Source organism: Bacillus sp. DX4.1 (assembly GCF_030348195.1).
GTDB lineage: Bacteria > Bacillota > Bacilli > Bacillales > Bacillaceae_G > Bacillus_A.
Window position 1 is genome coordinate 114,936 of record NZ_JAUCFT010000007.1, and the last position, 115,343, is coordinate 230,278.

Annotated in this window: 119 protein-coding genes, 16 pseudogenes and 2 riboswitches (2 of these 137 cut by a window edge); of the genes and pseudogenes, 108 read left to right on the forward strand and 27 right to left on the reverse strand. The window is 34.6% G+C overall.

The window, feature by feature from the left end; all coding sequences use genetic code 11:
* From ppsA to QUF99_RS02680, 4 genes are all read left to right on the forward strand, one after another.
* Positions 1 to 1,786 carry the 3' portion of a phosphoenolpyruvate synthase gene (ppsA, locus tag QUF99_RS02665; RefSeq protein ID WP_289368527.1) on the forward strand. 830 nt of this gene lie to the left of the window's left edge, so the window shows 1,786 of its 2,616 coding nt (coding positions 831-2,616); its start codon lies off the left edge, out of view; it ends in the stop codon at positions 1,784 to 1,786.
* Between the two features lie 383 nt (positions 1,787 to 2,169).
* Positions 2,170 to 2,868 (forward strand): response regulator transcription factor, encoded by a 699-nt coding sequence (locus QUF99_RS02670; RefSeq protein ID WP_289368528.1) that lies wholly within the window; start codon positions 2,170 to 2,172, stop codon positions 2,866 to 2,868.
* Positions 2,861 to 3,967, forward strand: coding sequence for a HAMP domain-containing sensor histidine kinase (locus tag QUF99_RS02675; protein ID WP_289368529.1), 1,107 nt, complete (start codon positions 2,861 to 2,863; stop codon positions 3,965 to 3,967). Before QUF99_RS02670 ends, QUF99_RS02675 begins: the two co-directional genes overlap by 8 nt.
* A gap of 82 nt (positions 3,968 to 4,049) precedes the next feature.
* Entirely contained in the window at positions 4,050 to 4,910 is an 861-nt protein-coding gene (locus QUF99_RS02680; RefSeq protein ID WP_289368530.1) for a M15 family metallopeptidase, read from the forward strand.
* A gap of 273 nt (positions 4,911 to 5,183) precedes the next feature.
* Here the strand turns inward: QUF99_RS02680 and QUF99_RS02685 are convergent, their stop codons facing one another.
* Positions 5,184 to 6,068, reverse strand: coding sequence for a PhzF family phenazine biosynthesis protein (locus QUF99_RS02685; protein ID WP_289368531.1), 885 nt, complete (start codon positions 6,066 to 6,068; stop codon positions 5,184 to 5,186).
* A gap of 577 nt (positions 6,069 to 6,645) precedes the next feature.
* On the opposite strand from QUF99_RS02685, the gene iscB reads away from it, so the two are divergent.
* The 7 genes from iscB (at position 6,646) to QUF99_RS02720 (ending at position 13,669) form a co-directional block, all read left to right on the forward strand.
* Entirely contained in the window at positions 6,646 to 7,893 is a 1,248-nt protein-coding gene (gene iscB, locus QUF99_RS02690; protein WP_289368532.1) for an RNA-guided endonuclease IscB, read from the forward strand.
* 162 nt (positions 7,894 to 8,055) lie between these two features.
* Positions 8,056 to 8,700 carry a hypothetical protein gene (locus QUF99_RS02695; protein ID WP_289368533.1) on the forward strand — a complete coding sequence of 215 codons (645 nt, stop codon included), beginning with the start codon at positions 8,056 to 8,058 and terminating at the stop codon, positions 8,698 to 8,700.
* 373 nt (positions 8,701 to 9,073) lie between these two features.
* Positions 9,074 to 9,325, forward strand: coding sequence for a helix-turn-helix transcriptional regulator (locus QUF99_RS02700; RefSeq protein ID WP_289368534.1), 252 nt, complete (start codon positions 9,074 to 9,076; stop codon positions 9,323 to 9,325).
* Positions 9,310 to 9,609, forward strand: a complete 300-nt coding sequence (locus QUF99_RS02705) for a hypothetical protein (protein WP_289368535.1) — start codon at positions 9,310 to 9,312, stop codon at positions 9,607 to 9,609. Before QUF99_RS02700 ends, QUF99_RS02705 begins: the two co-directional genes overlap by 16 nt.
* A 16-nt stretch (positions 9,610 to 9,625) precedes the next feature.
* Entirely contained in the window at positions 9,626 to 11,011 is a 1,386-nt protein-coding gene (locus tag QUF99_RS02710) for a tyrosine-type recombinase/integrase (RefSeq protein WP_289368536.1), read from the forward strand.
* 29 nt (positions 11,012 to 11,040) lie between these two features.
* Positions 11,041 to 13,218, forward strand: coding sequence for a site-specific integrase (locus QUF99_RS02715; RefSeq protein ID WP_289368537.1), 2,178 nt, complete (start codon positions 11,041 to 11,043; stop codon positions 13,216 to 13,218).
* Positions 13,187 to 13,669, forward strand: a complete 483-nt coding sequence (locus tag QUF99_RS02720; protein WP_289368538.1) for a hypothetical protein — start codon at positions 13,187 to 13,189, stop codon at positions 13,667 to 13,669. Before QUF99_RS02715 ends, QUF99_RS02720 begins: the two co-directional genes overlap by 32 nt.
* A 470-nt stretch (positions 13,670 to 14,139) precedes the next feature.
* Here QUF99_RS02720 and QUF99_RS02725 read toward each other — a convergent pair whose 3' ends face one another.
* Entirely contained in the window at positions 14,140 to 14,649 is a 510-nt protein-coding gene (locus QUF99_RS02725) for a GrpB family protein (RefSeq protein WP_289368539.1), read from the reverse strand.
* Positions 14,650 to 15,606: 957 nt separating this feature from the next.
* On the opposite strand from QUF99_RS02725, the pseudogene QUF99_RS28455 reads away from it, so the two are divergent.
* From QUF99_RS28455 to QUF99_RS02735, 3 genes and pseudogenes are all read left to right on the forward strand, one after another.
* Positions 15,607 to 15,796, forward strand: a pseudogene (locus QUF99_RS28455) (hypothetical protein).
* Positions 15,797 to 15,893: 97 nt separating this feature from the next.
* Positions 15,894 to 16,781, forward strand: coding sequence for a hypothetical protein (locus tag QUF99_RS02730; RefSeq protein WP_016114242.1), 888 nt, complete (start codon positions 15,894 to 15,896; stop codon positions 16,779 to 16,781).
* A 44-nt stretch (positions 16,782 to 16,825) separates the two neighbouring features.
* Positions 16,826 to 17,194, forward strand: a complete 369-nt coding sequence (locus tag QUF99_RS02735) for a hypothetical protein (RefSeq protein ID WP_289368540.1) — start codon at positions 16,826 to 16,828, stop codon at positions 17,192 to 17,194.
* Positions 17,195 to 17,735: 541 nt separating this feature from the next.
* On the opposite strand, the pseudogene QUF99_RS02740 reads toward QUF99_RS02735, so the two are convergent.
* Positions 17,736 to 17,933: pseudogene (locus tag QUF99_RS02740) on the reverse strand (Tn3 family transposase); the annotation flags it as partial.
* A pseudogene (locus QUF99_RS02745) lies at positions 17,929 to 18,198 on the reverse strand (DUF4158 domain-containing protein); the annotation flags it as partial. The pseudogenes QUF99_RS02745 and QUF99_RS02740, both read right to left, overlap by 5 nt.
* A 721-nt stretch (positions 18,199 to 18,919) precedes the next feature.
* On the opposite strand from QUF99_RS02745, the gene QUF99_RS02750 reads away from it, so the two are divergent.
* The 11 genes from QUF99_RS02750 (at position 18,920) to QUF99_RS02800 (ending at position 30,509) form a co-directional block, all read left to right on the forward strand.
* Positions 18,920 to 20,080 carry a sensor histidine kinase gene (locus QUF99_RS02750; RefSeq protein WP_289368541.1) on the forward strand — a complete coding sequence of 387 codons (1,161 nt, stop codon included), beginning with the start codon at positions 18,920 to 18,922 and terminating at the stop codon, positions 20,078 to 20,080.
* 5 nt (positions 20,081 to 20,085) lie between these two features.
* The gene (locus QUF99_RS02755) at positions 20,086 to 20,760 is read left to right on the forward strand and encodes a response regulator transcription factor (protein WP_289368542.1); all 675 of its coding nucleotides are present in this window, start codon (positions 20,086 to 20,088) and stop codon (positions 20,758 to 20,760) included.
* 374 nt (positions 20,761 to 21,134) lie between these two features.
* Complete coding sequence (locus tag QUF99_RS02760; protein WP_289368543.1) at positions 21,135 to 21,335, forward strand: hypothetical protein; 201 nt, start codon at positions 21,135 to 21,137, stop codon at positions 21,333 to 21,335.
* Positions 21,336 to 21,472: 137 nt separating this feature from the next.
* Complete coding sequence (locus QUF99_RS02765) at positions 21,473 to 22,504, forward strand: alpha/beta hydrolase (protein WP_289368544.1); 1,032 nt, start codon at positions 21,473 to 21,475, stop codon at positions 22,502 to 22,504.
* A gap of 576 nt (positions 22,505 to 23,080) precedes the next feature.
* The gene (locus tag QUF99_RS02770; RefSeq protein ID WP_289368545.1) at positions 23,081 to 23,761 is read left to right on the forward strand and encodes a helix-turn-helix transcriptional regulator; all 681 of its coding nucleotides are present in this window, start codon (positions 23,081 to 23,083) and stop codon (positions 23,759 to 23,761) included.
* 64 nt (positions 23,762 to 23,825) lie between these two features.
* Positions 23,826 to 25,106, forward strand: coding sequence for an L-cysteine desulfidase family protein (locus tag QUF99_RS02775; RefSeq protein ID WP_289368546.1), 1,281 nt, complete (start codon positions 23,826 to 23,828; stop codon positions 25,104 to 25,106).
* A 141-nt stretch (positions 25,107 to 25,247) separates the two neighbouring features.
* Positions 25,248 to 26,645, forward strand: coding sequence for an L-cystine transporter (locus tag QUF99_RS02780; RefSeq protein WP_289368547.1), 1,398 nt, complete (start codon positions 25,248 to 25,250; stop codon positions 26,643 to 26,645).
* A 229-nt stretch (positions 26,646 to 26,874) separates the two neighbouring features.
* Positions 26,875 to 28,209 carry a CoA-disulfide reductase gene (locus QUF99_RS02785; protein ID WP_289368548.1) on the forward strand — a complete coding sequence of 445 codons (1,335 nt, stop codon included), beginning with the start codon at positions 26,875 to 26,877 and terminating at the stop codon, positions 28,207 to 28,209.
* 45 nt (positions 28,210 to 28,254) lie between these two features.
* Positions 28,255 to 28,635, forward strand: coding sequence for a RidA family protein (locus QUF99_RS02790; RefSeq protein ID WP_289368549.1), 381 nt, complete (start codon positions 28,255 to 28,257; stop codon positions 28,633 to 28,635).
* 203 nt (positions 28,636 to 28,838) lie between these two features.
* Positions 28,839 to 29,801, forward strand: coding sequence for a helix-turn-helix transcriptional regulator (locus QUF99_RS02795; RefSeq protein ID WP_289368550.1), 963 nt, complete (start codon positions 28,839 to 28,841; stop codon positions 29,799 to 29,801).
* A 75-nt stretch (positions 29,802 to 29,876) separates the two neighbouring features.
* Positions 29,877 to 30,509, forward strand: a complete 633-nt coding sequence (locus QUF99_RS02800; RefSeq protein WP_289368551.1) for a type 1 glutamine amidotransferase family protein — start codon at positions 29,877 to 29,879, stop codon at positions 30,507 to 30,509.
* A 285-nt stretch (positions 30,510 to 30,794) separates the two neighbouring features.
* Here QUF99_RS02800 and QUF99_RS02805 read toward each other — a convergent pair whose 3' ends face one another.
* A complete protein-coding gene (locus QUF99_RS02805; protein ID WP_289368552.1) occupies positions 30,795 to 31,007 on the reverse strand; it encodes a DUF6366 family protein in 213 nt (70 codons plus the stop codon).
* 760 nt (positions 31,008 to 31,767) lie between these two features.
* On the opposite strand from QUF99_RS02805, the gene QUF99_RS02810 reads away from it, so the two are divergent.
* The 8 genes and pseudogenes from QUF99_RS02810 to QUF99_RS02845 all read left to right on the forward strand — a co-directional run bounded on the left by QUF99_RS02810 (position 31,768) and on the right by QUF99_RS02845 (position 40,553).
* Positions 31,768 to 31,914, forward strand: coding sequence for an aspartyl-phosphate phosphatase Spo0E family protein (locus tag QUF99_RS02810; RefSeq protein WP_289368553.1), 147 nt, complete (start codon positions 31,768 to 31,770; stop codon positions 31,912 to 31,914).
* Positions 31,915 to 32,057: 143 nt separating this feature from the next.
* Positions 32,058 to 33,488 (forward strand): IS4 family transposase, encoded by a 1,431-nt coding sequence (locus tag QUF99_RS02815; protein WP_289368096.1) that lies wholly within the window; start codon positions 32,058 to 32,060, stop codon positions 33,486 to 33,488.
* A 139-nt stretch (positions 33,489 to 33,627) separates the two neighbouring features.
* A pseudogene (locus QUF99_RS02820) lies at positions 33,628 to 33,750 on the forward strand (IS6 family transposase); the annotation flags it as partial.
* A 135-nt stretch (positions 33,751 to 33,885) separates the two neighbouring features.
* The gene (locus QUF99_RS02825) at positions 33,886 to 35,574 is read left to right on the forward strand and encodes a sigma-54 interaction domain-containing protein (RefSeq protein WP_289368554.1); all 1,689 of its coding nucleotides are present in this window, start codon (positions 33,886 to 33,888) and stop codon (positions 35,572 to 35,574) included.
* A 289-nt stretch (positions 35,575 to 35,863) separates the two neighbouring features.
* Positions 35,864 to 36,964 (forward strand): M24 family metallopeptidase, encoded by a 1,101-nt coding sequence (locus tag QUF99_RS02830; RefSeq protein WP_289368555.1) that lies wholly within the window; start codon positions 35,864 to 35,866, stop codon positions 36,962 to 36,964.
* A 2-nt stretch (positions 36,965 to 36,966) separates the two neighbouring features.
* A complete protein-coding gene (locus tag QUF99_RS02835; RefSeq protein ID WP_289368649.1) occupies positions 36,967 to 38,031 on the forward strand; it encodes a M24 family metallopeptidase in 1,065 nt (354 codons plus the stop codon).
* Between the two features lie 75 nt (positions 38,032 to 38,106).
* Positions 38,107 to 39,174 (forward strand): ethanolamine utilization protein EutH, encoded by a 1,068-nt coding sequence (gene eutH / locus QUF99_RS02840; RefSeq protein WP_289368556.1) that lies wholly within the window; start codon positions 38,107 to 38,109, stop codon positions 39,172 to 39,174.
* A gap of 182 nt (positions 39,175 to 39,356) precedes the next feature.
* Complete coding sequence (locus QUF99_RS02845; protein ID WP_289368650.1) at positions 39,357 to 40,553, forward strand: FAD-dependent monooxygenase; 1,197 nt, start codon at positions 39,357 to 39,359, stop codon at positions 40,551 to 40,553.
* 228 nt (positions 40,554 to 40,781) lie between these two features.
* On the opposite strand, the gene QUF99_RS02850 is transcribed toward QUF99_RS02845, so the two are convergent.
* Together QUF99_RS02850 and QUF99_RS02855 are read right to left on the reverse strand one after the other, a co-directional pair.
* Positions 40,782 to 40,952, reverse strand: a complete 171-nt coding sequence (locus QUF99_RS02850) for a tyrosine-type recombinase/integrase (protein WP_289368557.1) — start codon at positions 40,950 to 40,952, stop codon at positions 40,782 to 40,784.
* A gap of 626 nt (positions 40,953 to 41,578) precedes the next feature.
* Positions 41,579 to 42,067: a DinB family protein gene (locus QUF99_RS02855; protein ID WP_289368558.1), complete on the reverse strand. Its 489-nt coding sequence runs from the start codon at positions 42,065 to 42,067 to the stop codon at positions 41,579 to 41,581.
* A 275-nt stretch (positions 42,068 to 42,342) separates the two neighbouring features.
* Between QUF99_RS02855 and QUF99_RS02860 the strand changes: the two are divergent.
* The 3 genes and pseudogenes from QUF99_RS02860 to QUF99_RS02870 form a co-directional block, all read left to right on the forward strand.
* Positions 42,343 to 42,516: pseudogene (locus QUF99_RS02860) on the forward strand (IS6 family transposase); the annotation flags it as partial.
* 310 nt (positions 42,517 to 42,826) lie between these two features.
* Positions 42,827 to 43,225, forward strand: coding sequence for a DUF2871 domain-containing protein (locus QUF99_RS02865; protein ID WP_289368559.1), 399 nt, complete (start codon positions 42,827 to 42,829; stop codon positions 43,223 to 43,225).
* 20 nt (positions 43,226 to 43,245) lie between these two features.
* A pseudogene (locus QUF99_RS02870) lies at positions 43,246 to 43,538 on the forward strand (DDE-type integrase/transposase/recombinase); the annotation flags it as partial.
* A gap of 99 nt (positions 43,539 to 43,637) precedes the next feature.
* Here QUF99_RS02870 and QUF99_RS02875 read toward each other — a convergent pair.
* The gene (locus QUF99_RS02875) at positions 43,638 to 44,168 is read right to left on the reverse strand and encodes an SMI1/KNR4 family protein (protein WP_289368560.1); all 531 of its coding nucleotides are present in this window, start codon (positions 44,166 to 44,168) and stop codon (positions 43,638 to 43,640) included.
* A 264-nt stretch (positions 44,169 to 44,432) separates the two neighbouring features.
* Between QUF99_RS02875 and QUF99_RS02880 the strand changes: the two are divergent.
* The 9 genes and pseudogenes from QUF99_RS02880 to QUF99_RS02920 form a co-directional block, all read left to right on the forward strand.
* A pseudogene (locus QUF99_RS02880) lies at positions 44,433 to 44,754 on the forward strand (alcohol dehydrogenase catalytic domain-containing protein); the annotation flags it as partial.
* Positions 44,755 to 45,441: 687 nt separating this feature from the next.
* The gene (locus tag QUF99_RS02885; protein WP_289368561.1) at positions 45,442 to 45,858 is read left to right on the forward strand and encodes an SMI1/KNR4 family protein; all 417 of its coding nucleotides are present in this window, start codon (positions 45,442 to 45,444) and stop codon (positions 45,856 to 45,858) included.
* Between the two features lie 363 nt (positions 45,859 to 46,221).
* A complete protein-coding gene (locus tag QUF99_RS02890; protein ID WP_289368562.1) occupies positions 46,222 to 46,626 on the forward strand; it encodes an Imm1 family immunity protein in 405 nt (134 codons plus the stop codon).
* A gap of 152 nt (positions 46,627 to 46,778) precedes the next feature.
* A complete protein-coding gene (locus QUF99_RS02895) occupies positions 46,779 to 47,282 on the forward strand; it encodes an SMI1/KNR4 family protein (RefSeq protein ID WP_289368563.1) in 504 nt (167 codons plus the stop codon).
* Between the two features lie 212 nt (positions 47,283 to 47,494).
* Complete coding sequence (locus QUF99_RS02900) at positions 47,495 to 47,962, forward strand: SMI1/KNR4 family protein (protein ID WP_289368564.1); 468 nt, start codon at positions 47,495 to 47,497, stop codon at positions 47,960 to 47,962.
* 219 nt (positions 47,963 to 48,181) lie between these two features.
* On the forward strand, positions 48,182 to 48,637 hold the full coding sequence (locus QUF99_RS02905) for an SMI1/KNR4 family protein (protein ID WP_289368565.1): 456 nt from the start codon (positions 48,182 to 48,184) through the stop codon (positions 48,635 to 48,637).
* 181 nt (positions 48,638 to 48,818) lie between these two features.
* Positions 48,819 to 49,352 (forward strand): SMI1/KNR4 family protein, encoded by a 534-nt coding sequence (locus tag QUF99_RS02910; RefSeq protein ID WP_289368566.1) that lies wholly within the window; start codon positions 48,819 to 48,821, stop codon positions 49,350 to 49,352.
* 166 nt (positions 49,353 to 49,518) lie between these two features.
* Entirely contained in the window at positions 49,519 to 49,947 is a 429-nt protein-coding gene (locus QUF99_RS02915; RefSeq protein WP_289368567.1) for an SMI1/KNR4 family protein, read from the forward strand.
* Positions 49,948 to 50,071: 124 nt separating this feature from the next.
* Positions 50,072 to 50,641, forward strand: a complete 570-nt coding sequence (locus QUF99_RS02920) for a suppressor of fused domain protein (protein WP_289368568.1) — start codon at positions 50,072 to 50,074, stop codon at positions 50,639 to 50,641.
* 720 nt (positions 50,642 to 51,361) lie between these two features.
* Here QUF99_RS02920 and QUF99_RS02925 read toward each other — a convergent pair.
* The 5 genes and pseudogenes from QUF99_RS02925 to QUF99_RS02945 all read right to left on the reverse strand — a co-directional run.
* Positions 51,362 to 52,234, reverse strand: a complete 873-nt coding sequence (locus QUF99_RS02925) for a YitT family protein (protein ID WP_289368569.1) — start codon at positions 52,232 to 52,234, stop codon at positions 51,362 to 51,364.
* Between the two features lie 713 nt (positions 52,235 to 52,947).
* On the reverse strand, positions 52,948 to 53,430 hold the full coding sequence (locus QUF99_RS02930) for a CcdC family protein (RefSeq protein WP_289368570.1): 483 nt from the start codon (positions 53,428 to 53,430) through the stop codon (positions 52,948 to 52,950).
* A 13-nt stretch (positions 53,431 to 53,443) separates the two neighbouring features.
* Positions 53,444 to 53,842, reverse strand: a complete 399-nt coding sequence (locus tag QUF99_RS02935; protein ID WP_289368571.1) for a DUF2871 domain-containing protein — start codon at positions 53,840 to 53,842, stop codon at positions 53,444 to 53,446.
* Positions 53,843 to 53,888: 46 nt separating this feature from the next.
* Positions 53,889 to 54,263, reverse strand: coding sequence for an HsmA family protein (locus tag QUF99_RS02940; protein ID WP_289368572.1), 375 nt, complete (start codon positions 54,261 to 54,263; stop codon positions 53,889 to 53,891).
* Between the two features lie 237 nt (positions 54,264 to 54,500).
* Positions 54,501 to 54,815, reverse strand: a pseudogene (locus QUF99_RS02945) (ABC transporter ATP-binding protein); the annotation flags it as partial.
* Positions 54,816 to 54,963: 148 nt separating this feature from the next.
* On the opposite strand from QUF99_RS02945, the gene QUF99_RS02950 reads away from it, so the two are divergent.
* From QUF99_RS02950 to QUF99_RS03090, 30 genes and pseudogenes are all read left to right on the forward strand, one after another.
* A complete protein-coding gene (locus QUF99_RS02950) occupies positions 54,964 to 55,965 on the forward strand; it encodes a hypothetical protein (protein WP_289368573.1) in 1,002 nt (333 codons plus the stop codon).
* Between the two features lie 381 nt (positions 55,966 to 56,346).
* A complete protein-coding gene (locus QUF99_RS02955; protein WP_289368574.1) occupies positions 56,347 to 56,781 on the forward strand; it encodes a DUF7832 domain-containing protein in 435 nt (144 codons plus the stop codon).
* A gap of 12 nt (positions 56,782 to 56,793) precedes the next feature.
* Positions 56,794 to 56,928: pseudogene (locus tag QUF99_RS28460) on the forward strand (hypothetical protein); the annotation flags it as partial.
* A 589-nt stretch (positions 56,929 to 57,517) separates the two neighbouring features.
* Positions 57,518 to 60,088 (forward strand): type I pullulanase, encoded by a 2,571-nt coding sequence (gene pulA, locus QUF99_RS02960; RefSeq protein WP_289368575.1) that lies wholly within the window; start codon positions 57,518 to 57,520, stop codon positions 60,086 to 60,088.
* A 243-nt stretch (positions 60,089 to 60,331) separates the two neighbouring features.
* Entirely contained in the window at positions 60,332 to 60,697 is a 366-nt protein-coding gene (locus tag QUF99_RS02965) for a hypothetical protein (protein WP_289368576.1), read from the forward strand.
* 145 nt (positions 60,698 to 60,842) lie between these two features.
* Positions 60,843 to 61,199 carry an Imm3 family immunity protein gene (locus QUF99_RS02970; RefSeq protein WP_289368577.1) on the forward strand — a complete coding sequence of 119 codons (357 nt, stop codon included), beginning with the start codon at positions 60,843 to 60,845 and terminating at the stop codon, positions 61,197 to 61,199.
* Positions 61,200 to 61,325: 126 nt separating this feature from the next.
* Positions 61,326 to 61,877: an SUKH-4 family immunity protein gene (locus QUF99_RS02975; protein WP_289368578.1), complete on the forward strand. Its 552-nt coding sequence runs from the start codon at positions 61,326 to 61,328 to the stop codon at positions 61,875 to 61,877.
* A 68-nt stretch (positions 61,878 to 61,945) separates the two neighbouring features.
* Positions 61,946 to 62,497 (forward strand): SUKH-4 family immunity protein, encoded by a 552-nt coding sequence (locus QUF99_RS02980; protein WP_289368579.1) that lies wholly within the window; start codon positions 61,946 to 61,948, stop codon positions 62,495 to 62,497.
* A gap of 148 nt (positions 62,498 to 62,645) precedes the next feature.
* Positions 62,646 to 63,038, forward strand: a complete 393-nt coding sequence (locus QUF99_RS02985) for an immunity 50 family protein (protein WP_289368580.1) — start codon at positions 62,646 to 62,648, stop codon at positions 63,036 to 63,038.
* A gap of 59 nt (positions 63,039 to 63,097) precedes the next feature.
* Positions 63,098 to 63,505, forward strand: a complete 408-nt coding sequence (locus tag QUF99_RS02990) for an immunity 22 family protein (protein WP_289368651.1) — start codon at positions 63,098 to 63,100, stop codon at positions 63,503 to 63,505.
* A 160-nt stretch (positions 63,506 to 63,665) separates the two neighbouring features.
* Positions 63,666 to 63,872: a DUF6985 domain-containing protein gene (locus QUF99_RS02995; RefSeq protein ID WP_289368581.1), complete on the forward strand. Its 207-nt coding sequence runs from the start codon at positions 63,666 to 63,668 to the stop codon at positions 63,870 to 63,872.
* Positions 63,873 to 64,013: 141 nt separating this feature from the next.
* Positions 64,014 to 64,856 (forward strand): SDR family oxidoreductase, encoded by an 843-nt coding sequence (locus QUF99_RS03000; protein ID WP_289368582.1) that lies wholly within the window; start codon positions 64,014 to 64,016, stop codon positions 64,854 to 64,856.
* A gap of 148 nt (positions 64,857 to 65,004) precedes the next feature.
* Positions 65,005 to 65,196: pseudogene (locus tag QUF99_RS03005) on the forward strand (hypothetical protein); the annotation flags it as partial.
* Positions 65,189 to 65,350: pseudogene (locus tag QUF99_RS03010) on the forward strand (DUF6985 domain-containing protein); the annotation flags it as partial. The pseudogenes QUF99_RS03005 and QUF99_RS03010, both read left to right, overlap by 8 nt.
* Before the next feature lie 108 nt (positions 65,351 to 65,458).
* Positions 65,459 to 65,848 carry an immunity 22 family protein gene (locus tag QUF99_RS03015; RefSeq protein WP_289368585.1) on the forward strand — a complete coding sequence of 130 codons (390 nt, stop codon included), beginning with the start codon at positions 65,459 to 65,461 and terminating at the stop codon, positions 65,846 to 65,848.
* Between the two features lie 48 nt (positions 65,849 to 65,896).
* Positions 65,897 to 66,370, forward strand: a complete 474-nt coding sequence (locus QUF99_RS03020; protein ID WP_289368586.1) for an SMI1/KNR4 family protein — start codon at positions 65,897 to 65,899, stop codon at positions 66,368 to 66,370.
* 235 nt (positions 66,371 to 66,605) lie between these two features.
* Positions 66,606 to 66,824 (forward strand): bacteriocin immunity protein, encoded by a 219-nt coding sequence (locus QUF99_RS03025; protein WP_289368587.1) that lies wholly within the window; start codon positions 66,606 to 66,608, stop codon positions 66,822 to 66,824.
* An 83-nt stretch (positions 66,825 to 66,907) separates the two neighbouring features.
* Positions 66,908 to 67,369, forward strand: coding sequence for an Imm30 family immunity protein (locus QUF99_RS03030; RefSeq protein WP_289368588.1), 462 nt, complete (start codon positions 66,908 to 66,910; stop codon positions 67,367 to 67,369).
* A gap of 383 nt (positions 67,370 to 67,752) precedes the next feature.
* Complete coding sequence (locus tag QUF99_RS03035; RefSeq protein WP_483298586.1) at positions 67,753 to 68,274, forward strand: SecY-interacting protein Syd; 522 nt, start codon at positions 67,753 to 67,755, stop codon at positions 68,272 to 68,274.
* A 3-nt stretch (positions 68,275 to 68,277) separates the two neighbouring features.
* Complete coding sequence (locus QUF99_RS03040) at positions 68,278 to 68,805, forward strand: SecY-interacting protein Syd (RefSeq protein WP_289368590.1); 528 nt, start codon at positions 68,278 to 68,280, stop codon at positions 68,803 to 68,805.
* A 75-nt stretch (positions 68,806 to 68,880) separates the two neighbouring features.
* Positions 68,881 to 69,444 (forward strand): DUF1444 domain-containing protein, encoded by a 564-nt coding sequence (locus tag QUF99_RS03045; RefSeq protein ID WP_289368591.1) that lies wholly within the window; start codon positions 68,881 to 68,883, stop codon positions 69,442 to 69,444.
* A gap of 95 nt (positions 69,445 to 69,539) precedes the next feature.
* On the forward strand, positions 69,540 to 70,154 hold the full coding sequence (locus QUF99_RS03050; protein WP_289368592.1) for an immunity protein Imm33 domain-containing protein: 615 nt from the start codon (positions 69,540 to 69,542) through the stop codon (positions 70,152 to 70,154).
* A gap of 224 nt (positions 70,155 to 70,378) precedes the next feature.
* Positions 70,379 to 70,606 (forward strand): annotated as a pseudogene (locus QUF99_RS03055) (penicillin acylase family protein); the annotation flags it as partial.
* Between the two features lie 181 nt (positions 70,607 to 70,787).
* Positions 70,788 to 71,231, forward strand: coding sequence for a hypothetical protein (locus tag QUF99_RS03060; RefSeq protein WP_289368593.1), 444 nt, complete (start codon positions 70,788 to 70,790; stop codon positions 71,229 to 71,231).
* Positions 71,232 to 71,312: 81 nt separating this feature from the next.
* Positions 71,313 to 71,660 (forward strand): DUF2185 domain-containing protein, encoded by a 348-nt coding sequence (locus QUF99_RS03065; protein ID WP_289368595.1) that lies wholly within the window; start codon positions 71,313 to 71,315, stop codon positions 71,658 to 71,660.
* Between the two features lie 144 nt (positions 71,661 to 71,804).
* Positions 71,805 to 72,323, forward strand: a complete 519-nt coding sequence (locus QUF99_RS03070) for a SecY-interacting protein Syd (RefSeq protein WP_289368596.1) — start codon at positions 71,805 to 71,807, stop codon at positions 72,321 to 72,323.
* 8 nt (positions 72,324 to 72,331) lie between these two features.
* Positions 72,332 to 73,039: an SMI1/KNR4 family protein gene (locus QUF99_RS03075; RefSeq protein WP_289368597.1), complete on the forward strand. Its 708-nt coding sequence runs from the start codon at positions 72,332 to 72,334 to the stop codon at positions 73,037 to 73,039.
* A 66-nt stretch (positions 73,040 to 73,105) separates the two neighbouring features.
* Positions 73,106 to 73,507 carry an immunity 22 family protein gene (locus QUF99_RS03080; RefSeq protein WP_289368598.1) on the forward strand — a complete coding sequence of 134 codons (402 nt, stop codon included), beginning with the start codon at positions 73,106 to 73,108 and terminating at the stop codon, positions 73,505 to 73,507.
* Between the two features lie 256 nt (positions 73,508 to 73,763).
* Positions 73,764 to 74,021, forward strand: a complete 258-nt coding sequence (locus QUF99_RS03085) for an endonuclease V (protein WP_289368599.1) — start codon at positions 73,764 to 73,766, stop codon at positions 74,019 to 74,021.
* Positions 74,017 to 74,424, forward strand: a pseudogene (locus QUF99_RS03090) (N-acetylmuramoyl-L-alanine amidase); the annotation flags it as partial. The gene QUF99_RS03085 and the pseudogene QUF99_RS03090, both read left to right, overlap by 5 nt.
* A gap of 287 nt (positions 74,425 to 74,711) precedes the next feature.
* On the opposite strand, the gene QUF99_RS03095 reads toward QUF99_RS03090, so the two are convergent.
* Both QUF99_RS03095 and QUF99_RS03100 read right to left on the reverse strand, forming a co-directional pair.
* Entirely contained in the window at positions 74,712 to 75,290 is a 579-nt protein-coding gene (locus QUF99_RS03095) for a suppressor of fused domain protein (protein WP_289368600.1), read from the reverse strand.
* Between the two features lie 38 nt (positions 75,291 to 75,328).
* Positions 75,329 to 75,628: pseudogene (locus tag QUF99_RS03100) on the reverse strand (HNH/ENDO VII family nuclease); the annotation flags it as partial.
* 551 nt (positions 75,629 to 76,179) lie between these two features.
* Between QUF99_RS03100 and QUF99_RS03105 the strand changes: the two are divergent.
* Positions 76,180 to 76,434 carry an N-acetylmuramoyl-L-alanine amidase gene (locus QUF99_RS03105; protein WP_289368601.1) on the forward strand — a complete coding sequence of 85 codons (255 nt, stop codon included), beginning with the start codon at positions 76,180 to 76,182 and terminating at the stop codon, positions 76,432 to 76,434.
* Here the strand turns inward: QUF99_RS03105 and QUF99_RS03110 are convergent.
* From QUF99_RS03110 to QUF99_RS03125, 4 genes are read right to left on the reverse strand one after another with little or no spacing between them, the layout of a single operon-like run.
* A complete protein-coding gene (locus tag QUF99_RS03110; protein WP_289368602.1) occupies positions 76,413 to 76,802 on the reverse strand; it encodes an Imm50 family immunity protein in 390 nt (129 codons plus the stop codon). The genes QUF99_RS03105 and QUF99_RS03110 overlap by 22 nt on opposite strands.
* 17 nt (positions 76,803 to 76,819) lie before the next feature.
* Positions 76,820 to 77,053 carry an HNH/endonuclease VII fold putative polymorphic toxin gene (locus tag QUF99_RS03115; protein ID WP_289368603.1) on the reverse strand — a complete coding sequence of 78 codons (234 nt, stop codon included), beginning with the start codon at positions 77,051 to 77,053 and terminating at the stop codon, positions 76,820 to 76,822.
* Positions 77,044 to 77,511: a hypothetical protein gene (locus tag QUF99_RS03120; protein ID WP_289368604.1), complete on the reverse strand. Its 468-nt coding sequence runs from the start codon at positions 77,509 to 77,511 to the stop codon at positions 77,044 to 77,046. The genes QUF99_RS03115 and QUF99_RS03120 overlap by 10 nt, the downstream gene beginning before the upstream one ends.
* Before the next feature lie 3 nt (positions 77,512 to 77,514).
* Positions 77,515 to 77,820, reverse strand: coding sequence for a hypothetical protein (locus QUF99_RS03125; protein ID WP_289368605.1), 306 nt, complete (start codon positions 77,818 to 77,820; stop codon positions 77,515 to 77,517).
* Positions 77,821 to 77,841: 21 nt separating this feature from the next.
* Between QUF99_RS03125 and QUF99_RS03130 the strand changes: the two genes are divergently transcribed.
* Complete coding sequence (locus QUF99_RS03130) at positions 77,842 to 77,979, forward strand: hypothetical protein (RefSeq protein ID WP_289368606.1); 138 nt, start codon at positions 77,842 to 77,844, stop codon at positions 77,977 to 77,979.
* Positions 77,980 to 78,077: 98 nt separating this feature from the next.
* Here QUF99_RS03130 and QUF99_RS03135 read toward each other — a convergent pair whose 3' ends face one another.
* From QUF99_RS03135 to QUF99_RS03155, 6 genes and pseudogenes are all read right to left on the reverse strand, one after another.
* On the reverse strand, positions 78,078 to 78,758 hold the full coding sequence (locus QUF99_RS03135) for a hypothetical protein (protein WP_289368607.1): 681 nt from the start codon (positions 78,756 to 78,758) through the stop codon (positions 78,078 to 78,080).
* 74 nt (positions 78,759 to 78,832) lie between these two features.
* The gene (locus QUF99_RS03140) at positions 78,833 to 79,270 is read right to left on the reverse strand and encodes a hypothetical protein (protein ID WP_289368608.1); all 438 of its coding nucleotides are present in this window, start codon (positions 79,268 to 79,270) and stop codon (positions 78,833 to 78,835) included.
* 17 nt (positions 79,271 to 79,287) lie between these two features.
* Positions 79,288 to 79,686 (reverse strand): hypothetical protein, encoded by a 399-nt coding sequence (locus tag QUF99_RS28465; RefSeq protein ID WP_353958378.1) that lies wholly within the window; start codon positions 79,684 to 79,686, stop codon positions 79,288 to 79,290.
* Positions 79,687 to 80,085: 399 nt separating this feature from the next.
* Positions 80,086 to 80,773, reverse strand: a pseudogene (locus QUF99_RS28470) (T7SS effector LXG polymorphic toxin); the annotation flags it as partial.
* Positions 80,770 to 81,132: a DUF3958 family protein gene (locus QUF99_RS03150; RefSeq protein ID WP_289368609.1), complete on the reverse strand. Its 363-nt coding sequence runs from the start codon at positions 81,130 to 81,132 to the stop codon at positions 80,770 to 80,772. The gene QUF99_RS03150 and the pseudogene QUF99_RS28470, both read right to left, overlap by 4 nt.
* 41 nt (positions 81,133 to 81,173) lie before the next feature.
* Complete coding sequence (locus QUF99_RS03155; RefSeq protein WP_289368610.1) at positions 81,174 to 81,449, reverse strand: TIGR04197 family type VII secretion effector; 276 nt, start codon at positions 81,447 to 81,449, stop codon at positions 81,174 to 81,176.
* Positions 81,450 to 81,838: 389 nt separating this feature from the next.
* Here QUF99_RS03155 and QUF99_RS03160 point away from each other — a divergent pair.
* From QUF99_RS03160 to QUF99_RS03210, 11 genes and pseudogenes are all read left to right on the forward strand, one after another.
* Positions 81,839 to 82,301, forward strand: a pseudogene (locus QUF99_RS03160) (endonuclease V); the annotation flags it as partial.
* Positions 82,302 to 82,590: 289 nt separating this feature from the next.
* Positions 82,591 to 83,535, forward strand: coding sequence for an ATP-binding protein (locus tag QUF99_RS03165; protein ID WP_289368611.1), 945 nt, complete (start codon positions 82,591 to 82,593; stop codon positions 83,533 to 83,535).
* Positions 83,536 to 83,564: 29 nt separating this feature from the next.
* Complete coding sequence (locus QUF99_RS03170; protein WP_289368652.1) at positions 83,565 to 85,292, forward strand: tetratricopeptide repeat protein; 1,728 nt, start codon at positions 83,565 to 83,567, stop codon at positions 85,290 to 85,292.
* Between the two features lie 275 nt (positions 85,293 to 85,567).
* Entirely contained in the window at positions 85,568 to 85,759 is a 192-nt protein-coding gene (locus QUF99_RS03175) for a DUF378 domain-containing protein (protein WP_289368612.1), read from the forward strand.
* Positions 85,760 to 86,040: 281 nt separating this feature from the next.
* Positions 86,041 to 87,123 carry a 3-phosphoserine/phosphohydroxythreonine transaminase gene (serC, locus tag QUF99_RS03180; RefSeq protein ID WP_289368613.1) on the forward strand — a complete coding sequence of 361 codons (1,083 nt, stop codon included), beginning with the start codon at positions 86,041 to 86,043 and terminating at the stop codon, positions 87,121 to 87,123.
* A gap of 12 nt (positions 87,124 to 87,135) precedes the next feature.
* Entirely contained in the window at positions 87,136 to 88,308 is a 1,173-nt protein-coding gene (locus QUF99_RS03185; RefSeq protein WP_289368614.1) for a 3-phosphoglycerate dehydrogenase family protein, read from the forward strand.
* Positions 88,309 to 88,321: 13 nt separating this feature from the next.
* Positions 88,322 to 89,569: a DUF1015 domain-containing protein gene (locus QUF99_RS03190; RefSeq protein ID WP_289368615.1), complete on the forward strand. Its 1,248-nt coding sequence runs from the start codon at positions 88,322 to 88,324 to the stop codon at positions 89,567 to 89,569.
* A 221-nt stretch (positions 89,570 to 89,790) separates the two neighbouring features.
* A complete protein-coding gene (locus QUF99_RS03195) occupies positions 89,791 to 90,462 on the forward strand; it encodes a response regulator transcription factor (RefSeq protein ID WP_289368616.1) in 672 nt (223 codons plus the stop codon).
* A gap of 1 nt (position 90,463) precedes the next feature.
* Entirely contained in the window at positions 90,464 to 91,864 is a 1,401-nt protein-coding gene (locus tag QUF99_RS03200; RefSeq protein WP_289368617.1) for a sensor histidine kinase, read from the forward strand.
* Between the two features lie 412 nt (positions 91,865 to 92,276).
* Positions 92,277 to 93,341, forward strand: coding sequence for an ABC transporter permease (locus tag QUF99_RS03205; protein ID WP_289368618.1), 1,065 nt, complete (start codon positions 92,277 to 92,279; stop codon positions 93,339 to 93,341).
* Positions 93,341 to 94,012: an ABC transporter ATP-binding protein gene (locus QUF99_RS03210; protein ID WP_289368619.1), complete on the forward strand. Its 672-nt coding sequence runs from the start codon at positions 93,341 to 93,343 to the stop codon at positions 94,010 to 94,012. The genes QUF99_RS03205 and QUF99_RS03210 overlap by 1 nt, the downstream gene beginning before the upstream one ends.
* Before the next feature lie 548 nt (positions 94,013 to 94,560).
* On the opposite strand, the gene QUF99_RS03215 is transcribed toward QUF99_RS03210, so the two are convergent.
* Positions 94,561 to 95,076 carry a hypothetical protein gene (locus QUF99_RS03215; protein ID WP_289368620.1) on the reverse strand — a complete coding sequence of 172 codons (516 nt, stop codon included), beginning with the start codon at positions 95,074 to 95,076 and terminating at the stop codon, positions 94,561 to 94,563.
* Between the two features lie 426 nt (positions 95,077 to 95,502).
* On the opposite strand from QUF99_RS03215, the gene cuyA reads away from it, so the two are divergent.
* Positions 95,503 to 96,498 (forward strand): D-cysteate sulfo-lyase, encoded by a 996-nt coding sequence (gene cuyA / locus QUF99_RS03220; RefSeq protein ID WP_289368621.1) that lies wholly within the window; start codon positions 95,503 to 95,505, stop codon positions 96,496 to 96,498.
* 117 nt (positions 96,499 to 96,615) lie between these two features.
* Here the strand turns inward: cuyA and QUF99_RS03225 are convergent, their stop codons facing one another.
* The gene (locus QUF99_RS03225; protein WP_289368622.1) at positions 96,616 to 97,005 is read right to left on the reverse strand and encodes a VOC family protein; all 390 of its coding nucleotides are present in this window, start codon (positions 97,003 to 97,005) and stop codon (positions 96,616 to 96,618) included.
* A 113-nt stretch (positions 97,006 to 97,118) separates the two neighbouring features.
* Between QUF99_RS03225 and QUF99_RS03230 the strand changes: the two genes are divergently transcribed.
* The 19 genes from QUF99_RS03230 to QUF99_RS03320 all read left to right on the forward strand — a co-directional run.
* Entirely contained in the window at positions 97,119 to 99,428 is a 2,310-nt protein-coding gene (locus QUF99_RS03230) for an AAA domain-containing protein (RefSeq protein WP_289368624.1), read from the forward strand.
* 138 nt (positions 99,429 to 99,566) lie between these two features.
* A riboswitch (SAM riboswitch) is annotated at positions 99,567 to 99,671 on the forward strand.
* A gap of 91 nt (positions 99,672 to 99,762) precedes the next feature.
* Positions 99,763 to 100,965 (forward strand): M20 family metallopeptidase, encoded by a 1,203-nt coding sequence (locus tag QUF99_RS03235; protein ID WP_289368625.1) that lies wholly within the window; start codon positions 99,763 to 99,765, stop codon positions 100,963 to 100,965.
* Positions 100,966 to 101,064: 99 nt separating this feature from the next.
* Positions 101,065 to 101,643: a GNAT family N-acetyltransferase gene (locus QUF99_RS03240; RefSeq protein ID WP_289368626.1), complete on the forward strand. Its 579-nt coding sequence runs from the start codon at positions 101,065 to 101,067 to the stop codon at positions 101,641 to 101,643.
* A gap of 9 nt (positions 101,644 to 101,652) precedes the next feature.
* Complete coding sequence (locus QUF99_RS03245) at positions 101,653 to 102,150, forward strand: GNAT family N-acetyltransferase (RefSeq protein ID WP_289368627.1); 498 nt, start codon at positions 101,653 to 101,655, stop codon at positions 102,148 to 102,150.
* A 330-nt stretch (positions 102,151 to 102,480) separates the two neighbouring features.
* A complete protein-coding gene (locus QUF99_RS03250; RefSeq protein WP_289368628.1) occupies positions 102,481 to 103,116 on the forward strand; it encodes a YdcF family protein in 636 nt (211 codons plus the stop codon).
* A gap of 96 nt (positions 103,117 to 103,212) precedes the next feature.
* Positions 103,213 to 103,303: riboswitch (SAM riboswitch) on the forward strand.
* Positions 103,304 to 103,361: 58 nt separating this feature from the next.
* The gene (locus QUF99_RS03255) at positions 103,362 to 104,180 is read left to right on the forward strand and encodes a MetQ/NlpA family ABC transporter substrate-binding protein (RefSeq protein WP_286120810.1); all 819 of its coding nucleotides are present in this window, start codon (positions 103,362 to 103,364) and stop codon (positions 104,178 to 104,180) included.
* 13 nt (positions 104,181 to 104,193) lie between these two features.
* Entirely contained in the window at positions 104,194 to 105,339 is a 1,146-nt protein-coding gene (locus QUF99_RS03260) for an acyl-CoA dehydrogenase family protein (protein ID WP_289368629.1), read from the forward strand.
* Between the two features lie 20 nt (positions 105,340 to 105,359).
* Positions 105,360 to 106,121 (forward strand): methionine ABC transporter ATP-binding protein, encoded by a 762-nt coding sequence (locus QUF99_RS03265; protein ID WP_289368630.1) that lies wholly within the window; start codon positions 105,360 to 105,362, stop codon positions 106,119 to 106,121.
* Complete coding sequence (locus QUF99_RS03270; protein ID WP_289368631.1) at positions 106,111 to 106,773, forward strand: methionine ABC transporter permease; 663 nt, start codon at positions 106,111 to 106,113, stop codon at positions 106,771 to 106,773. Before QUF99_RS03265 ends, QUF99_RS03270 begins: the two co-directional genes overlap by 11 nt.
* A 462-nt stretch (positions 106,774 to 107,235) precedes the next feature.
* Complete coding sequence (locus tag QUF99_RS03275) at positions 107,236 to 107,913, forward strand: copper homeostasis protein CutC (protein ID WP_289368632.1); 678 nt, start codon at positions 107,236 to 107,238, stop codon at positions 107,911 to 107,913.
* A gap of 27 nt (positions 107,914 to 107,940) precedes the next feature.
* Positions 107,941 to 108,492: a signal peptidase I gene (gene lepB, locus QUF99_RS03280; protein WP_289368633.1), complete on the forward strand. Its 552-nt coding sequence runs from the start codon at positions 107,941 to 107,943 to the stop codon at positions 108,490 to 108,492.
* A gap of 566 nt (positions 108,493 to 109,058) precedes the next feature.
* Positions 109,059 to 109,826 carry an IclR family transcriptional regulator gene (locus QUF99_RS03285; protein WP_289368634.1) on the forward strand — a complete coding sequence of 256 codons (768 nt, stop codon included), beginning with the start codon at positions 109,059 to 109,061 and terminating at the stop codon, positions 109,824 to 109,826.
* The gene (gene pxpB / locus QUF99_RS03290; RefSeq protein WP_289368635.1) at positions 109,826 to 110,530 is read left to right on the forward strand and encodes a 5-oxoprolinase subunit PxpB; all 705 of its coding nucleotides are present in this window, start codon (positions 109,826 to 109,828) and stop codon (positions 110,528 to 110,530) included. Before QUF99_RS03285 ends, pxpB begins: the two co-directional genes overlap by 1 nt.
* Entirely contained in the window at positions 110,527 to 111,516 is a 990-nt protein-coding gene (locus tag QUF99_RS03295; protein WP_289368636.1) for a 5-oxoprolinase subunit C family protein, read from the forward strand. The genes pxpB and QUF99_RS03295 overlap by 4 nt, the downstream gene beginning before the upstream one ends.
* Positions 111,517 to 111,535: 19 nt before the next feature.
* Positions 111,536 to 112,294, forward strand: coding sequence for a 5-oxoprolinase subunit PxpA (gene pxpA / locus QUF99_RS03300; RefSeq protein WP_289368637.1), 759 nt, complete (start codon positions 111,536 to 111,538; stop codon positions 112,292 to 112,294).
* 19 nt (positions 112,295 to 112,313) lie between these two features.
* Positions 112,314 to 113,009 carry a DUF969 domain-containing protein gene (locus QUF99_RS03305; RefSeq protein ID WP_289368638.1) on the forward strand — a complete coding sequence of 232 codons (696 nt, stop codon included), beginning with the start codon at positions 112,314 to 112,316 and terminating at the stop codon, positions 113,007 to 113,009.
* Between the two features lies 1 nt (position 113,010).
* A complete protein-coding gene (locus tag QUF99_RS03310; RefSeq protein ID WP_289368639.1) occupies positions 113,011 to 113,973 on the forward strand; it encodes a DUF979 domain-containing protein in 963 nt (320 codons plus the stop codon).
* A gap of 15 nt (positions 113,974 to 113,988) precedes the next feature.
* Positions 113,989 to 114,636: a pyroglutamyl-peptidase I gene (pcp, locus tag QUF99_RS03315; RefSeq protein WP_289368640.1), complete on the forward strand. Its 648-nt coding sequence runs from the start codon at positions 113,989 to 113,991 to the stop codon at positions 114,634 to 114,636.
* A 49-nt stretch (positions 114,637 to 114,685) separates the two neighbouring features.
* A protein-coding gene (locus tag QUF99_RS03320; protein ID WP_289368641.1) for an NAD-dependent protein deacylase crosses the window boundary here: on the forward strand, positions 114,686 to 115,343 show its 5' portion. The gene runs 68 nt beyond the window's last position; only the first 658 of its 726 coding nucleotides appear in the window; its start codon is at positions 114,686 to 114,688; the stop codon falls past the right edge of the window.

Below are 115,343 nucleotides of genomic sequence, written 5' to 3' on the forward strand. Positions count from 1 at the left end.
GCTCGCACGCATAGGCAGAGAGATTGAAGCTTATTTTGGTTGCCCACAAGATATCGAATGGTGTCTGGCTGACGAGACATTTTATATCGTGCAAAGTCGTCCCATCACTACTTTATACCCTGTCCCTGAAGCAGATGATCAAGCGAATCGTGTTTATGTATCTGTCGGTCATGTGCAGATGATGACGGAACCGATTAAGCCACTTGGCATGTCCCTCTTTCATTTAACCTATGATCAACCGTTGCGACACGCAGGTGGGAGAATGTTTATCGATCACACACATATTCTTGCTTCACCTGTCAGCAGAAAAATTTTATTAAATGCAATGGAACAATCCGATCCGCTCATAAAAGACGCACTCATGACCATAGTAGAGCGAGAAGATTTTATAAAATCGTTACCCAATAATAAAAAAGTACGGAGTCTCAGTGAAAGCAATAAAGGTATGTCTTGGGGTTCTCTAGCACAAAACCTCCAAAACGATCCGACAATCGTTCTTGATTTGATTAAGAGTAGTGAAACATCAATAGAAGAGTTAAAACAAAACATCCAAACGAAATCAGGATTGGATTTATTTGATTTTATTCTAGAAGATTACCAGCAATTAAAGAAGATTTTATTTGACCCACAAAGTTCGGGTGTGATTATGGCTGCTATGGATGCTTCATCATGGATCAATGAAAAAATGAACAAGTGGTTAGGTGAAAAAAACGTAGCAGACACGCTGTCTCTATCTGTACCAAACAATATTACTTCGGAAATGGGTCTGGCGCTATTGGATGTCGCCGATGTGATTCGTCCTTATCCGGAAGTAATCAATTATTTACAACATGTAAAAGATGATAACTTTTTGGATGAACTAGTAAAGTTTGATGGTGGACAGGAAACCCAAGACGCTATCTATGCTTATCTCAACAAATACGGAATGCGATGTACCGGAGAAATCGATATTACTAAACCTCGTTGGAGCGAAAAACCAACTACACTCATCCCTATGATTCTCAGTAACATCAAAAACTTTGAGCCTAATGCTAGCAATCGGAAATTCGAGCAAGGGCAACGGGAAGCTTTGGAAAAAGAACAAGAGTTATTAGATCGATTGAAGCAATTACCGGATGGTGAACAAAAAGCCAAAGAAACAAAACGAATGATCAGCCTGATCCGGAATTTCATCGGTTATCGGGAGTATCCAAAATACGGCATGATTAATCGCTACTTCGTCTATAAACAGGCTTTGATGAAAGAAGTCGAACAGCTTGTACAAGCCAAAGTTATTCGTGAAAAAGAAGATATATACTATCTTACTTTTGAGGAACTTCGTGAAGTCGTACGCACAAATAAATTGGATTACCAGATCATCAGCAAACGAAAAGAAGAGTACAAACTATATGAAAAACTAACTCCCCCACGTGTTATCACGTCTGATGGTGAAATCATTGTAGGTAAACACAAAGGAGAAAATCTCCCAGCCGAAGCTATTGTAGGTCTACCGGTTTCTTCCGGACTTATAGAGGGCAGAGCACGCGTCATCTTAAAAATGGAAGATGCAGATCTAGAAGATGGAGATATACTGGTTACAACCTTCACTGATCCTAGCTGGACACCATTGTTTGTATCCATAAAAGGACTTGTCACCGAAGTTGGCGGACTGATGACCCATGGAGCAGTCATCGCACGTGAATATGGCTTACCTACCGTTGTCGGTGTTGAAAATGCCACCAAGCTGATAAAAGATGGGCAACGTATTCGAGTAAATGGAACAGAAGGTTATATAGAAATACTATAATTCATTACATTTAAATCATAAAAGAAGAGCATTCGAATTAGGAGAATCATTGACATCATGGTGCTTTGCGGTCTATGTTAAGAACCCTGTCACTAGGACATATAAGGGGGCAGTAACTGAAGATCGATATTAATGTCTGTTAAGATTATCTTGAAATCGAGTCTTCTGTTAAAGGGCGCGTTTGTGGAATAAATATAAAAGGATCATACATATTAGCAGGACTAATATGTATGATCCTTTTTTCTTTTCACGCAAAATAAGTATTAAAAAAAGTACAAAATAAATGCAAAAGTTACAGGTAAGACCATTTTTAGGGTGGTATAAATGGAGCAGACTAGTTTAAAATTGAGCGTATGAAAACGAAATGAGATAGGGGGAATAAAATGAAGCGTATTTCAATTTTAATAACTGATGATGAGGTGGAAATTGCTGAATTAATTGGGATACATTTAGAAAAAGAAGGTTATCATGTTGTGAAAGCTACTGATGGAGAAGAAGCAGTTCGTATCATTCAATCACAGCCAATCGATTTAGTTGTTTTAGATATTATGATGCCAAAAATGGACGGTTATGAAGTAACGCGACAAATTCGTATGAAACATCATATGCCTATCATTTTCTTAAGTGCGAAAACATCTGATTTTGATAAGGTGACAGGTCTTGTACTAGGCGCGGATGATTATATGACGAAGCCTTTCACACCGATTGAATTAGTTGCGCGTGTAAATGCACAACTACGCCGATTTCTTACGTTAAATCAGCCGAAAGTAGAGGAGAATAAATCCGTTTTAGAAGTAGGCGGAGTTGTTATTGATCCTGAGCGACGAACGGTAAATGTATACGGAGAGCAAATTGAATTAACCCCAAAAGAATTTGATATTTTATATTTATTAGCGAGTCATCCGAAGAAAGTATATAGTGTTGAAAATATCTTTCAGCAAGTATGGGCAGATGATTATTACGAAGGTGGAAATACAGTTATGGTACATATTCGTACTTTACGAAAAAAACTTGGGGAGGATAAAAGAAAGAATAAGTTAATAAAAACGGTATGGGGGGTAGGCTATACTTTCAATGGCTAAAATGATGAGAAGCTTTCGTTTTAAAATGATCGCCTTGTTTACGTTAAGTATGGTATTAGCAGCTGGCGTAACATATATGATTTATAAAGGATTACAGTTCTATTATAAAACGATGGTGCGCTATGAAGATCCTTTAGCAAAATTTAGGTCAATAGTAAGAGAGTTTGGAGATATTAATTTCTTTTTGATTTTCTTTATCCCACTATCTATTTTATTCTTTTTCTTTTTAACAAAACCATACTTAAAGTATTTTAATGAAATTTCTAACGGCATTCATTATCTCGCTAACGGTGATTTTACAAATAAAGTTCATATTTCATCAAATGATGAATTCGGAAATATTGCGCGTGAAATTAACTTAACGAGCGAAAAGTTAAAAGAAGCGGTTGAAAGAGGAGGCTTTGCAGAAAGTAGTAAAGATCAGCTGGTTGTTAACTTAGCTCATGATTTAAGAACGCCATTAACATCTGTTTTAGGTTATTTAGATTTAATTCTTAAAGATGAGAATTTGACGAAGGAACAGATTAAACATTTTTCTACGATTGCATTTACGAAATCGCAGCGACTTGAAAGTTTAATTGATGAGTTATTTGAAATTACGCGAATGAATTATGGCATGCTAAAGTTAGATAAAAAAACAATTGATATAAGTGAGTTGCTTATACAGTTAGATGAGGAATTATATCCGTTATTAGAGAAGCGAAATTTAGAAGCTAGATTGAATGTTAATTCTCATTTACCTATTAATGGTGACGGAAAATTGTTAGCTAGAGTATTTGAAAACCTTTTAACGAATGCTATTCGCTACGGATATGATGGGCAATTTGTTGATATGAATGGATATATTGATAATGGAGAAGTTGTCGTACAAATTATTAATTACGGAGATAGCATTCCAGAAGAAGATTTGCCATATCTTTTTGATATGTTTTATACAGGTGATAAAGCTAGAACGGAGCAACAAGACGGTACAGGTCTTGGATTATTTATTGCAAAAAATATTTTGGAGCAGCATAATGGAACGATCTCTGCTGAAAGTAATGTAATAAGAACAATATTTGAAGTGAGATTGCCAAAAGAAGATAGTTCGGAAATTTAATAAAAATTTTAAGTTTACCCCACTTTTTATTTTAATAGTTTTTTCTATCCTATAGGTATGTTAGGTCAAGGAGGAACTCGGAATGAAGAAGTGGGTATTTATTTCTCTTTTTATATTGTGCACAGTATGTGTTGGGATTTATATAGCACCGTTATTTCAAAAGGGAATAGATGTTAAAATCGTAGAAAAAGATGATAAAGTAAATGCAGCGAATACTGAAAAGAAAGAGATTACAAAGGAACAAATTCATAAAGGGGATTTATTACTAGTTAATAAAGATTACCCTATTAAGAAAGATAGTATAAGGTCCGATATTATAAATGTATTTCAAAATACTGAATTAGTAAGAGGGTATGTGATATTTGATAGAAACCTTCGCTTATCAAAGGATATTGTGAAAAAGTTTTTGAAGATTGTAGATGCAGCAGAAAAAGAAGGAGTGCAGCATTTTTTGATGAGTAGCGGTTATCGAGATTTTAAAGAACAAAGGAAGCTATATGAGGAAATGGGCTCTGATTACGCACTTCCAGCAGGATATAGTGAACATAATTTAGGGTTATCACTTGATGTTGGGTCTACTCAAATGAAAATGGAGAAAGCTCCTGAAGGAAAATGGATTGAGGAAAACGTATGGAAATACGGATTTGTTTTACGCTATCCGAAAAATAAAAGTAATATTACAGGGATTCAATATGAGCCATGGCATATACGTTATGTCGGTTTACCTCATAGTGCTGTTATGCAAAAAAATAATTTTACCTTAGAGGAATATTTGGATTTCTTAAAAGAGAAAAAAGAAATTTCAACGTATGTTGAAGGTAAAAAGTATACGACTTCTTATTATAAAGTTCCAGAGAATATTAACGTGAATGTTCCAGTGAATAAGCATTACGAAATTTCAGGGGACAATATGGGTGGAGTTATTGTGACTGTTTATGAATAAGTAAAGAAGCTATTCTAAATATTGGATAGCTTCTTTGTAATTGGCGCATTTGAAACATAGTAGAGGAACCTTCCTAGCTAATTGTTCCAAAGCATGTGGTGACATATTCCGCTGCAATTCCTTAGAAAATAATTGTAATTCATCAGTAATCGATAGATTCATAAAAAATACAATCCTTTCTATATATTTCTATAAAAATTATAGCGTTCTGACGAATTATGGACATAAATTTATCTTAGGGTGTTAGCAATATAGCGATACTACTATAATAAATTAAATAAAGAACTTACCTTCAACCACTTTTTTACCAGTACCACCTATATACAGTTCTATATTTCCTTCTTTTTTAGATATAAACAATTCTATTAAACAAGGCATTTTTACAATTGCGCCTTGCTCAGCTCGAAGATGAATAAACTTTTGTTCATTATAATAATTTTTGGCAAGAAATGCCCCAACAGCAGCGTTCCCCATTCCACAAGCAGGATCCTCTATACCTTCTCTAGGGCAAAGATTTCTAGTGTGGAAATCAAAATTTTCTCCATAAGTATCAAATGTAAATACTTGTACTTCACGAACAGCCAAATTCTCACACAACTCTTGTAACAATTGAACATTACGTTTAACTGACATTAATGTACTTAAAGAATTTACTGCTATCACTAAATATTTTACACCTAAATCAATCGTTTGAATTGGGAGATTGAAATTAATATCAGCTTCATTTATCCCTAAAGTATTTGCAATTGTCTTTTTGTCTATTATTGGTGAAATAAACTTAGGAGAGCTTTGCTTCATTTTTACAATCACTTGATTTTCAATGTTTTCAATAACAACTTCACGTATTCCATTTTGAGTTTCGATTTGATATATTTTCTTTTTATTGAGATCAATTATCTTAGCATTTACTAATGCTATACATGCTGCTATTGTTGGATGTCCAGCGAGCGATACTTCTTTAATAGGAGTAAAATATCGAAATAGAAAATCTGCATTATTAGAGGGATAAACAAATACGGTCTCCACAAGGTTTATCTGCTTAGCAATATTTTGCAAAGTATTATTATTCAAACCGCTAGGATTAAAAAAAACAGCAGCGGGATTTCCAGTTAAATTTTCACCAGAAAAACTATTGATTACCATAAAGTCTTTTTCCAATTTAATTTAATACCTCCTATATGGAACCTATAAATACTAATTTTAATATAAACCAATTCCTATTTTAATGGTCAAAATTCTTGCAAGGAATTTTGTAAACTTATATGTACTAATAAAATTTTCGTTTAGGGTGAAATCTAAAGTCTTAGCTTGATGGGCAGGGGCTGAACCCAAAGTTCCCCTGTTTTTATTGCAAGTTAATGGTATTGACTGGTCGTTTGGAAGTAAGGTTTTTTCCTTCTGGCAGGATGCAAAGACTTGATATGGTTGATTTGAATAGGCTACACTGAATTGGACAGTTATTAAGTTCTAGTACAGTCAACTACCCACCACTTAAACGCTAACGCGTTTTGAAGTGGGGGCTTGTAAAAAAGCCCTGGTTGTCTAGCCTCAGCCTTTTGTAGACTACGTTCGTAGGTTGCATATCCAAGAATAATTCCCTAGTTCTTGGCTCTATGGTGGCTCTGTAACAGTTCTGGTTGGGAAGGAACGGTCAACCACAAGCCTTCTTTCATAAGAAGTTGCTAACACCTACAAACATTGGCGAAGGGAAACAAACTCTTAGGAGGGGCAAAACATGCGTGTATTTGTCAAGAATTTACGAGGAGAACCGCTCATGCCTTGCAGTACTCGTAAGGCACGGCTTCTTCTCAAACAGGGGAAAGCAAAAATTATAGGTTACACACCGTTTACCATTCAATTGCAATATGCGACTGGTGAAACAGTACAACCTGTTACAATCGGTGTCGATAGCGGTACAAAATATGTGGGGATCGCGATTACAACAGAGGAAAAAGTACTAGTGAAAGGAACCATTGAATTACGTCAGGATGTGAAAGAGAACCTTACTCTTAGAGCTACATTACGTAGAAGCCGAAGACAACGTAAAACCCGCTACCGAAAAGCACGTTTTCTCAATCGAAAAAAGAAAGAGGGCTGGCTTCCACCATCGATTCAAAGCCGAACCGATAACATCATTCATTGGACTGAAACATTCAAATCACTATTACCTTCACCAAAAATCATTGTAGAAGTCGGCAAGTTTGATGTACAAAAACTAAAGAACCCTGATATACAAGGGAAAGAATATCAACAAGGAGACGCATTTGGCTTTTGGAATATAAGATACTATGTATTTGCAAGAGACCATTATACATGTCAAATCTGTAAGAAAAAAGGTGGTATTTTACACACGCACCATATCATTGAGCGACATAAGGGTGGTTCAGATATGGTAGAGAACCTTGTAACGGTACATGAAGAATGTCATCAAAAATTCCACCAAGGAAAAATTAAACACATTTTTAAGAAACCAAAACAGTATAAAGAGACCGCCTTTATGAATATTTTGCGACTTCAAATCATGAAGCGTTTAGATTGTGAGATTACGTATGGGAGTTACACAACACCGAAGCGAAAAGAATTAAGGTTATCTAAAACACACTATAATGATGCCATTGCGATTACAAATCCGAAACAATTACGAGAATATTATCAAAGTGGTGAGTTTCGCATCAAGCAATTTAGAAAGAAAAAGCGTTCTCTTCATGAAGCAACTGCAAGAAAAGGAAGAAAAACGAAAAATAGAACAGCGAAAAGAAATAATAAAAATACACCGTACGTAGGCACAATGTATCTAGGTGATAAGGTGAAAGCGTTTGGACAAATAGGATTCGTGACAGGATTTACAGGGAAGGTGGTGTATGTGCAAGATTTGGACGGCCATTATATACAAAATCCTGCTAAATCTTATAAACAAGTGAATATATCAGATATTGAATGTATGCACCACAATCATAATTGGTTATTCTTACAAGTCAGTTAGGCGATGCCTAACCGAAATTCATCCCCACCTGATCGCTTGGCTATCGCCCGTCACGCGCTTGAAGATGGGGACTTCTTTCGGGAAGCACGTTAAAAACAAATCATTAGAGAACGTCATGGGCAAACGTGAGTTTGAGGCGATAGCAGCAGAATGGAGGATATTATGATAAAAATCGGTAGAGATGGTGAAGCTTACTGGAGTGAAACCGTTGATTTAGGTGTTTTAGGTAAGTTCAATAGCATTTTTATAAATTTAGATGGATGCGATATAACAGGGGCGACGGATGATATGTCCCAAGAAGAGAAGATAGAAAAAGCTACAAAATATTATGGTAATAGATTCAAGGAGTTAGAAGCAAATGCGGGTTTTATAAATGAGCAATTTCTAATGTGGATTATAACGCACTTATGTGATATAGAATATCCATTTTGGGAATTTGGTGATGAAGATGAAGGCAGTGAAGATTATCCAGATTATATAGTTAAAGAAGAAATAAAAAAATTCGAAGATGAAAATGGACAATTGAAACATGATCCGTATAGTCCAAGTCCGATTTATAAAGAAATTCAGGAATATAATGCATATAATAATGAAGATAATTTATCAAGCTATGAAATTATAGCGAAATATTTACCAGTTCTTGATTTTAAAAAACTTGTAGATACAATTAGAGCTGATAGCATAGATACATATGAAGATAACATAAACTTTCAAGTGAGTAGCGAGGTTTGTGGTGGTATGTTACTTTGTGCTACTTACGGAACAATATATGCCAATAATGAGCTAGAAGTTACGCATAATTGTTAATACAAAAGGGCGCTTTAATGGAAGATGATGGCTAACGATAATATGTAATACTGAATCAAAGATAATTAAATAAATATCATTATTACTACACGACGACGCATGTTGTTTAACAATGTAGTTTTAAGGCGTATCAACACTTTGCTTGATACGCCTATTTTTTATGGTTTTTTCTTCGTTTTATCACTACATTTTGTAGACTTATCGAAACTTTTATCACTACATTTGAACTTTTTATCATCACTTTTATTATCATATTAAATTGATCGAAAATACAGAAAATAATTGTTGACCTCCCTTTATTAGGTAAAATAAAATGAAACATATAATCTGTTTAACAACATAATGAGTTCGCTCATTTTTAAGGAGGATTCATATGGAGAAGTATTTTACGGTTAAAGAAGTAACATCCCTTTTGGGCTACAAGAATGAAGAAACTATAAAAAGAAAGATAAAAGATGGGATGTTTCCAGGTGCAATCCAAAACAGCCGTAAAGAAGGTTGGAAGATACCAGCAAGCGATGTTGCAGCCCTAACGGGCTCTCCAAAAAAAGCTAGCCAGAGTAAAAGTACACCAACGTCTACCAATTACAACAAGTCTGAATTAATCAAATGGGTATTCAAATAGCCAATCTAGAATCCCCTTCGGAAGAATTACATAAAGTTCTCACCTCTTTACCATTGGAACGTGCACTTGAGATTTGTCTTATAATGCGTCAGCAAAGCAGACCCATTGATGATTATTTCAAGTTTTTCAAAGCAGCTCAATCGAAGAAGTGGAAACCAGATCCAATTACAATTGAAAAGAATAAGAGTTTAGTGGATTTAACACAGCGAGACTATGAGGAGATGGTTTTAGACGAACAACGGACAGGAAAAGTCTCGTTGTACAATTGGCTAGAACAAGATTAAAGGTGGTTGAACTAAGATGAAAACCAGTTACTATTATCATGTGAAATGCCCCGAAGGGGTAAAAGCCAAGAAGTTCAAATTGATTGTGCTGGATAAACATAATAGACCTTTTTTACCTTTTACAGTTTTTTACAAAGAGGCGCTAGGTAGAATTTCGGATAGTAGCGCAGAGTCCTATCTAAAAACACTCTATACTTTTTTCACCTGGTTACATATTGACAGTAATTATCAAGGAAGAACTGTAAATTGGGATGATGAACTCCACATTGTACGGATAGCCATAGAGGATTTTTTGATGCATAAAGCCCATTGTAAGGTTACAACAAGCGATAGCAAAACGTATTACAATGTAAAGTTAACAAATAAAAGTCCTAATACTGTCAGTAGGATGTTAAGTGCTTTAAAATCTTTCTACAAAATCATGATACATGTGAAAATGTACCTTTATCCCAATCCACTTATTGATGCACATGCTATTTTAGACGAGTATGAAACGCAAATAGAGGGTGTTAGAGAAGGAAAACCTAGAATGCCTAAAGAGGCAGGTACAGAAGAACCTTTACCTAAAGGAGCTCGAAGATTAACCGACTCCTTTTTTAAGATCATAAATGGCGAGTGGAAACCTCAGATTATTGATGATCCTTACCTCCCCTTTATGATTTATAAGGCTGGGAAGGACAGTAAATGGAAGCTTAGAGATGAGATTATTACAACAATACTATTTCAAACCGGGGCAAGAGCGACAGAAGTTATCAAACTTACATTTGGAGACTATCGTGCTAGGTACAATAAGGGTGAGTTTGCCACCTTTAATAAGGGAAGCCATGGAAAAAGAACAAAGTTTTTGAAAGTAGATAATGACACGTTAAAACTACTTGATCGTTATATCCATGGTGCTAGAAAAAAAGTTGATAAAAGTGGTTTAAACATGAATGACATGCCTGATGAAATCCCAATATTTCTTAATCAGTATGGAAATCCCTACACTTATGATGCCTTTTTAAAAAATTGGGTAAACATCATGGGAAAAGCAGAAATAAAAATCAATATTCATAAAACACGTCATTGGTTCGTGACCCGTAGCATTCGGATGATTCGCGAAAAATACAAGGATAAAGTAGAACAGGACAAGGCAATTGAACGATTACGAATTTATATGGATTGGAGCGAAAAAGCAGACACAATAAAAGTCTATGAGCACTACGTTGATGAAAAGGATTATGTGGTAGAGCAGCATGATAGATTGCTAGAAAAGATGAAAAAGGATCAGGAGGAGTATTTAAATCAGCTAAAACCTCGTAAGAGGGCTAAACAACCTTTGGTTGAACCTCGAAATAAGACCGCTCAAATGTCTGAAAAACAACATGATTTGATGGGTTTTATTAATGAATTGAATAGTTAATCTATAAATAAGCCTAAGGGTGTGGAAATGTGATTGATGAATTAGAAAGCAAACTATGGTATCGAGATTTAAAAGGAAAAGTTGATGACAACATCCTTGCCTATCATGATGAACGAGGTTATCTTTGGGAGAAGGTTAACCCTGAGCATTTAGGTTACTTCAAAAATAACGCTTGTGGTTATCTTTTTACAAACCATGTAGCATTAGGGTTGATGGTAGAATCCAATAAAAACTTGAACCCTAAGACTATTTACAATACTTTATGTGATGTAAATCTTGGTCTCAAGGAGCTCTTTCAAGAACTCAAATTAGTAAGCGTTAATGATTTTGATGTGGATATACATCTGTCTGATTACTTACGGGGGGAAATTCTCCCCTCCCATTCAGATTCTAAGAAAAGCCGCTTCTTTAATGCGTATAAACGTGTTTTAAGAAAGGTGCATAAGTGGTATTCGACCAAGTTGACAAAGGAACAACAAGAAGTGTTCGCCCCTTTTTTACTTCCTCGAACGTACCTGGACAGTAGAGATTTTAATGTTAGAAAATCAGCAATGAAAGCTGCCAAAAGTAAACGGAAGTCTGAAACGGACGCAATTGCCAAAGAATTTATAAAAATTCGTGCCGAAGGTGGGTTTCGTTTAAACCAAGTTAGACGTTTGCGACAGAAATATCTTGAGGTTGTAAAATTAGTACAAGATAACGGATATACTCTTCCTTTTGAATTTTCTTATACCGAAAACGAAGAACGCGGAGATAGATCGAAAGAGCTTTTTTCTTTTCGATTATGGGATAAACCGTCTTTCGTACTCCATCATAGTGATAACTATACTTCAGCAACCATTAATAATGCAAAGTCACGAAGGGCTACTTATTCAGAAGAAAATAACGAATACTTCGTCGAGTTTTTAAAAGCAGAAGTATTAGATGATGAAACTGGTGAACCAGTAGAAGAAACCGAAGGTTTTTGGTTTTTGCCTATTTTGGAACATCAATTAATCGGATTTTGGCATCAATATTTAAGTGCAGAACAAATAAATGAAAAGTTGAAAATACTTAAGGTGTACGGTTACAGGGAATCAGATTCAGAAAAGATTAATGTGCCTTTCGAATCCAATCATAAAGGCATTTTAGCACAAGGTAAATTTATAACTAGCTCTCAGAAATATGCCGATGGCATTTTAATGAACGTTGAGGTTTTGTACATTACAGCTCTCTTTGGTGCGACAGCACTAGATATATTTACGTCTTCAGGTGCAAGGTTAGGTGAAGTGGCGCAAGTTCATCTTGGCCTTGGGTGTTTAGACCAGGTAGATATCACTGATCCCGAAACAAATGAAGTAAAAACATCGTACATATTTAGAGCTATTCCGAAAGGAAGAGATAAGCTAGCAGTTTTTTATACGACCAAGGATACTTTTGATTTAATATATGAGATTGCTTTTTACCTTAGAGATCAACATTATAAAGGCTCAATTCCAATAGTGGATTTTCTTTATTTGAAGAAACAAGGTGAATTACGACCAGACCAACCTTACTTATTTCAGCTTCATAGTAAACATTTTAAAGACAAGACTTTTTCATGTGTTTTAAACTTCATCTGTTTTGGATTGATTTATGAAACACAAGACAAGAAGTTGGTAAAATTGAAACCGCACTTATTACGCCACGGTTTCGCAACACATGCAGTACAGGCAGAAGAACTTCCGATTGATGTCGTGGCAATGATTCTTAATCAAAAGGATTTAGACGTTACAAAATATTACTCTCAACCTACCCAAAGCCAAGTAGCCGATGTTGTGTCCGACTTTCATACTTCCATGGCTACTACAACTGATATGATGCAAGAAGTTTTAAGACAACCAGAAGAGATACAAGCCCTTTTTGAGCGTCAAAGAGAGATCAGCGGACCATTTAGTAAAACCGTTGGGGGTACATGTGTTACTAACAAGATTTGTCCAACAAAACTTGCATGTGTAGGGTGCGCTACTAAAATACCTGAACCAGAACAAAAACATGAATTACTTGATTATCTAGAATGGGCAGAAAAAACGAAGGATCATTACCAGGAAAAAGGTTACAAACTGGAAGTTTTGAAAATAAAAAAAACGATACATGATGCGAAAGTTGAATTGAAAGAAATAGCATTAATTGAGGAGTATAGGAGAGATAAAGAAAATGAGCCAAGAATTATCATTAGAAAACCGTAAAGGTGGTTTAGAAAATGATTACGAGAAACGAAGGGTTAACTCTTTTGAACTAGGTAAAAAGGCAATAGATGCCCTCCTTACGGAGGGCAAAGAAGTTACCTTGCACAATGTATCTAAAAAGACAAAAGAACTTGATGAACAAGGTAAAGGGATTCATTTTAACACTATTAGAAATCATGAAAAACTCTATGCGTATTATAAAGAAAAGAGTAAGAGCTATAAGAAAAAACAAAAAGAGCTAGGAAAGCATCTTCCCTATCGGGAAAATGAAAAACATACTTTTCATGAGTTCGAGCAATTAAAGCCGGACAGAAATTTAAAGAATGTGTACAAACAGTATATGCGTTTAACAAAGGCTGAATTAGCAACGCGTTTGATAGAAGCTGAGCAATATATAGCAGAAGGAAATCTAGAGTATTTGGAAAAGTTATTTGAGACATACGAGGGATAAAAATTGAATTAAAACAATAATTTGTCGTTGTTCCCACATAATAAAATAGTAAACAAAGGTTTTATTTAGTTTACTATTTAAAAAATAATGAACTACAAATATAATTAATGTATTACATAAAGAGACATGAATTAGTTCTAAAATAGCTTCAAAACGATAAGTGATTTACATGGTTAATGATGTATACCGGAGGACCAATTAAATGAGTGAAATTAATAAAATCGCAGGTGAAAATATAAGAGTATTCATTGAGTCTAGGGAATTAAAGAATTCATTTGTAATGGAGAGTATATAGAGATAATAAAGTCGTTTAATTATATTCTTAAAAATAAAGTAACCATTTATCTGTACGCTGATAGATGGTTACTAAAAATGTTTAAAAGGTTAGCTTTTCTTTCGCTTTACGATTTTTTAAGAATATTAAAGTTGTTTAATTTCGGAAGGCGAATAGTTACACATAGCCTCCTTTTTTAATTATTTATTTTAGCCAATATAGATTTAACAAAGTTTGTTTTATCATCTGCATATTTATGTTTATCATTGGGATTAGCCTGTGAAAGTTGAATCTTTAACTGTTCATACTCAATCCGAGAAGTTTTATTATTTTTTAAGTAATCTCTAAAACACAATTGTTCAATTAAATATTTATTACCCTTTTCATACATATGAATTTGATGTGTTCTCGGCTCTCCCTTATTAAAATAATATCTTTCAGGTAATACATCTTTTCTATACTTATAATTTAACTGTTCTAACTTAGCAATACATTTCACACCATTTTCAAAATTCTTTAATTCAATCGCAATATCAATAATAGGTTTTGCACTCAAGTGTGGAATAGAAGTACTTCCAATATGGTGTATTGCCAAAATGTATTCTCCAATTTGTTTTTCAATTAGTTGTTTCTCTTTTAAAAATTCGACTTCCCATTCCTCAGTCCAAGGAACTAAAAAAACTTCACCACGGGGTAACCCTAACATTTGATTAACTCCTCCTGCATACAGCCCTTTTCTTAACGAAATATCGAAATATTCTCTCTTTTATTATATAGCATACAAATGAAAAGATGGTGTAAAATTCCAATTCAGACCGTCTTTTTAAATAACTATTTTATTTTTAAAAGGACTTTATTATTTTTTTAACAACTTTATTATTTGTGTACAGAGAGAGCTGGAATTGGTAAGAATGCTTTTTATGATATGTTGAACGGCAAGGGTAACATAGAAGAGCATATAAAGAAGCACTTTTGAAGCAAGTTGCTGGTGGAGACAACAATCACGACCTGAAGGACGGTATAGAAGTGTTTTTTGTATTTGTTGCATTAATAATAGTGCTAAAAATTTGTCTAATGCTCTGTGAGCTATCTTTCGGTCTGTTGCTTCTTTCAATTTATCTTGAAGTTCAGAAATCATATATTTGAAGCGAGCAATCTCTTTGTCAATACTTTATATATAATATAAGAACCTATTATTAATTATATTTCTACATACAGTAATAACAGCCCTGCACTCCACCTAGATTCAGTTAACATACATTGTTATTAACGAAAATTACAAATGACTAAATGTCCCCTGAGAATTCGCTTTTATTCCCTGAATATTACATCATTGAATGTAATATGAATCTAAAATATACAATAAAAGTTGATTTGGAGTTATTTTTTGTTTACTTCACTTTTTCCGCACTCTACTGTGGATTTGAAATAAAGTTTAATCGTTTATAACAAAGTTTAACCGTTTTGAAAAAAGATTAACTGTTTATAAAAAAGATGCACCGTTTTATCCCTTTGGATTTACTTATCTATGGGGATATTTTTATTAAGAAAAGAAACAAAATATATAAATTGAATATAAAAACGTTTTGATTCTTTAAAAACATTCCATAATTTAGTATTATTTATATATGGAATATTTTGTTTGTACGAAAGGGGTAACTTGATGTTTTTTCAAAAATATAAGGGTTTGATTCTCGGGATAGTTGGTGCTGTTATTTTGGCATTATCCGTCATTTATCTTAAAGATTTAGATTATATATAGGGCGTGTATTAAGATATTTTCTTTAACATTAATAATTATAGGATGGGTTATTGCCTGTAATTCGAACCATTTCTATAAAAAAGGAGAATAATAAAAAAATAGAAAAGTATAAAAAGGGTTCATTAATGAAAAATGAGGCAACGTCCATAGTTAGAATTTGAAACGGAAAAATATAGGAGAGTAGAATAATGAAAAAAATTGTTAAAGTGATTGGATTTTTTCTTTTTAGTCTACTATTAATGGTAGGATGTACAAAAGAAAATAAAGTTTCTAGCGCAGATCTTTCTGATGATATTAATAAATTTGTACGTAGTAATGGTTTTATAAACTATAATGCTGTAGCTTCTAAGTTTAGTGAGAATGATGTTGGTTATATCTTTCCTTATTCCTCTATATCTACAAAGAAATTGCAGGAAAATAGATATGAGACCGTAATAGAAGGAATTATTGATGATAAAAAAGAAGAACCGTATGGAAAATATTTAACACTTACTATAAGTGCTAAGCCAGATGAAAAAGGACATTTAAACTTAGATGAATTCACAACTAAAGATGAATTTAATAATCGGTTTAAGATTATAAAGGTAGAAAAAAATAAAAAGAATTATGATATATTGATGAATAAGTATAAAGATAAAGTTGACATAGGGTCTATATTACCAGAAGACATATCAGCAGAGAATCCAATCCATAAGAATACTATGTATAAAAATATCGAAAAGTATTATGAGATTCCTAATCAGACGGAAGAACTTTCAGAAAGTTATGCAGAGGCATCGGGCATAACGGAACAACTCAGCAACTGTATAAGAGGTTCTCAAGAACTTGGTACTATGAATGAACAAGTTAAAGAGGGCTTATCTTCAAAAATTAATGAAAATCTTTCAAAAGAAGAATTAGGAAAATTAAAATACACACAAACAGCGCGTATTTCTAAAAATTATTATATTGTATTACTTTTAGAAAATGCTGTTGATAATATAGAAGATGTAAAAGCAATTATAATTTTTAAAGATACCGATCCCAAAGATACAACATTATCGTCTTTAGAATTTATTGATTTGAAGAAAAAATAATAGCTTTATAGCACTATTTAAAGAAGAGGGAAGGAATTATTTTTATGTTATTTATTTGGAAAAGAAAAGGTCTTTTAGTTCCATTAGCCTTGTTTTTGGGGTATATACCTGTTATAGCTCTAGCGGGTATGAGAATGGATATGAATATTGAACTAGGAAGTTTGTTGAGTAAATTAATTGGATTTGTAATGTTATCATTGATGTTTTTACCTGCTTTAATTAACTATCTTTTTACTAAATATTTTGTAAAAGATGAAGGTATTAAGATTGTGACTGATGAAGAAGGAAAACAATATAAAATTGACACTTATAGTAAATTTTTCTTTATAAGAAATTTTACTTGGACATTTATATTTTTGATATTTGATATCATCATGCTGATAAGAGCCATTGTTGGTTCATTCACCAATTAATCGTTATCTAAGTTTTAAAACCTAGATTATGTAGAAAAAGAAGTTAGACAATAATTATAGAGTATTGTGGAGTAACTCAGGTAGAAAATGATCAAGCTTTTTTATAAAAACCAACTTAAATTTGCTAAAAAAGAATCCATTTTGATCAATCTTTTTTCAAGGTGGATTCTTTTTATTTATTGAAAAATACCGGTTTGAGAGGGTGATTCTAATCAAACTTTATTTCAAAGCAACATCTACATCTAGGAGGTAAATCCGTTGATCACGGCAGGACTTTATCAATTCTTCTTTATTCTTTTTAAACAGTCGTGATAAAAAACAAAGACATGTCGTGACAAAAGGAGTGGATTACCCACTCCTTTTTTATTTTCTTATTATTTGTTTAACAACATGTATTTATTGTTTATTCGAGCCTCAAACTTTATTTCTCTTATCTTTCAGTAAAACTTTAAATCGTTAGTCATTTTTAAATCATTCCTTAAATACATGTCTACAATGAAAGAACACACTTTAATTCTAATTTTTTTATAAAAAGGTATTGATAACCAGCTGTGTCTGTAAAATATTCTTCTATATTTAAATCAGTTTCATGATGTAACAAACCATCCAAAATATGAATCGCATCTCTTGAATTAGTATGAATGATCTTTGTGTAGTAGGAAGAGAATTGATCGCTTGTAAATCGATAAATAGTAGTTCCTTTTTCTGTTCCATAATGAGGATTTGCATCAGCATGGAGTGGTACCAATTTGTTTTGCTATGTAATGTATAACGGATTCTGGGATATTTTTAATATGAGTATAGGACCAACCGGGATACCGAAGAACGGCTAATTGAACAGCAAACCCCAAACGATTTTCTTCTCTCCTTCGCTTATTTATGATTTATAAATCTCGGTTGGAAAAAGTGTAGTAGGTTCCCAATATCCATTCATCTTCAGGAATTTGCATAAGAGTTTGTCTCTGATCTGGTGTAAGTAATTCTCTTCCTCTTGCAATGTTCATATTGTACCATCTAATTTATTTAATTATTCAGTTTATTGGTACGGTTATATATCAATAGAATGTACTCAATTGGGATGGCGGACGATTTACTGATTTCCCTAAGGTGAAAGTGTCTTAAATGACTTGTACCAAAAGTCAGATTGGAAAATTTTTAAAATATGGTGGGTTATTCCTTGAATCGTTGCCGTACGCTTAATAGCAAGTTTCTGGATCGTGATGTTTTTAATCTTTGGTGAAAGCTTGTTACAATAAAATAGAATTATATTGGGTACAAAAGATAATGAAAAGGGGGAAAGAAGCTAAATGAAATCAACAGGAATGACTCGAAAAGTAGATGGATTAGGTTTATCAAGACCTAAATCAAAAAAAATCATAAAAAATAAGGGATGCCACATATTGTACATAACTAATATGTGACATCCTTTTACTTATTTGTTCACGAATAATAAAGGTGTTTAAAAATAGCGATGGGATGATGGAAGTTCATGCCATCTTTTTTATTTCATGTATAATAAAAAATGTGATATTCCGATAATTTAATTAACATAAGGGCAGTATTAGTAAAAAGGAGGAGAATGATGGATAAGTTATTACAAGAAATCGTAAATTGTGTTAAGTGACAATAAATTTGTTCAATTTATCTTCTCCAGGCATGATTCGAAAATGGTGAAGTAGTTTTAGGAATGATGGTATAGACGTCGAAGATGGGGGGGATAAAAGTATGAAAGCAGTAATGGATCAAAGGAAATGGCATTGGTTGGACTATTTTCTATTTCTCATTCGTACGATATGGATCACTTCTAATGGCTACTCGATATTCGTTAGTACGACAGGTTCGGAAAAGTGGGTTTTACTTTTATGGGCTAGTTGTTCTTATATAATACCCCATCTATTTTATCGGCCTGGGCTTATAAAATTCCAATATTATTTAATTGCCGAGGTGTTGTTAACGGGTTCTTGGTTTATTTACTTATCGAGTCAATATGAAATATCAGAGACTTACGGTTTTTTATTCGTGCCTATCCTTACTGTTGCTTATGCTTGTCAAGTTAAGCCGTTAATTTGGTTAGGACCTTTCTTATACATCTCAATTTTTTTAGCTGGTACATGGGCCGGCAATCTCTTCACTGATAAGTTTGTTGACACAACTATTTTTTATGGTATTGGGTTATGTTTAGGAAGGATGACCATTGTCAATAACGCTAATAAAGAGTTAATTGCCTCTATTGAGGAAAAAAACAGGGATTTGGAATATTACTCAAAAAAGATTGAGGAACTGACGATTAAGGAAGAACGAAATAGAGTTTCACAAGATTTGCATGATACAGTAGGTCATATTTTCACATCGGTCATAACAAGTTTAGATGCCCTTCCTTTTCTATATCAGGCAGATAAAAAAGAAGCAGAAAAAAGTATAAAAGAGATTTCAGATTTAGCACGAAATGGATTGAACGATGTGAGAAAAACAATTCACCAGATGTCGCCAACGAATCATCAAACGCTTGTTGAATCGGTGAAAGAATTGATTGTTGATTTTATGAAACATACATCAACGGATATAAAACTGAATGTCGAAGGGGAAGCGACCAAAGTCGGTGAAAGGATAAAGTTTGCCATTATTCGTTGTATACAAGAAGGACTTACAAATGCGAAAAGACATGGTCAGGCAACTGTTATTAAAGTAAATATTTCGTTTAAACAAGAAGAATTGATTGTTCTTATTGAAGATAATGGAAATGGTTGTAATGAATTGAATTTAGGGTTTGGCTTACGCTCAATGAAAGATCGAATATCGGCATTAGCGGGTACAGTTAACTTTTATTCTAAATTGAATAATGGTATGAGGATAACGTGTAACATACCTATGGCAAAGGAAGTGTAATTATAATGATTAAAGCGGCAATAGTTGAAGATCAAGAGATTTTAAGAAAAAGCTTAAAAATTGTGATTGAAAGTATTTCTGACATTGAGATTGTTGGAACTGCGGAAAATGGAGAAAAGGCTATTGCTTTATGCGAAAGGGAAAACCTTGATATTCTTTTAATGGATATTCAAATGCCGGTGATGGATGGTGTAAAGGCGACAGATGAAATTAAAAAACGTTGGCCCAATATAAAAGTTATAATACTTACTACTTTTCAAGATGTTACACACGTTTTGAATGCCTTAAATGCTGGTGCAGAGGGTTATATATTAAAGGCTGTTGATCCTGAATTTTTAGTTCAGGGAATTAAAATGGTGTATCACGGAGGTTCCCTCATTCCTCAACAATTAGCAAAAGAGGTGTTTGGTCAGATGCAATCAAATAATAACGAACACTCGGAACAACTTGACCATAACTCTATGAATCATCCATATGATTTAAATAATCAAGAATTAAAAGTTTTAAAATGTTTAACTCAAGGATTATCCAATAAAGAAATTTCAGAAAAGATGTTTCTTTCAGTGGGAACTGTGAAAAATTATGTTTCTACCATTTATTCGAAATTAAATGTAAAAAACAGATCTTCTGCTATTATTAAAGCAATGGAAGAGAGTCTTATAGAAGATAAGAAACATTGAAGTAAGAGAGTGTAGACAAAGTTAAATCGACTTTGTCTACACTCTTTTTTAATTGCAACGAACTGGAACGTTATTTTGAATTTGTTTACTCCATGGGCAATTCATAAGGTCCATCATTCACAAAATCCCACGGTGGATCGTCTTTTAGATTTTCGCTATAAAAGAGGGCATCAATAACTTTTCAATAGCCACTTATTTTTAAAGAAGTAATATATATTAGCCAATGGTCATAATTTGTCGTTTTTTTTAAAAATAGTTATGACTTATTAATGACTTACCGGCACTACAGTATATTACCTTTCATTTGTAGAGTAGAAGTATGAAATATGAAATGAAATTTAGAAAGGAGGTAAAAAAATGCATGCTCAAATCCATTGCAACTTGCAAACTGTACCCGTCTTGAAGTAAATAATGCAGTGTTTATTTTTGATGAAGTTGGAGAAGACGTAAATAAAGATACTTTAAAAGGTAATAGTAGTAGCGAAGGTGGAGCATTATTAAATAAAGATACAACAATTAAACTTACTGTAAAATTGGGAGAAAATGAAGAACATATGGAATTAAAAAATAAATAATATTCTAATTTTCTTTTTCAAGAAATGGGCGCTTTAGTGCAATAAGAATTTCAAAAATAATCAATATCCATCACATTAAATAAGAGCATGTTTTGATCAATCATATATTTGGATTGCATTAAGCAGAAAGGAATTAGATGAAAAATATAAAGAAATTAATAAAATGTATCGGAGTAATTATTATAATATTACTAATCATAGCACTTTTTTTCCCTACATGGACTCCGCATATAAAAGGTGATAACGGTATAAGTACATTAGAACAAGTAGAGATAAATGGAAGTGGTCATGAAATTATGATACGTGGCAATGATAAGGATAATCCAGTTATTATTTTTGTACATGGAGGACCTGGATGTCCGGAAATACCGTATGCTGATAAATACCAAGATTTATTGGAAACAAAATTTACGGTTGTTCATTACGACCAAAGAGCAAGTGGAAAATCATATCATTTTTTTGAGGACTATTCTAATCTTTCATCAGACTTACTGGTGGAGGACTTATTAGCTATGACGGATTATATATCAGAACGTCTTGGCAAAGAAAAGGTAATACTAATTGGTCATTCTTATGGTACATATATTGGAATGCAAGCTGCCTATAAAGCTCCTGAAAAATATGAAGCATATATTGGTATTGGACAAATGAGTGATACAGTAGAAAGCGAGATTGACAGTTTGAACTACGTTATTAATCAGGCTCAAAATGTTGGCAATACGGATGATGTTTTATATTTACAAGGGTTAACTGAAAAAATCAAAAATGGCGATACGTATACCCCACGAAATTATGTTATGAAATATGGTGGGTCTTCAAGACTTATTGATAACCCCGATGGTAATAACATAGGTATGTTATTCAGTAGTGAGTATAACTTATTAGATGTAATCCGTTATAACTATGGGTTATCCTATTCTCAAAAGATTTTGTTAAAGGAAGATTTAAAAAATCCATTACCTACTATAGTAACAAAACTTAAATTACCGTGCTATTTTATCATGGGTAAATATGACTATAATACTTCATCTAATGCAGCAAAAAAATATTTTGATATGATTGAAGCCAATAAAAAAGAATTTATTGCTTTTGAGCAATCAGCTCATTATCCACAATTTGAAGAGAAGGAAAAATTTTATAAATGGATGTGCGATACATTTATAAAATAAAAATATATAAATAGGGTAGCTTTTTTCTTACTTTGAAAGAGGGATTGTGAAGAATTGTACTTAAGCTAACGGAGGCTTTAATTGAACAAAATTAAACAATTTTATTATTCATTCTTGAGGATAAACATAATTGTAAAAATCTAAAATGAAACAACTTTAAAAAGCCTTGTTACAGGTTTTGGTGCAAAAAGAGAATAAAATGCATATATTCCTAATGGAATTGTATCTTATACTGCAAGTCCAAATAATTGATGGATGAATTCTTTCTGTTTTTGGACAGACTGGTAATGCTTCCATTTGAATACATTTTCCTTTTCCATACTGATCACACACCTTTTTAGAGTCATACTATCAGTATGTCCAAGTTTAGGAGATTGCTTGCAGGAATCTTGGAGTGTTTGCACCAGAACCGGCTTGCTTGCAATGCAAATATCTAGGGATAGAAAAAAATGTTAAAAGGGTTCAAAAATGTTTTGTAAGCACTTACATATTGTGATATTATTAAATTGTGATAATAAACTATCGTGATGATAAATTATTATCACATTTAGTACAGGGGTATAGGAGTAATGAAAGATGAAGAATGAAACATTATTACAGCAATACTATCCGTTCGTTACATTTCTTTCGAAGGTAGTGGGAAGAAATTGTGAAGTCGTATTGCACGATTTATCAAGGCCGGAAAGTTCTGTCATTGCTATTGAGAACGGGCATATAACTGGTCGTAAGATTGGGGACGCGCCTACAAACTTAGTGTTAAAGGTACTTCAAGAAAAAACATATTTAACGCGTGATTTTATCGCTAATTACAAAGCAGTAAATAAGGATGGAAAGGTCTTTCGCTCCTCTAGCTTTTTCATTAAGAATGATAAGAAAGAATTAGTGGGGATTCTATGTGTAAATGCTGATGTGGCACATTATGCAAAGGTAAAAGAGATGATGGATCAGTTTTTATCATTTTCTGATGAGATGGTTAATGTTGAGGCTAAACAAGCGGAAGAAGAGACACTTGCATTTGAGCAATTGCATGGAAAAGTGGAAGATGTTCTATCTGCAATTATTATTCAAACGATGGAAACATTTGACGTGCCTCCGGAGAGGCTGTCAGCGAAAGAAAAGATGAATGTTGTACGTGATTTACATGACCAAGGAACATTTCTATTAAAAGGTGGAGTATGTGAGGTGGCGAAAATGTTAAAAACATCTGAGCCAACTATATACCGTTATTTACAGAAGATTAAAGATGAAAACAATTAATTTTTTGCGAAAACTTGCTCATCATTTCACATGAGGGGTAGTTGAAAGACAGGGGGGGCAATTTGTGAACAAGAATAGTATGTTACGTGTGTTAGAGAAAGAGTTAGTCGTTGCTTTAGGGTGTACAGAACCAGTGTCGATTGCGTTAGCCGCAGCTACTGCAAGAGATTATATGAAGGGCGACATACAGTCAATCGAAGTACTTGCAAGTACAAATGTCATTAAAAATGCAATGGCGGTTGGTATACCAGGAATGAAGGCTACTGGAATTGACTTTGTTGCTGCTTTAGGGGTGTTAGCAGGAGATAGCAAAAAAGATTTAGAAGTGTTAGCCGGAATCTCAGAAGAAGATGAAGAACAAGCAATCTCTTTAGTAGAAGCGGGGAAAGTGTCTGTAGAATTAGCAGATACGTCTAAAAAGCTATACATTGAAGTGAAGTTTACGACAGACGAGGGATATGCAAGGGCTATTATCCATGATAATCACACATTTATCGCATTAGTAGAAGCGAATGGGGAGCTTGTTTATAAGAATGGATGTGGAAATACACACTTTGCCACTTCTGAAGAAGAACGTGATGAACTAACGATTCCAGAAATATATGAATTTGTTACGACTGTAGATGTAAAGGAATTGGGACTTGTAAAAAAGAGTATTGAACTGAATCGTAATGTGGCACTAGATGGTTTGTCGAATGAATATGGCTTACAAGTTGGAAAAACATTAAAAGCAAATGTATTGAAAGGAATTCTATCAGATGATTTAACAACTCATGCGATGGCATTAGCAGCTGCTGGTTCAGATGCACGTATGGCCGGTTCAACAATGCCAGTAATGGCTAACTCAGGAAGTGGTAATCAAGGGATTGCCGTAACGATGCCTGTAGTAGCCGCAGGTGAGAAATTAAATGCTTCGGAAGAAGAGCTAATTCGTGCTGTTACGTTAAGTCATTTATTAGCGATTTACATTAAAAATCAGTTTGGACGTTTGTCTGCGCTTTGCGGTGTAACAGTTGCTGGTGCAAGTGCATCGGCTGCTATTACGTATTTATTAGGTGGAGATATTGAAAAGATAAAGTATGCAATCCAAAATACACTTGGAAATGTGGCAGGGATGATTTGTGACGGAGCAAAAGCAGGATGTGCGATGAAAGTAGCAACTTGTTCAAGCGCAGCTGTACAATCTGCACTGTTAGCCTCACAAGGAATGTGTATCTCTGCTACAGATGGATTTATCGAAGCAGATGTTGAAAAAACAATTGAGAACTTTTGCCGATTAGGAAATGAAGGTTCATCGAATATGGATAAGATCATGCTAGAGATGATGATTAATAAAAGAAAATAGTAGTGATGTATCACCGTGGATGTTATTAATAATCAGTAGAGTCCATGTACATCCTACTGAATAAACCATAATCATACAGCAAACATTTCATTTGAAATTGTATTTTCCGACCAATCTATAAGTTAGAAGGAGGAAGTATGTATGAATCTAGTATATATTGCAGTCAATATGGTTGTCATGTTAGTCATGTTAGGTATTTTATATCGAATGCAGAAAAAGTATGTTTCCTTCACAAAGCGGGTATTTACGGGGTTAGGAATGGGCATCGTCTTCGGTACCATTTTACAGATTGCATTTGACGGGAATTCATCCGTCGTTAAAACAACAACAGACTGGTTTAATTTAGTTGGTGACGGTTATGTAGGATTCTTAAAGATGATCGTCATGCCACTTATTATGGTATCAATTATTTCAGCTATTACGAATTTAAAGTCTTCTAAAGGCTTAGGGAAGATGTCAGGTTTTATTATAGGAGTGTTAATTTTTACGACAATGATTTCAGCAGGTGTAGGTATCGCTTCATCGAATTTATTTAATTTAAATGCAGAGTCTATTCAAGCAGGTGATGCTGAGGCTGCTAGAGGTGAACTTTTAGAGCAAAAATTAACAGAAGTAGAAGATCAAACAATTCCACAAAAGGTACTTCAATTTATTCCAACAAATCCGTTCTTAGATATGACAGGTGGCCGTCCAACATCGACATTAGGTGTTGTTATTTTCTCTGCTTTTGTTGGGGTAGCGGCACTACAAATAAAGCGAAAAAAACCAGAACAAGCAGAGATGTTCAGTAAAATTATCAATGCACTGTATGCAGTTGTTATGCGTATCGTAACATTAATTTTACGCTTAACACCATACGGGGTATTAGCACTAATGACAAATACGATTGCTAAAACAAACGTTGATGGTCTTTTAAATTTATCTACATTTGTTATCGCATCCTACGTTGCAATTGCTGCAATGTTTATCGTTCACGGATTATTAGTTTCGTTAGTTGGTTTAAATCCAATTACGTTTTTCAAAAAAGCATTACCAACATTAACATTTGCTTTTACATCAAGAACTAGTGCGGGTTCTATTCCATTAAACATCGAAGCGCAAACACAAAAGCTAGGTATTAGCGATGGCGTTGCTAACTTCTCTGCTTCATTCGGAGCTTCCATTGGTCAAAATGGTTGCGCAGGAATTTATCCAGCAATGTTAGCAGTGATGATTGCACCGTCGGTTGGTATTAATCCGTTAGATCCTGCGTTTCTCATTCAACTTGTTGTTATTGTAGCGATCAGTTCCTTTGGGGTAGCTGGTGTCGGAGGAGGAGCAACATTTGCGGCGTTAATCGTTCTTTCTTCTATGAATTTACCTGTAGGATTAGCTGGTCTCTTAATTTCAATCGAGCCGTTAATTGATATGGGACGTACGGCTTTAAACGTAAGTGGTTCAATGACAGCAGGTGCCGTATCAGCGAAAGTACTAGGAGAAATCAATATGGATACGTATAACAATAACGATATCGATGTAGAAGAACAGCATATTGCATAAGAAAATAGAACAGATAATGGAGAATAAAAAAACGCATCGTTTCTTTTATCCCGCTATTCGCGGGCGGTAAGACCCCCACCTCAAAATTCAGAGCAAAGCGAGGAAGATAGGTGGGGGATAACTGCCTGTAAAAGCCCGATTCGTTCAACTAACCATCAGTGGGGGATGAAGAAAACACCCACTGATGGAAGTTTCACTTTATTCTCCTTCATGAAAGGAAGTAATAGAGATGAAAATTGTCATCATCGGTGGAGTAGCAGCTGGTATGAGCGCAGCCGCGAAAGCGAAACGTATCATGCCAGGTGCCGAAGTGGTTGTATATGAAAAAACGGATGTTGTGTCATTTGGTGCATGTGGGTTACCATATTTCGTTGGTGATTTCTTCCAAGATCCTAATGAGATGGTAGCAAGAACTGCAGAGAAATTCCGTGAAACTGGGATTGATGTGAGAGATAAGCATGAAGTTGTTTCGATTCAACCAGAGTCGAAGACATTACGAGTAAAAAACCTTACAACGAACGAAGAGTTTGAAGATACATATGATCGTTTAATGGTTGCAACGGGAGCAAGTGCAGTAATCCCGCCAATCGAAAATGTTCGTCTCCAAAACGTGTTTACGTTAAAGAGTATGGAAGACGGTTTAGGCTTGAAAGAAGTAGCAATGAAAGAAGAGAACAAACATATCGTTGTGATCGGCGCAGGGTATATCGGTATTGAAGTAGTGGAGGCGATGAAGGAATTAGGGAAAGAAGTTCGCCTCATTCAACTTGCTGATCGTGTGCTATCTAATTCCTTTGACAAGGAAATTACGGATGTTATGGAGGAAGAGTTACGAGGACACGGTGTACATATTCATTTAAAAGAAGCTGTGAAAGCATTTAACGGAACAGAAAAAGTAGAAGAAGTAGTAACAGACAAAGATAGTTACAGAGCAGACGTAGTTGTCATTGCAACTGGTGTACGTCCAAATACACAATTCCTACAAGATACAGGAATTGATATGCTTCGTAACAGTGCAATTAAGATTGATGAGCATGGAAGAACTTCTGTAGAGGATATTTATGCTGCTGGAGATTGTGCTTCGGTGTATCACCTTGTACGCGACGAGCATGTGTATATTCCACTAGCAACAACAGCGAATAAAATTGGTCGTATTGTTGGGGAGAATTTAGCTGGACTAAACAACTCATTCCCAGGTACGTTAGGATCTGCATGTGTGAAAGTCATGCATGTAGAAGCTGGACGTACTGGAATTTCAGAAGAAGAAGCGAAACGATTAAGTATCAGCTATCATACTGTCATTATTCGTGACAAAAACCAAACGAGCTACTATCCAGGTCAGGAAAATATTTTAGTGAAGCTCGTATACGATGCAGATACGAAAGTGATTTTAGGTGGTCAAATCGTCGGGAAGCAAGGTGCTGTGTTACGTGTCGACGTATTAGCAGCAGCGATTGCGAAGAAGATGACAACAGAAGAGTTAGGTATGTTAGACCTTTGTTACGCACCACCATTTGCTAGAACATGGGATGTATTGAATGTAGCAGGGAACGTAGCGAAATAAGTCGGATGTATATGTATAGCAAATGAATATGGGGAGGAATTTCAGATGGAAAAGAAAGTAGTATTTTCAGAGAAGGCACCAGCAGCATTAGGTCCTTATTCACAAGCAATAAAAGTTAACGGGATGGTATATACTTCAGGACAATTAGGATTTGTTCCTGGAACGAGCGAACTATACACTACAGTAGAAGAGCAAACACACCAAGTATTTAAGAACTTACAAGCAGTATTAGAAGCAGCTGGTACTAGTTTAGACAAAGTTGTGAAAACATTAGTATTTTTAAGCGATTTTAATGATTTTGCGGCAGTGAACGAAGTATATGCACAGTATTTCGAAGGCGACTTCCCAGCACGTAGCTGTGTGGAAGCATCACGCTTAGTGAAAGATGCGCTAGTAGAAATCGAAGTAATTGCGATTGCTGAATAATTCAACATATGAAGGTGAAATAGACTGTTCCAAAAGCCCTTTTAAACGACTAAAACCCACAGAGTTGAACTGCACCCCAATTCGGAAACTTTGCAACAGAACCGTTAAATTTAAATAATAAATACTGTAAAATTTACTTATTACTAATTAAGGAAAATAAACTTATATGATAGATAATAAATTCCATATAGAGGTGGATTTATATGCCTAAAATTGACAATATACTAGCAATTCTGTGGATGCTTAGTTCAGGTAAAAAAATTACTGCAAAACAAATTTCAGAAAAGTTAGAGATGAATATAAGGACTGTGTATCGTTATATTGATACACTTTCAACAAGTGGTGTACCTATAATTTCAGACACAGGGCATAACGGTGGATATACTTTATTGAACAATTTTATTGAAGCTCCTCTTTTTTTTGATTTTGAGGAGCAAACCTCACTATTTCACGCTGCTGTTTTTGCAGAAGAAGCCAGATATTATGGAGGTGAAGCACTAAATAGGGCTATTTCAAAGCTAAGCAAATATTCAAATCAAGAGCAGGAAACAAAGATAAACCAACATTTAACCAGTCTTGAAGTAATAAGTCGATTAAGTTCCCTCTCTATGGAACCTTTCTTGAAGGAGTTGGAGCAGGCCGTAGCTGACGGATACTCTGTAAAAATTCTATACCATAAAAGTGGCGAAGAGCAATCAAAGTATAGATTGTTTGATCCGTACAGAATTATTTATTGGAATAATAAGTGGTATGTGATTGGATTTTGTCATCTTAGGAATGATATCCGTAGTTTTAGAGTGGATCGAATTGAAAGTCTAATGCTAACTGAAAGTAAGTTTAACCGACCAGAAAATTTTTCAGCACGTGACTTTTTTATGAAAAACCTCCTTCCAACTATGGAAGATAAGGAAGGGCTTATTTCTTTAGTTATTAATGGAAATACAAGGACGTTGGATGATATTTGCCAACATTGGTTTTTAGGACATTATTTACAAGGACGGACTTCAAATCAAGCAGTATTTCTTCTTGAAAAAGATATGATACATGCATATGTACCTTATTTACTTTTACCGTACGGTAAATCTATTCAAGTTATTGAGCCAATAAGTCTTAAGAAAAGACTTATTGAAGTTCTGTCGGAATTAATAAAATTTCATCAAGTATGATCACTTCCCTGACGTTAGCTGTCAGGGAAGTTATATTATAATAGGCTATATCAATTGTGATTGGAGTGTTATTGGATGCAAACAAAAAAAGTTTATCTTTATGTATTTAATACAATGTCAGACTGGGAATATGGATATTTAATTGCTGAACTAAACTCAGGAAGATATTTCAAAAAAGATTTAGCACCTTTAAAAGTAGTTACAGTAGGAGCTAATAAGGAAATTATTACTACGATGGGAGGACTGAGCATACAACCAGATATTTCTCTTGATGAATGTACTCTTGAGAGTAAAGATCTTTTAGTCTTACCTGGAGGGACTACTTGGGGAGAAGATATTCATCAACCTATCTTGAAAAAAATTGGCGAAGCTTTAAAGCTTGGCGCTATTGTTGCTGCAATTTGTGGTGCAACTGAGGGCCTCGCGAATATGGGATACTTAGATTCTAGAAAGCATACAAGCAATAACTTAGAGTATATTAAAATGGTCTGTCCTAATTATAAAGGAGAAAAATTTCATGAGATGGGACCTGCGGTATCTGGTGAGAATTTGGTTACTGCATCAGGAGTAGCCCCTCTGGAATTTGCGATGGAGGTACTGAAAAAATTAGATGTATTTGCACCAGATACATTACATTCATGGTATAACCTAAATAAGACTCATAAACCTGAATACTTCTTCCAGTTAATGAATTCAATAAATAGATGAGCTAAAAAAATCAACTTAGCAGTTTTATATTAGTTTAAATAATTACCATGCTTTAGACGATGCCAAAGCATGGTTTTTGTATATAACTTAAAAATGTTTATGGAAGTAAAAAAACTTACAAAGCACTCCTGAAGTTGTTATAAATAGAACTGGTAACTAAATCTCTTTTTAATCTTATTGAACAACGGTGGGCTTTCGTTCTCTTGTGTATGCCAGTGCTCCAAAATCCTTTTAAGAGTTACTGTCCAAGGACACACCCGCATTATGTTAAGGAGCCTTTCACCTCTAACTGAAAATGTAATTGTATGTAATATAGCCTAAAATTAACACTAAAATTAATATACCTGTACCTTTCCAACCCATACCACCTACTAAATCAACTAAATTACCATTTTCGGATCTCTTTAATCCATCATTCAGAGAACCTGTAGGGTTATTTTTTAATTCGTTTTGTCTTAAGCGTTCTCTTTTTTCTTCTGGTGTTTCTTTTGAACCCATGTAATCGCCTCCAAAATCAACTCGCCCTTTACTTAATTATACAAATTTAGGGCTTATTTCATATTCCCTTAATGATCAAACTTTTTTACAAAGCTACATTTGTCTAGATAGTTGATTATTTTTATTTAATTTATAATCGCTTGTTTAGTTAATTATTCTTATTCTCTAAGGTCCTCGATGCTTCGCATCTACGGATACGCCTCCCGCTATGGGCTTCGTCCTCCTCCAAAACCAATCAAACCCTTGTACATAATTCCCCTGTTTATATTCTTTCGCGTATAGTATGTAGTCTTTTATTTTCAACTAATTTATTATTAAAAGATTATAGAAACATCGCAACTCTATTTCTAATTCACACAAAACTTCAGGAGTTTTACCGTAACAGCTTTACCTGGTGATGCAACACGGTGCAACTTTAAACGGGACGACTTTATTTCAAAGCAACATAACGCTATGCTGCTAGGTTTTATAACGCTAAAAACTATCATCAGTTTTGTTTTTAAGATTTCTTCCATACTATTAAAAGTAATGGGACTAAAGGAATGATCATTTTCATTTTAAATTCAATCGGCTTTTTCATACGGATTCCACCTTTTTTTAAGGTCATAGTATCAGTATGTCCAAGATTTATAGATTACTTGCCATTGTCTTGAAGTTTTTGCACCAGAACTAAAACAGTTTAATTATTTACAAAATATTTTAATTATTAATTATAATTCGTATAATTTTCATATCAAATAGGATGGCAGGGGGTATTGGTATGAAAGTGATAAATGTACAAGAAGCCATAGAAGAAAAAAAGAAAGAACTCATTGAGCTCATTAGAAAATATGATTTTACACATAACAAAGTCATTACCTGTAGTCAGGAATTAGATGCTTTAATATATCATTTGATGAAAAAATAACAAACATACTGTTTGAATATATAGTTGGATTCTTAGTAGGGGTACTGCCACATCGCTATCAAGCTAACAAAACAAAATTCCCCCTAAAATGAAAAAATACGCTATTCTTTCTGTAGAATCATAGGAAAGGATGGCGTTTTTGTATGTCAATTTCTGTATCTGATGAATTACAACTATTTGCTCAAGAAATTCAAAGCTTTTTATCCCCTAATATCTTACGAAATCTTGCTAGAGATGTTGGCTTTGTGCAACGAACAAGTAAGTACCAAGCCAAAGATTTAGTCGCTTTATGTGTATGGATGAGTCAAAATGTCGCTACGACTTCTTTAACTCAGCTATCTAGCTGTTTAGAAGCGTCAACAGAAGTTCTCATCAGTCCTGAGGGACTAAATCAACGATTTAATAAAGCGGCCGTTCAATTTTTGCAACACATATTAGCCGAACTTCTAAACCAAAAATTAGCCTCATTTATACCGATTTCTTCTCCATTCACTTCTGTTTTCAAGCGTATTCGGATCCTGGATTCCACCGCATTTCAACTTCCAGATATCTTTTCATTCGTTTATCCAGGTGCAGGAGGCTGCAGTCATACAGCTGGGATGAAAATTCAACTTGAGTATGACCTGTTAAGCGGACAGTTCCTACATATTCATACAGGTCCAGGTAAACAACATGATCGAACCTACGGTTCTCTGTGTGTCCCAACTATAACAGCGAATGATTTATGTATCCGAGATTTAGGTTATTTTCATTTGAAAGATCTTCAACATATACAAGATAAAAAAGCTTACTATATCTCTCGTATCAAGTCGAATACACGTATTTATCAAAAAAATTCCAACCCTGATTACTTTCAAGATGGAAGAATTAAGAAAGGTACAGAGTATATACAGATAGATATGGAGGTCTTAATGAACTCTCTTCAGCCAGGACAAACATGTGAAATATCCGAAGCCTATGTAGGAATGACTGATAAAGTACCAACTCGTGTGATTGTACATCGACTAACAAAAGAACAACAAAAAAAACGATTACAAGATCAAGCTGTAAGAGAAAAGAAGAAAGGAATGAAGTATTCTCCTCGTAGTAAACGACTCAGTGGTATCAATGTATATATGACAAATACCCCTACAGATATTGTCCCGATGGGACAAGTACATGATTGGTATTCTTTACGTTGGCAAATCGAAATTTTATTTAAAACGTGGAAATCATTCTTTCACATTCATCATTGTAAAAAGATAAAACGAGAACGATTGGAATGCCATTTGTATGGGCAACTGATTGCCATTCTACTCTGTTCCTCTATTATGTTTCAAATGCGGAAGTTACTTCTCATAAAAAAGAAACAAGAGCTGAGTGAATATAAAGCCATATATATGATTAAAGACTATTTTTTTCTTCTGTTTCGAGCAATGCAAAAAGACACCCAAGGATTATCAAAGATTCTTCTTCGTCTGTTTAACCTCCTACAGCGAAACGGACGGAAATCTCATCGATACAAGAAGAAAACAGTCTTTGATATATTAGGTGTCGTTTACAATTGTACCATGTCGGACAATCAAGCAGCTTAATAAAAAAAGTGAAACCCGTTAGGGTTTATTTGATATGCAAAATTTCCAATGATCTACACTGATTTTTAGAAAAAGAAAAAATTTTCTTCTGAAACTGGCCTTTCCTAACCTTAGCTTGATAGCGATGGGGTACTGCCACACATCCATTCTTTCTGGAGTAGAAGCCATGCATATGATCAGAAAAGAACAGATTGATTTACGGAACCAATCTGTTCGAAATCAGAAAGAATTCATCCATCAATTGTTTGGACTGGTAGCGTAAAATACAATTCTGTTAGGGATATATGCACTTTATTCTCTTTTATTTTATTTTTGCACCAGAACCTTAATCATGACACAAACTCGCCGAAATGATAGAGTAATAGTGAAAAATAGACAATTGGGTGGTGGAATCATTATGAAGCATCTTCTTCCTAGCATAGAAGACCTGTTGCAAACGAATTTTTCTTTGCTTTCCGATATGGATGACAAAAATGAAGCAGCATATATATTTAAACAGCATCAAAGTGAAGTCTGGATGTTAACGATAAATGAGTATCTTCATTATAAAAGCGAGAATATCAAAGAACTTTATTGGAAAAAAGCGGGCGTTTCCAATGAAAAAGCTGTTATTCAAGACGTGATTCAAGAAGCGCAAACATCAGGTGTTGTGGTTATTACGGATAGAGAAGGAAAAATAAAGGGCTACATCGCTTCCGATACTTTACTTTCTACATTGCTTGAATCTTATCAATATTCACAGGCCTATTTTCAAACTATGATCGATACAATGGATGGCTCGGTCTCGATTGTGGATGCGGGAGGGAAAACTGTTGTTTGGACTTCTGGTGCAGAACGGATTTTTTCCATTCCTAAAGAGGAAATCCTTGGAAAAGACATGACTCAGTTTTTTCAAAAAGAGATGTTGTTAAATAAAGTAACAATGGAAACAGGACAATTATTTCGTTACAAACAGCATAATCCTCGAGAGGACCTATTTGTCATGATTAATAGTAGTCCCGTCATCATCAGAGATCGAATTGTCGGTGCAGTGGCAGCGGAAACGGACATTACGAGTCAAGTGTTGTTGAACCAAAAGCTAATGAATGCTTCCTCAAAAATTCATCATCTACAGCAGGAAGTTTCCAGACTGCAGGCGTCAAGCGACTCTTTTCAACAAATAAAAGGTTCGAGTCAACTAATAAAGGATACGGTTTCATTATCAAGGAGAATGTCTGAAACGAATGCGAACATTTTATTGCTTGGAGAAACAGGAGTCGGGAAAGAAATTTTTGCAAAAGCAATCCATCTTTCCCAAGGTTCAACCTCTCCGTTTGTCGCGGTAAACTGTGGCGCCATTTCACCATCTTTGTTTGAAAGTGAGTTTTTTGGATATGAGAAAGGGGCATTTTCAGGGGCAGATGCCAATGGGAAGAAAGGAAAGCTGGAGTTGGCGAATGAGGGTACGCTCTTTCTCGATGAAATTGGTGATTTGCCGTTGGATATGCAAGTGAAATTACTCCGTTTTCTTCAAGATAAAACATATTATCGTGTCGGAGGAACAAAGCAATTGATTTCTCATTGCCGAATCATCGCCGCCACAAATAAAGATTTGGAAGCAATGGTCAATGTGGGTACATTTCGGGAAGACTTATATTATCGTCTTAACATTTTATCTATTACCATCCCACCATTGCGGGAACGAAAATTAGATATTATGGAGTTACTTCATCTCTTTATATATGAGTTTTCATTATTATATCATCGTATGATTGATTATGTAGATCCGCAGGTTATTTCCATATTATTAAAATACGATTGGCCAGGAAACGTTAGGGAGCTGAGGAATACAATTGAACGATTAGTATTATTGTCGGAAGACGGAAAAATCACGATAGAAGGATTACCACTAAAGATGTCGCAAGCCAATTTTCCCTTCTTATATCATGATGAATCTTTGCAAGGAGATCTCAATCAGTATGAAAAAAATAAAATTATTGAAGCTATCCGAGCTGAGAATGGCAATAAGCAAGCGGCGGCTAAGAGGTTAGAAATTTCTCGAGCTACTTTATATAATAAGATGAAAAAATTAAGTATCAAGTTTTAACGATAGATAAAAAACAGTGCTGGAAATTTGTTGCGGCACTGTTTTTTTAGTTACGTAAAAAACATTTGAGTTTGTATTTAAAGCTGTTGCTCTACACAAAAAATTTATGTAAAACCGATGAATCAAAAGTATGATTTAGGCTGTGACTTTTTAGTTGTATAAAAAGATAGACAATTATTGCTTTAAAGTGTCTGAAATAATAGACAGCCATTTCTGAGACTCCTTCTTATCACTAATCTTTCGAGTTGGCACAAAACTTGCAATGATTTAGATGCAGGGAGGAATAGACATGAAAGAACGATTACAAGCACTACAAAACTTTTTACAAGCACATGACATTCAAGGAGGCTTGGTGACATCACGCCATAATATTTTTTATTTATCACAATTCGATTATGACCCACATGAACGATTTGTCGGTATTTTTGTATTTGCAAATCGCGAGCCGATCTTTATTACACCAGGTATGGAAGTTCAAATGCTGAGGGAAGCAGGCTGGAACAATCGAATCATGAGTTATACAGATTCCGATAATCCGTGGGCACTTGTTCGTGAGGTAATCCATAGTAAGAGCGAGATGAAGCGATTTGCTGTAGAGAAACATGAAATCTCTTATTTTTACATGGAAAATCTGCAACGAATTTTGCATAACATAGAGTTTGTATCGCTAGATGATAAGCTTACCGGGATGAGACTTGTAAAAGATGAGAACGAAATTGCAATTTTACGAGAAGCGGCCGCTTTTGCCGATTATGGAGTGAAAGTAGGTATCGAGGCTTTAAAAGAAGGCGTGACAGAACTTGAAGTGCTAGGAAGAATTGAATACGAATTAAAGAAAAAGGGTATTCGGGAAATGTCATTTTTGCCGATTATCCTGTTTGGCCAAAATGCTAGTAATCCTCACGGGAAATCAGGAGCGAACAAGTTGAAAAAAGGTGATACGGCCTTGTTTGATTTAGGTGTGAAATATAAGGGTTACAGCTCCGATATCACAAGAACAGTCATTTACGGTCATGCCAATAATGAACTCCAAACGATCTACAACACAGTTTTGCAAGCAAATCTTGCCGGATTGAAAGCTTGTCAGCCTGGAGAGCGAATTGGAGATATTGATATAGCCGCAAGAAACGTCATTCAAACGGCCGGATATGGCGATTTTTTCCCGCACCGAATCGGCCATGGTTTAGGAATCGGTGTTCATGAAGCTCCGTCAATAAACGATGCCAATAATGGAATTTTGAAACGAGGTATGGTACTCACAGTCGAACCAGGTATCTATGTCACAAGGTTTGGCGGTGTTCGGATTGAAGATGATCTTGTAATTACGGAAAATGGATGTGAAGTGTTAACGAAGTTCCCAAAAAAAATTCGAATTATAAAGGGAGATTAAAGATAATGAACCGAATTGAAAGAATACAGAAACAACTTACCAAGAACAATGTTGATGCCATTTTGATCACGAAGGGTGAAAATCGCCGATATACGACGGGTTTTACAGGATCTGCAGGCGCAGTGTTGATTTCGCAAAAGGGCGTGACCTTTATCACAGATTTCCGCTATATCGAGCAGGCGAAAGATGAAGTGAAAAATGCGAAAATCATAATACATGACGGTAATCTTGAAAAAGAAGTGGCAAGTGAAATCGATCGGCACGGTATTCAAAAGGTGGCTGTAGAGGCAAATACTATGACGTTAAAAGCATTCTCAACTCTTAAAGAATATGTAAATGTAGAATTGGTTCCGTTGGAAAATATAGTTGATAAGGTAAGAGAAATTAAAGAGCAGTCAGAAATAGAAACAATGAGAACAGCAGCTCATATTGCCGATCAGGCGTTTGATTATATTTTGAATGTTATTAAACCAGGTATAACAGAGCGGGAGGTCCGAGATGAACTAGAAGCCTATATGCGAAAGAAGGGTGCCTTCTCTTCTGCATTTAATATCATTGTTGCTTCCGGACAACGAGCGGCCTTGCCGCATGGGGTTGCTTCCAAGAAAGTGATTGAGCATGGTGACATGGTGACCCTTGATTTTGGAGCGATGTACAATGGGTATTGCTCCGATATTACGAGAACCATTGCAGTTGGGAGCTGTTCGGATGAGTTTCGCGATATTTATCATATCGTCTTGGAAGCGTTAAAACGCGGGACAGAAGGGATTCGAGCGGGTGAAAAAGCGAAAAAAATTGATGATTTAACAAGAAATTATATTACAGAAAAGGGCTTTGGAGATCGTTTCGGACACTCAACAGGCCATGGATTGGGTCTAGAAGTGCATGAACAACTCCGTCTTTCCGACAAAAGTAAAGAAGTGCTGCAAGCTGGTATGGTTGTAACAGTCGAGCCAGGAATTTATATCCCGGGATGGGGTGGCTGCCGTATCGAAGATGATATAGTGGTGACAGAGAATGGTTATGAAATTATTACACATTCAACAAAGAAATTACTGATTTTATAATCGTATAGAAATTGAACAGGCCATACTAACAATGCGTTACAGTGGCCATTCATGTGAATGGTGGTTATATACAACATGAATGATATCATTATCATGATGATGACAGGATTTATGCTGCTTGGTGCAGCAGATCATCTGCTTGGGAATCGTTTTGGAATTGGGCAAAAGTTCACGGAAGCATTTCGTTCCATGGGAGCTTTAGCGTTGTCAATGGTAGGGATGATTTCCTTATCGCCTGTTCTTGCCAAGATGTTAACGCCAATTGTGTCTCCCATTTATCAATTTCTCGGGGCGGATCCTTCAATGTTTTCATCGACGTTTTTAGCGCTTGATATGGGCGGCTACTCACTTGCGAATGAAATGGCGCAATCGAGTGATGCTGCTTTATTTTCTTGGGTGTTTTTAGGGACGATGATGGGTCCAACAATTGTATTTACAATTCCGGTAGCTTTAGGCATTATTCAAAAGAAAGACCATCCCTTTTTTGCAAAAGGAATATTAATAGGGCTTATGACAATTCCGGTTGGCTGTTTAGCAGGAGGATTCGTAGCAGGATTTGACTTTGCATGGATGATGAAAAACTTGCTGCCATCTATCCTCATTTCTATCATGATCGGTATTGGTATGGTAAGTTTTCCATCCATAATGATTCGCGGGTTTACATGGTTTGGTAAAGGTGTTGAAATGGTTATCATGATTGGACTTGTCACTGTTATTATTGAAACATTGACAGGCTTTGTTCTTATACCAGGGATGCTACCGATTACAGAAGGATTTGTGACAGTCGGGAAAATTACAATTATCCTTGCTGGTGCGTTTCCGTTTGTATTTGTGTTGGTAAAAGTGCTAAAGAATCCTTTTGCTCTGTTGGTAAAAAAGCTGGGCATGAACCAACAAACATTCGGTGGATTCATTGCGTCCTTTGCCCATCAGATTCCTATGTTTGCAACCTTGCACGAAATGGATGACCGCGGAAAAGTCGTGAATACCGCGTTTGCCGTGAGTGGTGCATTTGTATTTGGTAGTCACTTAGGATTTGTGGCAGGTTTGGAGAAGGATTTTGTCATACCGCTTATTGTCGGCAAACTGACTGCTGGATTTTTGGCTACAGCATTAGCTTTGTTAGTGACAAAACAACGTTAACAAAAGAAAAAAGGAGCAAACAATCCCATCGGTTGTTTGCTCCTTTTTTGTTCAGCAATCTAAGATATTTTATTAAATTATTAGATTCCTATTATTTTACCGCGGTACATAAATAAAATAGACCGTGAATATACTGTGGATATGTTGTATGACTTTAATTAGGATAGGAGTGAATAAGCATTATAAAACAAACGATGCGCGTCCTTATTTCCGGTGCGAGCATTGCTGGGCCGGCACTAGCTTACTGGCTTCACCGCTACGGTTTCGACGTGACTGTAATAGAACGTGCGCCCGCATTGCGCCCAGGTGGATATGGTGTTGATATCCGTGGTGTAGCTGTTACGGTGCTTAAGCGGATGGGGATTCTCGATCAAGTTCATGCAGCTGACACGCGTATGACTGGTGTTTACTTCGTCAACAGTAAAGGTAAAATCGAAGGTCAAATAAGCGAAGCGAGTATGGGGAACCAGCAGGGGCTGGATATTGAAATCATGCGCGAGGACCTTAATAATATTTTGTACGACTTGACCAAGGATACGATCGAATATATTTGGGACGATTCGATTACAGCTATACATGAGACTGAAGCAAGTGCAGAAGTCCAATTTATTCGTGGAAAGCCGCAGACATTCGATCTGGTCATCGGTGCGGATGGGCTCCATTCCAATGTGCGCACGTTAATTTTTGGTGACAAAGAGCAATTTAAACGTACTCTTGGCTGTTATATCTCGATTTTTACCCTTGAGAATTACCTTAACCTTGACCACCGCCAGCTGCTTTATACGATGCCAGGCAAAACTGTAGGTATGTATAGTGCTCGTGATAATACTGAAGCAAAGGGTATGTTCTTGTTCAAGTCAGAGGCACTGAAGTACGACCGCTATGATGTGGAAGCCCAAAAGAAACTTGTAGAAAATGCTTTCCAAGGTCATACGGGTTGGGAAACTTCGCATCTACTCAAAACTATGAAAGAGGCTACAGACTTTTATTTTGATGAGATTTGCCAGATTCATATGCCGACATGGTCAAAAGGTCGGATTACATTGGTAGGTGATGCGGCGTATGGCCCATCACCACTTTCGGGTCAAGGCTCTAGTCTGGCACTTGTCGGAGCTTATGTACTAGCTGGTGAACTGAAAGCTGCGCATGGCAATTACGACTGTGCTTTTGCTGCCTACGAAAAAGAGATGAGAAAATTTGTTGAGAAAAATCAAAAAATAGGACTAATAGCTGCTGGAGGCATGATCGAAAGCTCAAACTCCAAAATTTTTCTGCGCAATTTAATGTTGCGTTTACCCATCCTTATGGGTGTAATGTTTAAGATGATTACGAAAATGATGGTGAAAGCTTCCAATGCGATTGAACTGAAAGATTATTGATATGGATATTTAAGAGGGGGGGGGGCAGCCCACCTTTAATAAGGTTCTGGTGCAAAATTCTTGCAAGTAATCTCCTAAACTTGGACATACCGATAGGAATAAAGTAAGCGAATTCTGTTGGATCCTTTTTTATCATTCTCATCTCAATGGCCTTCTTGAAAATCATTCTTCCAGTACGATGTACACCATCCAAAGTGTTGTCGGCATATCCTTTTTCTTTTAAATCATTTAAATCATCCTGATATCTTTTAGCTTTAAAAGAGAGAAGTAAGGCAATAATTTATTGATTTCATGCTGTCTGATACGGATAGTGCCAGGTTTTACGCTATTCTTCTCACTATATAATAAGAAGCCATTCGCTTGCGAAATCTTTAAAGATAACGTTCTTTTCTTGTACATACATGCCGGACTAAATGCGATGATTGGGTTTTAAATTACGGGGAATATCATTATCATGATGGCAGTAGTGATAAATTCAATAGCCTGCAAGCAGATGATTCTGACTCAGGTTATCAATAGCTTCTTCAATGGAAGGGATATCAACTGTATTGTGTTTGTATTAGTTAGCCTTTCCATAAATGAATTTTTGGAAAGGGAAAATCGTAGAAACTAGGAAAAATAAATTGTCTTCTGCAACTAGACCGCGAGGCTGTGTGAAAAATTGGTAAGACGAACAAACTTGTGTCAAAGCGATAACTACTTTGACACAAGTAATGTTTAAGTATCACTATCACTCACACAAAAGCGACCCATACTTTTCCATTCACCATCTTTACATACGTACTGAGCATCACCAATACATTCTTTGGTCCCTGGTGGAACTTGGCTCCCATCATCAAGGGTACAATTTTGTCCGAGGATCTGTTTATTTGTTGATTCTGTTTGATTGTTCGTGTTTTATCACCCCCTGATAACTATTATTTTCTCAATTTGTTTGTGTATTAAGGAAATAAATGGAGGCAGAACCGTGAGCCGGATGGAATGTAATCGGCAGTTATAGTAGATCATTTTTTAGTACAATTGAATTAATCAAGGTCTGTGTCAGGAGGATTGTATCCGAGGTGACGAGCCATTGATACGATTTGTCCTTTATGATGAAACTCATGTGTCTCGGTATGGGTTAAAAGCCATAGCGGAGTCGTACTCCATGGTTCTTTTTGCCATTTCACTTCATTTGCTATATTTTCGAACCAGCGAGTATTGAATTCATCCAAAAAGCGTTGTACAATCCCATCTACTAACTCAAATCTGGCGCGAACTTTCTCGACATCTGAATGCTCAATTTCATAATCAGTAGCAAACGAAAAATCTGCTCGCTTTTGGTTAAATGCGAATGATCCAAGCCAGTATCGATAGCAATCGGCTACATGAATATGGGTCTTTATAATGCTACCACTTCCGAAATTTGGAACTGTGCTGTGCAACTTTTGCAGTGCGATTCCTTCCAAAAACGCAAATAAGGTTTCTCTGGTAGAGCTAATAAAGCTGTATTGTTGCTTTAAAACATCTAACATTCAATATCACTCCTCTTTTATTTATCATAATCCCCGTTATACGCAGTAAACACAGAGACTAATTCTATATTCATCAGGATTAGACCTTTTTCTCTTTTAAAAGCTTTATACAAGAATATATGCATTCTTGCTTTATTACGTATGTTTTCTCAGAATTGTTCTTATTTCCCCTACCGTAATAATGGTTCTGGTGCGAAAACTTCAAGATAATTGCAAGTAATCTCTAAATCTTGGACATACTGATACTATTACTCTAAAAAAGGTGCGTGATCAGTATGGAAAAGCGAGTTCGTTCGATGTTAGGATTGAAATCCTTTCGCACAGCTACATCCATTATTTCTGGGATAGAAGCTATGCATATGGTAAAAAAAGGGCAACTTGTTTTACTGGACAAGTCTGTCCAAAATCAAGTGAAGTTCATCCATCAACTATTTGGAATTGTTGCTTAAGGCCAGATTCCACTAGGAAACTTTTCGCCTCTTTATATCTTTCCTAAGTATTTGCACCAGAACCGGCTGATGAATAGCCATTTTCTATTTGAATCCGATCCGTACACTCTCCCTTTGTTCACATAAAGTTCAATTGTTTTGTATAATTAAATATTCTATAATTGTGATGTTATTGGATATTTTTGATCTGTTATACCATGACTCCTGAGAAACTAGGAGTTTTTGCTATATAACTATCATGATTTGAAAATACAATAGAAATTTACTAATCAAAAATCAACATTACGGATTCTACTTCAGGAGGTATATGATGAAAAAATTATATAATGCAGCGTTCACATATTTAATTATCGGTTTATTATCAGGTGTATTCGCTAGAGAATATGCAAAAGCAAAGGGAATTCTAGGATCTACTCTGCTGAACCTTTTACACACACATACGCTAGTACTTGGATTTTTATTTTTTTTAATTGCCTTAGCACTAGCAAAGTCATTTGCGTTTCATGAAGTAAAAAGTTTTAATATGTGGTTCATTGTCCATAATATTGGATTAATTTTAACAATTTCTTCAATGGCAACTCGAGGATTTCTTCAGCTAAATGGAGCCGATTTTAAAGGATTAAGCTATATAGTAGGAATCTCTCATTCTATCATTGGTTTCAGCCTTGTTTGGTTTATGATCCTATTAAAAAAATCATATAAAATGTAGGGTTCTGGTGCAAAAACTCCAAGATTCCTGCTTACCCTGTAGCGATAGAAGAGTTGAAGAAAGAAAAAAAGATGCCAGTAGGCATCCAAATCAGGCAAATCAAATGCCTCAATAACATAGTGGAACAAGATCACCGGTTTATTAAAAAGCGAGTTCGTTCTATGTTAGGATTAAAGTCCTTTCACACAGCAAAGTCCATTATTTCTGGAATAGAGGCTATGCATATGGTTAAAAAAGGGCAACTTGTTTTACCGGGCAAGTCTGTCCAAAACCAAAAAAAATTATTCATAAACTGTTTGGGTTAGCCTCATAAGCTAGAAATGTAGAGGGAATTGCTACTCTACATTTCTAACTAACATTGTTGCACCAGAACCTTTTTTTATAACTTTAATTTTCATTAGAACACTGCATTCTATTGAATTCTATTATCCTCTTTCAAACAAATTTCTATGAATTCGAATAAATCCTTTGCCTCAATAGAACGTTTTCCCCAATCATGCCAAAAATATAGCACTTGTCCTACTACTCCAGATTCTGATGGATCTGTATCAATACAAAGATAATCCCCACCACCATTTTCTGCAATTGGAATCCACTTAGAATTCCAAAGAACAGGTTTAAGTTCATTTTCAATATCCGATTCTAAATCATCTGGATCGAATTCATCTTGTAGAAATGTCCAATTGTCTATAATTTGCGAAGTAGGGGAAAGGACCAGATTTCTTACAAAAGACTCAACCCCTGGTTCCCAACTTTGTCCGTTATATACCCTGTAAAAACTTTTCATTTCTTTAGGAAGTGTAATACCCAGTGTAGCCTCAATTAGCTGAAAATCTTCATCTCTTGCACCCGGTTGGAGATTTAATGTTTCTTGAAAGTTTACTTCAAGGCTTGAGCCTCCTTCAATTATACGTTTCCATAGCAATTCAGCTTGATTTATCATGTCTTTTATCCTCCGATTATATCTCAAAAAAATCTAATTTAAAATACACCCTAAAAATGGATGAATAACCAAAATGTGTTTCACCTAATTAAGAACATACATTTCTATTGTTTAATTACAAGTACAATGACATTTTTATGTGTAGTATATCATAAGGTTAAAATGAACAGATCAAAGAAATTATGGAAGAGACCTATGAAAGCAATTTCATGTACAAAATACGGACCGCCGGATGTTCTTTAGTTCAAAGAGGTTGAAAAACCTATTATCAAGGACAATGAAGTACTTATTAGAATATATGCGACAACAGTAACAGCAGGGGATGCGAAAATTCGAAGGTTCGAATTCCCTATCATGTACTGTCTTCCCGCGTGAATAATGTTTGGTTTCAGAAAACCCAAAAGACCTATACCAGGGTGAGCTAGCCGGGGAAATTGAATCAGTAGGCAAAGATGTAAAACTATTTAGGAAAGGTGACCAAGTTTTTGGATATAGCAGTTTAGGTTTTGGTGCTAATGCCAAGTACATATGTCTGCCTGAAGAAGGGGCGCTGGCAATAAAACCGGCTAATATAACCTATGATGAAGATGATGAGTAATTTTAAATAAGCAATAATCATCAAATACGGTAAAAAGGGCACCTAAACAATTTAAGTTGTTTAGGTGTTTTATTTTGTAAACTAGAGATGAAATAATAGGATAAGTATGGAATAATTATCAAGAAAGGGTTGAGATTTGATTAGCAGTGTTTATAGAAGAAAAAATCTTTAGCAAAAAAGTATGATAAATAGTTGATAGAGAGTAGTAAGAGTATAGATGATAAGATAAAGGGGCTTGATGGTTCTCATGCTAAGGATACGGGTAACCTAAAGGCTTTGAATTTAGTAGCAAACATATTCCCATGTAGAATATAAAGGAAGAAGGATTTATTAAAGGAATGATATGAATTGGAATATGGTTCCTAATACAGGTCTTTCGAATTTAGAGAAGGCACAAATGGATTGGACACCTTTCGGGAAGGATGGGTAAGGCTATTTACTTTGCATTATATATTACAGCAAGAATCAGGACCAATTGTAGAGATTCTGCAAGCCGACATCAGAAAAATTATCGAATTCTTTATGAGCTTTTAGAAAAGAAAGAGAATAAAAAATGAAGTTTCAAGAGTGAACCTAAATTTAGATAAACAATATAATGATTTTCGAGAAACGTATTGGAAATAGTGGTCAGATGAATCTCTTAAGAATCCTGATATATATGGGAGGATGGTGTCAGTGAGTAAAGAGAAAGTTATTGAATTAATAAAGAATGCTCCAAAAAAGTTTTTTGTTGGGGTTTTAGAAGATAGTCAAATTAAAAATATTGAGAAGAAGCTTAATGTAGATTTACCGGACAGTTACAAATGGTTTTTGGGGGAATATGGAACTGGAGGAATTGTCGGGGTGGAGATTTTCGGAGGTGGACTTCGCGAGATTCCAACCTGTGTAAGAGAAACTGAAGAATGGAGAAAATATGGCCTGCCAATGGAGTTCGTTGTAATACAGAACTATGGGGCCGGTGTATATTGTCTTGATACTTCACGATTAGTCGATAATGAGTGTCCGGTTGTTAACTGGGAGCCAGATGAAGAAGATGGAATAAGAGAGTATAAAAATTTCTATACATTTTTAGTAGAGAAGTTTTTAAAATAATTCATTAAACCCTGATCGGGTGCTCGTCACTCAGTCAAGGTTTTTCTTTTATCCAATATTCTCTCCTATTCCTTGTATATTAGAATGCCTTAAAGTTCGAAGTTGTTGTGTTTAAAAAGCAAACTAAAGATCCATCATAAATGCTACCTTATGTGATTTTATGGTTTTATTAATCACAGTACCTCGTTAAACAAGGAAGTTTGCCTAAAAGAGTTATCATGCATGTTGGCCGAAAAATGCATGATATGTCAAGGGGAATTGCCAGGTTCATTGAAAAGATTAGATGTGGATGAGTTAGAGGTTGTTATTAGTGGAAATACAAAGCCAATAATAATAAAAGCTACAAATTAAGGGGAGCTAATAATGATTATATATAATGGACCAGTTGGAGAAACGATTGAAAATCCAAGTGAAAGATTTATAAGAGATGTAATATTTGATAAGGACGAGAGTTATTGGAACCAAGGTAGTGGGGATTCGTGTTTTGAAACCGAGGGATGTGAGGAACGATTAATACTATTTTATGATGAACCGTATGGTTTTTTTATAATGCGACATCCAGAGTATATAGTAACACTTAATAAAAATGTTGAAGTAGAAACAGTTGAACATTTAGTAGGAGGAGAACCGATGAAGATGCCTACTTGTAGTTATGTGGATCGTGAAATGGCGTATCGTATAATAGAAGAGTTTATCACAGTTAAGTCAGTACCAAAATGTATAGAATGGGTTAATCTATATGACATAGATTTTGAGCATGGGTTTTAAGTAATTAATCATTTATTTCAAAAAGAGATTGTTTATTTAAAAGATTTAACTTGGCAGCATCATCAAGTCCTAGGAAAAATGTAATTGGTAATTTCTAAGGTGCATAGTGTAAATCATTTAAGTGGAAAGAAACTTTTGGGAGGAAAAGTGATATGACAAAAATTCAATGGGATTTTAAAAGAGATGAAATAAGTGAGGAGGATATTCTAGAAGTTGCTCGAAAAATTGGGGTGGCTTTTCCGAATGATTATATTGAATGTGTAAAAATAAATCATGGGGCATGTCCAGAACCGGAAGTATTTGATGTAAATGGGGAAGAACGTGTTTTTGGATCTTTATTAAAATATAATTCAGAAAGTTACACGGAGATTTATAATATTTACAATGACTATAAAGATACATTACCAAAAGAGATAGTACCATTTGGAATCGACCCAGCAGGAGACTTAATCTGTTTTGATTATAAAAATCATACAGAAAATCCTATTGTTGTCTTTTGGGAACATGAAGATGCATGGAAAAAAGAAGCATTGATGAAGAGTGAAGGAATTACAGCAGAACAAGCAGAAGAAGCTGCTCGAGAAAATGTATTTTATGTAGCGGAATCATTTACTGAATTTCTAAATAAATTATATTATGATGAAGATGATGAGTAATATTAAATAAGCAAATACGGTAAAAAAGGCACCTAAACAAATTAAGTTGTTTAGGTGTTTTATTTTGTAAACTAGAGATGAGATAATAGGATAAACATGGAAGAGATAGTAAGAAAGAGTTAGACAAGGAATTAAGAATGGAAGAAAATTATTAGCAAGAGATATTATGGGATTAAGAAGGGGTATCCGAAATTTAAGGGTGAATAAAAGACATGAACAAAAAAGATTCAGTGATTTTTCCGTTACCATCTGAAGAGTTAATATGTAAGAAAGAAGAGGCTTGGGGAGTCGAATTACCGATAGATTATAAGAATTTCATAAGAATGCATAATGGTGGTTCTCCAGAAAAGAAGTCTTTTATCTGTAATAATCATAGTTATGCAGTTATTAGGTTCTTGTGTATTCTTGAAGCTCCAGAACATATTGAAAGTGGCATGTTTGATATCGATGTAACATGGACTCAACTTGATGAGAGGCTTACAGATGATGGAGATTTACTGGGGGTAGCTTTATTGCCAATTGCTGTTTTGTTTGCTGGTGATTTTTTATGTTTAGATTTTCGAGAATCAAGAAGCAATCCTAAAGTTTACGTGTGGGATCATGAAAATTCTGCTGAGCTTGAGCCAGTAAGTTATCATGTTGCAAATACCTTCAAAAGATTTCTGGACATGCTTCACTAATAAATCTTAAGCTGCTATTTAACAAAACAATAATCGGCAAAGTCGACCGTTAAATTAAAAACAGTGTAAATATAAAGTCAGTCTTGAATAAAGTTTTTGCTGCACCAGTACCAGCACTTAATAAGCTACCATATGGCATCATCATTAAGATAGAAAAACAAATGATTCGAGTCGAAGAAAATATCCATGCTGAGTTTTTTTATGTGGGAGGAGTATTACATGGTTAAAATTGTGAATTTGCATAAAAACCTTTCATTAGAAGAAATTGAGGAATTTGAAACAGAGCATCAAGTAAGTTTTACTAAAAAGTATAAGAGGTTTTTAATGAAATGGAATGGTGGGTATCCTGAACCTAGCTTCTTTAAAGTTTCTGATAAGCAGGGGGTAAGTGTCTTAAATGAATTTTATGGAATTGGTGATATCTATAGTAATCTAGGAGATTATATAGATATATACGAATATAGATTACCTGATGATTTCGTACCAATAGCAAATGATCCAGGAGGGAACGTAATATGCTTAGGTACAAAGGAGCCCTATTATGAAAAGATTTATTTTTGGGATCATGAGCAAGAACCAGAAGATCCTGATGATATGAGTAATATGTATTTTTTAGCAAGTGATATCGATGAATTCTTGAATAGTTTATATGAAGACGATGACGAATATGATTAATTAGGACATCGTGGGGAGACTTACAAAAGGTGATGGCAATTATGTTTTAGGGTGCAACCTTGATAGGAGCGCTTAACCCTCATAATTCGTTACATCTTAATTCGGAATATATTAGTAGTATTGGCTAATAAAGATTTTTTGGGTTATACAATATTTTGGTTTGTAAAAGGGGATTTAGATGATGATAAACTGGAATGATCATATAGCGATAATGGTAGCAGTGAAGCAGGAATTGATGAACCAGGAATTGATGAACCAGGATGTGGAGCATATATGGCCGCATCACTTTCCGGATGTTGGAGCCGATGAAGCAGATATTTGCCTTGTTGAGAAAAAAATAGGATATAAACTTGATCAAAAGTATAGAGATTTCCTGAAATATGCTAATGGCTGGAAAGGGTTTTATCAAACCGTTGATTTATTAGGGACAGAACAATTTAAAACAACAACAAGAATGCATTATACAAAAAAATTATTAAATGCAATTGAGGAAGATGTCTTAAAAGAAAGTGGTGTTTTTAGAAATCAATTACTGCCAATAGCAGTCACTGAATTTGACAGAGATTTATTTACGTTATGTTTGTCAAATTCTTCTACGCCGGGAGCTGTAATTTGGTTTGCTGGAGAGGAAATAGATAGGTTCGAAAATTTCGAAGAGTATTTTTTAGCAATGATTGATTATAATTGTGATGAAGTATTTGTTTTAAGAAAGTAATAATCGTATAGATAATAAAGCGACTTGGAGTAAGAGATTTTCACAAAAAATATTCAAAGTAGCATCATTCAAATTAGAGAACAATGATCTTTGTTGAAAAAAGATATGTGTGATCAACTAATCAAAAAGAAGTGGTAAAAATAGTTTGCGAAGGAGTGGAACTACGTTGGAGATTGAAATGATTCATGAAAAATTATTATTAGAAGAATTAGAAGCTTTTGAGAAAAAACATCAGCTGCGATTTCCGAACTATTATAGAGAGTTTTTATTGAAATACAATGGTGGCTATCCAAAAGCAAGTATTTATAAGATCTCTGATGATGAAGGAGAAAGTGTATTAAACATTTTCTATGGAATTGGTAGTATGTATGATAATTTGGATAAAATAATAGATTTTTTTGATGAGCTCTTAGATATGGGGTTTATACCAATTGCAGATGATCCCGGCGGTAATCAAATATGTTTGGGCATCAATGAAGAATATTGTGAAAAAATCTTTCATTGGGCTCATGATGAAGAGCACGATGGTATGAAAAATATGTACTTTTTAGCAAATAACATAAATGAATTTCTTGATCATTTATATGAGGAGTAAAGTTAAACAGTCTTCTAAGTTCGGTAAAAGGATTATCAATTCAGCTATATGGTCTTTTAAATAAACTAACAAAAATTCATGTGTGTAAAGATGTAACAGGAACGTATAAAGGGGAATTCAAAGAATGATTCATTATGGCGAGCTTTATTACGACCATTATAGTAAATACTTAGGTCAACCAATGGACCGAGAAGTGTTTAAAAATAGTGAGGATATTCCGAGTATACAAATTTTGAAATATGAAAATGTATTTGAAGAATGCCTCGTTTTTAATACAATTGGTTTTAGTAAATATGAAGAAATAGTAGGAGATAATGTTGAAGTTTCAATGGTAGTTGATGGAGCATTTCGTAGTACAGGGTATATTCTTGCAAATACTTTATTTTATTGTTTAGGTAATGGGATAGAAATAGGACGAGGAACGGCAATTAGTGGTATTGAAAGTATTGATAAGTCTTTTGTTCAAAACTATAATAAAAGTGCAGTTTACTTTACGGAACCATTTGCCTTCCCAGAAGAATATGGTCATGTGCTTACTGGAAATACAGAAAAAGATGGTAAAGTTTTGCTAGCGTTCTTTATTTCGCGGTCAGAATATGAATATTTTGTAAAATACGGAACAGAGAAATTTGAGGAATTATTAGAAGAAAATAATGTAGATCCTTTTCATGTTAGCAGAGAATCTATAAATTGAGGGCTAGCTAGTGCCGAGTAAAACACTTTATCCATGTTAGTCAATTTAGCTTTTGTTCTACCTATAGGAAGATTTCTTGGATTGAGATGTTATAAAAACTGGGGAAATTATACCCTATTTAAGAAATGACGTTATGTTGGACAGGTCTATTATGGATCTGTTTTTTGTTATGCTGTAAAGTGACAATAAAGTCGTTTAAATCTAAAGGTTCTTCAACAATCGCGCTCAATTGCGGAATATCTAAAAATTTAACACTCTATCCGAAAGAATTCTCCTTCCTCAAGCGTGTGCAGGGCGATAGCCCAACGCTAGGTGGGAGATGAATTTCGGTTTGGCACAACCAAAAAATTTTTGATAAACTAGACACATGAAGTTCTTTGATAACTTGATATATAAGGTTGCAGGAAGAAAACACAGTGCGAAAACCAAGCCGTTCGGTTCCTGCGTAAAATATCAACCGTAAAAAAGAACGTCCAAGCGTTGGACATCTAGGGGTGGAATAACCCGAAGTAACGCTCAGGGAGACGAAAGGTTGCTTTCGTCGTGGAACTGAGAAGCTCCCACTTCAAAATTCATTAGAATTTAAGTGGGGGTAGTTCACAAGAGCTTCAAAAATTGATCTTTAGTTATTGTGCTAACGCCACCGTTTAAGTACTTTTCATCGTAACCTTTATAAAACATTAACATAAATATCCAGTATAAAAATTTTTTAGGTTGTAACTAATGAATATCATGTTTTTTGAAATTACCGCCCTTTACTTCTGCTACGTCATATACCGCAACAAAGGCATTTTCATCAATTTCATGAATGATTTCTTTCATTTTACTTTCTTCTAAACGGTTAATGACACAAGTGATTTCTTTAAATTGTTCATTGGAATAACCGCCGAAAGCTTCTTTATACGTTGCACTTCGACCTAAGCGATCTCGAATTGTCTCTACCATTAATTCAGGTTCCTTTGTGATAATTGTAAAGGTTTTAGAACCACTTAAACCTTCTTCAACGATGTGAATTACTTTAGAAGCAATAAAGTAAGCAATTGCCGAAAGAATAGCCCCTTGAAGACCAAATACTGTTGAGACAACAATAAAGACAAAAATGTTTAAAAATAAGATGAGGTCACTTGTCCCAAAAGGTAATTTTCGAGAAAGTAATACGGCTAACATATCAATTCCATCTAATGCGCCACCATTACGCAATGCTAACCCCATACCAAAACCGATGATAATCCCCCCAACAACGGTAATTAACAATGTATCACCATGAATAATAGTTGGTACGTTGTGCATAAGGATAGTACCGATTGCTAGTGAAGCAATACCGATAACCGAATAAATAGCAAAACTTCTACCAATTTGCTTATACCCTAACCAAACAAAAGGGATGTTAATGACTGCAATTAGAAGTCCTAATGGTAATCCAAATAGTTGTGAGCTAACGATACTTAAACCCGTCACACCACCATCTGATACGTTGTTTGGGATTAATACCGCTTCTAGTCCATATGCTGTTATAAATGCCCCAATAATAATCATTAATGCTCGTAAAACGATTTTTAGTTTATTGGGCTTGTGCTTTTTGATTGTACTCATATAATTTCCTCATTTCAAACTATTTTCTCTTTTCATTATTACACATTTTTAAATCAGTTAGACTCATTCCTAATAACTATTCTAACACATTATCATCAAAATACTTCTTGAAGTATTTTGCCTCTTTAAGTAGAAATCTTCACAATCTCTTCTAAAATGTAAAAAAGATATCCAATTTTCTTTTAAGGTGTTATTCAACAAAATGGTCCGATTGTGGAATTACAGAACGGGCACATTTTTAAATAACTTTATTGTAAGTGTAACAACTTTATTTGTATTTAAACGACTTTATTGTCAATCAACATATGTTTGATTTATAGTGTTTTTAAATCTTAACTCTATCCTAGTCTGAGGTGGAGAATGGATAAAACTAATGAATAAAGAAGAAATAGACAAAGTCTTGCCGTGGTCATCTGATTTACCGTCTATATGCAGAGTACCAATAAAAAATGAAACAAACAAAAAGTAGGCCCGAAATACACCACTCATATATTATATTTTAGGACTACTTGACGTTTACTTTTAATGTATAGAGAAACGTTTGCTAAACTGTTCAAAAACTAAGAATGTTGTGTTTTTTATAATAGGAAGATAATGCATAGAAAGTATATGTGAAGCTCCTCTATACATTCATGAACGTTTTCAAAGGAAAATAAATAACCTGAGTCCGATATTGTATCGGACTCAGGTTATTTAGGGATGTGCTTTTTTGATTAAAGACTTTTGTCTACAAACCGCATTTCCCGCTGCAATTTCATAAACGAACGGTACATTCCAATTCTCCAAGAGACGATCATCGCAAAGGCGAGTAAGAAGAACATACCGCTTAATTGTCCTAAATCAATGGATTGACTTAAATATGATTTAAAAGCAATGCGAACAACAAGTAAACCGACTAAAATAAATATAAATGCTTTAGAAGGTATTAAATAGATGTCTTTTCCACGTATTTCAAATTTTGACGTTTTAATAAGAAAAATAGAAAAAAATAAACCAACGATAACTGCTTCTAGAATTTCTGTTGTTGTTAATCGAAATTCTGGTAAGAAGTACATGGAAGCTCCCGTACTCATAAAAATTGGTGGGAGTATAATTTTTTTAAGTGTTACAGGTTTCTTTGCTGATTTTAAGCGAAGAAACATCATTCCAATAGCCATACAAAGAGCAATAATACTTGATAGAACAGCTAAGCTCATGTTTGATCTCCTTTTATCCTTTGTATGATTTTTTTAATAGAATCATAAACCAAACAAGACCGACACCGATGATAGAATGAGACATTCCTGCAATATGACTTAATCCTTTAAAATCAGTTCCATTGATTTGAAGAAGTCCGCGGGCCGCCATTGAAGATACTGTTAAAATCAATCCTATATTATAGACGATGAACCACATGTTAAAACTTTTTGCTTCATGGAGTGCAAATGATTTTGATAAGGCTAAGGCAATTAAAAAGAATAAAAATCCAAGAACTAGTACATGTGTGTGCAAAAGGTTCAGCAGAGTAGTGCCTTGAATTCCCTGTGCTTTTGCATATTCTCTTGCGAATATGCCTGATAGTAAACCGATAATTAAATAAGTGAACGATGCATTATATAACTTTTTCATCATATACCTCCTAAGGTAGTTTTAGCAATGGTGATTTTTGGGTTAATTAAAAGCTATTTGTCATTCCGTATATAAGTCCAGAAATATATGGAATTAGCCAAATGAACCATACGATAACGCTTAGTGTGTGGAATGTTGTCATCATTTTTGTATCTTTTTTTATTAACACAATTGTTGCCCAAACAGCATGGAATAGCATAAGTAAAATTGCTGATAAGCCTGTTATTCCATGGAAGCTGAACAGGGATCCTGCTTCTGCCATTTTCTCCATTAATGTGGTCCCGATCGTATCACATACTAATCCAAGCCAGAAAATAATGACATGCCACAATTTTAATGTCTTTTGAAATTTTTCACTCCATACTCCGATTGTATAAAAAATGAGTGCAGCTGTAATAAGTGTAATAGCAGATGCTAACACGTTCATCATTCCTTTTTAACAGTCATTTGCTTTATATAAAGCATGTTACATGGGAATTATGAATAGAATATGAACACAATATTACATATAAAGTTCGTTTAATTATTATATTAGAATACAATTGTATCGCAAGCAAAAAATTAAAATGGGCTGTTAATTAAAGAAAACTTTCTTATCTCCTAGTCAAATAGGGGATAAGAAAGTTTTTTAAAGGTCACTATTATTGTACACGTGCTCTTACACTTCGTTTTCTCGTAGCAATTTTCCATCGCGAAGTGTTAAAATTCGATCACATACATCAAGCATTTTTTCATCGTGTGTAATCATAATCGCTGCTGTTTTATTTTTCTTAACTTCATGTTTCATTAGTTCAACTACTTCTCTAGCACGTTTTGAGTCAAGACTAGCAGTAGGTTCATCAGCTGAAATTAAGTCTGGATTATTCATAAATGCACGAGCAATGGCTACACGTTGTTTTTCACCACCTGAAAGTTGATTTGGATAATGATGCATTCGATGTGATAATCCAAAAGTTTTCAGTAATTGTTCTGCAATTTTACCAGCTTCTTTTTTATCTTCTCATTTAATTTATGTTTCACTTTGGGAACAACGAATTTCTTAAGTTAATGGATGTGAGTTGAATCTCATGTAGAATGAAGAAGGAGAAAGTCTGTGTGTTAAAATATGGTAGGGGTGAATTGTGAATATAAAAAAAACTGTGATAATTATGATTGCTATTGCTATTACTGCATTATTTATGCTTATTTTCTCTCAAACCACAGAGGACGAAACAATACAAAAATATATAAAAGGCAAATACGGTATTGATGTTATTGTAACGAAGTGGGGCAGCATAAATGGAGGGAATGGGGGGCACACTTGGCACACGGTTCAAGTGAAAGATAATAAGAACATTCAGTTTCAGGTGGAAGTGAACGGTTTGTTTAACTCTACTATTATAGGGGATGATTACCAAAATGGTTTAAAGATAAATGAAGAGTATAAAAAATTCAAACCGTTATTGAATGAAATTAAAAAGCTGGGATACATTCCAGCACCTGATGAAAATGTAATTCAATATATAATAGGAGAAGGCAATAGAAAGGCTCCTTCTGAATTATTCGTAACGTTAAAATCTGTCCAAAATCTAGATTATAGTCAATTTGAAACAAAAGAACTTGAGCGTTTATTTGCTCTATTGCAACTTGTTCAAAACAATAATAAACAAATAACAAAAATTGAAATACTAGATAATAAGGACAAGTTACCTCATTTAACTTTGGAAAACATACAAGAAATCAAATCAAAAGATCAGTTGCTATTTGCAATGAAAAATGATTCAGAAGAGTATTGGACCAATTTAATCCTAACGCAGATTCATGACAAAATGAAAGAAGTCGAAAATGAATATGTAACGCTCAAAGGCATTTCTTGTAATCATATAGAAACCGGAGAGTGCAAAACTTATAAGGTGATTTTACAATTTAAAGATGACATGTTGAATTATAAGAAAAACCCACAACTCATTGACGATATTTATAAAGTGTCTTCTTTATTGCAAACAAAAAAACCTAACAATAATTTTGAAATGGAGTTTGTTAATACTGGGAAATCATCTTATATAAGAAGTCTTTTACTTAATCAATTGCAAACAAGAGAACAAATTGAAACTGCTGTAAAAAAATTCTTAGTGGAAGAATAAAAATTTAAAATTGATTCCTTATCATATAGCAACTTCCTCGCAATATGAACAAAAATCTGTTGAGTTTACTACCGGAAATACGGAAGCCTCAGGGAAAGTATATATTTATATTCCTTCTGGTGAAAGCTGTGATGCTTATCTTGATGCTACAGGATTTAAAAATAAATGGGACAAAAATATAAATTAAATAAAGAGAATAAGTTAGTTATATATAAGGTTTTTATAATGTAATATTGATAAAGTGCTATAATTTTATTATAGTTTTATGTTTTGAAGATTTTTTATGGTGATATAAGTATATTTTTTCTATTGTTACGTTATTTTGTATTTTATTTTTGATAGAATGCAAAATAATTGAGATATGAAAAGGAGTTGGATACCGTGATTTATGATAAAGCAAAGTACCATTATAATGGTGATTTTCCGGAGGATTTGCCAATTGAACAAGCATATGTACATACTGGTATGTTTCTTGGATGGATAATTGAAAATAATTTATTTAGTAAAGCATTTGAAGAAAAGTCTCGAGATGACATTAATAAGTTTAAGCTTAGACAAACCACTGGTACGCAAATCTATATAAAGCGGGGTGGTGTGTTTGCAGACGACATGTTAAATGATGAGGGCAATCAATTTGCGATGTATTACTTTAATAATGATAATGGTTGGAAGTATCTAAATGATTATAGGGATGTTTTTGTAGATGCTGGTGAAACTCTTTATCATGCACAAGATACTTGGGAAAACTATTTTGAATTAAAAGAAGAGGTTGATTATAGCTATTTATTTTGGAAAAACAACCTACAGAAACTTTAATACAACTATAGAAATTTAGAAAATGATGACAGCTATGAGCAACAAGTAATTTGGGAATATGAAGAATTAGGTATAATTCCAGGCGAGAATAAAAAGCGTGATTTCAAGATAATCGAGGAATATAAAAAGAATGCAAGCAAATTATAAAGAAAAAAGATTCAAAATATGACTCTTGCAAAACAAAAGTACATGATTAAGAAAAATAAAGTAATCCGAAACTCCCCTAAACAAGTGGATTTGTTTAAGGGAGTTTTTATGCAAAGTAGGAGAAAATTAGTAGGTAGTAAATTTATTATGTGTAGAAGCCGAGATGAATTCTCAAACTCAAAATATATTCATGCTTTCTTTCTTCAATGAGTTACAACCTTAAATGTTACTAGAATTTGAAATATGTTCACGAAATAAAAACAGAAAATTAATAATATATTGACCTCTTTATGGTTCGTGCTATAAAATTGAAAGCGATAACAAACGTTTTCTTAAAAATGTTTACCATGATCTTTTGATATTTAGAGGTATAACAAGGAATAAGAAAGTCTTTTTTTTGAGGTTTAATGCAAACGTTTTCGTTAATTTCTGATTCCTTTTTTATCTTTGATTTTCCTATTAAAAGATCATTGAAATAAATAAGTAAAAACATTCAGTACGGAGGTGTTATAAAAGCAATTTCTAGATTAACTTATACAGTGTTACTCATAATGAATAGTTCGTAATATTTTAAGAAAGGGTGAATGGAGTGTATATTACAAAAAAATTAATAAACAAGACGATTTTATTACTTACTGTAATTGCTATGCTATTATCTGGTTTTTCTTTTCAGAGTGTACAAGCAGAATCAAATACGAAAACAACTGAAATTATCATTCATTATAAGGAGAAGGCTGGAAATACAAAAGACTGGAATCTTTGGATGTGGACTGAAAATGCGAGTGGTAAATCCTATGAATTTGCTGGGGAAGATGAGTTTGGTAAGTATGCTAAGGTGAACATAGATGGTGATTATAGTCGTGTAGGATTTATAGTTCGTACGAATGAATGGGAAAAAGATGGTGGTGATCATTGGATTGAAAATATTAAGGATGGTCGTGCTGAAGTGTGGGTTCTTTCGGGTGATGATAAAGTATATTATTCTAAGCCTTCCACTGAACTTTCTATTCAGAAAGCTACCATTGATAGCTTCAATGAAATCACTATAACTACCAATGCTCCATTCAATATTAAGGAGCAAAAAATTGAAATTGAGGGCGTTAACATTGAGAAAGTTAGTCCTTATGATACAAATGATGGAGATATTACCAATAAGGTTAAAATAATTACAGAAAAGAATCTTGATTTAAAACAAACATACAAAATCAAAATGGGAAATTCCATTGAAGCTAATACTGAAATTGGTAAAGTAATTCGTAGCGAGGAATTTGATCATTTATTTTATTATGATGGTAATGATTTAGGTAATATATATACGCTACGGGAAACAAAGTTCCGTTTGTGGGCTCCCACTGCGAGTGAGGCAAAGTTGGTTACTTATAAAAAATGGGATGATGAAAAAGGTACTGAAATAGACATGGAACAAGGCGAAAAAGGAACTTGGATGGCAAAACTGAAAGGGGATCAAAAAGGCCTTCTTTATACATATAAGGTGAAGATTGGTGACAAATGGACTGAGGCCGTTGATCCATATGTGCGTGCTGCTTCTGTGAACGGTGATAAAGGTGCAGTCGTTAATTTAAAAGAAACAAATCCTAAAAATTGGAAGGGGGATAAAAAACCGAAATTTAAAAATCCGGAAGATGCAATTATTTATGAGTTGCAAGTACGTGATCTTTCCATTCAACCTGAAAGTGGTATTAAACATAAAGGAAAATATCTCGGTGTAACAGAAAAAGGAACGAGAGGACCTGAAGGTGTAAAAACAGGTCTTGACCATATTAAAGATCTTGGTGTTACTCATGTCCAGTTTTTACCGATATTTGATTATGCTTCAGTAAATGAAGAAAATTTAAATGAACCACAATATAACTGGGGATATGATCCGAAAAATTACAATGTACCAGAAGGCTCGTATTCTACTAATCCTTATGAGCCGACTGTTCGAATTACTGAATTAAAGCAAATGATTCAAACACTTCATGATAATAATCTTCGTGTTGTGATGGACGTGGTATATAACCATATGTACAATGCAGATGAATCCAATTTCCACAAGTTAGTTCCAGGTTATTATTATCGTTACAACGAGGATGGTTCACTCGCAAATGGAACTGGCGTAGGGAATGATACGGCTTCTGAAAGAAAGATGATGAGGAAATTCATGGTAGATTCCGTCATGTATTGGGCAAAAGAATATAATTTAGATGGATTCCGTTTTGATTTGATGGGGATTCATGATGTCGAAACAATGAATGCGATACGTAAAGCCGTTAATCAAATTGATCCTTCTATTATCCTTCATGGAGAAGGATGGGATTTAAATACTCCTCTTGCACCTGAGTTGAAAGCAAATCAAAAAAATGCGGAGAAAATGAAAGGAATCGCTCATTTTAATGACGATATTCGTGATGGATTGAAAGGCAGCGTATTTGGGGATAAGGATAATGGTTTTGTGAACGGAAAGCAAAACATGGAAGAACGCATTAAAAAAGGAATTACGGCTGGTATTGACTATGATAAAAAAGTGTCTACTTATCAGGATCCTGAGCAGGTTCTGACTTATGTTGAAGCACATGACAATCATACATTATGGGATAAGCTTGAGTTGACTAATCCTGGCGACAGTGAAGAAGTACGTAAACAAATGCATAAGTTGTCTTCTTCAATCATATTAACATCGCAAGGGGTTTCATTCTTACATGCAGGCCAAGAGTTCATGCGTACAAAATATGGTGATCATAATAGCTACAAATCTCCTGATTCTATTAACCAGATGGATTGGGTGCGCCGTGCAGCATTCGATAAAGAAGTAGATTATATGAAAGGCTTAATAGAGTTGCGTAACAACCATTCAGCTTTTCGCATGACGTCTGCTGAACAAATTAAAAAACATCTAACGTTCATTGATGCTCCAAAAAATGTTGCAGCTTATACAATAGATGGCAAAGCAAATGGTAATAAAATCGAACATTTTGTTGTAGCTCACAATGCGAATAGAGAAGCCGTGGAAATTATTCTTCCATCAAAAGGTCCTTGGAAAGTGCTAGTAGATGGTGAACATGCAGGAAGTAAAGTGCTTTATGTTGTCCATGATAATAAGATGAAGGTTCCTGCATTAAGTTCATTTGTTTTAAAAACAGAAAAACCGATCAAATAAGAATAGATGATGTAAAAGGAAATCTTGCTTAAAAAATCCGATAACCATATTGGGAGAGTAACAGGATTCTTATCATAAACTATAAAGTAAAAGATAGAAACGTTCATATTACTATCAACAAATTAACTCTAAATATGATAATATGTATATTATGGAAATCATTTGGGAGATTATAGAAAATTATTCGAACTGAAAAGTATGGGAATTTTTATTAGGCTAACAAGAATTTAAGGGGAGTTTAAAATGAGTATAAAAGTAATAAGGGCAACAGGAATGATGGGCGGAGCTACAAGAGTGGCTTTAAAGGTAGATAATGAAGTTGTAATGAAATTAGAAAATAATGAAGAGTATACGCTCCCTTCTGATGTAAAAGAAGCGAAGATAAAAGCAAATCAATTGTTTTTCGGAAGTAAAGAAAAACAAGTAAAAAGTGGCGATATAGTCGAAATTAAGATTAATGGTATAGCGATGCTATTGTGTATGGTATCGGTAATAGCCGTGTTATTTGGTTCAATGATTGATCCTAATGTTATTATGTATGGTGTAATCGGCTGCTTAGTAACGATGGTATATTCAATAAATAATTGGTTCACGTTAGAAGTTAAATAATTGGGAACAGCAGAGATTTTAAAAACTCTGCTGTTTTTTTACATAATAATTGTTTAAATGGTGTTTCGTATTCTAATGAATAGAGAGTATCCATGTCTAAATTCAAATCTACTATGATAATTAACATATAATGGAGGAACCTAAAGTGGAAAACTGGGAATATAACGAATTGTTTGAAGACATCAAAGAAGCCTATAATGATTTTTTAATATTAAATAGGGGCTATAGATATGCAATAGCAAGGGCTGCTGATGAATATATAAATCTAGGGAAAATAGAAGACGTTATTGCTGATACAGCTGTAGGTGAAATATTGTTAACTCATGATAAAGTTTTTATTGGATATATAAAAGGTATAACAAAGAGATTAAGCAAGTTTAATCCACTAGACGCAGTGGGGGAATTAACTCAAGAAGAAATAAGAGATTTATCTAATAGAATACATAAAGTATTGGAAGGTCTTGAAAAAGTAGAGATTGATTATAATCCTTCAGCAGAATAACGCGATGTATTCTCTTTCGTGCTGAAGAGGAGTATTATTGCTAGATAAAGAGTTGTATTTGCGCGGAAGGCATTAATAATGAATAGTGAAAATTTATAAAGGTTGAAGTGAAAAGGAAGGCTTAAATTGATAGATCCCAATGAATTTCGAAAAAGATGGAACCAAAAATTATATCCATTTGTTCATTATGAAGAAGATAAACTCAAAAATTTAGATATTCCTGTAGCATGTAAACATTTTTTATTAAAAGCTGGATTGCCTGAATCCGCAGCACCATTTTTGAATTTTGAATCAACAAATAAAGGTAGCTTATTAAGCTTAAAGGAAAAATATAATTTAGATGCAAGTTATGAGAGGAATATATATTTAGGATCTACAGGTGAAGGAAATATTTTATTCATTAAAGAGCCTTCAGGAATAGTTGTATGTATAGATCATGAAACAATGGAAGAAGTATATGTAAATCAATCTATACCACAATTAGCTGAATGTATTTTAGAATATAGTGAGTTTATAAAGAGAATAAAAGAAGTGAATGGTAGACATGCATATTTGAATAGAGAATGTAAGAAGGAAGATTTAGAAGTTATCATAGAAAAGTTAATTGAAATCGATGGGGACTGTCTTAATTATAATACTTTTTGGAATGAAGAAATAAATCTTTTTCATAAAGATTAGAACTTATAAAGATGAACAGGATATGCAGGAGTAAATTATGGGGATGAAAAAAGGAGTGAGGTATTTAGATGATTTCGCCTAAAGAATTTTGTGATAGATGGAGTGAAAAAAAGGATGGGCCATTAAATAAATTGGATCGAAATATGTTACAGCATACAAATTTATCTATTGATACGAGAAGGTTTTTAAGCGAAGCTGGTCTTCCAACAGCAGCTGCTCCATTTATAGAATTCGATAATGTAACTGAACCGATGCAGAATGTAAAACAAAAATTTGGCATGCCAATAGATTACCAATCTTATTGGTTTATAGGTACGACTGGTTCTGGTGATCCTCTTTGTATTGATGAGAGAACAAATAAGGTAGTCTACTTACATCACGACAATAATTATGAAGAAATCTTCATTAATTCTTCCATGCATCAATTTGCAGAAACCCTTCTATTGTTTTCTAACTTAATTGATGAAGCAATTCACTTAAATGGTGAATTTGCTTTTTTAGATAATGAAATTCCGGAATCAGTGCGTATCTGGTTTGAAAATGAATTAAGGCGTATCGATCCAAAGGCTGTAGAAAAGAATACATTTTGGTCTGAGGAACTTGAAAATCTTACTGAATAACAGAGTGTATTTTATTGATGATGTACTTTATCTTTATGGCACCTATTAGGCTTTCATAAATGATGATTCTCTACATGTTTTTCTCTGGATTTTGAGATGAAGCCCCATTATTTTGAAAAGAAAATCAAAGAAAGTAAGGCATATAAAAATGATTAATCAACTTAAAATCTTAAATCCTCAAGCACTTATAAGTATTTTTGGAATGATACCAGAGTTTGAACAATCAGAGTTATTAGATGTTCATCTTAGAAGAGATGGCCCGACTTTAGTTATCCGACTCATGACAAAGGAACCTGTTGAAAATAAACCGAAGCGATGGAATAAATGGGATGTAATTTATATAGAAATTTCATTCTTTTGTATTCAAGATTTAATAATCAAAGATATAGGAACAGACAATATAATTCATCAATTTGAAATAAATGCTATTGAAGAAGAAGGGCTATTAAAAATTAAGTGTAGAAATCAAATGCAAGTTGAATGCTTATTTAGTTGGGCAAAAATAGAAAAAATAATTCCTGGCTTAATAGGGCTCTCCTAATCTATTTTATGAAGGTCCTAAATAGTTTTTATAAAATGTAAAATTTGAGGAGGGTTAACATCGAAAATCCAGGTGTAATGTCTCTATGGCTAGGGAATTTCAAGAGTAAAGAAATGTTGCAAAAGTATGTGGAAATAAAATTTGATGAACAGGGAGATAGAATCCCATCACAATTTATGAGAGATTTTCATATTGATTTTATCGATTACAATGAAGACTTATTAGAAAGAACGTTTATTGATATTTCAACTGCTTCTTTACAGCTGTTATTAGAAGGTGCGTCTTATAATGAAATAGTTGTATCTCAATTCATAGAACATTATGGTGAGCATATGCTAGAGAGTTATAACGCAGTGATTAGAGTTTATGATTTTGAACATAACGAAGCTGTTGAAGAAGCAAACGTTGTTGGAAATGGACACATTGTTTTTGCTGGCGCAGTTGTTTATGAAGAATGGGAAGAATAATATTGTTTGGCATATTTTGTTATCGAAGTATACCGAGTTTGTAATGTAATTGGAGGATGAATCCACTGAATTTATAATCAATTACCTAGTAAATAGAATGAATAGTGTTTATAAATATTTGGGGAGTATAGACGCATGAAAACTGGAGGCGTAAGGAATATTGAAGAAATTAAATGATGATTTATTTGGTGAAATATCTTTTGATTTGTATTGGAGTGGTCAAATAAATATCGTCATGTTTGGAGCAGAGAGAGAAATTATTTTGAGTATTGATGGCAAAGAAGACGGTCATTTTTCCCCTATTCAAAAACAAGCATTCATTCATATTAAATTTTCTCTCATCGAAAATTGGTATAACCCCTTATAATTACTACTTCCTACAGCTGCTTCATATTGTAGAAAAAACTCATTTTTACACCCTCACTTCCTCTATTTAATTTTTTGAAAAGGATATATTTTCCTGAATATCATAATACATTATAGAAAAATGCCGAGAGGGGTGTATGTGATGGGCTTCCCGCCTCAGCAACAAAATAAACCTGGCATTGAATCATTAATGGTACCCAGACCTATATTTGATGATCCCAATTACAAACCAGCTGGTAAGCTTATGAATAAGGTAGCGCTTATAACTGGTGGGGATAGTGGAATTGGGAGAGCTGTCGCTGTAGCCTTCGCGAAGGAGGGTGCAGACATTGTAATCTCATACCTAAATGAACACAGCGATGCAAAAGAAACGGAGTTCTATGTCAAAAAGTACGGCCGTAGTTGCATTACCATTCCAGGTGATATTGGGTATGAGCAGCATTGCCAACAAGCTGTAATGCGAACGATTCACCAATTTGGTCGTATTGACATTTTGGTGAATAATGCCGGTGTACTATACATAAGGAACAGTCTACTTGATGTAGATTCGAATCAACGAGCAAGCACCTTTCACACAAATGTTTTTTCGCAGTTTATTTTGACGAAAGCAGCTTTGCCATACATGAATTCAGGGAGCTCCATAATAAATACAACATCCCTTAGTGCCTATCACGGAGATCAAGATGCAATTGACTACTCGGCAGCTAAAGGAGCCATTGTTTCATTTACACGTTCGCTGTCATTGTCACTGGCATCGCAAGGGATTCGAGTCAATGGTGTGGCCCCAGGACCAATTTGGACTCCATTAATTCCATCTTCCTTACCTCCAGAATGGCTTGCCACATTTGGAGACCATGTTCCTATGAAGCGAGCCGGTCAACCGTTTGAAGTGGCACCTGCTTATGTATTCTTGGCTTCCGATGATGCATCTTACATATCAGGGCAGATTCTGCACGTGAATGGTGGGGAAATTGTAAATGGCTAAATAATTACAAAACTGATATTAATTGTTATTATTCAAACTAGGTATTTCCCCCACACCTTATATTTACTCAACTCTCTTTTCTTCTTCATAATGTAGATATTAAAAATAAGGGTTATTTATATCTAGGAGGATAAAGATGTGGTTTTGTATGAAATATGGCGATACGAATTTTATTGGACTTGTAAATGCGGAGCAATACAAGTCATTTGTGGATGAGGATTGGGAATTAGAAATGTTGTTACAGCATTTTACTGATGAAATGAAAAATGGAAATATTTTAGTATTTCAGATGACTGAAGAAGGTATCGAACATTCTTGGAATGTAGAAGTGGAAGTTGGTTGATCCTATTGGACTTACTATTTTACCTGATTTCGAAGATGGAGTTAGAAGGATAGGATTAATATTCAATTGTACCTGGGAAGAGGACGGTATTGGTGTGAAATTTGAAAATGAAGAAGTTGTTGAGATTGGTTATCAAGATGTTGTTATTTAAACTGTAGAACGAGAAAACTTACATATTAATAAAGTTTTGCAAGATAAGGGCGTTCATAGCAAGGGAATAGGTCTCTACACGATGTAGAGTATGATAAGGAGAGACAATATGGAGCATTGTGGAATGGTTTCGTTGTGGCTTGGGACAAGTCAATCATTTAATCATCTTCAAGAATATGTTGATGTTGAATATACAGAAGATGGAGATGTAATACATTCAAAATTTGGAGTTAACTTTGGTTTTGGCTATTACGATGAAGATAACATGGAAGTTATTTTCTATGAGAAACCTAAAACAAAAATAGAGGACATTTTAAAGGACTTCTCACATAGTGAGATTATTATTCCTAATTTTAAAGATTTGATAGAAAAAGAAAATGTAGAGGAGAGTATTAATTCCGTTATATTGCTTTATGATTTTCAATACGATGCAGAGAAAGTAAAAGATACATATGAGGATCTAGAATTTATATTTATTGGTGCTGTACCTTATCATTAATCGTTTTTTAGATGTTTAATAATATATCAAAGCATCAAGGAGAAAAAAATGAAAATACAAACGGAAAGTATTATTTATCCTCTCCCAGATGATACGTTGTTAGAAAGGGTAGAGGGGAATCTGGAGGTTAAATTCCCTTCAGCATTTTGTACGTTTATTAAGAAAAATAATGGGGCTATTCCAATAACAAAGTATATTACATATAAAAATAATCGGTATGTGGTAGAGCGTTTTCTATGTATATTGGATAACCGAAGTGAAAATTCAAAAGGTATGTATGATATAAAAGTAGTGTTTAGTCAATTGGATGAACGAATGATTTCGAACGGGGATTTAACTAGTTCGGAGATAGTTCCTTTTGCAGCTCTATATGCGGGGGATTTTGTTTGTATAGATTATCAGAAAAATCAAACGAGTCCGGAGATTTGTATTTGGTATCATGAGGATTCAGGCGAATTTGAACCGGTTACTGAAAAAATAGCGAATAATATGAATGAGTTTTTTGAAATGTTATCAGAATAAGTTGAAAACACAGCAAGATAAAACGTATTTTATGTAGGAAGCTCGTATACAGAGTTTCTTGAAAAATTATTTGATGAATTGAAATCCCTAGTGAACGAAATGTCCCTAGGGATTTCGTATTTTTTAAACAATAATAAATATAAGATGGAAATATAGTACAATAAATGTAATATAAATTTTAATTGAAATAGAAAGAACAGTGGAGCGATTAGTGCAATTCGAAAGGTTGAATGATATGAAAAGTAAAATGAACAAAGAGGAACTTATTGAACTTGTAAAAAAGATTTATAATCTTGATTTACCAGAAGCAGAACATAGCGAATATGTGGATCAATTTAATAATAGTGGTGTTCCCCATCCGGCACCTAGTGATCTAATATTTTGGAATGATATAGAATTAACTCCTGAAGAAGTAGTAGAGATTGCATTAAGCTATAAGAAAGAAAAGGAATAACTTAAATAAGTAGATGTGAGAGTTTAGAAGGAAATTGTATTTGTTTTTACATAGAGAAATGTTGTGGATAAGGAGAGGGTTAGATGGATATTCAATTTGAGATTAAGAAATTATATGAATGTAGATTATTAAGAAATGAATCGGAATGTGAAATGTTTGATCGTGTATTAGAAAATTTAGCGGAGTGTACTGATGAAAAAATGATTACAGAATTGTGCATGATATTGGATGATGAAACCGAAGAGGAAGAAATAATGTTTGGACTTATTCATTTAATTGAAAGCTTTCAAATGGAAATTTACCTTACAGGAATGTCTAAAGCCTTGCCTAAAATGATGGAGAATGCGCAAGAGTGGGCAATGATTTTGAATAAAAGAATCCTCAATAATGATATGTATAGAAGTGAATATGCCAACATTCTTGTACGTATGAATAAGGAAGTGAAATCAACAGTAATTCATTTGCTTAATGAAATTAAAGCAGATAATCCAAGAAGATTTGGAGATACAGCTAATGAGGTCATTGATAAACTAAAAGAAAGTTAAAGAATACATATGAATCTTTCTATGGGGTAGAGGAAAATAAGATGAATACAGAACTTTTAAAAGCGATTGATAGGGAATCCGAAATATGTCCGGAAGCATTCGGAGGACCAGTTACTGTTGAAGCTGTTATTTTAGGGTTAAAGAAAGCGGATTTTCTGTAATTGGAATAGATGGTGCAGGAAATCTAATTGGTTGTAAATTACTAGCTATAGAAATTATAAGAGTTGATATGGATACAGGTGAACAAGAATGGATTGCTTCTAATTTTGAAGCATATTTACATAGGTATTTACTGAAGAGATTCAAATCCATTTTTGATGATAGATTTGTAGGGAAACAATTAAGTGAAGTAAAGGGGAATGTGTGTGTCTATTAAGAACGCAATGCAACAATACTTTAGGTTAAGAACAAAATTAACACACGAAGGCTTAGATTTTCTATTAAAAACACCAGTTCTTGAAGAAGTTAATCCTATTCTTTATGAAGGAAAAATAGATGATGAAGGTTATATTCTATGGAAACCAATAGAAAAAAATATAGTACACGATTTTATTCGTTTAGAACAAGAAATGGGTGTTCAGTTTCATCAAACGGTTATTACGTATTTTAATTCATATTGGTTTGCTGAATTAAATGGTTTTTATAAAAATTATTATATTGAATTAGAAGCTGTATTGCCAAATATTGAATTCAATTCATTTAAAGAACGGCTAAAGGGCTATAAGGATAACCACCAAGATAGATTGAATCATATCCCAATAGGTATTGAAGGTAACGGAATGTTAGTTGTTATTGATAATGAAGATGGAAAAGTTAAATTAGAAGATTTTGAAAGCGGTTCATTTGAAACCATTTCAGAGAGCATACAAGAATTGATTTCGAATTTAAGTTTGAAGAGGCGATAAGTTTTGAAAACAATAATGAAGCGTTATTTTGAAAGTTACCTATTAAAATGGAGCGAGTGGAATGGAACTTTCCCACAGATTCCATTTAATGCAGAGATTGATCAGTATTTATATGTTGGTGAAAAGGATGAGGAAGGCTATATATTTTGGAAGCCAAGGGAGAAGGATGAATATGATGATTTTCAAAAGTTTGAAAAAAAATTAAATGTTACCCTTCATTCTGATATAAAGGAATATTTTAATTCATATTGGTTTCTTGAAATGATTGGTTGGATTGGCAATTGCAATATTAGCTTATTTCCTGTAACACCAGGCATTGAGCCGTATTTATTTACAGAGCGTGTCCAAGATTATTTATCTCTTAAACAGAGAGAGGAAATCTATATTCCTATAGGATTTGAAAGTAGCGGGATGTTAATCCTTATGAACAATCGCACTGGAGAAATTGTTGTCGAAGATTTTGAAACGGAAGAGTGTCGGTATCTTAGTACAAGTTTAAAGGAACTCATTTCCAAATTAAGCTTCCGATGAACTTGGTAGTGTTTTGATGATTTTATATCTGTTAATTGGTCTGTATTGTTATAGAAATTAAAGGGGAGTATTTATATGACAACACAATTTTGTAAGGAAGCGGTGGCATACTTAAAACCAGTAGTAAAAGAGGATCTTGATGAAGAGTGCCTTACTTTATCTGAAGAAGATAGTATGGTCCATACATTTTTCAATGAAGATTTAATGATTACCTTTTTAGTTGAGGATGGTCAAAATGAATTTTTCCAATATGTTCAAAATAGGCATGTAACAGTAGAAGGCTTAGATAAGGAACAATTATTAGAAATTGGCATAAATAATCTTTATAAATTAGCAGATGAAAAAGAGCTTCGAGTTCACACATTAACTGAAGAGTGTTTTGCTTTAATTCTTGATGGAAACTTCGAAGCTAGTTTAATTGTTTTAGATGACTTATGGGAACATTCATTAAAACAATTCGTATCAAATGGCTATGCTGCTGCGATACCGGCAAGAGATATTCTTATCTTTTGTGATAGTAACGCTAGTAATGGAATTGAAAAAATGAAAAGCATAATAGAAAAGGTTTGGGAAGGTGGAGATCATTTATTGATTGATAAAATTTTGGTGAGAAGTGAGGGGAAATGGAGGCATTTATAGCCACCCAAAATATTCAAAAATAAAATAGTACTTATTATAATAGAGTAAGTATTTAGAATGATATTGAAGTGCTTGTGAAAAGAGGGAGAAGATAAGTGAAAAAGTTTATTAAGAATATCGGAGATAAAACTTTCATTGCTCAGGCAGAGGAGTGCTTTGCGATGCAGGTAGAAGGTTTATTTCGTTTTCTAACTGAAGTAGAAAATGATCGTTTAATAGATGGTTTTTCTATACAAGTTGGTTGGTCGATTTACTTCCTGGATAAAAGGGAAGAGGGTTATCATATTATCGTACATGATTATACGAAGAATCCATTTCAAGATATGACAGATGATTTGACGATTTCTTTATGGATACTATTAAAACAAGTGAGTTTTTTAAAACCATTAACAATTGAAGGAGAATTACTACGCTTTTGTGACAAAATCATCGCTGCAAAAAATGTATTCGAGTTAGATGATGTTTACTTGGAAAGAACAAAGGGTTGTGAAAAAGGAGATTCAGGTTGGTATATAGGTCCTGTTAATGATGAGGATGACACAGAAGAGTACGAAGCGTTTTATGCATATGAGTTATTAAAATTGAGGCCTTCTCTTATTCAAGTTTTAACATTGCCTTTTGAATATCTGGTAGTCTTTGAAAAAGATGAAATTAAAGCAGTTTTAGATGAAAATAATATTAATATTTGGAATGAGGTTGTCGATGTATAATCTAATATAGAAAAAAGAGGTAGCAATCTGTTCATGCCAGTACCTCAATAAAATTGTAGAATTGAATTGAGTAGGATAAGCCTAATTACATAATGGAGCAATTACTTAGAGAGGGACATTCGTGGCTTATAAAGATAGTTTATTTCATGTAGTTAAGGATAAAGTTATATTAATAATATTTATTTTAATTTCCGCTTTCCATATGATGAATTTTGCATGTTTTTTCTTTTTTGCGGTTACTTGGATTCTTTTTCAATCGTGAAAAACCTGTACCAGTTGGAGGAAGTAATATTACGGTTCAAGCGGCAAGTTATGGAGATGATGGCATTGTGAATCACGGAGCATCTTGGCGATTTGTGATAGATACAAAGGATATGTCTAATGGCTATCATATTACTAGGCTTAATACAGAAGGATTAGATGGAAAAAGGTTAACTTTAACACCTAAATAATGCGTAAAAGACTCTTACTCTTGTAGGAGTCTTTTTATTATTATACGGAATAAGTACTGAATAAAAATATTTAAGTGGAAATAACTTTCTTATAAGACGACAGTATACCATAATAAAATTATGGAATGTTATAATTTAGGAAAATGTAGTTTCATGGTCATACAAATATAGGGGTGAGTACATGACGAATTGTTATTTTGAATTTGTAATACATAAAGAGGCTCGTTTTCATAGACTAAGAGAATTTTTTTACAAGCTTAAGGAAGAGAAAGAAAAAGAGATGATAGATTCTAGTGATTCTATGTGGCTAGATTATTTTGAAGAAGATGTATTGAAACAGTTTTGGTGGCCGACTGAAGAAGAATTACGTAACTACCAGATGTTATGGGAACAAACTCCCATAGAAAAACGTTTAACAGATCCTAAGCTTATGACCCCATGGGATTTTGAATCTATGATCGATGCGTTTGCTTGTGGGGAATATGAACTAATATCTTGTGAAAAGGCATCAAACAATATGGGAAGAATTGAATTTTATCCCTATGGATGGCCATATGGCGGGAGCGATGTGTTCAGAGCGTTGATTGAGTATAGTGGATTCAAAATTATCGATGAGAGCGTATAGGATTTATGATCTTTAAAGGTATAGTGATAGATATGGAATAGAATAAATCATAAAAAGAAACTACAGAAAGGATGAGGAAATATGTCCAATTACTTAAAGTCGGAATTTACCGAAAATGCAGGCGGCTGTATCGTATCGAAAAATATTTTAGATGGAAATGGAAAATTGAAATGGTTGGTTAGAGATGAATCTGTAAATAGTATTGATAATGGATGGAGATTTTTTTCGGATATTGATGATGACGATTACGTAAACGATCCGAATAATTTAGTAGTATGCGATTTTAATACGGTAGCCCAGATTGAACCTGCTATTTTAGCGATTTATTTCTTTCCGGTCGGAAGTGATTTACAGTTAGTTGTAGAGGATGGAAAGCGTTATTTTGTTGATAATATAACGGAAGAAGTTGTAGATTTTTTGTACCATTAAAATAACATACATAACTAGAAAAGTATTTCATAGGGAAGCAAAAATTGGCTTCTATTAATAGTAAGATGAAATTTGATATAAGAAAAGGAATAATTTTTAGGTAGTGAATGAAGTAAAGAATAAATGGTTTGGGAGAAGTAAAAAATGAAAGAAGAAATGAAGCAGTATTTTCATATATTACTTAAGGAGTGGAAAGATTTTAATGATTCATTACCAAAATCTTCATGGATAGAAGAAGCAGATTCTTTTATATATGAAGGGGAACTAGATGCAGAAGAATACGTCTTCTGGAAGCCTATAGAAAAAGATGTGCTTCATGATTTTTCAGTTATAGAAAAGAAATTAGCAATACAATTACATCATTCGATTAAAGAATACTATAATTCTTACTGGTTTTTTGATTTAGCTGGTAGTTATTTAGAGTATAACCTGGAGCTAAATCCTGTTATACCGGGAATTGAACTCCGAGACTTTTATATCACTTTACAAGGCTATAAAAAAGCGCACCATAATGAGTTAAAGAATATTCCTATAGGTATGGAGTGTAATGGGCTGTTGGTAGTTGTAGATAATGCAAATGGACAAGTGAAAATAGAAGATTATGAAAGAGGAAGTTTTGAAGTTATTAGTAATAGTTTAGCAGAACTCATTTCAATGCTTTAAATGTATAAATGAAAGGGGATGGTTATACGGAACCAAAACTTGCATTTTTAAGAAAGTATAAAAGAAATGTAAAGCTTCAATCAATAGATAACATACATAAAAAAGCCATACCTAGTATTTGGTATGAAATTTTTAGAGAACACGATAGAAACAAGAGAATAAAAATGATTTTAGAGATTTGGAGAACATACGTAGGGAAAGAATTAAGAAACACAATCTTATATTTGGAAGACCACCTTTTCAATGTGGAGTTAATAGAAAATAACGGTATGTATTCGATGTTATATACACTGGAGACGTCGGCTGGTGAGATAGAGTATTATGAAGCAGGAAATCCTATGGAGACATTTCATAATAAAGTGCTAGAAGATTCGTGGGATAGAATTTCCATTTCAGTTCGAAAATTTTATGAAAAAGTTCATAATGGTTTTTACTGTTATGCGAGCGGCGCTATGGGATTAGTGTCTTTGGAATGTGTTACTTATTTTGATGATGATGAGTGGGGAATTATTGAAGAATTAGAGAAGCCCTTACAAATTGATTTGAAAACAACTTTTGGATTTTTTAAAAGTGGAATGGGTGGTTATGTAGCTATTGATTATAACAATTGTAAATATGATAAAGCTACATTATGGTTTACAAACAATCAGCCAAAATATAATGTTGATTTTTGGGATGTAGTAGATGAATGGATCGTGATTGGTTTTGAAGCGTAGTATGTAAAGGGTTTAAGAATTACTTTTGTGTACTGAAAGAACTATATATGAATGGAGTTTGTATGCATGGACAAAGAAGGTGTGGTCTCATTATGGCTAGGAAATATGGAATCTCAAGATTTTTTAGAGGATTATTTCAGTATAAAATATACAGATGATGGTGATTCCATACCATCACCGTTTATAAAAGACTTTCATATTTGTATGTATGATATTGATGAAGACTTTATTGAAAAAGAATTTTATTTAAAGCGAAGTGATAATCTAGAAGCTTTACTAACCGGGTGTTCGTATGAAGAAGTTGTGATACCACAAATGAAAAGATGTGCTTCGAATATACTAGAGATGAAATACAACACAATTATTATGATATATAACTATGAATATAGTGGTGAAATAACAAATAAAAGCGAAGATTTTTATACAATGAAATACATAGGGGCAGTTCCATATAAAGTGAAACTTTAATCAGTGGGGGTTCTTCATCCATCACTGATTATTAGCCCTCACCAATCGGGCTTTTACGGGCAGTTTATCTCCCGCCTAACTTCTTTGCTTTCACCGAATTTTGAGGTGGGAGTATTACTGCCCGTTAATGCGGGATAAATAATACAACAAAAATAGAAAAAAGAGGATGAGAACATGGAAGGTACAGAAGTACATTTATTTAATCTAAATTCAGAAGAATAGTTTTCTGAAATTAAAGATAAATCAATATATAGACTTGAAAAATGACTTTCATCTAGAAGATGTAAGTTTAATAGCTGGAGTAGATTTAGCTTATTGGGAAAAAGATGATAAGCATTATGGAACTTGTTGTATTGTTGTTATTGATTATCATACGAAAGAGGAAGTGGAGAAGGTCTATAGTTATGGGGAGGTAACGGTACCCTTAGTGACATTTCCCTCTTTATCAAGCTTATCAGTACCTTTAACTTTATTAACACGCCCACCAGAAGACGAAGAAGATTGGAATTTTTGAAGATTATAATGTAAATCCTCGCAAAGGAGCAGATACAAGTTACTCTGTTATTCGTCAGTTAAATAAACCGGAAGCATACCAAGTATGGCGCGAAAAAGATGGGTAGCTAAATCTTGGTGGGAATTAGTGGGTATATAATAACCCTTCATATATTCGGTTTGAAAAGAAAGAAACGGTGAATTCAATTGCAGGGAAACGTGTTGTTTCTAAGAGGGACAACTTACGTTTCTATAATTATCCATCCTGGCAGGCTAAAGATGTGACTGGTACTGTAGATGCAGGATTAGGATTTACTATCGATGCAAAGGTAAATGTTAATGGTTCATCACAATACAAAGTACACAATAGCAAAGGTAAAACATACTATGTAACTGCAAGCGAAGCCTTTGTATATGTGAAGTGAAAGTCTGACTCATAAGAGTCGGATTTTTTATCATACTTTAGATTTTTTGCTTTCCATATTAAATCCATTTTGCATAAATTATTAAGTGCTTTTTATTCAAAACCAATAACAATCCATTCATTTATATAATTTCAAAAGTTAACGTTATATTTAGGCAGCCTCTTTGCTGACCAAAAGGTAGCCAAAGGTGGGTTTCCACTTGTCTGATTTATTTAAACTTGCTATTTAATGAGAGTTATAATTTGTAGAAACAATATACTCTTATACTTAAAGTATTCAGCATAACATTACAGTACAGACTCTCGTTCAATATCGAAAATGTCTATCTCATTTTGCTCAAATAAATCTTCAAGCTTATTTGAACCATTTTGTTGAGCAAATAAATACTCTTTTTCTGATATTGGGACAGCAAGCAACCATGCGACTTTTTTTCCTGGGAAATCAATTGTTTGTAACTGATCTTCCCACAGAAATGGTGGCACAAAAAACATATGTTTCATTTCACTGTTAGGATAATAAAATTTCAACACATCCAAAAATATTTGACCTGGATAGATTGGCATTTTTGAATTGATTATACAAAAAGCACATGTTGCTAGTACATTTGCATAATTATTAGAAATTGTTGCGCTCGCACCAACAATTTCTACTCGTAAAGACTTTTCATCTATAGATCGTCCTATTGAATGCATATACAAGCCAATAGTAGAATACGATGTAACCCCCTCACAAGATCTATCCCCTGTTGATAAAATATCTATATTACTTATACTATTATCATCCCAATATTTAGAAACAACAGGATTACCTCCAAACGCTTTTAAAGCTGATTTAGCAATTATTTTACTTTCATTTGATATCCCCATTATATTCTCCTCTCTTTCGCTAATACTTCTTAATAATTTCAGTCTCCAAAATAATCATCCGTTAAATCTTCACCTTTATGACTCCTATTCGATGACGGAAGTTCAGGGCGGTAATGATCAGGATTGTTATGTTCATCTAAAAACTGTTCTCTTGTTATTCCTCTTTCTTGAGCACTTTTCTTATGCTTTCTAAATTCATAACCTGGTATATGCCCCATATCCCAAGGCTCATCTTTATTCATTATTTCATTGGTTATTGGATCCCTTACGTGACCATCTTCACCTTTAGCATTATCCCAGACGCCCTTTCTATATCCTGAAGGTCTTGTGTAAGTTTTATCGCCTGAGTCACTTTCAATACCATTTTCTTTTTTATACTTATCCCAAGCCTTACTCATTTCATCCTTACTATATTTACCTTTGTTGGCAGTTTGAAATTCATTCCATGTCGATGGGTTAGAACTACTACCACCAGAAGACGAAGAAGACTGGATTTTTTGAAGAGTATCAATACTATTTTGAATTGTATTATACCAGACAAATCCACCATGTGTAATTTTGTTCTTTTAAAGCGATTTCTGTAATTGGAGATTGGTGAGTGCTATCTTCCATAATTTATTGAGAAGGAGAGGGGAGGGATACTTTTGTATTAGAAGAAGCACATGTGAAAGAAGAGAAGAGAAGGGAAGTATAGGTATAATATTTCTCAAGGCATCTAACGCAAAAACAGAGGTAGGATAGATTCTCTTGCTTATATAATACTTTAAAAATCATTTCACTTATTAAAAGGTGATGTGGGGGAAGGAAATGAGAAACAATGTTGATTATTCTTTATCTGTAACTTTCTCTTCTAAAGTCCTACGACTCTCCATCTTGGCAGGCTAAAGATGTGGCTAGTACTTTAGATGTAGGATTAGGATTTACAATCGATACGAAGGTTATGGTGGATGGTTCACCGCAATACAAAGTACACAACAGCAAAGATGCAATGTATTATGTAACTGCAAACGAAGCTCATGTATATGCAAAGCAAGAATTACAAAAGAGCATCTTAAAGGATGCTCTTTTGTATAATATATTCTTTACTGTTTGCTCATTCATCCTAGAGTCAATTAAGGATAACTATTCGATTGTATCAATGTAGCCACTGACAGATTGTATGATACCGTAGTCAGCTTTAAGATTCATACATACAGAACCTGATATGTTAATATTAAATTTCCCATTCTTGTCTAATTCGATATTAATATCTCCTCTGTATTTATCATTGGAAGATTTCAATGTTAATTCCTGTATATCAAAAAAGTCTAGTTGGACAAATACAGTATTATAGTTTAAATCTTTCCATTTTTTCGGAGGATTATCTGCGAATTTAGGCATATTAAAATTTATAGAAATTTTTTTACCTTCATCTTCAATTTTAACTGCTACAATACGTACATCTAACAATGAAGGAGCCTCGTTATATAAATTGGATATAAATCTATTTCCTTCTAAATCACTGTACCACATATAATCACCTTTATATATTATTTATTAAATGGATAATGCTCTTGTGTACCTTCAAATTTACCCGTTCGCAGTTTATCTGCAGGTCTTACATTAAAATGTGGTCCCTGTCCACCTTTAGAGTGGCCTGCACTATGGTCCTGAATTATTACCTTTTCTCCATCTTTATTAGTAAAATGATATTCTTTCGTGTAAATTGCCTTACCGTTGCTATCTTTAATTACATGTCCACCTAGCTCTAAAATTATGAACAATAAATAGCAATTAATTCTCGTTTAAAATCCTCGTACATTTCAAAAGCAATTTTCATGATTTCTTTTAGTTCATCATAACTGTGGAACTCTGGACGGAGTACTTTTTCAGTATCATTTGATAATACTTCTACAAACATAGCCCATGGAGTCCCAGCCCTTACTTCTCCATTATGCCGTGCAGTCCAAATAAACTCAACAAGGCCGTATTTTAAGCTGATGTTGAATCTAAAAGTATAGATATCCTTGTTCTTTACTTCTCCTACAATAAAAAAGTTTTCTTTTTTCATATAACGTGCTTTATAACCAAGGGATTCAAATACCTCAATTGCTTTTTCATTTTCATGGTTTTCAAATGTATTTTCCCTATCTGAAAATTTTTCTGACAATGCTTTATATCTCTCCATAAAATCAATTTTCTCAAGTACCTCTTGTATTTCTGGTTTTAATGCATATGCCATCCATTATTCCTCCCTAAATCTAATTTCAATATTATATTTTTCTTTTGCTAGCTTTATATATTCCTCTATTCGTTCAAAGTTTTTATTAGATGCTGGAATCTCTAAAATTTGTTTTCCTTCTAGTAATTGCCCATCTATTTCTCTATACTTATTTGAACGAATTTTAGTTCCAACAGCATATTTATCTTTCATTTCTTTTAAATGCTTCTCAAAAGTTTTAATATCAATATCCGCTAGATCCGTTGCCTTTCTAGAAACTATTTCTCCTTTACGCGGATTATATGAATCTAATCTTTTACCATTACTCAAATGAATTTCATCATAAGTGGTGTGTGGGAAGTCTGTTTAGAAGGAGCTGCGCATCGTATTACTGTTGGTGATTTCAACTTAAAAGAATGGACAGATGGAGTGTTTGCTAAGTTAAAAGAAGCATTTCCAACCTATGGATCTTGGATTCAAAAGTTATAAAAAGAAAATCCGGCTCTTTCGAGTCGGATTTTCTTTAACTCTATTAAAATGATATAATTGTTAATTGAAATGCATTTACTTTTAGCAAAGTTTCGCAGTTAGCTATTTAAAAGCGTAAGCATATCTCTTTTAAATATAACAGCTATTTCTGCTTCCTCTAATGAATCTCCCCATCTAAAAACTATATCATCTTTTGGACAGAGATGAATGGAAAGGTTAAAATAATCTATTTCATCTTTCCATTGGTTATATTCATCAAATACTTTTCCGAAGATTCTGCTAATGTTTTCCTCAATAAGCATATCACTACTTTTACTTGCAATGATTGTAAATCTTTTAGGATTACTAGAAACTATTTCAATGGCAGCTGGAAGTTTCTCGAGACAAAACTCTGCAATGCTTGAGTAGAAAGTTGTTCCTCCAACTTCCATTTCAACTTCTGGTCCCTTATTAAATGCCTCAAGTTGCCATTTGGTTTGAAGAGCCTTCCATACCTTTCGATATTTTTCAATCTTAGAGTTTTTGTCTTTAATTTCAATAGCTGCAAGCAAGTAGAATTTATAGACATTAGTTAAATCATGTTTCATAAATACTTGCTTTATTTCAGTGCTACATACTTCTTTGAATTGTTTTTTTTCATCTGGGCTAAATAACATGGATCCATTAACACTGAATAAACTTAAATTTGGTAAATTATCGACCCTTTTGATTGTTTCATCTTTACTAAACCATTTGTAGTATGAGAATGCATCTTCTTCTACTTCATTCCAACACTTCATTTTATCACCTCAATTAAGGTTAATCTCTTAGTTTTAAATAATATCAATATTATATAACTAGGTTAATATAACTGTTAGAGATCTTCTTTTTCAATAAATTCTGCCTCAATTACTTTATAACTCTTTTGTACTGGTGCTCCCCCAAATTCGCGAAGTATTTGAGTAATAACCTTAAATAAACTCATTTCAGCTGACATACCTTTTCCTTTATAGCTATGTTCATTGATGTAAGATGCTTCAACCTTATAACTTAATCCATCATAAGATAAAGTAAATTTACAATCATTTTCCTCTAACCAGGTTATTAAATCTGTCATTGAAGGAATCCATGTTCCTTGTTTATATACTTCTTCATCACATAGTAGTTTACTAGAAGGGACAACTCTTCCTCCTACTGTCCAAGTGGAATTTTGGTACTCATATACATCCTGAGGGTACACTTCATCAGCGTAATTAGGTCTTTTAAATCCTAATTCAAATAGTCTTTCTGCCTCTGTTTTTGATAAAGTCATTTGTCGGACTCCTTTACTTATTTTATTTTTATTACAGTTCCCGTTGAACTTTTGTGTTTATCGAGAATAAAGTTCCCGTATTTATCAGAGTCTGCCACCCAGTGAAGTTCTTTTCCTCCCTTTGCCTCTTTAAAGACTTTAAAAGCAGAATCACCGTGCCCAGTTGTATCTTTCGCCCACCATAAACCTGTTTTAGGGTCGCGATACGCAGTAACCGTGTCACCATTAAATTTATATTTTACTTTTTTATCTGCTGTTGTTTTAATATCCCATAAAGTTGTCGTATTTTTTGTAGATTTACCCGTCCTCTTAATTCCACCACCAGAAGACGAAGAAGACTGGAATTTTTGAAAAGTATCAATACTATTTTGAATTGATTTATGCCAAACATATCCACCATGTGCAACAGCACCCACACCAGCCGCTGTAGCAGCTGCATCTAATGGAAGAACAATTGGTGATGCTAACCCACCAGTTCCTACTTCTGCGACGAGGGTTAAGAAATTGGCCCCGCCTATGACTGAAATACCTTCAAAAATTTCTACAATAGATCCTACCGTTGATACAGCATGTCCAGTAAACCTTCCAGCTTGATAAGTTGCCTTGCTTTCTAATTTATCATTATCAAGGTGGTGTTAGTCCAATATAGTCTTCTGCTACTGCACTGCCAGCACCTTGTATAAAGTCCCAAGCACTTTCATACATAGATTCGACTTTATTATCAAAGGCACCACTTATTTTACTATAGTCCTCATAAATATTTTCGACACCATGTTTAAACTTATCCAGTAAAGATTCATCTTTTTTCTCACTATTTAATGGACCACACATTGCTCCTTCTTCAATTGAACTACCATTTAAAAGGTTGTCAGCCTGACGCTTCCTATCTTCTTCAATCGCCTGAATGGAAGCCGTCCACTCCATATTCAACTCTATTGTACTAAATGTGCCACTTGCAGGGCTAAAGCCTTTTCCGCTTTGGACTTCCGCTAAACCCGTCGCAATGCTAGCGGCTAATTGAATTGCTGTACTATAGTTATTGCTAGAGGTCTGATTGAATTGATACAGATGATCTAACTTTTCTTGCAGTTTTTTCCTCATGACAGTAAAAAGATTCGCCATAGCGTCCATACCCGGGATTGGCATAGCGTGAGTGATGGCTTCCATACTTGCTTTCATTCGGTCAATTTCTTGAATTTGTTCTCGTAACTCTTGTTCAATGACATCAGTTGAAGCTACCTTTGATTGAAATTGGCTTGGAAAGGCATCATTCTGACGGATTAGTTCTTCACATAAGTAAATGATTCCTTGTGCTAAAGGACGAAAGGTTTGTACAAAAAATGATTTTGCACTGCTATATGTTTGTCCTTGAAGAACAGTATCAATTGCAAAAGCGTCAATCGACTGAATGGCTTGTTCCATACCTTGAATGGTAGCGGTACATACAGTGTTCATACTTTGAGTTTGGCTTTGTACTTCGCCTAAATACATATTTAAATTCATGCATTGACCTCCCTTGCTAATTGTTGTTGTTGATAGGAAAGGTCGTTTTCTAAATCATTAAGGTCTCGTCTTTCTTTAAGCAACGTTTCTTTTTGGTGTTCCAATTCGAATGTAAGTTTTCGCTCAATGTGTTGTGCTTCTTGACGCATATTCATAAAAAAATGAGATAATTCTCTATCGCCATGCCAAGTTTCTAGAATTCGGTTAAATAAACGATTACTTTGATTTTTCCATTCGTGAAAATCTGCTTCCGCGTGTTCCTGAGTTTGAATCGCAGATTGATTCCGATCCTGTTCTTTGAATACACTTTGTAATTTTTGATTCAATTGATTGATTTGTTTTTCAATATCCTGACTCATTTTTTTCCTCCTACCGTTTTACCTTTACGAAGGTGGTCACATTAGCGAAAAGTGTTGTGAAGTTCGTGATCCATTCTCTCAAACTCTTCAGCTACCGAATGAATATTATCGACCGCTTGTTGAAAGGCGACACAAAATTGCTTGGTTAAGTCTAACGCTTGTTGATTTGCTTCTTGTGCTTTTGAGTTAATAGATAACGTAGTACGTTTCGATTTGGTTATCGATTTATTTGTTGCATTTTGAATCGTACTAGAAGCTGTCGCCATTTGCGTAGCGATTTGTTGTGCCGTTTGAAAATTACTTTGAAATTGTCCCATCGCTTAAATCCTTTCTATATTTTTATGAACATATTAGGAGGATTGAGTAACAAATATGGAAACCCCTTATCTTTCTGCTCCATATAGAGCCCTTCCTAAAAATATATTTCGAATTTAATCATAACAATAAATGGATAAATTTTCCTTAAAAAGGGTACAGTTTATACCGTATGTGTTTCTCGTAGTTTTCAACAGGCTGACAAGAGATAATAGAGGTAAAGAGGGGGAAGATTATAATAGAAGAAATATAAAAAAGTGCTAACAAGTTTGCAAACAAACTTGCTAACACCTATATGAAATAGATATAAATTATCGCTGATATGCCATCGTTTTCTTCAATAATACTTTAACAAATATAACGTATAAATAATATTTAAAAACTCTTCATAGTACCGTATATACTAGGCTTTTTAGCATTCCGTGAGTTACCTTTAGTAATAGAGGCAGCCCAAAAGCTTACTTCTGATCTAGATATTTTCATGTTTGATGGAAATGGTTATTTACACTATAAACATATGGGAATTGCAACACATGCTTCTTTTTTCTTACAAAATCCTACAATCGGTGTAGCGAAAAGTTACCTAAAAATTAAGGGTGTTGACTTTAATATACTAGAGAATAAGGCGTTTTGCTTTTAGCGATATTATTATAGATGAAGAGATATACGGAAGGGCACTAAGAACAAAAGAGAATGTAAAACCTATTTCTGTCTCTTGTGGAAACAATATAGATTTAGATACGAGCATTAAAATTGTGTCGAATTTAATAGGGAAAGAAAGTAGATTACCAATTCCAGTTAGGTTAGCAGATTTAGAAACGCATAAGGTGAGAAGAGAGAAGTGTGAAAAATAATAGATTATAGTCATGTCTATGTAAAAAGGGATAGGGAAATTATCCCTTTTTTTGTTATGTTCGACATAATACGACAACTTAGAAAAACTTTATTTGTTATGATACCTTTTGGAATATTTCATTTTTTGTATTGAGAAAAATGGTATTATTACTATCGTTTGATTAGTTTTATTATTAGCTATTCTTTATATTATTTCTGGTGGGATGGCCTTCAAATGGTCCTTCACAAATAGCATGATAGCACTAATTACAATCCAAGTATTTATTTAGAGGGGAATGAAAAGAGAAGGTGGATGAAATGGAGAAATATCGCGAAAAAATTAAAGTAATCTCTTTTGATAGAGAACAAAACAGAATGGTAGAAGTAGAGGAAAGTAAAATGACTTTTGCTGATGTTGGTGGAATGGAAGAAATTAAGAAGAAAATTAATATGGATTTTATTATGCCAATTAAGAATCCTGAATATTTTCAAGCGTTTGGTAAGAAAATAGGTGGAAGTTTACTGTTTTATGGTCCTCCTGGCTGCGGGAAGACATTTTTAGCACGTGCGGTAGCTGGGGAAATTGATGCGAATTTCATTCATTTGGAGCTGCAAACTATACTTTCTATGTGGTCTGGTGAATCTGAGAAAAATTTACATGAGGTTTTTGAAGAAGCGCGGAAAACAAAGCCTTGTATTTTGTTTATTGATGAATTAGATGCATTTGGCGGTAATAGACAGAAAATGGGTGCTCATCATCAACGTACGTTAGTGAATCAATTGCTAGTAGAGATGGATGGAAGTAATTCTTTTAATGAAGGAGTTTATATCATTGGTGCTACGAATACGCCATGGTATATTGACCCAGCACTACGTCGTCCAGGACGCTTTAATTCGCTTGTTTTTATTGCGCCGCCGAGCTATGAGGAACGATTAACAATATTAGATTTAAAAACAAAGGATAAACCTAAAACAGAATTACAGCTTGATTTTGTTGCAAAATATGCAGAACACTTTTCGGGTGCTGATTTAACATATTTGGTTGAAGATGCGATTAATCAAGCAATTCAACGCTCATTTGAAACAGGACAATTACAACCGCTTTCAAATGAAGACTTGTTAGAAGCGATGAAGCAACGTCAGCCAACGACTTTAGATTGGTTTTCAACGGCGAAAAATTACGCAACATTTAGTGATGTGAATAAGGATTTTGATAAAGTGCTAGAGTATATGGAAGAGCATAGATTGAAATAGCAGATAAGAAGCAGGGGATGAGTCAGGTGATGGAGGATAATTTTAGAAGGGTTTATTATTTGCTCAAGCTTGGCGATGTTGAGCGTGCAAAAGAAGAATCAGAACTTTTGATTAAAGAAGATCCAGAAGATGCTACTGGATACATTTGTTTAAGCTTTGTATATTTTTATGGATTTCATAAAAATGATACAGCTAGTAAGTACTTGGAAGAAGCACTTAAACTTGATCATTTAGATGATCTTATTCTCTCGGTGGGAATAGATATTTTTTATGCGCAAGACAATTTTACAAGACTAAGAGAAATAGCAGAAATCGGCATAAAAAATTACCCTGAAGATGGAGGGTATTACTTCTATATGGGTGAAGCTTTTATGCGCCTTGAAAGTATTAACAAGTCACTTGTTTATTTCGAGAAAGCGATGGAATTAAATCCTGAAAATGAAAATTATGTAGGAAGGTATGCCTATATTCTTTATACGTGCTTTTCTAAACGAAAAAAGGATGCATTAAAAGCAGAAAAACGTGCTTTGGAGCTAAATCCAGAAAATACGACCAATCTTGTTCGTTTTGCAAATATAGCAAAGAAGAATGGGAATTTTAAAAAAGCAAGGATGTTAGCTGAAGCTGCGATGAAACTAGACCCAAATGATGAAGATGTTAGGAAAATTTATAGGGATACAATTGTAACGAAAAATAAGCTTTGCGCTTTTACTATGGGCTTTTCACAAATTGTAGAAAGAGCTTTTTCTAAATTTTGCTCGTTATTTGGGTTTGTAAATAATTTAAATCGGTATATTTATATTTTCTTAATATTATTAAGTTTTATTGGGTGGCTTATTCTCCCTGTATATGTAATAGGTTGGTATGCAGGTATTATCTATTTTATCGTTCTTGTGATGTGTCTTATTTCTTCTATCATTAAAGGGAAGATACATAAAGAAGTCGGATTAAGTATGCCATCAGATAGGAGAAATAACCTACGTCGAAATCAATTGGTAAGAGAACAAGAAATTTCTAAAATGACACGTAAGATTGAGAAAGTTGAGCCTTCGGATGTGTCAACCCAAAAGCTATCAAAAGAAGAAATTGAGTCGCAATTAGCAAATTTTTGGAATAACGGAGCTGTGTTTGAAAAACAACAAATGGAAGAAGTGGCTACCGCAGTGAGAACGTCACATCTATCATCGGAAGAACATAAGAAAATTCAAGCGTATTCAGACATTGAATCTCCACGTTATAATAAATGGGGTATTTTCCTAGTAATAATTTTTTCTCTTACCTTTATTTATCGTACTGAGAAGTTGTACAATCTGAATAAAAATTCGATGCCGCACATTAGCCAAGAAACTCAGAAGTCGATTGTTGCGTCTCAGGATAGAGCGCTCGAAGAACAAAAAGAAATATTTAATAAGTATGCGGTGACATCCATTTTATATTCATTGAAAAAAAGTGATTTTACCGAGAACTCACTTCGTCAATTTGTAGAGGAGAGTTATGTGCCAGTTGTAATGGAAAAGGCGGGACAACCAAGTATTGAGAAATTAAAAAATTCAAGTCCAGTTAAAATCTACAAAGAAGGAACAATTATGCATGTATTATTGCAAAGTGATGATAGTACTTTTATTTTAGAAAGCTCAACTACAAAAATGAATCACGTTTACGGTGAAAATTGGGATAATAGTGAGCAAGAGATGAAGAGATATCATGAGTTACTTGAAAAATTGGAGACTCAGGGTGTTGCAGTGGGAGCAAAATAAGGCTGAACATGTTAACAATATAGATTGATGGAAAAGGTTTTTCGTTAACTGATCAAAAGTAGGGGAGCATATGCTCTCCTTTTATTATTTTTACGGGTGTTTACAAAATTTAGCTCCAGGAAGCCCATTTCTTTAGCTGTGGGAGTAGTCAGATGAATAATTTTTTTTGGAATTGGTACAAAAAATAATTTTAATGAATATGCAATTTTGGGAATTTGTTACATATATTTTAGTGAAAGGCCTTTCACCATTTTATCACCTAGGGGGCAATCATAATGAAATTTTTGTCTTACCTTACAGCAATTTTGGTGATTCTTGGCGGCTTGAATTGGTTGTTTGTCGCGCTGGATTACAATGTAGTAGAGAAGCTTTTCGGTTCTACACCAGCTCTTGTTGATACTGTTTACTGGCTTGTTGGTCTTTCTGCAATTTATCAAATCTATGATCGGTTCTTTGCGAGCAATTAGCTATTATATGATTATGATTGAAGTGTTAAGCAAATTTGCTTAACACTTTTTGTATGTTTATCCCGTAAAAGCCCGATTGGTCAGGGCTAATAATTAGTGGGAGATGAAGAAAACTCCTACTGATCAAAGTTTCACTTTATGAATGAAAATGTATCTGCAAACGGTTCCATTGCGTCTTACACCCGAAAGAAGCAAAACGAATTGACCACATATTGTATATGAGTTATAATTCAGAAAGTTTTAAAATTTATAATTATAGAAATAGGGAGGTTGTTCATGTAATGGAAAGAGTATACAATTTTTCAGCAGGACCATCTATACTCCCTTTGCCGGTGTTGGAACGAGTGCAAAAGGAACTTTTGAATTATAACAGGGCAGGTATGTCTGTTATCGAAATGAGTCATCGATCTTCACACTTTCAAGATATTATAGAGGGAGCAAGTGCTCTACTCCGTGAATTGATGAACATTCCTGAAAATTACGATGTTTTATTTTTACAAGGTGGGGCATCGCTACAGTTTTCAATGATTCCATTTAATTTGATGAAAGAACATAAAAGAGCTGGATATGTACAAACAGGATCATGGTCCAAAAAGGCGCTGCAAGAAGCGCAAAAAATTGGAACAGTTGACGTCATTGCTTCATCTGAAGCAGAAAACTTTTCAACAATCCCACATGTGGATGCGTCAAACATTCAAAAGGAACTAGATTATGTGCATATTACAACAAATAATACAATTGAAGGAACGAAATATGTGGATATTCCAGAGATAGGGGATATTCCGCTCGTCGCTGACATGTCTTCCAATATTTTATCTGAAGAGTATCATGTAGAGAAGTTTGGATTGATTTACGCGGGTGCTCAAAAAAACTTAGGACCAGCAGGACTGACAATCGCCATAATAAAGGAAGATTTAATTGGTGGTGCACCGTCTACTTGTCCAACAATGTTAAACTATGAAACTTATAGCAAAAATAACTCTTTATATAATACACCACCATCCTTCAGTATTTATGTAACGAAACTTGTACTAGAGTGGTTAAAGGAGCAAGGTGGCGTAGCCGCTATAGAAGAACAAAATAGACAAAAAGCAGCGCTTCTATATGATTTCTTAGATGAGTCAAAATTATTCACTTCACCAGTTAATCCTACGTATCGTTCTCTAATGAACATTCCATTTACAACACCATCGAAAGAATTAAATGAACAATTTTTACAAGAAGCAAAGAAACTGGGACTTGTTACGTTAAAAGGTCATCGTTCTGTTGGTGGTATGCGTGCTAGTGTATATAACGCAATGCCGATAGAGGGCGTGAAGAAACTGGTTCATTGTATGAAAGAATTTGAGCTCGAGTATAAATAAGGGGATGGAGAAATGTTTCACATTCAAACGTTGAATCAAATTGCTGAAAAAGGCTTACATATTTTTAGAGACGATCAATATCAAGTTGAAGAAAATGTAGAGTACCCAGATGGTATTTTGCTGAGAAGTTTTTCCTTACATCAAGAAGAATTTTCAAAAGATTTAAAGGCGATTGCAAGAGCTGGGGCAGGTGTAAACAATATACCTGTTGATCGATGCACAGAACAAGGCATCGTCGTTTTCAATACGCCAGGGGCAAATGCGAATGCGGTGAAAGAACTCATTCTTGCTAGCTTTATTATGTCATCACGTAACATTATAAACGGAGTGGGATGGACGAAAGAACTGCAAGGGGAAGAAGTCCCGCAGCTTGTAGAAGCAGGGAAAAAACAATTTGTTGGCTCAGAGATTGCTGGAAAACGACTTGGTGTAATTGGACTTGGAGCAATCGGAGCACTTGTTGCAAATGATGCATTATCACTTGGTATGGATGTTGTAGGATACGATCCATACATTTCTGTTGAAACAGCATGGCGTTTATCAACACACGTACAGCGTGCTTTTAGTTTAGATGAAATTTTTGCAACGTGCGATTATATTACATTGCATATTCCACTAACAGATCAAACGAGGGGAATCATTGGAGAACATGCCATGCAAACGATGAAAAAAGGCGTCCGTCTCTTTAACTTCTCTAGAGGTGAACTGGTGGATGAAATTGCGTTAGAAAAAGGACTAGAAGAAGGCGTTATAAATCATTACATGACTGACTTTCCAAATGAACGAGTGTTACAAATGAAAAATGTAACTGCAACGCCGCATCTTGGAGCTTCTACGTATGAGTCTGAAGAAAATTGTGCAGTTATGGCAGCACGTCAGTTACGTGACTATTTGGAAACAGGAAATATTCGTAATTCAGTAAACTATCCGAATGTAGAGCTTCCTTATATAGGAAAGAAACGAATTACAATTATGCATCAAAACATTCCAAATATGGTTGGGCAAATTTCAGGCTGTTTAGCAGAACACCATATTAATATTGCGGATATGATTAATCGTAGTAAAGGGTCTTGGGCATATACAATGATTGATATTGATAATGGAATTGATGATATAATTAAAGAAAATGTAGTTGGAAATATAAAACAAATCACAGGTGTTGTAGCCGTTCGAATGATTGTGTAAAGGAGAGAGGATATTGGCAACAATTCGACCGTTTCGGGCCATTCGTCCAGTGTCAGAAAAAGCTGAGAAAGTTGCGGCATTGCCGTATGATGTATTAAATAGTGAAGAAGCAAGGGAAGTTGTAAAAGGGAATTCATATTCATTTTTACATATTGATAAAGCAGAAATTGACTTAGACTCTTCTGTTTCTCCTTATGATGACCGTGTATATGAGAAGGCACGAGAAAATTTACAAAGATTAATGAAAGATGAAGTACTTGTACAAGAGGAAGAATCGTGTTTATATATTTATCAATTAACAATGCAAGGAAGATCTCAGTCAGGGCTTGTCGTTTGTACATCAATTGATGAGTATACGGATAACACGATTAAAAAGCATGAGCGAACACGTCATGAAAAAGAGCAAGATCGTATTCGTCACGTTGATGAATGTAATGCAAATACTGGACCCATTTTTTTAACCTATCGTACAAAAGAAGAGGTAACAAAACAGATTACAAATTGGCAAGAGAATCATGCACCGATTTATCAATTTACTGCTGAAGACGGCGTAGAGCATGTAATATGGAAGATTGCAGAAAATGATGTGATTTCTGCATTGGTAAAATCGTTTGAGAATATTCCTTCTCTATATATTGCCGACGGCCATCATCGCTCAGCATCTGCTGTAAAGGTAGGGCTTATGCGTAGAGAGCAATATCCGAACTATACAGGAAACGAAGAATTTAATTTCTTTTTATCCGTTCTATTTCCTTATGATGAACTATCCATTTGGGATTACAATCGTGTGGTTAAAGATTTAAACGGCTTATCAGAAGAACAATTTTTACAGCAAATCACACAATATTTTCATGTGGAAAGGGCAAGTGTATCTCCATATAAGCCAACCGAACCACATTCATTTGGAATGTATTTGAATAATCTATGGTACAAACTAACTGTGAAAGAAGAAACATTTGATGCCCATGATGTTGTAAAATGTTTAGATGTTTCTATTTTACAAGATCATTTATTAAGTCAAGTGTTACAAATTCATGACCCACGTGCTGACGCACGCATTGATTTCGTTGGTGGTATTCGCGGCTTAGAAGAACTAGAGCGTCTTGTAAATCTTGGTGATTATAAGGTAGCATTCGCCTTATATCCTACATCAATGGAAGATTTATTAGAAATTGCAGATGCGGGAGAAGTCATGCCGCCGAAGTCAACGTGGTTTGAACCGAAGCTTCGTAGTGGACTTTTCATACATTCTTTAGAATAGAAGAAAAGAGTAAGGCAGCACATACAGTGCTGCCTTATTTACTTGATAATATTCAGCTAGTAATTATTGTTTCACTAACCATTTTATGTGGTTATATTTGTATTATTCAATCTGATTATATACTGATTTAGTGTGATGCGAATCTTCTTTTTCTTGCAAAATACGAAATTGTTTCTTAATGTAATGGTGTAGAAGAATAAACAAGGAAGGACTTAACTGAAATGATACATATTTTATTAGCTGATGACGATAAACATATTCGAGAATTATTACATTACCATCTACAAAAGGAAGGATATAAAGTTTTTGGAGCTGAGGACGGAAAGGTAGCACAATCCTTATTAGAAAAAGAAAACATTCATCTCGCGATTGTTGATATAATGATGCCATTTATTGACGGGTATACACTATGTGAAGAAATTAGAAAATATTATGATATACCTGTCATTTTATTGACTGCCAAAGATCAATTAGTCGATAAAGAAAAAGGGTTTATTTCTGGAACAGATGATTATATTGTCAAACCGTTTGAGCCCGCAGAAGTTATCTTTCGTATGAAAGCTTTGCTACGTCGTTATCAAATGCTCAGTGCGGACGTTATAACGTTGCACGGGACAACGATTGACAGAAAAAGCTTTGAAGTAAAATGTAATGAGCAAACGATTTTGCTTCCGTTAAAGGAATTTGAATTATTATCACAACTCGCAAGTTATCCTGGAAGAATATTTTCTAGAGAAGAGCTGATTGAACTTGTTTGGGGGATTGATTTTGAAGGGGATGAGCGTACAATCGATGTTCATATTAAACGCCTTCGAGATCGATTTTCAAAACGAACAGATGATTTTCAAATAAAGACGGTACGTGGACTTGGCTATAAGTTGGAGTTGAAATAAGATGAAATCACTTTATTCTAGATTTGTATTGATTACCATGGGGATTATGCTTCTTAGTAGCATCATTGGTTTTTTATTAACCAATGTTTATTATCAAGTGAAATTAAAACCGTATAATAGTGAAAAGATTTTACGTTACGCCGAGGAAGTAAAACATTTATATGAAAAACAGACTGAGGAAACGAAGGATGAGTATTTACATTCTATTGCGAAATTAGGTTATGAGATTTATGTAGTAGATGATCAAAAACAGGGGAAACGGATTGGAAATGCTTTTCGGACTATAAAGATTAGTGATGCTGCAATTGATGAAGTTTTACAAGGTAAGGTATACAATGGTGTTTCTACTTATCCAACCCGTCTATTTATAACTGGCTTTTTTGATAATGAATTAATTAATAGTGTAGGGGTTCCACTGAAAAATGGTGATAAGCAATATGCCTTATTTATTCGTCCTGATATTCAGCAGCAATTCGGTGAAATGAGAATTTTCTTAGCGGTGTTGCTTGGTTTTATTGTGGGATTAAGTATCATTTTTATTGCAATTGCAGCACGGTTTATTGTACATCCGATTCAAAAGTTTACGAAGGCGACACAAAAAATTGCAAGTGGAGAATACGATATTGAACTGGAACATAATCGCAAAGATGAAATTGGTACTTTAGCTGTTAGTTTCCAGAAAATGACGAAGAGTATAAAAGATTTAGATCAAATGAGACAAGAGTTTGTTTCAAATGTTTCTCATGAATTTCAATCGCCGTTATCTTCTATTCAGGGATTCTCAAAAACATTACAGACGGATAAGATGACTGAAGATGAACGATTGCACTACTTAAAGATTATTGAATCAGAAAGTAAGCGGATGTCTAGTTTGTGCAAACAGTTACTAACACTAGCATCCCTAGATAAAGAAGAAAAGGTGCTTCAAAGAAAAACGTTTAATCTGCAAAAACAAATTAAGGATGTCATTTTTATGATGGAGTGGAAATGGCGTGAAAAAGACATTGCAATTGAATTCGATGTTCCTAGCATATCGATAACTGGTGATGAAAATTTATTACATCAAGTATGGACAAATCTATTTACAAATAGTATTAAGTTTACAGACAGTGGGGGAACAATCGAATTTCAATTAGAAGAAAGAGAAGACAAAGTGGTGATTTCTATTTCTGATAATGGTCTTGGCATGGAAAAGGAAGAAGTCGAGAAGATTTTTGAACGTTTTTATAAAGTTGACACAGCAAGAGCACGGAACGTAGAAGGAAGCGGATTAGGCTTATCCATTGTAAAAAAAATTATTGAATTGCATCAGGGGGGGATTTCAGTGGTAAGTGAAAAAGGGAAAGGCACAAAGTTTCAGATTGAACTGCCGAAAGTGAAAGAGAAGACTGCTGATCTGTAAAATTAATGTGGATTTATATACTTTGAAGCGGCACTTATCCACCATAGAGTAGATGAAGCATTCTTTTATGTACCATAAAAATAAGGATAGGTGGAGCGGAATATATCCGGTTTCCATCTATCCTTTTGTTATGATTTTATAATATATGTAGAGTTTTATAGTATATAAAAGGAACATTGTTTATACTCTGTCTATAGTACCGGCCCCACCTACGCCAAATACCCTGATGGCCACGCGTGCCATCCAACCCATTCTTATTATAAATGAAAACGCTTACAAAGTAAAGGGTTTCCTGTTAGTATTATTTGATGGTTACTAGGCGGTCTCTTCTTTTGTAATGTTTTGTTCATGTTCCGTTCATATTTCTTTTTTAAGATAAGGGCATAGAAAGAAGTAGGAAGGAGCGAGCAAAATGTTTTTAGCTCTGCGTGAATTAAAACAATCAAAATTAAGATATGGATTAATCGGACTTATCATGATTCTATTATCATTTTTAGTCCTTGTTATTTCTGGGTTAGCGAATGGGTTATCTTATGATAATGCGTCTTCCATTCAAAATATGGATGCGACAAAATTTGTAATAGCAAGTGATGCGGAAAATAAGTTACTTCGTTCACAAATTAAGAAAGAAGATGTCGATGAGGTAATGGGGCAAGTCGATCAAAAAGATGCTGTACCATTTCATGTGAAAGTTTCAACGTATGAAAAGAAGGATAGTTCAAAAAAGGTCGATATCGCAATTTTTGCAAGCGAACGTGACACATTTTTAGAACCGAAGATTGTGCAAGGTAATGCACTAGGCACAGCGCAAGATGAAATGGTTGCTGACGAATCAATTAAAGAAAAAGGCATAGATATTGGAGACACAATTATTGATCCAGTGTCTAAAAAAGAATTTAAAATAGTTGGATTTACGAAAGGTCAAATGTTTAGCCATACGCCTGTTGTTTATGTAAATCAGGATGTATGGGGGCAAGTTGCTCAGCCAAATCAAAAGGATTATAGTGCAATTGCACTTCGTACAGATAAAGAAGTGAAAAATGCACATGTGATTGAGAAAAAAGAAGTTCTTCAAAGTATTCCAGGATATAAAGAAGAACAAGGAACATTAACAATGATCATTGCGTTCTTACTTGTTATTGCAGCTTTATTAATTGGTGTATTCTTCTATGTGATTACATTGCAAAAAACGCAGCAATTAGGTGTATTAAAAGCAATTGGAACAAAAAACTCGTATTTAGCAAATAGTTTAGTTGTGCAAGCATTATTCTTATCTGTTGTCGCAATGGTTATTAGCATAGGATTGGTTGCAGGATTACAACAGATTTTGCCAGAAAGTATGCCTTTCTTATTAACAACAACGATGATTGGACAATATGCAGGAATCTTTATTGTTATCAGTGTAATTGGAACACTCATTTCCTTATATCAAGTATTGAAAGTTGATGCGTTAGAAGCAATTGGAGGTGGCATGTAATGGCATCACTATTAAAATTAGACGAAGTAAGTAAAGTGTATGGAGAAGGAAATACAGAAGTGACGGCACTTCATCCGATCTCACTCGATGTGAAAGCTGGAGAGTTTATCGGAATTGTTGGTCCATCTGGGTCAGGAAAAAGTACATTATTATCGATTGCTGGTGCACTTTTATCCCCATCCAAAGGAGATATTTATATTCGAGAGCAAAACATTACGCATTTATCCGAAAAAGAGATGACAGATATTCGTTTGAAACGTATTGGATTCATTTTTCAATTTGCGAATCTTGTGCCGTATTTAAATGTAACAGAACAACTTCTTTACATTGCAAAATTAAAAAAAGAAAATCGTAAAGAAGCGGTAAAACGTGTTGAATACTTATTAGCAGCGTTCGGTTTAACGCAGAGGAAAGACCACTATCCAAATCAATTATCTGGTGGAGAGCGACAACGTGTTGCAATTGCTCGTGCTTTCATGAACAATCCAGATTTAATATTAGCTGATGAACCAACTGCAAGTCTCGATTCAAAACGCGGACGTGAAGTTGTAGAAATGATGAAGCGTGAAGTGAAAGAGAGTCAAAAAGCAGCGATTATGATAACGCATGATGAGAGAATGCTAGATGTATGTGATCGTATTTTGACGTTACGTGATGGGAAATTAGTATAGGGGAATCATTTGTAAAAAGCGCAGGAGAAAAATTCCTGTGCTTTTTTTAGTTTCACAAAACCAAGGTAGTTTCTGTTGTTTTTAGCATGAAACAAAGCAATTACAACCTTTATTTTTACAAAAATGTAATCTTTTTTTAGTGATGTGGATATAAGCTGGGGGAATTTGTTGAATCGTTTGATGGGGGGATGATTTGTTAAAAGATACTTAAAGATTAATTTAAATATAGTTTACATTTCTTCTTTACAATGATATAGGGACAAGCATCTAAGAATAAAAACGACAAGAACAGTTAATACATCACATTATTAGGGGGAGAAAGTATGAAAAAGGCAGCCTTATTTACAGCCTGGGTTAACGCAAATTGTTCGCTTTTCGGCTGATAAATAATTTAGAAAAGTAGTATGAAAATCGTACTGTATATTTTCTAAATAAAAAGCTTTGTTAAATGATAATGTTGATATCTAGTGAAAAGAAAAAGGGTCCACTCAGCCCTTTTCTGGTTTCTACTTCAACTAACCGATGCTTTAGTTGAAGTAGCCTTTTAATTAATTATCCCATTTAGTAATTGCATAAAGAATTTCTTTTGGATTGGGGTCGTGTTCCAAATATCCTCCATAGCGAGAAACTAGAACACCATAGCTAAAATCTTGACTAATAATCCATATGTCATTATTGTTAATACATTGCCATAGAATGCTAAAGTTCTCTATTGCCCATTTTCCGTTAACAAGAAATATTGGACTGTCATCTATCCCCAAAAATAAATAAACTAATTTTTCTTCAATATCTATCCCTTGCACATACTGAATAACCTCTTGTTCCCAACTAAATTCCTTTCTGAAATTACTATAATTAATTACAAAATCCCATTTATGTAATTCAAAGTTCCATTTCTCGTGAACCTTATTAAGGATTGTTTCTAATTCTGGAGATGTGATTACATCACTTTTTTCTATAACAGTTGACATATCTTGGGGTAGTAAGCTCATTAATTTATATCTCTGGCTCTTTTGTTTAGCTATTTTTAACTTTTGTTTTAAACGCATCTTTCGTTCATCCATAATCGCACCCCGTTACTGTTAATCGCATTATATTTTCATTTAAATAAAAATTTATTAATTCTTTTTATTGTATTAAACTGCACTGTTAGTTTAACAAAAAAATCAACAGCAGTCTTTAACAGAGCCAAATAAAAAGAACTTTATATATTGATAAAGCTCTTTTTTATATGTATCTAAAAGAATTCGTTAAATGTTAGGTAAAAGAAATATTTTTTAATCATAAGAGTCGATTTACCGTAATGAATCCAGTATACTGAGAGATGTTTCCTGAAAATAATTCAGGCTAAAAATCCATTGGGGTTGTTTGGTTACTGAAGACTTTTCTAATGAAAAGTGTAAGAGTTATTATCAGTGAACAGATAATGTCTGATGGATATTTGAATTACCATTTTAATTTTAGATAAAGAGTAAATAAGGAGAGTTATTATGAATTTAGCAAAATTTCCTAGAAAAAAATACACAGAATCATATACGCCAATCGAAAAATTAAATCATTTTTCTGAAGTCCTTGGAGGGCCTTCTATTTATTTAAAACGAGATGATCTACTTGGTTTGACGGCTGGTGGAAATAAAACAAGAAAATTAGAGTTCCTTGTTGCTGATGCACAGGAAAAAGGTGCAGATACGTTAATTACATGCGGGGGTATTCAATCCAATCATTGTCGTTTAACGTTAGCAGCTGCTGTGAAAGAAAAAATGAAGTGTATCCTTGTACTTGAAGAGGGGCTTGAAGAAGATTCAAAACCAGATTTCAACGGTAACTACTTTTTATATCATTTACTCGGTGCTGAGAACATTAAGGTTGTGCCGAATGGAACGGATCTTATGGATGAAATGCAGAAAGTAGCGAAAGAGGTAACGGAGAAAGGGCATCATCCTTACATAATTCCAGTTGGGGGATCTAATGCTACTGGTGCAATGGGATATGTTGCTTGCGCTCAGGAGATCTTGGCACAGTCCTTTAATCAAGGAATCAATTTCGATGCTGTTGTTTGTGTAAGTGGTAGCGGGGGAATGCATTCTGGTTTAGTGACTGGGTTTTATGGGAACCAAAGCGGTATTCCGGTAATTGGAATCAATGTAAGCCGAGGAAAAGCAGAACAGGAGGAGAAAGTGTTTCAGCTTGTGAAAGAAACTTCAGCACATGTTGGGATTCCAAATTTTATTCCTCGTGAGGCAGTTACATGTTTCGATGAGTATGTTGGACCAGGTTATGCGTTGCCTACGCCTGAAATGGTTGAAGCTGTTCAACTTTTAGCAAAAACAGAAGGGATTTTACTTGATCCTGTATATACTGGTAAAGCAGCAGCTGGGCTTATAGATTTAATCCGAAAAGGTACCTTTAAGCAGGATGATAACATTTTATTTGTACATTCAGGTGGTGCCCCAGCGTTATACGCCAATACATCTCTCTTTTCTTAAGGGACAATCATACCATTAGGATAAAAACAAAAGAAAGATGATGAAAATAGTATTAGTAAAAGTCAGCACCGGGGTATTCGGTGCTGACTTTTTGTCTTGGGAAATGGAAGTTTCACTTTATCGTTCTGTCTCAAAAAATTCCACCCATTCTCCGTCAGGACCAGAGAAGAAAATATAACGTGCTCCATCAAGTAATGTTTCGATTTCCTCTGTTAGAAATGTTACATGTAACTTTTTCAGTCTTTCTATTTCATCTTCTAGAGAATCCACCTTGAAGCAAATATGATGTACTTTTCCTTCTGTTGGAAGAGAAGGATTATAACCTTCAATTAATTCAATAATTGTTTCTTGGGATTCTTCTGCACCTAAAAAGGCAAGTTTTAGATTTGGATCAGGATGTCCCATACGTTTTATAAGTGTTAGGCCAACCACTTCTTCATAAAATGAAATGGATGTTTCTAAGTTAGCAACCATTAGTCCAACGTGTTCTATTCTTCTTACTGGCATTTCCATTCCTTCTTTCCGTAAATTTCATATGTATCATAATATTGAATATTAAGAAAATAAGCAAGATATAAATCTTATAAACACGATGTCGTTCTATGATATAGTGAGAAAGTATGTTTGGAGAGACGGAAGGAGACATCAGTATGGCTACAACTTTACAAACTCCTTCATTAACAGAAACGATGAAAGAGTGGCATCAAGCGTTAACATATGAAATTACACATTGGAAAACGATAGGCGGCAGTAAGCTATCCATTATAAATGGTCGTTTTTTATATACAGATTATGAGAGTACGGTTTATGTATTTCAGCTTATTTCTGAAGTGAGCTTACCAGACGGTACACCAATTCGTATTGAATTTGATGGTGAGGAAGCAACAGGAGAAGTGCTATCTGTACATGGATTAGAAATCGAACTGAAATTAAATGATTATATACAAGGCGAAATAAGAGAAGCTATTTTATATAGTGAGCCATGGCAATTATTAGAACAATTGCAAGAGCGTTTGAAAGAAGTAAGAAAAGATAAACAAAAGCGTCAGCGAGTAAAACGTCTTTTAGATGGAAACAGTACGCCAAAGCATATTGAAAAAATGAAGAATCCGAAAAACGAACTTGCATATCGATCTTTTTATAATGCGACGACATATGTATGGGGACCGCCTGGAACAGGAAAATCCTATAATTTATCACGCATCATTTCTGCGCATTATCAAAAAGGAAAATCAGTGCTTGTGTTAGCACATAGTAATGCAGCGGTAGATGTATTAATGAGTGAAGTGACAAAGCAAATTGAGAAAAAAGAAAAATGGACACCAGGAGAGATTGTCCGTTATGGTTTTAGTCAACATGAGCACATTCGTAACCATGAAACGTTGTTAGCTTCTAGATTAGTTGAAACAACAAATGAATCATGGGGAGAAGAGAGACTGTATTTAGAAGAATTACGTCAAGATCTTCGCCAAAAGATTCTTTCTTATAAAGCGACAGCTTCTGAAAAGAAACGTATGCAGGAAATAGAAGGCGACCTTCGTAAGCAAAAGGCGAAAATCAAGGAAGTAGAAAGAGAATATATTGAGAATGCGAAAGTAATTGGAGCAACGTTATCAAAATGTGCGATTGATTCACTTATTTATGAAAGGAATTTTGATTTAATCATTGTAGATGAAGTGAGTATGGCCTATGTGCCACAAATTGCGTTAGCAGCTTCACTCGGAAAACGAATCGTTGTCTGTGGTGACTTTTTACAATTGCCACCGATTGCTTTAGCAAATCATGAACTTGTTACAAAGTGGTTAAAAGAAGATATGTTTTATCATGCGGGTATTGTTGATTCAGTGAATCATCGTCAGAAGCATCCAAACTTATTTATGCTGCAAGAACAGCGCCGCATGCACCCGGAAATATCAAGTTTTACAAATTCATTTATATACAATAATAGAGTATTTGATCATCCATCTGTTTCTGTTCGAAAAGAGCTTGCAGAGCTACAGCCTTTTGCGAATGAAGCAACAGCTCTGTTTGATACAAGCTTAATGGGTGCCTACTCTTTAAAAGATGCTTCATCAGGTTCACGTTTTAATATTCTTTCCGGACTCATGGCAATGCAGCTTGTTTTAATAGGTTTGCTGGACGGGATGCCATCTATTGGTGTCGTAACTCCATATCGTGCCCAAGCACGTTTCTTATCAACTTGTATAAGAGAACTGCTGCAAAAAACAAAGTTACAACATGCACCTGTTTTAGCGGCAACTGTTCATAAGTTTCAAGGATCTGAACGTGATATGATGCTGTTTGATACGGTGGATAGTTATCCAAGCGAGCGCCCTGGTGTATTATTCTTTGATCATAAAAATCATCGCCTTGTAAATGTTGCGGTAACAAGAGCAAGGGGGAAATTTATTCAGCTTTCTGACTGTCAATACATGAGGAAAAACCTTTCTCGAAAGCAAGCATTATCACAATTAACAGCGCATTTACAAAGACAAGGGAATGTATATGATCGAACAACATCACGTCCGTTGTTAGAAAGAAAGTTGACGAAACGCTTACGCTGGTTTGTACAAATGACGATAGAAGAACCGAAAGCATTATTAAAAGATATTCTTTCGGCAAAACAAAAAATCATTGTATCAATTCCGAGTACAAGACAAATAGATAAAAGAATTTGGCAGGCGCTAGCACGTACAACAGCACAAGTAACAATTTATAGTGAAGGAACAATTCCTTTAAAAAACGCACAAGTATGTCGGAAAAATAAAGCTATGCCTTTTGTTTTGATCGATGATGAAATATTGTGGGCAGGTGCCCCGTTAACAGCAAACGTAATATTTGAGGGAACTCCTGAATTTCCTTATATCACTGCAAGATTACAAGCACCTGAAACAATCGGTGTTTTAAAGGGATTTTTGGATGTACGATAAAGTGAAACTTTAATCAGTGAGGGGATTACTGCCCGCAAATAGTGGGATAAAGAGATAGGATACAAATTCCTTGACTTTTAGTTGCAATAAAACTAGAATGAAAATAATTTAATAAAATTTTATGAAAATATATACAATTTCTTATCACGAGAGGTGGAGGGACTGGCCCTATGAAACCTCGGCAGCGGATTCAATATGAATACTGTGCCAATTCCAGCAAGTGCAAGACTTGAGAGATAAGAGAGATGGCGATTTTTTGATATGTATTCAAAAGCCTCTTTCTATCCTTTAGAAAGAGGCTTTTTTATGTGTAAATTGAAGGGGGAATAGAAAAATGGGAACAACGCAAGTAGTGTCACACCGTAATGCAATTGTAGAAAGTATCGAAAGAAACAAAGAAACGTATTTGAAAACAAGTCATGATATTCATGAGAATCCAGAACTCGGCAATCAAGAGTTTTTTGCATCTAGAACATTAAGTTTATTGTTAGGGAGTGCAGGATTTCAATTGCAGCACAATATTGCTGGACATGAAACAGGATTCATTGCTCGGAAAAGCTCTGGCAAACAAGGACCGGCAATTGCCTTTTTAGCAGAATATGATGCACTACCTGGATTAGGCCATGCTTGTGGTCATAATTTAATTGGCACAATTAGCGTTGCTGCTGCGATTGCCTTATCAAAAACGATTGAAGAAATTGGAGGAGAAATCGTTGTTTTTGGAACACCAGCAGAAGAAGGTGGCCCGAACGGGAGTGCAAAAGCAAGTTATGTAAAGGTAGGTTTATTTCATGATATTGATGCAGCACTGATGATTCATCCGAACGGGAAAACAGCTACGACAAGTCCATCACTAGCAGTAGACCCACTAGACTTTCATTTTTACGGAAAAACAGCACATGCCGCTGCTGCTCCGGAAGAAGGAATTAATGCGTTAGATGCGATCATTCAGTTATATAACGGAATTAATGCGCTTCGTCAGCAGCTACCAGCTGATGTGAAAATTCATGGTGTCATTACCGAGGGCGGAAAAGCACCAAATATCATTCCAGATTACGCAGCGGCACGCTTCTTTATTCGGGCAGCGACGCGCGGTAGATGTGCCGAGGTTACAGAAAAAGTACGTAACATTGCAAAAGGAGCAGCACTAGCTACAGGTACAACAGTAAAAATCAATCAATTTCAAAATGAAATCGATGAATTATTAGTAACAAAAACGTTTAATGAAATTGTTGCAGAAGAATTAGAGCAATTTGGCGAAGATGTAAATCGTAAGGAACGAATCGGAATTGGTTCAACGGATGCTGGAAACGTGAGCCAAGTTGTTCCGACTATTCATCCGTATATCAAAATTGGACATGATGATTTAATCGCACATACAGATGAATTTCGAGAAGCGGCTCGTTCAGAACTTGGAGATCAAGCTTTGTTTACGGCGGCAAAAGCATTAGCTTGTACAGCATATCGTTTGATTACAGAGGAAGAGACATTGAATAAAATTAAAGAAGAGTTTCGGGAAGCGCAGCGAAATCAATAAAAAACAAATTGCAGTTGTATCTGTATCGTCTATTTTATTTTGAAAATTGTCAAAAATCATATTATTATATAGTTAGATACATAGAAAAGGGGTTTTTTTATGGGAATTATAAATGAACGTGCAGCACTACGATTAATATCTAGAAGTGATGTGAACTCGTTATACGAGATTTTTGACAAAAATAAAGAAGTATGGACGTACTTAACATCTAAGATGGATAGTCGTCAAGATATGGAGAGTTATGTTGAGACGGCAATCATTCAATATGAGAAAGGGATAGAACTACCATTTGTTGTGGTGGATCAAAAGATAAATGAAATTGTAGGGAGTACGCGATTGTATAGTATATCAAAAGAAAGTCAAACGGTTGAGCTTGGTCACACGTGGTATCACCCTAGCGTACAACGAACAAGTATTAACACAGAATGTAAATATGTGCTACTACGATACGCATTTGAAGAACTTAAAATGTTGCGTGTACAAATAAAAACAGATTTACGAAATGAAAAGGCACAGCGCGCAATTGAAAGACTTGGTGCTGTAAAAGAAGGTGTATTACGAAATGAGAGAAAGTTGCCAAATGGTCATGTAAGAGATGCAGTTGTATATAGTATCATTGCAAGCGAATGGCCAAGTGTAAAGGAAGGTTTACTACAGAAAATATATTTGTATAAATAGGAGGTTCACATGGCTAATCTTGAAACTAAGAGACTAAGGATGATTCCTTTTACATTAGAGCTTGTAGAAGCAACTATAAAAGGAAGAGAAGAATTGAAAAAAATGGTTCCATATAAAATATCTTTAGAATGGCCAATGCCTGACTATAAAGATATTTTACCGTGGATTGCTGAGGGGTTAAGAAAAAATCCTGAACAAAGCAAGTGGAGTGGACTAATTGTTCATATGGAAGATAATGTGATCATTGGTGATATAGGATGTAAAGGTGCTCCTGATTCCAATGGAACAGTAGAGATTGGGTATAGCATTGTGTCAAGGTATCAAGGAAATGGCTATGCAACTGAAATCGCGAAAGCTTTCGTGGAGTGGTTGCAGCAAAATGAAGAAGTACAAACAATTAAAGCGGATTGTTTAATAAGTAATGTTGCTTCCAGTAGAGTGCTAGAAAAAGCAGGATTTACGTGTGTTCTTGAAGAACATCATATGAAATATTGGATTGTAAGATAAGGGTGAGAAAAAGAAGTGTGCTTTCATATAGTTGGAAGATAGCACTTCTTTTTTCTTACAAAACGATTACTTCTTTTATATACTTTTGTTTCAGCATTCCCTTCTGTGAAAAAATTCGTTACAATGGAGTTGTATGGTAATGAAATTTGTAAATTATGCAAATGAAATATGAACCGCAAACAAAAATGAATTGACAATCCTCTATTGGAATGAAAACCCTTTAAAATATGAATGATTAGGAAAATACCTTCTTTCAAATAAACTCAAATATAATGATTTGAAATATATTATTTTTTTAGAAGTATGGATGATGCACGGAGGCTAGTACAAATGAAACAAAATAAGAAAAGTAAAAAAAGAAGAGTCGTACAGGTATTCTTACTTATGATTAGCTCTATGATTCTATTTATAAGTTATGCAGCTTATGATATTTGGAGTTCTCGATTTAAAACAGATGAGGTGGATACAGATGCTGCCATCGTACTCGGAGCAGCTTCTTGGAACGGAAAGCCATCTCCTGTATTTCGAGAAAGAATTAATCATGCTATTTCCTTATACAATAGCGGAAGTATTAAAAAAATTATTTTTACAGGTGGTACGAAGTTTGCAGCAGAGCAAGAAGAAGCCCGCACCGCTAAAGCGTATGCATTAAAGCATAACGTGAAGGATGAAGATATTTTAATTGAAACGCAGTCGCGTTTTACAGAAGATAACTTGAAGAATGCTCAGCAGGTTGGAATTGATAATGGATTGCATACGTATACAATTGTGAGTGATCCTCTTCATATGAAACGTGCGATGCGAATTGCCAAGCATATTGGTATGGATGCTTATGCATCTCCGACTCCGACGTCAGCATATAAAACATTAGATACGGAAATTCCGTTTTTCTTTAAAGAATTATGTTCTTATATTGGTTATGTTACATCGTTGCCAATACGTTCTTTGAAAGAGACAATTAAGTAAAAAAAGATTCCTAAAATAATAGGAATCTTTTTTTTGTTAAAAACCTTGTAATTTCATCGGAATAGTGTAAAAATAGGGAATATAATCCAATATATAATCTTATCGAGAGAAGTGGAGGGAACGGCCCAACGAAGCTTCAGCAACCTTAAATGTAAATAGAAGGTGCTAATTCCGCAGTAGATAAGAGGGGAAAGATACTTGTAACCTCTTATATTAGAGGTTGTTTTCATTTAGGAGGAGAAAAGATGAAGCGTTTATTTTTTACACTTGTAAGTATTGTATGCAGTTTATTTGTCATCACTGGCTGCACACAATCATCTGCAACGGATCAAAAGGAAATTCGTTTAGGTTTTACTCCAGGTCCCTATAGTGATCAAGTGAAAAAGGCAGTGCAGCCTTATTTAGAGAAAAAGGGGTATAAAATAAAAATTGTAGAATTTAATTCACCAAACGAAACAAACCCTGCATTAACGAATAAAGATATTGATGCAAATATTTTTCAAAGCACCGCTTTTATGGAATCTTATGCAAAGGAAAATGATGCGAAAATCACGAGTGTACTTCAAGTTCCTTCCGCGCCACAAGGTGTATATTCTGAAAAGCATAAATCGCTAGATGACTTAAAAGATGGTATGAAAATTGGGGTACCAAATGATCCAGTTAATTTAGAACGTGCACTTCGTATTTTGGAAGGTATTGGTTGGGTGAAATTGAAGGGGAATGTAAATATTTTAACAATTTCTGAAAAAGATGTGACGTATAAAAAGAAAGATTTTAAACTGGTACCACTTGAATCACCTCAAATTCCAAGAGCGATGAAAGATTTAGACTATGGCATTATTAACGGAAATCTTGTCATTTCATCTGGACATAAATTAAAAGAATCACTTGAATTAGAAAAAACACCTGCACAACATCGAATCATCGTTACAGTTCGTAATGAAGACAAAGATAAAACTTTTGTAAAAGATTTAATCGATGCATATCATTCACCTGAATTTAAAAAGATGATTCAAACAGAGGAACAATTTGAAGGTTTTGTCTTACCGGATTACTTAAAATAAAGGGGATAGTGATATGACACTCTCATTTGTAGAAACGGAAGAACAACTTCTCATAATAGAGAAGATAAAAGAACTCATCCCGAAATTTGCGGAAAGGGAACATCAATTAAGTGAATTGGGGTCTTTCCCGTTTGAAAATATAAAAAATTTAAAAGATATAGGATATACAACATTAACACTTCCGAAAGATTTTGGAGGGCCAGCAATCTCATTGTATGATTTTGTCTTGTTTCAAGAGAAAATCGCCGAGGGGGATGGAGCGACAGCGCTATCGATTGGATGGCATCTTGGAATTGTGAAAGAACTTGCTGAAAATCGCTCTTGGGACCCTGATATGTTTTCTTGGTTTTGTGAAGAAGTAAAAAAAGGAGCTCTTTTTAACCGTGCTGCGACAGAACCGAAGACAGGAAGTCCGACACGTGGTGGCAAACCTGAAACGTTAGCGGTGCGAAAAGGTGAAAAATGGGTTGTAAGTGGAAGAAAAAGTTTTACAACGATGGCTCCTGTACTCGATTATTTTATCGTCTCTGCTAGTATCGAAGGACGAGAAGAGGTAGGAGAATTTATTATTCCTCGTCATGAAAAAGGTGTTTCAATTGAAGAAACATGGGACAGTGTGGCGATGAGGGGAACTGCGAGTCACGACCTTGTGTTGCAAAATGTTGAGATTCCTGAACGATACTTTACTGACACGATGGTTCCACGTACAAAACCAAAAGGGATAGGGTGGTTGCTTCATATACCAGCTTGTTATTTAGGGATTGCACAAGCCGCAAGAAATTATGCAATTGAATTTGCGAAAACATATCAACCAAATAGTTTAAATCATCCGATTAGCTCACTACCAAATGTAAGAAAGCTAGCTGGGGAGCTAGAATTAGAGTTGATGCAAGCTCGTACGTTCTTATATCAAGTTGCATCGAAATATGATGAGGTAGAAGATAAACAATCATTACGGGCAGAATTAGCGGCAGCAAAATACATTGCGACGAATACCGCGATATCTGTTGTAGATAAGGCCATGCGGATTGTTGGAGCAAGAAGTTTATCAGAAAAAAATCCGTTGCATCGCTACTATTTAAATGTTCGTGCTGGATTACACAATCCACCGATGGATGATGTAACGCTCTCACTTATAGCTGATCGTGCTTTTGAATAATGTAAAAAGGAGTGAAAAGGATGATTACGTTACGTGATGTAATAAAAACTTTCCAAACGAAAGAAGGGCTTTTTCACGGTGTGAAATCTGTATCTCTTCAAGTAGAAGAACATGATATTTATGGAATAGCTGGGTTAAGTGGCGCAGGGAAGTCAACTTTATTACGTACAATGAATTTATTGGAAAAGCCTGATTCAGGTGCAGTGATTGTAAATGGTGAAGATTTAACACAGTTATCGAAGAAAGATTTACGAATAGCAAGGCAGTCAATCGGAATGATTTTTCAACACTTTCATCTTTTGCACAATAAAAATGTATCGGATAATATTGCTCTTCCGCTAGAGTTGAAATCAGTTCCAAAAGAAGAGAGAGCAAAACGAGTACGAGAATGTTTGGAAATCGTAGGATTAAGTGATAAGGCACAGCAGTTTCCCTCACAGCTCAGTGGAGGTCAAAAGCAGCGTGTTGCGATTGCTCGTGCATTAGCAAATGATCCGAAAGTATTACTTTGTGATGAACCAACATCAGCGCTTGATCCTAAAACAACGATTTCTATTTTACAATTCTTACAAAAAATTAATAAAGAATTAGGGGTTACGATTGTAATCGTAACGCATGAAATGAATGTGATTAAACAAATTTGTAACAAGGTTGCAGTTATGGAAGATGGAGAAGTTGTGGAATCATTTAACTTAAACGATCATCAAATCAAACCAAAATCAGAAATTGCGAAACTTCTATTAGGTGTGGAACAAGAGAGGGGAATCGCATATGTTCAATAATGTCATTCCACTACTTCCCGAAATTTGGACATCAATTTTGCAAACATTTTTAATGGTAGGACTTTCTGTTGGAGCCGCGATTATTTTTGGTGTTCCATTAGGTGTAATCCTATATTTTACAAGTAAAGGACAGATTTTGGAACAAAATATTGTACACCGTATATTAAATGGGATTGTAAATATTATTCGTTCATTTCCATTTATTATTTTATTGGTGGCACTTGTACCGCTTACCCGTATGCTATTAGGAACTACAATTGGTCCAATTGCTGCAACGATTCCATTATCAGTAGCCGCGATTCCATATTTTGCAAGGCTGGTAGAACAAGCATTACGTGAAGTTCCAAAAGGAGTAATTGAAGCTGCTGAGGCAATGGGAGCAACGCCATTTCAGATTGTATGGAAAGTTCTACTTGTTGAAGCGCGATCAGGTCTTGTTTTAAGTTTAACAGTTTTAACAGTGAGTTTTATTTCTTATTCGGCTATGGCTGGCGTTGTAGGAGGCGGCGGTGTTGGTGATTTGGCTATTCGTTTTGGCTATTACCGTTTCCAAACCGATGTTATGGTTGTTACAGTATTAATGCTTGTCATTCTTGTTCAATCTGTCCAATTTATTGGAAATAAGATTGCTGCACGTATTGATAAAAGATAAAGTCTTAGTAGACTAGTTCTTATTGCTTATTATATAAATATAAATTAAAAAACCGACATAAACCCCTTCTTTTTAGGTGGGAGAGAGCATCCGTTCATGCATAGAAGCGGTCAGATCCTTTTCCTGCCCAGACATAGTGAAAACAAAGAGAGAAAACGAGTGCCGGTCACCTTTTGTTATCCATAGCCGCGGCTATATGTCGAAAAATCAAAATGGATTTATATAGTTGAACGAATCGGGCTTTTACGAGCAGTTTCTCTCCCATTAAACTTCTTTGCTTCTTACAGAACTTTGAGGTAGGGGTATTACTGCCCACGAATAGCGGGATAAAATAATTCATTTGAAAAAGACGCTTAAAAATCTTTCTTTTAAAGCGTCTTTTTTGTGTTTTTTATGAGAAAACTAGGCCTCTTATTTCAGCTTACTGTATAATGAGGAAAAAGTACGAAAAGAGGTAGTTTCATGCTAGAAGTTATTGCAACATGTTTAGAAGATGTGAAACGAATTGAGCAAAGTGGCGGAAATCGAATTGAACTCATTTCAGCATATACGGAAGGCGGATTAACGCCAAGCTATGCATTTATAAAAAAAGCAGTGGATGCAGTAACAATCCCTGTTCATGTTATGATACGCCCACATGCCAAGTCATTTGTATATACGGCAGAAGAAATCGAAATGATGAAAGAGGATATACAAATTGCAAAGAAACATGGTGCAGCAGGCGTTGTTTTAGGTGTTTTAAATGAGCACAGTCAAATTGATGAAGAAAAATTAGCAGATTTATTATCTGTAGTGGATGGAATGAATGTAACATTTCATCGTGCGATAGATGAAGTGGATAATGTAGTAGAAGCGGTAAAAGTATTACGAAAGTTTGGAAAGGTGACCCATATTTTAACATCGGGTGGCCAGGGAAATATAGAGGAGAACATTACTGTACTGCATGATATGCAAAGAGAGAGTCAAGGAGAAATACAACTCATCGTTGGTAGTGGTGTGACGAAAGAGAATGTACGACAATTGCTTCATGAAACAGGAATTACAGAAGCTCACGTTGGTACAGCTGTTCGAGAAGGACAATCTTGTTTTTCCGAAATTGACCAAAAGCGTGTACAGGAACTAGCAAAATTAACACGATGATAATGATCGTAGAGGAGGTGGAAGAAGATGAAAAAAAGCAAAAAAGAGGAAGCACGTTCATGGATTAAAACGATAGTAATCACGGTAGGAATTGCTTTTGTTTTTCGGGGTATTTTATTCACTCCTTCCCTTGTACAAGGAGAATCCATGATGCCTACTTTAAAGAATGAAGAAAGAGTGATCGTGAACAAGATAGGCTACAATTTACAAGGTGTAAATCGCTTTGATATTATCGTGTTTCATGGAAAAGAAGGATATGATTTAGTAAAACGAGTAATCGGTTTACCAGGAGATAACATAGAGTATAAGAATGACGTTCTGTATGTAAACGGAAAGTCGATTGAAGAACCCTATCTACAAGAATTTAAAGACCAATTATCTGCGGGGAATTTGACACCTGATTTTTCAATGGAACAAATAACTGGTAAGAAGAAAGTACCGGAAGGGTATGTATTTGTGCTGGGAGATAATCGTAAAGTTTCAAAAGATAGCCGTATGTTTGGATTTGTTTCAAAAGAACAAATTGTTGGAAAAGGTGAAGTTGTATTTTGGCCATTGCAACAAGCAAGAGCGCTGTAGTAAGTTGTATATGTAAATCCAAATTAAAAAACCGACATAAAACCTTTTTTTAGGTGGGAGAGAGCATCCGTTCATGCATAGAAGCGGTCAGATCCTTTTCCTGCCCAGACATAGTGAAAACAAAGAGAGAAAACGAGTGCAGGTCACCTTTTGTTATCCATAGCCATGGCTTATATGTCGAAAAATCAAAATGGATTTATATAGAAAATGTTTTACTAAAATATAAAACTATTAAAGAATAGGTATAGATCGAAAGTTGATCTATACCTATTTTTTGTGTTTTTTAATTGAATTCGTAACATGTACGAATTAGTAGAAATGAAAAAGTAGATTCAATAAATCAATTTATTCCGCTATTCGCGGGCAGTAATACCACCACTTCAAAGTGCTACAAGAAGCAAAGAAGTTAGGTGGGGGATAAAGACTCCCACACTGATCAAAGTTTCACTTTATAACTTTGAAAAAATATATTGTTAAAATAGAAAGAATATTTTATAATTTTAAATTATACATTCGTTTCAAAAAACGGAATTTTCGTTCCATTTTTCGGAACAACGGGAGGCGGCATGAGTTTAAATAAGACGGCAGTAAAAATAATGGATATTTTAGAATTATTTTATGAACATCAGGCTTTAACACTGATGGAAATGGTGAAACTTACAGGTATGCCGAAAACTTCTGTATATCGACTCATTGGTTCGCTTGAAGAAATGGGCTTTTTACAAAAGACAATGAATGGTACATATAAACTTGGTTTAGTATTTTTACGATTTGGCCAACTTGTTTCTGACAGGTTATCGTTACGAAATATTGCAAAGCCATATATGGAAACATTAAGAGCTGATATTGGACAAGCTGTAAATTTAATTATTCAAGATGGAAGTGAAGCGATTTATATCGAAAAAGTGGATGGAGCTCAGCCTGTTCGCGTTTATACGGCTATTGGACGACGTGCACCTTTATATGCCGGGGCGTGTCCACGTATTTTGCTTACTTATTTTTCTGAAGAGGAACAAGAAAAATATATAGAAGAGGCCCGCCTTATACAATTTGCGAGGGGAACTATACTTGATAAAAATCAGTTACGAAGCATGTTACGAAAAGCAAAAAGTGATGGGTATACAATGAGTTATTCTGAACTTGAAAATCATACAGCGGCAGTTGCAGCACCTGTTTTTGCAAACAATGGAAAAGTGATTGCTGGAATTAGTATTTCAGGATTAGAAATAGAGTATAACGAAGCAACAATTCCACAATTTATTGAAAAATTAACGGAGACGGCAAAATGTATTTCAATGGAGCTTGGCTGGAGGGAAGAGAAAGAAGGGATATGATGAAATTTGCAGCATTAGGAGATCAGGCAGTTGTTGTTACATTTGGAAATGAGATTGATAGGAACATATATGAAAATGTACAAGGTTTATATCATGCGTTAAATCAAAATCCATTTCCTGGAATGATTGAATGTGTTCCATCGTATACATCTGTGACTGTTTATTATGACTTGTATACGCTATGGAAGAAAAATGATAGGAACGCACCATATGATTATGTATGTCAGTATATTGAAGTACTCTTACAAGATGAGCAGTCTAAAAATATAAAACAGTATGATAGTATTGTAATTCCTGTTTGTTATGGGGGAAAATATGGTCCTGATTTAGAAGATGTCGCAGTGTATCATCATTTAAGTATAGAGGAAGTTATTCGTATTCATAGCGGAGCGACGTATTTTGTTTATATGCTAGGATTTACTCCAGGATTTCCATATTTAGGCGGAATGCCAGAGGAGCTTGCAATTCCCCGAAAACAAATACCACGTTTACAAATAGCAGCTGGCTCAGTTGGGATTGGTGGAAATCAGACAGGTATATATCCACTTGAAACGCCAGGTGGATGGAATATTATTGGGCGAACACCGATTTCTTTGTTTCGTCCAGAAGAAGAAAATCCTACCTATGTAAAGAGTGGAATGTATTTACGATTTGTATCAATAACAGAAGACGAGTTTCAAGATTGGGAGGGGCTTGCCACATGAACGCCGAGGTTTTACATGCAGGAATGTATACAACCGTTCAAGATTTAGGAAGATATCATTATCAACAATACGGTGTACCTGTAGGCGGCACCATGGATCAAGTTGCATTAAGAATAATTAATATGCTAGTCGGAAATGAAGAAAATGAAGCAGGTTTAGAGATTACGATAACGGGACCGAAGATTCTTATAAAAAAACCAACGTTACTTGCTGTTGGAGGGGCAAATATAGAACCTCTTTTAAATGGAAAACGAATTCCGTTATGGCGCCCTATTTTAGCTGAGGAAGGAAGTATGCTTTGTTTTGGAAAGGCGCAATCTGGATGTAGAGCATATGTAACATTTGCAGGAGGTATTGAGGTTCCTTGCGTAATGGGGAGTAAAAGTACATATGTACGTGGTGCTTTAGGTGGGATGAAAGGTCGTGCATTGAAAAAAGGTGATCAGTTCCAAATTGGTACAGCCTCAGAATTTGCAAATCTTGTAATGAAGCAATTACAGAATAAAAACAGAGAGGTAACAAATTGGGGTGTATGTTCTCGTTATTTACCAAAATACAGTTATCGCCCAATCATTCGAGTGGTCCCTGGATTTGAATCTAATCAATTTACAGAAGAGAGTCTGCATGCATTTTTTACGAAGGAGTATAAAATATCTAATTATGCAGATCGTATGGGATATCGTATAGAAGGAGAAGAACTTTTACGAACAGAAGAGATCGAACTATTATCAAGTGCGGTTACATTTGGAACAATTCAAGTGCCATCTGGTGGACAGCCAATTATTTTAATGGCTGATCGACAAACAACAGGAGGATATCCTCGCATTGGTAATGTGGTTTCAACAGATATACCGCTGCTTGCACAATTAAAACCAGGTGACTATGTATCTTTTTCTAAGATTTCTATTGAGGAAGCACAGCACCTCTATATAAAACAAGAACAAAATATGCATTTATTAAAAAGATTCATTGCCTTACAAGTGTAAATAAGGAGGACGGATAAGGATGGTTACAGTTGATTTAAATTGTGATTTAGGAGAAAGTTTTGGGGCATATCAAATTGGAAATGATGATGAAATTCTTCCATTTGTGTCATCTGTCAATATTGCCTGTGGATTTCATGCTGGTGATCCGTCTGTGATGCGCCAAACAGTTGAGAAATCCTTGCAGCATGGAGTGGCCATTGGGGCGCATCCAGGTTTACAAGATTTAATGGGATTTGGAAGAAGAATGATGCGTGTTTCACCAGAGGAAGTATATGATTATATGATCTATCAAATCGGAGCATTAGATGGATTTGTACGTGCAGCAGGAGGAAGTATGCATCATGTAAAGCCGCATGGAGCACTTTATAATATGGCCGCTGTAGATCCGAATATTGCAGATGTAATTGCAAAAGCAGTGTATAAAGTTAACCCTGACTTGTTTCTATATGGACTGGCAAATAGTGAATTTGTACAAGCTGGTAAGCAATATGACCTTAGAGTGATACAAGAAGCTTTTGCTGATCGTACGTATCAGCCTAATGGGACATTGACAAGCCGTACAGAAGAAAATGCCCTCGTGACAAGTGAAGATAACGCAATTGCGCAGGTACTTCAAATGGTACAAGAAGAGCGTGTACAAGCAGTTGATGGAAGTACTGTGCCAATAGCAGCACAAACGATTTGTATACATGGAGATGGAGCGCATGCAGTTCAATTTGCAGAGAAAATTTCCAGAACATTCCGATTAAAGAACATTTCCGTTTGTGCACCGAAATAGAATAGGGGGAGTTACATAGATGGTGAAATTAATAGGAGTTTTACTCGTGGCTGTTGGGTTTTTATTTCGACTAAATACGTTATTAGTCGTTATGGTTGCAGGAATTGTAACTGGCATGGTTTCCGGCATGTCTTTTTATGAAGTAATCAGTATGTTTGGAAAGTTTTTTATAGAAAATCGCTATATGTCCATGCCAATTTTATTAACGCTTCCGGTTATTGGGATTTTAGAGCGTTACGGGTTGAAGGAACGTGCAGAAGCGTTGATTACAAAATCAAAAGGAGCGACGACTGGTCGCGTGTTAATGTCATACTTTACAATTCGTGAAGCGTTCGCAGCAGTTGGGTTGAATATAGGTGGACATGCTCAGACTGTAAGGCCACTTGTTGCACCAATGGCAGAAGGGGCAGCTCAAGGTCGTTACGGAAAGCTTCCAGAAAAATTGAAAGAAAAGATTAAAGCGAATGCTGCAGCGGCAGAAAATACAGCCTGGTTCTTTGGTGAAGATATTTTCATTGCAACAGGAGCGATTTTATTAATGAAGGGATTCTTTGATTCTGTTGGTATGCATGTTGACGTTTGGGATATGGCACTTTGGGGAATTCCAACTGCACTTTCGGCTTTTGTTGTGAGCTGGATTCGTTTTAGACAAATAGATAAGCATATCGCAACTGTTATGGAAAAAGAACCGAAACAAAATAAGGAGGCGATGTAAGGTGAATCTCATTACACTGGATACAATTTATTATTTACTGGGTATTATTGTTGCTTTTGTTTCTATTCGTGTTGCTTTAGATCGCCAGCATCCAAATCGCTTTGGTTCTAGTTTGTTTTGGGCATTATTCTCCATTACATTTTTATTTGGAAATATCATTCCATCATTTTATATCGGTTGTATTGTATTAGTGATGGTTGTTTTAGCATCATTAAATAAGGTAACGAAATCAAATGAACAAGAAGCACCTACTCAAGAGCGTGTGAAACATGCAGAAAAACTGAGAAATAAAATTTTCCTGCCTGCTATTTTAATTCCTATTTTCACGATTATTGGTACATTGACATTAGGGAAGTTAAAGTTTGGAAATGTATTTCTTGTTGATCCTGAAAAAGTTACATTAATTGCATTGGCACTTGGAGCATTACTCGCTTTCGTAGCAGCAATGGGGATAACAAAGGCAAAAATAACAGCGCCTGTACAAGAAGGAAGTCGATTATTACAGGCTGTTGGATGGGCGGTTATTTTACCACAAATGCTTGCTGCACTTGGTGGTATATTTGCAAAGTCTGGTGTAGGTCAAGTTATCTCTGATTTAGTCGGTCAAGTGCTGCCAACAGAATATCCATTTGTTGCTGTGATGGCATATTGTTTAGGGATGATGCTTTTCACGGTTGTAATGGGCAATGCTTTTGCAGCCTTTGCTGTTATTACCGGAGGAATTGGATTGCCGCTCATTGTACAAATGCATGGTGGTAATCCGGCGATTATGGCAGCACTTGGTATGTTTGCTGGTTACTGTGGTACGTTGATAACACCGATGGCTGCAAACTTTAATATTGTGCCAGCAATGTTACTAGAATTAAAGGATAAACACGCTGTTATTAAAGCACAGGTACCAGTTGCAATTACAATCTTTATTATCAATATGTTTATTATGTATGGATTAGTGTATCGATTCTAATAAGGAGTGAGAGAAATGAAAACCATATTACTGACTGGGTTTGAACCATTTGGAGGAGAGGATATTAATCCTGCTTGGGAAGTTGCACAATTACTCCACCAACAGGTAATTGGGAAATATCAGATTGTAAGTAAACAAGTTCCGACCGTTTTTCAGCACTCATTACATGTATTAGAAACATATATAGAGGAATTAGATCCAGAATTTGTTATTTGTATCGGTCAAGCAGGTGGACGTCCTGATATTACAGTGGAGCGAGTTGCGATTAATATAGACGATGCAAGAATCGCTGATAACGAAGGAAATCAACCAATTGATATGCCTGTTGTACAAGAAGGACCAGTCGCTTATTGGTCTACACTTCCCATGAAGGCTATCGTAAAAAAACTTCGGGAAGAAGGAATTCCAGCATCTGTTTCACAAACAGCGGGTACATTTGTTTGTAATCATCTGTTCTATGGGTTAATGCATCTGTTGGAAAAGCAACAACATAGAGCTCGTGGTGGTTTTGTACATATCCCGTTTTTACCAGAACAAGCGAGTGACCATCCGGGTCAGCCGAGTATGTCACTTTCTACCATTACAAAAGGAATTGAATTATTAGTGCAAACCATATTAGAAGTGGAAATAGACATTGTAGAGAGCGGCGGAGCAACGCATTAAGCAAAAATACAACCTGCCTGTTATAATAAAGGAAGAAATATACATAGAGGTGAGAGTTGTGCAGCAATATGAGGAAGTTCGTTCCGTTATTGAAAAGGCAAATAAAATTACAGTGTTAACTGGTGCTGGTGCTAGTACAGAAAGTGGGATTCCAGATTTTCGCTCAGCAAATGGATTATACGCAGATGCGAATGTAGAAATGTATTTATCAAGAGGCTATTATAACCGAAAACCGAAAGAATTTTGGAAGCATTATAAAGCGATATTTCAAATCAATACATTTCATCAATACAAACCAAATCGTGGTCATCGGTTTCTAGCGCAATTAGAAGAACAAGGAAAAGATATTGCGGTGTTAACCCAAAATATTGATGGGCTTCACCAATTAGGTGGCAGCAAACATGTGATTGATTTACATGGTACGCTTCAAACGGCTCATTGTCCGAAGTGTCGTGCAAAATACGATTTACAATACATGATTGATCATGAGTTGCCACGTTGTGAAACATGTAATTTTATTTTAAATCCTGATGTTGTTCTATATGGAGATACATTGCCACAGTTTCAAAAAGCGATTGAACGATTATACGAAACAGATGTATTACTCGTGATGGGAACCTCGTTAAAAGTACAGCCAGTTGCTTCGTTTCCGCAAATTGCAAAGAGAGAAATAGGGGCGACAACGATTCTTGTGAATCAAGAGCTAA

What these genes read in the sequence shown, in the direction of transcription:
- iscB (WP_289368532.1), top strand. Translation starts at nt 6,646, where the DNA reads ATGCGTGTATTTGTCAAGAATTTACGAGGAGAACCGCTCATGCCTTGC.
- QUF99_RS03110 (WP_289368602.1), bottom strand. Translation starts at nt 76,802, where the DNA reads ATGTGGTACAGTGATTTAGAAGGAAATAGATTTATATCCAATTTATAT.
- QUF99_RS02675 (WP_289368529.1), top strand. Translation starts at nt 2,861, where the DNA reads ATGGCTAAAATGATGAGAAGCTTTCGTTTTAAAATGATCGCCTTGTTT.
- QUF99_RS02850 (WP_289368557.1), bottom strand. Translation starts at nt 40,952, where the DNA reads ATGTACAAGAAAAGAACGTTATCTTTAAAGATTTCGCAAGCGAATGGC.
- QUF99_RS03185 (WP_289368614.1), top strand. Translation starts at nt 87,136, where the DNA reads ATGTTTCACATTCAAACGTTGAATCAAATTGCTGAAAAAGGCTTACAT.
- QUF99_RS02800 (WP_289368551.1), top strand. Translation starts at nt 29,877, where the DNA reads ATGCAAACAAAAAAAGTTTATCTTTATGTATTTAATACAATGTCAGAC.
- QUF99_RS03135 (WP_289368607.1), bottom strand. Translation starts at nt 78,758, where the DNA reads ATGAAGTGTTGGAATGAAGTAGAAGAAGATGCATTCTCATACTACAAA.
- QUF99_RS03305 (WP_289368638.1), top strand. Translation starts at nt 112,314, where the DNA reads ATGGTGAAATTAATAGGAGTTTTACTCGTGGCTGTTGGGTTTTTATTT.
- QUF99_RS02780 (WP_289368547.1), top strand. Translation starts at nt 25,248, where the DNA reads ATGAATCTAGTATATATTGCAGTCAATATGGTTGTCATGTTAGTCATG.
- eutH (WP_289368556.1), top strand. Translation starts at nt 38,107, where the DNA reads ATGAATGATATCATTATCATGATGATGACAGGATTTATGCTGCTTGGT.
- QUF99_RS03250 (WP_289368628.1), top strand. Translation starts at nt 102,481, where the DNA reads ATGAAACAAAATAAGAAAAGTAAAAAAAGAAGAGTCGTACAGGTATTC.
- QUF99_RS03215 (WP_289368620.1), bottom strand. Translation starts at nt 95,076, where the DNA reads ATGGATGAACGAAAGATGCGTTTAAAACAAAAGTTAAAAATAGCTAAA.
- QUF99_RS02825 (WP_289368554.1), top strand. Translation starts at nt 33,886, where the DNA reads ATGAAGCATCTTCTTCCTAGCATAGAAGACCTGTTGCAAACGAATTTT.
- QUF99_RS03275 (WP_289368632.1), top strand. Translation starts at nt 107,236, where the DNA reads ATGCTAGAAGTTATTGCAACATGTTTAGAAGATGTGAAACGAATTGAG.
- QUF99_RS02980 (WP_289368579.1), top strand. Translation starts at nt 61,946, where the DNA reads ATGATTTCGCCTAAAGAATTTTGTGATAGATGGAGTGAAAAAAAGGAT.
- QUF99_RS02925 (WP_289368569.1), bottom strand. Translation starts at nt 52,234, where the DNA reads ATGAGTACAATCAAAAAGCACAAGCCCAATAAACTAAAAATCGTTTTA.
- QUF99_RS03020 (WP_289368586.1), top strand. Translation starts at nt 65,897, where the DNA reads ATGAAAATACAAACGGAAAGTATTATTTATCCTCTCCCAGATGATACG.
- QUF99_RS03025 (WP_289368587.1), top strand. Translation starts at nt 66,606, where the DNA reads ATGAAAAGTAAAATGAACAAAGAGGAACTTATTGAACTTGTAAAAAAG.
- QUF99_RS03070 (WP_289368596.1), top strand. Translation starts at nt 71,805, where the DNA reads ATGAAAGAAGAAATGAAGCAGTATTTTCATATATTACTTAAGGAGTGG.
- QUF99_RS03120 (WP_289368604.1), bottom strand. Translation starts at nt 77,511, where the DNA reads ATGGCATATGCATTAAAACCAGAAATACAAGAGGTACTTGAGAAAATT.
- QUF99_RS02770 (WP_289368545.1), top strand. Translation starts at nt 23,081, where the DNA reads ATGAAGAATGAAACATTATTACAGCAATACTATCCGTTCGTTACATTT.
- QUF99_RS03150 (WP_289368609.1), bottom strand. Translation starts at nt 81,132, where the DNA reads ATGAGTCAGGATATTGAAAAACAAATCAATCAATTGAATCAAAAATTA.
- QUF99_RS02670 (WP_289368528.1), top strand. Translation starts at nt 2,170, where the DNA reads ATGAAGCGTATTTCAATTTTAATAACTGATGATGAGGTGGAAATTGCT.
- QUF99_RS02920 (WP_289368568.1), top strand. Translation starts at nt 50,072, where the DNA reads ATGATTCATTATGGCGAGCTTTATTACGACCATTATAGTAAATACTTA.
- QUF99_RS02750 (WP_289368541.1), top strand. Translation starts at nt 18,920, where the DNA reads ATGAAAGCAGTAATGGATCAAAGGAAATGGCATTGGTTGGACTATTTT.
- QUF99_RS03245 (WP_289368627.1), top strand. Translation starts at nt 101,653, where the DNA reads ATGGCTAATCTTGAAACTAAGAGACTAAGGATGATTCCTTTTACATTA.
- QUF99_RS02810 (WP_289368553.1), top strand. Translation starts at nt 31,768, where the DNA reads ATGAAAGTGATAAATGTACAAGAAGCCATAGAAGAAAAAAAGAAAGAA.
- QUF99_RS02875 (WP_289368560.1), bottom strand. Translation starts at nt 44,168, where the DNA reads ATGATAAATCAAGCTGAATTGCTATGGAAACGTATAATTGAAGGAGGC.
- QUF99_RS03155 (WP_289368610.1), bottom strand. Translation starts at nt 81,449, where the DNA reads ATGGGACAATTTCAAAGTAATTTTCAAACGGCACAACAAATCGCTACG.
- QUF99_RS02965 (WP_289368576.1), top strand. Translation starts at nt 60,332, where the DNA reads ATGAGTATAAAAGTAATAAGGGCAACAGGAATGATGGGCGGAGCTACA.
- QUF99_RS03065 (WP_289368595.1), top strand. Translation starts at nt 71,313, where the DNA reads ATGTCCAATTACTTAAAGTCGGAATTTACCGAAAATGCAGGCGGCTGT.
- QUF99_RS02730 (WP_016114242.1), top strand. Translation starts at nt 15,894, where the DNA reads ATGAAAAAAATTGTTAAAGTGATTGGATTTTTTCTTTTTAGTCTACTA.
- QUF99_RS03270 (WP_289368631.1), top strand. Translation starts at nt 106,111, where the DNA reads ATGTTCAATAATGTCATTCCACTACTTCCCGAAATTTGGACATCAATT.
- QUF99_RS03175 (WP_289368612.1), top strand. Translation starts at nt 85,568, where the DNA reads ATGAAATTTTTGTCTTACCTTACAGCAATTTTGGTGATTCTTGGCGGC.
- serC (WP_289368613.1), top strand. Translation starts at nt 86,041, where the DNA reads ATGGAAAGAGTATACAATTTTTCAGCAGGACCATCTATACTCCCTTTG.
- QUF99_RS03140 (WP_289368608.1), bottom strand. Translation starts at nt 79,270, where the DNA reads ATGACTTTATCAAAAACAGAGGCAGAAAGACTATTTGAATTAGGATTT.
- QUF99_RS03260 (WP_289368629.1), top strand. Translation starts at nt 104,194, where the DNA reads ATGACACTCTCATTTGTAGAAACGGAAGAACAACTTCTCATAATAGAG.
- QUF99_RS02805 (WP_289368552.1), bottom strand. Translation starts at nt 31,007, where the DNA reads ATGGGTTCAAAAGAAACACCAGAAGAAAAAAGAGAACGCTTAAGACAA.
- QUF99_RS03205 (WP_289368618.1), top strand. Translation starts at nt 92,277, where the DNA reads ATGTTTTTAGCTCTGCGTGAATTAAAACAATCAAAATTAAGATATGGA.
- QUF99_RS03035 (WP_483298586.1), top strand. Translation starts at nt 67,753, where the DNA reads ATGCAACAATACTTTAGGTTAAGAACAAAATTAACACACGAAGGCTTA.
- QUF99_RS02890 (WP_289368562.1), top strand. Translation starts at nt 46,222, where the DNA reads ATGATTATATATAATGGACCAGTTGGAGAAACGATTGAAAATCCAAGT.
- QUF99_RS03235 (WP_289368625.1), top strand. Translation starts at nt 99,763, where the DNA reads ATGGGAACAACGCAAGTAGTGTCACACCGTAATGCAATTGTAGAAAGT.
- QUF99_RS02855 (WP_289368558.1), bottom strand. Translation starts at nt 42,067, where the DNA reads ATGTTAGATGTTTTAAAGCAACAATACAGCTTTATTAGCTCTACCAGA.
- QUF99_RS03200 (WP_289368617.1), top strand. Translation starts at nt 90,464, where the DNA reads ATGAAATCACTTTATTCTAGATTTGTATTGATTACCATGGGGATTATG.
- QUF99_RS02830 (WP_289368555.1), top strand. Translation starts at nt 35,864, where the DNA reads ATGAAAGAACGATTACAAGCACTACAAAACTTTTTACAAGCACATGAC.
- QUF99_RS02905 (WP_289368565.1), top strand. Translation starts at nt 48,182, where the DNA reads ATGGTTAAAATTGTGAATTTGCATAAAAACCTTTCATTAGAAGAAATT.
- QUF99_RS03255 (WP_286120810.1), top strand. Translation starts at nt 103,362, where the DNA reads ATGAAGCGTTTATTTTTTACACTTGTAAGTATTGTATGCAGTTTATTT.
- QUF99_RS03265 (WP_289368630.1), top strand. Translation starts at nt 105,360, where the DNA reads ATGATTACGTTACGTGATGTAATAAAAACTTTCCAAACGAAAGAAGGG.
- pxpA (WP_289368637.1), top strand. Translation starts at nt 111,536, where the DNA reads ATGGTTACAGTTGATTTAAATTGTGATTTAGGAGAAAGTTTTGGGGCA.
- QUF99_RS02910 (WP_289368566.1), top strand. Translation starts at nt 48,819, where the DNA reads ATGATAAACTGGAATGATCATATAGCGATAATGGTAGCAGTGAAGCAG.
- QUF99_RS02935 (WP_289368571.1), bottom strand. Translation starts at nt 53,842, where the DNA reads ATGAAAAAGTTATATAATGCATCGTTCACTTATTTAATTATCGGTTTA.
- QUF99_RS03080 (WP_289368598.1), top strand. Translation starts at nt 73,106, where the DNA reads ATGGACAAAGAAGGTGTGGTCTCATTATGGCTAGGAAATATGGAATCT.
- pcp (WP_289368640.1), top strand. Translation starts at nt 113,989, where the DNA reads ATGAAAACCATATTACTGACTGGGTTTGAACCATTTGGAGGAGAGGAT.
- QUF99_RS03030 (WP_289368588.1), top strand. Translation starts at nt 66,908, where the DNA reads ATGGATATTCAATTTGAGATTAAGAAATTATATGAATGTAGATTATTA.
- QUF99_RS03210 (WP_289368619.1), top strand. Translation starts at nt 93,341, where the DNA reads ATGGCATCACTATTAAAATTAGACGAAGTAAGTAAAGTGTATGGAGAA.
- QUF99_RS03095 (WP_289368600.1), bottom strand. Translation starts at nt 75,290, where the DNA reads ATGGGGATATCAAATGAAAGTAAAATAATTGCTAAATCAGCTTTAAAA.
- QUF99_RS03285 (WP_289368634.1), top strand. Translation starts at nt 109,059, where the DNA reads ATGAGTTTAAATAAGACGGCAGTAAAAATAATGGATATTTTAGAATTA.
- QUF99_RS02700 (WP_289368534.1), top strand. Translation starts at nt 9,074, where the DNA reads ATGGAGAAGTATTTTACGGTTAAAGAAGTAACATCCCTTTTGGGCTAC.
- QUF99_RS02930 (WP_289368570.1), bottom strand. Translation starts at nt 53,430, where the DNA reads ATGAGCTTAGCTGTTCTATCAAGTATTATTGCTCTTTGTATGGCTATT.
- QUF99_RS02720 (WP_289368538.1), top strand. Translation starts at nt 13,187, where the DNA reads ATGAGCCAAGAATTATCATTAGAAAACCGTAAAGGTGGTTTAGAAAAT.
- QUF99_RS03045 (WP_289368591.1), top strand. Translation starts at nt 68,881, where the DNA reads ATGACAACACAATTTTGTAAGGAAGCGGTGGCATACTTAAAACCAGTA.
- QUF99_RS02735 (WP_289368540.1), top strand. Translation starts at nt 16,826, where the DNA reads ATGTTATTTATTTGGAAAAGAAAAGGTCTTTTAGTTCCATTAGCCTTG.
- QUF99_RS02755 (WP_289368542.1), top strand. Translation starts at nt 20,086, where the DNA reads ATGATTAAAGCGGCAATAGTTGAAGATCAAGAGATTTTAAGAAAAAGC.
- QUF99_RS03000 (WP_289368582.1), top strand. Translation starts at nt 64,014, where the DNA reads ATGGGCTTCCCGCCTCAGCAACAAAATAAACCTGGCATTGAATCATTA.
- QUF99_RS02985 (WP_289368580.1), top strand. Translation starts at nt 62,646, where the DNA reads ATGATTAATCAACTTAAAATCTTAAATCCTCAAGCACTTATAAGTATT.
- QUF99_RS02765 (WP_289368544.1), top strand. Translation starts at nt 21,473, where the DNA reads ATGAAAAATATAAAGAAATTAATAAAATGTATCGGAGTAATTATTATA.
- pxpB (WP_289368635.1), top strand. Translation starts at nt 109,826, where the DNA reads ATGAAATTTGCAGCATTAGGAGATCAGGCAGTTGTTGTTACATTTGGA.
- cuyA (WP_289368621.1), top strand. Translation starts at nt 95,503, where the DNA reads ATGAATTTAGCAAAATTTCCTAGAAAAAAATACACAGAATCATATACG.
- QUF99_RS02795 (WP_289368550.1), top strand. Translation starts at nt 28,839, where the DNA reads ATGCCTAAAATTGACAATATACTAGCAATTCTGTGGATGCTTAGTTCA.
- QUF99_RS02865 (WP_289368559.1), top strand. Translation starts at nt 42,827, where the DNA reads ATGAAAAAATTATATAATGCAGCGTTCACATATTTAATTATCGGTTTA.
- QUF99_RS03170 (WP_289368652.1), top strand. Translation starts at nt 83,565, where the DNA reads ATGGAGGATAATTTTAGAAGGGTTTATTATTTGCTCAAGCTTGGCGAT.
- QUF99_RS03060 (WP_289368593.1), top strand. Translation starts at nt 70,788, where the DNA reads ATGACGAATTGTTATTTTGAATTTGTAATACATAAAGAGGCTCGTTTT.
- QUF99_RS02725 (WP_289368539.1), bottom strand. Translation starts at nt 14,649, where the DNA reads ATGTTAGGGTTACCCCGTGGTGAAGTTTTTTTAGTTCCTTGGACTGAG.
- QUF99_RS03230 (WP_289368624.1), top strand. Translation starts at nt 97,119, where the DNA reads ATGTTTGGAGAGACGGAAGGAGACATCAGTATGGCTACAACTTTACAA.
- QUF99_RS02705 (WP_289368535.1), top strand. Translation starts at nt 9,310, where the DNA reads ATGGGTATTCAAATAGCCAATCTAGAATCCCCTTCGGAAGAATTACAT.
- QUF99_RS02790 (WP_289368549.1), top strand. Translation starts at nt 28,255, where the DNA reads ATGGAAAAGAAAGTAGTATTTTCAGAGAAGGCACCAGCAGCATTAGGT.
- QUF99_RS03240 (WP_289368626.1), top strand. Translation starts at nt 101,065, where the DNA reads ATGGGAATTATAAATGAACGTGCAGCACTACGATTAATATCTAGAAGT.
- QUF99_RS02680 (WP_289368530.1), top strand. Translation starts at nt 4,050, where the DNA reads ATGAAGAAGTGGGTATTTATTTCTCTTTTTATATTGTGCACAGTATGT.
- QUF99_RS02695 (WP_289368533.1), top strand. Translation starts at nt 8,056, where the DNA reads ATGATAAAAATCGGTAGAGATGGTGAAGCTTACTGGAGTGAAACCGTT.
- QUF99_RS03295 (WP_289368636.1), top strand. Translation starts at nt 110,527, where the DNA reads ATGAACGCCGAGGTTTTACATGCAGGAATGTATACAACCGTTCAAGAT.
- QUF99_RS02895 (WP_289368563.1), top strand. Translation starts at nt 46,779, where the DNA reads ATGACAAAAATTCAATGGGATTTTAAAAGAGATGAAATAAGTGAGGAG.
- lepB (WP_289368633.1), top strand. Translation starts at nt 107,941, where the DNA reads ATGAAAAAAAGCAAAAAAGAGGAAGCACGTTCATGGATTAAAACGATA.
- QUF99_RS03015 (WP_289368585.1), top strand. Translation starts at nt 65,459, where the DNA reads ATGGAGCATTGTGGAATGGTTTCGTTGTGGCTTGGGACAAGTCAATCA.
- QUF99_RS02815 (WP_289368096.1), top strand. Translation starts at nt 32,058, where the DNA reads ATGTCAATTTCTGTATCTGATGAATTACAACTATTTGCTCAAGAAATT.
- QUF99_RS02900 (WP_289368564.1), top strand. Translation starts at nt 47,495, where the DNA reads ATGAACAAAAAAGATTCAGTGATTTTTCCGTTACCATCTGAAGAGTTA.
- QUF99_RS02785 (WP_289368548.1), top strand. Translation starts at nt 26,875, where the DNA reads ATGAAAATTGTCATCATCGGTGGAGTAGCAGCTGGTATGAGCGCAGCC.
- QUF99_RS03195 (WP_289368616.1), top strand. Translation starts at nt 89,791, where the DNA reads ATGATACATATTTTATTAGCTGATGACGATAAACATATTCGAGAATTA.
- QUF99_RS03225 (WP_289368622.1), bottom strand. Translation starts at nt 97,005, where the DNA reads ATGCCAGTAAGAAGAATAGAACACGTTGGACTAATGGTTGCTAACTTA.
- QUF99_RS02710 (WP_289368536.1), top strand. Translation starts at nt 9,626, where the DNA reads ATGAAAACCAGTTACTATTATCATGTGAAATGCCCCGAAGGGGTAAAA.
- QUF99_RS03075 (WP_289368597.1), top strand. Translation starts at nt 72,332, where the DNA reads ATGAAAGGGGATGGTTATACGGAACCAAAACTTGCATTTTTAAGAAAG.